The sequence below is a fragment of the Nocardiopsis akebiae genome (assembly GCF_018316795.1).
In the GTDB taxonomy this organism is placed as follows: domain Bacteria; phylum Actinomycetota; class Actinomycetes; order Streptosporangiales; family Streptosporangiaceae; genus Nocardiopsis; species Nocardiopsis dassonvillei.
This window is the reverse complement of the sequence record NZ_CP074132.1, coordinates 6,028,605-6,143,188: the sequence shown is the minus strand read 5'-3', so window position 1 is coordinate 6,143,188 and position 114,584 is coordinate 6,028,605. Positions and strand designations below refer to the sequence as shown.

At 71.3% G+C, this 114,584-nt stretch carries 108 protein-coding genes, 3 tRNA genes and 1 pseudogene (2 of these 112 cut by a window edge); 81 read left to right on the top strand and 31 right to left on the bottom strand.

The features are described from left to right. The 9 genes from KGD83_RS26255 to KGD83_RS26215 form a co-directional block, all read left to right on the top strand. Positions 1 to 1,427, top strand: the 3' end of a protein-coding gene (locus tag KGD83_RS26255; protein WP_212641609.1) for a TIGR02680 family protein. The gene continues 3,322 nt to the left of window position 1, outside the view; 1,427 of the gene's 4,749 nt are visible here — the last part of the coding sequence; its start codon lies beyond the left edge, outside the window; the stop codon is at positions 1,425 to 1,427. 127 nt (positions 1,428 to 1,554) lie between these two features. Further along, complete coding sequence (locus KGD83_RS26250; RefSeq protein ID WP_212641608.1) at positions 1,555 to 3,585, top strand: AAA family ATPase; 2,031 nt, start codon at positions 1,555 to 1,557, stop codon at positions 3,583 to 3,585. 162 nt (positions 3,586 to 3,747) lie between these two features. Beyond that, a tRNA-Thr gene (locus KGD83_RS26245) sits at positions 3,748 to 3,823 on the top strand. Positions 3,824 to 3,925: 102 nt separating this feature from the next. After that, positions 3,926 to 4,001, top strand: a tRNA-Met gene (locus KGD83_RS26240). A 79-nt stretch (positions 4,002 to 4,080) separates the two neighbouring features. After that, on the top strand, positions 4,081 to 4,245 hold the full coding sequence (gene rpmG / locus KGD83_RS26235) for a 50S ribosomal protein L33 (protein ID WP_013156089.1): 165 nt from the start codon (positions 4,081 to 4,083) through the stop codon (positions 4,243 to 4,245). Positions 4,246 to 4,385: 140 nt separating this feature from the next. Next, a complete protein-coding gene (locus KGD83_RS26230) occupies positions 4,386 to 4,835 on the top strand; it encodes a MaoC family dehydratase N-terminal domain-containing protein (protein WP_212641607.1) in 450 nt (149 codons plus the stop codon). Next, positions 4,832 to 5,260, top strand: coding sequence for a MaoC family dehydratase (locus KGD83_RS26225; RefSeq protein WP_212641606.1), 429 nt, complete (start codon positions 4,832 to 4,834; stop codon positions 5,258 to 5,260). Before KGD83_RS26230 ends, KGD83_RS26225 begins: the two co-directional genes overlap by 4 nt. Positions 5,261 to 5,262: 2 nt before the next feature. Beyond that, positions 5,263 to 6,327 carry a UDP-N-acetylmuramate dehydrogenase gene (locus KGD83_RS26220; RefSeq protein WP_212641605.1) on the top strand — a complete coding sequence of 355 codons (1,065 nt, stop codon included), beginning with the start codon at positions 5,263 to 5,265 and terminating at the stop codon, positions 6,325 to 6,327. Between the two features lie 327 nt (positions 6,328 to 6,654). Beyond that, on the top strand, positions 6,655 to 7,248 hold the full coding sequence (locus KGD83_RS26215; protein ID WP_212641604.1) for a TMEM165/GDT1 family protein: 594 nt from the start codon (positions 6,655 to 6,657) through the stop codon (positions 7,246 to 7,248). Between the two features lie 138 nt (positions 7,249 to 7,386). Here KGD83_RS26215 and KGD83_RS26210 read toward each other — a convergent pair whose 3' ends face one another. Continuing rightward, positions 7,387 to 8,436, bottom strand: a complete 1,050-nt coding sequence (locus KGD83_RS26210; RefSeq protein ID WP_212641603.1) for an adenosine deaminase — start codon at positions 8,434 to 8,436, stop codon at positions 7,387 to 7,389. Positions 8,437 to 8,751: 315 nt separating this feature from the next. Next, complete coding sequence (locus KGD83_RS26205; protein ID WP_212641602.1) at positions 8,752 to 9,960, bottom strand: pyridoxal phosphate-dependent aminotransferase; 1,209 nt, start codon at positions 9,958 to 9,960, stop codon at positions 8,752 to 8,754. A 222-nt stretch (positions 9,961 to 10,182) separates the two neighbouring features. On the opposite strand from KGD83_RS26205, the gene KGD83_RS26200 reads away from it, so the two are divergent. From KGD83_RS26200 to rplA, 5 genes are all read left to right on the top strand, one after another. Beyond that, positions 10,183 to 10,255: transfer RNA gene (locus tag KGD83_RS26200), tRNA-Trp, on the top strand. Positions 10,256 to 10,354: 99 nt separating this feature from the next. Next, complete coding sequence (secE, locus tag KGD83_RS26195) at positions 10,355 to 10,609, top strand: preprotein translocase subunit SecE (RefSeq protein ID WP_013156096.1); 255 nt, start codon at positions 10,355 to 10,357, stop codon at positions 10,607 to 10,609. Between the two features lie 171 nt (positions 10,610 to 10,780). Beyond that, a complete protein-coding gene (gene nusG, locus KGD83_RS26190) occupies positions 10,781 to 11,626 on the top strand; it encodes a transcription termination/antitermination protein NusG (protein WP_212641601.1) in 846 nt (281 codons plus the stop codon). A gap of 295 nt (positions 11,627 to 11,921) precedes the next feature. After that, on the top strand, positions 11,922 to 12,350 hold the full coding sequence (gene rplK, locus KGD83_RS26185; RefSeq protein ID WP_013156098.1) for a 50S ribosomal protein L11: 429 nt from the start codon (positions 11,922 to 11,924) through the stop codon (positions 12,348 to 12,350). Positions 12,351 to 12,471: 121 nt separating this feature from the next. Next, on the top strand, positions 12,472 to 13,149 hold the full coding sequence (gene rplA, locus KGD83_RS26180) for a 50S ribosomal protein L1 (RefSeq protein WP_013156099.1): 678 nt from the start codon (positions 12,472 to 12,474) through the stop codon (positions 13,147 to 13,149). 137 nt (positions 13,150 to 13,286) lie between these two features. Here the strand turns inward: rplA and KGD83_RS26175 are convergent, their stop codons facing one another. Continuing rightward, positions 13,287 to 14,141 (bottom strand): LppX_LprAFG lipoprotein, encoded by an 855-nt coding sequence (locus KGD83_RS26175; RefSeq protein WP_249352029.1) that lies wholly within the window; start codon positions 14,139 to 14,141, stop codon positions 13,287 to 13,289. A gap of 465 nt (positions 14,142 to 14,606) precedes the next feature. On the opposite strand from KGD83_RS26175, the gene rplJ reads away from it, so the two are divergent. The 41 genes from rplJ (at position 14,607) to truA (ending at position 49,720) form a co-directional block, all read left to right on the top strand. Beyond that, positions 14,607 to 15,134 (top strand): 50S ribosomal protein L10, encoded by a 528-nt coding sequence (gene rplJ, locus KGD83_RS26170; RefSeq protein ID WP_013156102.1) that lies wholly within the window; start codon positions 14,607 to 14,609, stop codon positions 15,132 to 15,134. Positions 15,135 to 15,230: 96 nt separating this feature from the next. Next, entirely contained in the window at positions 15,231 to 15,620 is a 390-nt protein-coding gene (gene rplL, locus KGD83_RS26165) for a 50S ribosomal protein L7/L12 (protein ID WP_013156103.1), read from the top strand. An 829-nt stretch (positions 15,621 to 16,449) separates the two neighbouring features. After that, entirely contained in the window at positions 16,450 to 19,917 is a 3,468-nt protein-coding gene (gene rpoB, locus KGD83_RS26160; RefSeq protein ID WP_212641600.1) for a DNA-directed RNA polymerase subunit beta, read from the top strand. A gap of 34 nt (positions 19,918 to 19,951) precedes the next feature. Beyond that, the gene (locus KGD83_RS26155) at positions 19,952 to 23,830 is read left to right on the top strand and encodes a DNA-directed RNA polymerase subunit beta' (protein ID WP_212641599.1); all 3,879 of its coding nucleotides are present in this window, start codon (positions 19,952 to 19,954) and stop codon (positions 23,828 to 23,830) included. 129 nt (positions 23,831 to 23,959) lie between these two features. Further along, positions 23,960 to 26,845, top strand: a complete 2,886-nt coding sequence (locus KGD83_RS26150; RefSeq protein WP_212641598.1) for a hypothetical protein — start codon at positions 23,960 to 23,962, stop codon at positions 26,843 to 26,845. A gap of 458 nt (positions 26,846 to 27,303) precedes the next feature. After that, positions 27,304 to 27,675 carry a 30S ribosomal protein S12 gene (gene rpsL / locus KGD83_RS26145; RefSeq protein WP_013156106.1) on the top strand — a complete coding sequence of 124 codons (372 nt, stop codon included), beginning with the start codon at positions 27,304 to 27,306 and terminating at the stop codon, positions 27,673 to 27,675. 2 nt (positions 27,676 to 27,677) lie between these two features. Beyond that, entirely contained in the window at positions 27,678 to 28,148 is a 471-nt protein-coding gene (gene rpsG / locus KGD83_RS26140; protein WP_013156107.1) for a 30S ribosomal protein S7, read from the top strand. A 40-nt stretch (positions 28,149 to 28,188) separates the two neighbouring features. After that, positions 28,189 to 30,303 carry an elongation factor G gene (gene fusA, locus KGD83_RS26135; RefSeq protein WP_212641597.1) on the top strand — a complete coding sequence of 705 codons (2,115 nt, stop codon included), beginning with the start codon at positions 28,189 to 28,191 and terminating at the stop codon, positions 30,301 to 30,303. Positions 30,304 to 30,383: 80 nt separating this feature from the next. After that, entirely contained in the window at positions 30,384 to 31,577 is a 1,194-nt protein-coding gene (tuf, locus tag KGD83_RS26130) for an elongation factor Tu (RefSeq protein WP_212641596.1), read from the top strand. 252 nt (positions 31,578 to 31,829) lie between these two features. After that, a complete protein-coding gene (rpsJ, locus tag KGD83_RS26125; RefSeq protein WP_013156110.1) occupies positions 31,830 to 32,138 on the top strand; it encodes a 30S ribosomal protein S10 in 309 nt (102 codons plus the stop codon). A gap of 12 nt (positions 32,139 to 32,150) precedes the next feature. Then, complete coding sequence (gene rplC, locus KGD83_RS26120; protein ID WP_019610094.1) at positions 32,151 to 32,801, top strand: 50S ribosomal protein L3; 651 nt, start codon at positions 32,151 to 32,153, stop codon at positions 32,799 to 32,801. A gap of 3 nt (positions 32,802 to 32,804) precedes the next feature. Then, on the top strand, positions 32,805 to 33,476 hold the full coding sequence (rplD, locus tag KGD83_RS26115) for a 50S ribosomal protein L4 (RefSeq protein WP_212641595.1): 672 nt from the start codon (positions 32,805 to 32,807) through the stop codon (positions 33,474 to 33,476). Beyond that, on the top strand, positions 33,473 to 33,763 hold the full coding sequence (rplW, locus tag KGD83_RS26110; RefSeq protein ID WP_013156113.1) for a 50S ribosomal protein L23: 291 nt from the start codon (positions 33,473 to 33,475) through the stop codon (positions 33,761 to 33,763). Before rplD ends, rplW begins: the two co-directional genes overlap by 4 nt. Before the next feature lie 58 nt (positions 33,764 to 33,821). After that, positions 33,822 to 34,661, top strand: coding sequence for a 50S ribosomal protein L2 (gene rplB, locus KGD83_RS26105; RefSeq protein ID WP_013156114.1), 840 nt, complete (start codon positions 33,822 to 33,824; stop codon positions 34,659 to 34,661). A 12-nt stretch (positions 34,662 to 34,673) separates the two neighbouring features. Continuing rightward, entirely contained in the window at positions 34,674 to 34,952 is a 279-nt protein-coding gene (gene rpsS / locus KGD83_RS26100) for a 30S ribosomal protein S19 (protein WP_013156115.1), read from the top strand. 72 nt (positions 34,953 to 35,024) lie between these two features. Continuing rightward, complete coding sequence (gene rplV / locus KGD83_RS26095) at positions 35,025 to 35,393, top strand: 50S ribosomal protein L22 (RefSeq protein ID WP_017567302.1); 369 nt, start codon at positions 35,025 to 35,027, stop codon at positions 35,391 to 35,393. Next, positions 35,393 to 36,196: a 30S ribosomal protein S3 gene (gene rpsC / locus KGD83_RS26090; RefSeq protein WP_047869961.1), complete on the top strand. Its 804-nt coding sequence runs from the start codon at positions 35,393 to 35,395 to the stop codon at positions 36,194 to 36,196. Before rplV ends, rpsC begins: the two co-directional genes overlap by 1 nt. Positions 36,197 to 36,199: 3 nt before the next feature. Beyond that, a complete protein-coding gene (gene rplP / locus KGD83_RS26085; RefSeq protein WP_013156118.1) occupies positions 36,200 to 36,613 on the top strand; it encodes a 50S ribosomal protein L16 in 414 nt (137 codons plus the stop codon). Further along, positions 36,613 to 36,864 carry a 50S ribosomal protein L29 gene (rpmC, locus tag KGD83_RS26080; RefSeq protein ID WP_013156119.1) on the top strand — a complete coding sequence of 84 codons (252 nt, stop codon included), beginning with the start codon at positions 36,613 to 36,615 and terminating at the stop codon, positions 36,862 to 36,864. The genes rplP and rpmC overlap by 1 nt, the downstream gene beginning before the upstream one ends. Beyond that, on the top strand, positions 36,861 to 37,133 hold the full coding sequence (gene rpsQ, locus KGD83_RS26075; RefSeq protein ID WP_013156120.1) for a 30S ribosomal protein S17: 273 nt from the start codon (positions 36,861 to 36,863) through the stop codon (positions 37,131 to 37,133). The genes rpmC and rpsQ overlap by 4 nt, the downstream gene beginning before the upstream one ends. A gap of 103 nt (positions 37,134 to 37,236) precedes the next feature. Further along, positions 37,237 to 37,605: a 50S ribosomal protein L14 gene (rplN, locus tag KGD83_RS26070; protein ID WP_013156121.1), complete on the top strand. Its 369-nt coding sequence runs from the start codon at positions 37,237 to 37,239 to the stop codon at positions 37,603 to 37,605. A 3-nt stretch (positions 37,606 to 37,608) separates the two neighbouring features. Beyond that, a complete protein-coding gene (gene rplX / locus KGD83_RS26065; protein WP_212641594.1) occupies positions 37,609 to 37,914 on the top strand; it encodes a 50S ribosomal protein L24 in 306 nt (101 codons plus the stop codon). Then, complete coding sequence (rplE, locus tag KGD83_RS26060) at positions 37,914 to 38,489, top strand: 50S ribosomal protein L5 (RefSeq protein WP_047869962.1); 576 nt, start codon at positions 37,914 to 37,916, stop codon at positions 38,487 to 38,489. Before rplX ends, rplE begins: the two co-directional genes overlap by 1 nt. A gap of 13 nt (positions 38,490 to 38,502) precedes the next feature. Further along, positions 38,503 to 38,688, top strand: coding sequence for a type Z 30S ribosomal protein S14 (locus tag KGD83_RS26055; protein ID WP_013156124.1), 186 nt, complete (start codon positions 38,503 to 38,505; stop codon positions 38,686 to 38,688). A gap of 270 nt (positions 38,689 to 38,958) precedes the next feature. After that, positions 38,959 to 39,357 (top strand): 30S ribosomal protein S8, encoded by a 399-nt coding sequence (gene rpsH, locus KGD83_RS26050; protein ID WP_013156125.1) that lies wholly within the window; start codon positions 38,959 to 38,961, stop codon positions 39,355 to 39,357. Between the two features lie 17 nt (positions 39,358 to 39,374). Further along, positions 39,375 to 39,911, top strand: a complete 537-nt coding sequence (gene rplF, locus KGD83_RS26045; RefSeq protein ID WP_212641593.1) for a 50S ribosomal protein L6 — start codon at positions 39,375 to 39,377, stop codon at positions 39,909 to 39,911. Positions 39,912 to 39,913: 2 nt separating this feature from the next. Then, positions 39,914 to 40,294, top strand: a complete 381-nt coding sequence (gene rplR, locus KGD83_RS26040) for a 50S ribosomal protein L18 (protein WP_150249562.1) — start codon at positions 39,914 to 39,916, stop codon at positions 40,292 to 40,294. A 49-nt stretch (positions 40,295 to 40,343) separates the two neighbouring features. Next, positions 40,344 to 40,946 carry a 30S ribosomal protein S5 gene (rpsE, locus tag KGD83_RS26035; protein ID WP_013156128.1) on the top strand — a complete coding sequence of 201 codons (603 nt, stop codon included), beginning with the start codon at positions 40,344 to 40,346 and terminating at the stop codon, positions 40,944 to 40,946. A 2-nt stretch (positions 40,947 to 40,948) separates the two neighbouring features. Further along, entirely contained in the window at positions 40,949 to 41,134 is a 186-nt protein-coding gene (gene rpmD / locus KGD83_RS26030; protein ID WP_013156129.1) for a 50S ribosomal protein L30, read from the top strand. Further along, positions 41,131 to 41,595, top strand: a complete 465-nt coding sequence (rplO, locus tag KGD83_RS26025) for a 50S ribosomal protein L15 (protein WP_212641592.1) — start codon at positions 41,131 to 41,133, stop codon at positions 41,593 to 41,595. Before rpmD ends, rplO begins: the two co-directional genes overlap by 4 nt. A gap of 279 nt (positions 41,596 to 41,874) precedes the next feature. Beyond that, the gene (secY, locus tag KGD83_RS26020; protein ID WP_013156131.1) at positions 41,875 to 43,188 is read left to right on the top strand and encodes a preprotein translocase subunit SecY; all 1,314 of its coding nucleotides are present in this window, start codon (positions 41,875 to 41,877) and stop codon (positions 43,186 to 43,188) included. Continuing rightward, complete coding sequence (locus KGD83_RS26015; RefSeq protein ID WP_212641591.1) at positions 43,189 to 43,848, top strand: adenylate kinase; 660 nt, start codon at positions 43,189 to 43,191, stop codon at positions 43,846 to 43,848. It abuts the gene before it with no gap. Then, complete coding sequence (gene map, locus KGD83_RS26010; protein WP_212641590.1) at positions 43,848 to 44,672, top strand: type I methionyl aminopeptidase; 825 nt, start codon at positions 43,848 to 43,850, stop codon at positions 44,670 to 44,672. The genes KGD83_RS26015 and map overlap by 1 nt, the downstream gene beginning before the upstream one ends. Before the next feature lie 60 nt (positions 44,673 to 44,732). Next, positions 44,733 to 45,197 carry a DUF1707 SHOCT-like domain-containing protein gene (locus KGD83_RS26005; protein ID WP_212641589.1) on the top strand — a complete coding sequence of 155 codons (465 nt, stop codon included), beginning with the start codon at positions 44,733 to 44,735 and terminating at the stop codon, positions 45,195 to 45,197. Between the two features lie 300 nt (positions 45,198 to 45,497). Continuing rightward, positions 45,498 to 45,719, top strand: coding sequence for a translation initiation factor IF-1 (infA, locus tag KGD83_RS26000; protein ID WP_013156135.1), 222 nt, complete (start codon positions 45,498 to 45,500; stop codon positions 45,717 to 45,719). 47 nt (positions 45,720 to 45,766) lie between these two features. Beyond that, on the top strand, positions 45,767 to 45,880 hold the full coding sequence (gene rpmJ, locus KGD83_RS25995; protein WP_013156136.1) for a 50S ribosomal protein L36: 114 nt from the start codon (positions 45,767 to 45,769) through the stop codon (positions 45,878 to 45,880). Positions 45,881 to 46,100: 220 nt separating this feature from the next. Continuing rightward, a complete protein-coding gene (rpsM, locus tag KGD83_RS25990; RefSeq protein ID WP_047869971.1) occupies positions 46,101 to 46,481 on the top strand; it encodes a 30S ribosomal protein S13 in 381 nt (126 codons plus the stop codon). A gap of 71 nt (positions 46,482 to 46,552) precedes the next feature. Further along, positions 46,553 to 46,957 carry a 30S ribosomal protein S11 gene (rpsK, locus tag KGD83_RS25985; protein WP_013156138.1) on the top strand — a complete coding sequence of 135 codons (405 nt, stop codon included), beginning with the start codon at positions 46,553 to 46,555 and terminating at the stop codon, positions 46,955 to 46,957. A 173-nt stretch (positions 46,958 to 47,130) separates the two neighbouring features. After that, on the top strand, positions 47,131 to 48,153 hold the full coding sequence (locus KGD83_RS25980; protein WP_013156139.1) for a DNA-directed RNA polymerase subunit alpha: 1,023 nt from the start codon (positions 47,131 to 47,133) through the stop codon (positions 48,151 to 48,153). A 70-nt stretch (positions 48,154 to 48,223) separates the two neighbouring features. Beyond that, entirely contained in the window at positions 48,224 to 48,766 is a 543-nt protein-coding gene (rplQ, locus tag KGD83_RS25975; protein WP_212641588.1) for a 50S ribosomal protein L17, read from the top strand. Positions 48,767 to 48,880: 114 nt separating this feature from the next. After that, complete coding sequence (truA, locus tag KGD83_RS25970) at positions 48,881 to 49,720, top strand: tRNA pseudouridine(38-40) synthase TruA (RefSeq protein WP_212641587.1); 840 nt, start codon at positions 48,881 to 48,883, stop codon at positions 49,718 to 49,720. A 190-nt stretch (positions 49,721 to 49,910) separates the two neighbouring features. Here the strand turns inward: truA and KGD83_RS25965 are convergent, their stop codons facing one another. After that, positions 49,911 to 50,609 (bottom strand): NUDIX hydrolase N-terminal domain-containing protein, encoded by a 699-nt coding sequence (locus tag KGD83_RS25965; RefSeq protein WP_212644614.1) that lies wholly within the window; start codon positions 50,607 to 50,609, stop codon positions 49,911 to 49,913. Between the two features lie 135 nt (positions 50,610 to 50,744). Further along, positions 50,745 to 51,689: a hypothetical protein gene (locus tag KGD83_RS25960; protein ID WP_212641586.1), complete on the bottom strand. Its 945-nt coding sequence runs from the start codon at positions 51,687 to 51,689 to the stop codon at positions 50,745 to 50,747. A gap of 336 nt (positions 51,690 to 52,025) precedes the next feature. Here KGD83_RS25960 and KGD83_RS25955 point away from each other — a divergent pair, with 336 nt between their 5' ends. The 5 genes from KGD83_RS25955 to KGD83_RS25935 all read left to right on the top strand — a co-directional run bounded on the left by KGD83_RS25955 (position 52,026) and on the right by KGD83_RS25935 (position 56,883). After that, on the top strand, positions 52,026 to 52,472 hold the full coding sequence (locus KGD83_RS25955; protein WP_212641585.1) for a hypothetical protein: 447 nt from the start codon (positions 52,026 to 52,028) through the stop codon (positions 52,470 to 52,472). Between the two features lie 636 nt (positions 52,473 to 53,108). Beyond that, positions 53,109 to 53,558: a 50S ribosomal protein L13 gene (gene rplM, locus KGD83_RS25950; protein ID WP_019610106.1), complete on the top strand. Its 450-nt coding sequence runs from the start codon at positions 53,109 to 53,111 to the stop codon at positions 53,556 to 53,558. Between the two features lie 37 nt (positions 53,559 to 53,595). Next, positions 53,596 to 54,105, top strand: coding sequence for a 30S ribosomal protein S9 (gene rpsI / locus KGD83_RS25945; protein WP_017567323.1), 510 nt, complete (start codon positions 53,596 to 53,598; stop codon positions 54,103 to 54,105). Between the two features lie 164 nt (positions 54,106 to 54,269). After that, on the top strand, positions 54,270 to 55,607 hold the full coding sequence (gene glmM / locus KGD83_RS25940) for a phosphoglucosamine mutase (protein WP_212641584.1): 1,338 nt from the start codon (positions 54,270 to 54,272) through the stop codon (positions 55,605 to 55,607). A gap of 247 nt (positions 55,608 to 55,854) precedes the next feature. Then, positions 55,855 to 56,883 carry an ROK family glucokinase gene (locus KGD83_RS25935; RefSeq protein ID WP_212641583.1) on the top strand — a complete coding sequence of 343 codons (1,029 nt, stop codon included), beginning with the start codon at positions 55,855 to 55,857 and terminating at the stop codon, positions 56,881 to 56,883. Between the two features lie 76 nt (positions 56,884 to 56,959). On the opposite strand, the pseudogene KGD83_RS25930 reads toward KGD83_RS25935, so the two are convergent. After that, positions 56,960 to 57,543, bottom strand: a pseudogene (locus KGD83_RS25930) (Uma2 family endonuclease); the annotation flags it as partial. Between the two features lie 202 nt (positions 57,544 to 57,745). Between KGD83_RS25930 and KGD83_RS25925 the strand changes: the two are divergent. Further along, on the top strand, positions 57,746 to 58,519 hold the full coding sequence (locus KGD83_RS25925) for an SDR family NAD(P)-dependent oxidoreductase (protein ID WP_212641582.1): 774 nt from the start codon (positions 57,746 to 57,748) through the stop codon (positions 58,517 to 58,519). Between the two features lie 10 nt (positions 58,520 to 58,529). Further along, entirely contained in the window at positions 58,530 to 59,294 is a 765-nt protein-coding gene (locus KGD83_RS25920; protein WP_212641581.1) for a crotonase/enoyl-CoA hydratase family protein, read from the top strand. 154 nt (positions 59,295 to 59,448) lie between these two features. On the opposite strand, the gene KGD83_RS25915 is transcribed toward KGD83_RS25920, so the two are convergent. Further along, complete coding sequence (locus KGD83_RS25915) at positions 59,449 to 60,918, bottom strand: polysaccharide pyruvyl transferase family protein (protein ID WP_212641580.1); 1,470 nt, start codon at positions 60,916 to 60,918, stop codon at positions 59,449 to 59,451. Between the two features lie 500 nt (positions 60,919 to 61,418). On the opposite strand from KGD83_RS25915, the gene KGD83_RS25910 reads away from it, so the two are divergent. From KGD83_RS25910 to KGD83_RS25900, 3 genes are all read left to right on the top strand, one after another. Further along, on the top strand, positions 61,419 to 64,913 hold the full coding sequence (locus tag KGD83_RS25910) for a bifunctional glycosyltransferase/CDP-glycerol:glycerophosphate glycerophosphotransferase (RefSeq protein WP_212641579.1): 3,495 nt from the start codon (positions 61,419 to 61,421) through the stop codon (positions 64,911 to 64,913). Between the two features lie 74 nt (positions 64,914 to 64,987). Then, a complete protein-coding gene (galE, locus tag KGD83_RS25905) occupies positions 64,988 to 65,998 on the top strand; it encodes a UDP-glucose 4-epimerase GalE (RefSeq protein ID WP_212641578.1) in 1,011 nt (336 codons plus the stop codon). Between the two features lie 127 nt (positions 65,999 to 66,125). After that, positions 66,126 to 66,263, top strand: a complete 138-nt coding sequence (locus KGD83_RS25900) for a hypothetical protein (RefSeq protein ID WP_200904164.1) — start codon at positions 66,126 to 66,128, stop codon at positions 66,261 to 66,263. Positions 66,264 to 66,291: 28 nt separating this feature from the next. Here KGD83_RS25900 and KGD83_RS25895 read toward each other — a convergent pair whose 3' ends face one another. From KGD83_RS25895 to KGD83_RS25875, 5 genes are all read right to left on the bottom strand, one after another. Beyond that, positions 66,292 to 67,866: an NCS1 family nucleobase:cation symporter-1 gene (locus KGD83_RS25895; protein WP_212641577.1), complete on the bottom strand. Its 1,575-nt coding sequence runs from the start codon at positions 67,864 to 67,866 to the stop codon at positions 66,292 to 66,294. A gap of 371 nt (positions 67,867 to 68,237) precedes the next feature. Continuing rightward, positions 68,238 to 69,248, bottom strand: a complete 1,011-nt coding sequence (locus KGD83_RS25890) for a TIGR03842 family LLM class F420-dependent oxidoreductase (protein WP_212641576.1) — start codon at positions 69,246 to 69,248, stop codon at positions 68,238 to 68,240. Between the two features lie 15 nt (positions 69,249 to 69,263). After that, on the bottom strand, positions 69,264 to 70,673 hold the full coding sequence (hydA, locus tag KGD83_RS25885) for a dihydropyrimidinase (protein WP_212641575.1): 1,410 nt from the start codon (positions 70,671 to 70,673) through the stop codon (positions 69,264 to 69,266). 11 nt (positions 70,674 to 70,684) lie between these two features. Then, positions 70,685 to 71,527 (bottom strand): nitrilase-related carbon-nitrogen hydrolase, encoded by an 843-nt coding sequence (locus KGD83_RS25880; RefSeq protein WP_212641574.1) that lies wholly within the window; start codon positions 71,525 to 71,527, stop codon positions 70,685 to 70,687. A 316-nt stretch (positions 71,528 to 71,843) separates the two neighbouring features. Next, positions 71,844 to 72,197, bottom strand: coding sequence for a hypothetical protein (locus KGD83_RS25875; protein ID WP_249352028.1), 354 nt, complete (start codon positions 72,195 to 72,197; stop codon positions 71,844 to 71,846). A gap of 101 nt (positions 72,198 to 72,298) precedes the next feature. On the opposite strand from KGD83_RS25875, the gene KGD83_RS25870 reads away from it, so the two are divergent. Beyond that, complete coding sequence (locus KGD83_RS25870; RefSeq protein ID WP_212641573.1) at positions 72,299 to 72,757, top strand: flavodoxin family protein; 459 nt, start codon at positions 72,299 to 72,301, stop codon at positions 72,755 to 72,757. 428 nt (positions 72,758 to 73,185) lie between these two features. Here KGD83_RS25870 and KGD83_RS25865 read toward each other — a convergent pair whose 3' ends face one another. The 8 genes from KGD83_RS25865 to KGD83_RS25830 all read right to left on the bottom strand — a co-directional run bounded on the left by KGD83_RS25865 (position 73,186) and on the right by KGD83_RS25830 (position 78,927). Next, on the bottom strand, positions 73,186 to 74,751 hold the full coding sequence (locus KGD83_RS25865; RefSeq protein WP_212641572.1) for a polyamine aminopropyltransferase: 1,566 nt from the start codon (positions 74,749 to 74,751) through the stop codon (positions 73,186 to 73,188). Positions 74,752 to 74,821: 70 nt separating this feature from the next. After that, positions 74,822 to 75,250: a DUF350 domain-containing protein gene (locus KGD83_RS25860; RefSeq protein WP_212641571.1), complete on the bottom strand. Its 429-nt coding sequence runs from the start codon at positions 75,248 to 75,250 to the stop codon at positions 74,822 to 74,824. A 59-nt stretch (positions 75,251 to 75,309) separates the two neighbouring features. Next, positions 75,310 to 75,699, bottom strand: coding sequence for a hypothetical protein (locus KGD83_RS25855; protein WP_212641570.1), 390 nt, complete (start codon positions 75,697 to 75,699; stop codon positions 75,310 to 75,312). After that, entirely contained in the window at positions 75,696 to 76,241 is a 546-nt protein-coding gene (locus KGD83_RS25850) for a DUF2617 family protein (RefSeq protein WP_212641569.1), read from the bottom strand. Before KGD83_RS25850 ends, KGD83_RS25855 begins: the two co-directional genes overlap by 4 nt. Before the next feature lie 7 nt (positions 76,242 to 76,248). Further along, positions 76,249 to 76,854: a DUF4178 domain-containing protein gene (locus KGD83_RS25845; RefSeq protein ID WP_212641568.1), complete on the bottom strand. Its 606-nt coding sequence runs from the start codon at positions 76,852 to 76,854 to the stop codon at positions 76,249 to 76,251. A 302-nt stretch (positions 76,855 to 77,156) separates the two neighbouring features. Further along, positions 77,157 to 78,008, bottom strand: coding sequence for a sulfurtransferase (locus KGD83_RS25840; protein ID WP_212641567.1), 852 nt, complete (start codon positions 78,006 to 78,008; stop codon positions 77,157 to 77,159). A gap of 123 nt (positions 78,009 to 78,131) precedes the next feature. Then, entirely contained in the window at positions 78,132 to 78,572 is a 441-nt protein-coding gene (locus tag KGD83_RS25835; RefSeq protein ID WP_212641566.1) for a hypothetical protein, read from the bottom strand. Further along, positions 78,565 to 78,927, bottom strand: a complete 363-nt coding sequence (locus KGD83_RS25830; RefSeq protein ID WP_174546564.1) for a cyclin family protein — start codon at positions 78,925 to 78,927, stop codon at positions 78,565 to 78,567. The genes KGD83_RS25835 and KGD83_RS25830 overlap by 8 nt, the downstream gene beginning before the upstream one ends. A 280-nt stretch (positions 78,928 to 79,207) precedes the next feature. Here KGD83_RS25830 and KGD83_RS25825 point away from each other — a divergent pair, with 280 nt between their 5' ends. Continuing rightward, positions 79,208 to 80,008, top strand: coding sequence for a DUF4352 domain-containing protein (locus KGD83_RS25825; protein WP_212641565.1), 801 nt, complete (start codon positions 79,208 to 79,210; stop codon positions 80,006 to 80,008). Between the two features lie 333 nt (positions 80,009 to 80,341). Next, positions 80,342 to 80,794: an excalibur calcium-binding domain-containing protein gene (locus KGD83_RS25820; protein WP_212641564.1), complete on the top strand. Its 453-nt coding sequence runs from the start codon at positions 80,342 to 80,344 to the stop codon at positions 80,792 to 80,794. A 78-nt stretch (positions 80,795 to 80,872) separates the two neighbouring features. Here KGD83_RS25820 and KGD83_RS25815 read toward each other — a convergent pair whose 3' ends face one another. Beyond that, positions 80,873 to 82,816, bottom strand: a complete 1,944-nt coding sequence (locus tag KGD83_RS25815) for an N-acetylmuramoyl-L-alanine amidase (RefSeq protein WP_212641563.1) — start codon at positions 82,814 to 82,816, stop codon at positions 80,873 to 80,875. Between the two features lie 155 nt (positions 82,817 to 82,971). On the opposite strand from KGD83_RS25815, the gene KGD83_RS25810 reads away from it, so the two are divergent. Beyond that, on the top strand, positions 82,972 to 84,465 hold the full coding sequence (locus KGD83_RS25810; RefSeq protein WP_212641562.1) for an NAD(P)H-hydrate dehydratase: 1,494 nt from the start codon (positions 82,972 to 82,974) through the stop codon (positions 84,463 to 84,465). Positions 84,466 to 84,719: 254 nt separating this feature from the next. Next, a complete protein-coding gene (locus tag KGD83_RS25805; RefSeq protein WP_212641561.1) occupies positions 84,720 to 85,583 on the top strand; it encodes a hypothetical protein in 864 nt (287 codons plus the stop codon). Between the two features lie 110 nt (positions 85,584 to 85,693). Here the strand turns inward: KGD83_RS25805 and KGD83_RS25800 are convergent, their stop codons facing one another. Next, the gene (locus tag KGD83_RS25800; protein WP_212641560.1) at positions 85,694 to 86,209 is read right to left on the bottom strand and encodes an NUDIX hydrolase; all 516 of its coding nucleotides are present in this window, start codon (positions 86,207 to 86,209) and stop codon (positions 85,694 to 85,696) included. Continuing rightward, positions 86,206 to 86,868, bottom strand: a complete 663-nt coding sequence (locus tag KGD83_RS25795; RefSeq protein WP_212641559.1) for a TetR/AcrR family transcriptional regulator — start codon at positions 86,866 to 86,868, stop codon at positions 86,206 to 86,208. Before KGD83_RS25795 ends, KGD83_RS25800 begins: the two co-directional genes overlap by 4 nt. A gap of 91 nt (positions 86,869 to 86,959) precedes the next feature. Here KGD83_RS25795 and KGD83_RS25790 point away from each other — a divergent pair, with 91 nt between their 5' ends. Both KGD83_RS25790 and KGD83_RS25785 read left to right on the top strand, forming a co-directional pair. Further along, a complete protein-coding gene (locus tag KGD83_RS25790; protein ID WP_212641558.1) occupies positions 86,960 to 87,907 on the top strand; it encodes a hypothetical protein in 948 nt (315 codons plus the stop codon). After that, positions 87,904 to 89,217: a methyltransferase gene (locus KGD83_RS25785; RefSeq protein WP_212641557.1), complete on the top strand. Its 1,314-nt coding sequence runs from the start codon at positions 87,904 to 87,906 to the stop codon at positions 89,215 to 89,217. Before KGD83_RS25790 ends, KGD83_RS25785 begins: the two co-directional genes overlap by 4 nt. Positions 89,218 to 89,374: 157 nt before the next feature. On the opposite strand, the gene KGD83_RS25780 is transcribed toward KGD83_RS25785, so the two are convergent. Both KGD83_RS25780 and KGD83_RS25775 read right to left on the bottom strand, forming a co-directional pair. After that, the gene (locus KGD83_RS25780; RefSeq protein ID WP_249352027.1) at positions 89,375 to 89,620 is read right to left on the bottom strand and encodes a transcriptional regulator; all 246 of its coding nucleotides are present in this window, start codon (positions 89,618 to 89,620) and stop codon (positions 89,375 to 89,377) included. Positions 89,621 to 89,723: 103 nt separating this feature from the next. Next, on the bottom strand, positions 89,724 to 90,185 hold the full coding sequence (locus KGD83_RS25775; RefSeq protein WP_212641556.1) for a hypothetical protein: 462 nt from the start codon (positions 90,183 to 90,185) through the stop codon (positions 89,724 to 89,726). Positions 90,186 to 90,529: 344 nt separating this feature from the next. On the opposite strand from KGD83_RS25775, the gene KGD83_RS25770 reads away from it, so the two are divergent. Beyond that, on the top strand, positions 90,530 to 92,710 hold the full coding sequence (locus KGD83_RS25770) for a PrsW family intramembrane metalloprotease (protein ID WP_212641555.1): 2,181 nt from the start codon (positions 90,530 to 90,532) through the stop codon (positions 92,708 to 92,710). Between the two features lie 115 nt (positions 92,711 to 92,825). On the opposite strand, the gene KGD83_RS25765 is transcribed toward KGD83_RS25770, so the two are convergent. Then, positions 92,826 to 95,165: a molybdopterin-dependent oxidoreductase gene (locus tag KGD83_RS25765; protein ID WP_212641554.1), complete on the bottom strand. Its 2,340-nt coding sequence runs from the start codon at positions 95,163 to 95,165 to the stop codon at positions 92,826 to 92,828. 206 nt (positions 95,166 to 95,371) lie between these two features. Between KGD83_RS25765 and KGD83_RS25760 the strand changes: the two genes are divergently transcribed. The 3 genes from KGD83_RS25760 to KGD83_RS25750 all read left to right on the top strand — a co-directional run bounded on the left by KGD83_RS25760 (position 95,372) and on the right by KGD83_RS25750 (position 98,838). Then, positions 95,372 to 96,319 carry an HpcH/HpaI aldolase/citrate lyase family protein gene (locus KGD83_RS25760; protein WP_212641553.1) on the top strand — a complete coding sequence of 316 codons (948 nt, stop codon included), beginning with the start codon at positions 95,372 to 95,374 and terminating at the stop codon, positions 96,317 to 96,319. A 129-nt stretch (positions 96,320 to 96,448) separates the two neighbouring features. Beyond that, entirely contained in the window at positions 96,449 to 97,147 is a 699-nt protein-coding gene (locus tag KGD83_RS25755; protein WP_212641552.1) for a response regulator transcription factor, read from the top strand. 212 nt (positions 97,148 to 97,359) lie between these two features. Beyond that, on the top strand, positions 97,360 to 98,838 hold the full coding sequence (locus KGD83_RS25750; RefSeq protein WP_212641551.1) for a sensor histidine kinase: 1,479 nt from the start codon (positions 97,360 to 97,362) through the stop codon (positions 98,836 to 98,838). Here the strand turns inward: KGD83_RS25750 and KGD83_RS25745 are convergent. Both KGD83_RS25745 and KGD83_RS25740 read right to left on the bottom strand, forming a co-directional pair. Beyond that, entirely contained in the window at positions 98,798 to 100,105 is a 1,308-nt protein-coding gene (locus KGD83_RS25745; protein ID WP_212641550.1) for a glycosyltransferase, read from the bottom strand. The genes KGD83_RS25750 and KGD83_RS25745 overlap by 41 nt on opposite strands. A gap of 300 nt (positions 100,106 to 100,405) precedes the next feature. Continuing rightward, a complete protein-coding gene (locus KGD83_RS25740; protein WP_212641549.1) occupies positions 100,406 to 102,349 on the bottom strand; it encodes a trypsin-like peptidase domain-containing protein in 1,944 nt (647 codons plus the stop codon). A 325-nt stretch (positions 102,350 to 102,674) separates the two neighbouring features. On the opposite strand from KGD83_RS25740, the gene KGD83_RS25735 reads away from it, so the two are divergent. Continuing rightward, positions 102,675 to 103,280: a response regulator transcription factor gene (locus KGD83_RS25735; protein WP_047869745.1), complete on the top strand. Its 606-nt coding sequence runs from the start codon at positions 102,675 to 102,677 to the stop codon at positions 103,278 to 103,280. Positions 103,281 to 103,408: 128 nt separating this feature from the next. On the opposite strand, the gene KGD83_RS25730 is transcribed toward KGD83_RS25735, so the two are convergent. Next, positions 103,409 to 105,595 carry a SpoIIE family protein phosphatase gene (locus tag KGD83_RS25730; protein ID WP_212641548.1) on the bottom strand — a complete coding sequence of 729 codons (2,187 nt, stop codon included), beginning with the start codon at positions 105,593 to 105,595 and terminating at the stop codon, positions 103,409 to 103,411. Between the two features lie 468 nt (positions 105,596 to 106,063). On the opposite strand from KGD83_RS25730, the gene KGD83_RS25725 reads away from it, so the two are divergent. Further along, positions 106,064 to 110,497 carry a HAMP domain-containing protein gene (locus KGD83_RS25725; protein ID WP_212641547.1) on the top strand — a complete coding sequence of 1,478 codons (4,434 nt, stop codon included), beginning with the start codon at positions 106,064 to 106,066 and terminating at the stop codon, positions 110,495 to 110,497. A gap of 6 nt (positions 110,498 to 110,503) precedes the next feature. Then, positions 110,504 to 111,142: a response regulator gene (locus KGD83_RS25720; protein ID WP_212641546.1), complete on the top strand. Its 639-nt coding sequence runs from the start codon at positions 110,504 to 110,506 to the stop codon at positions 111,140 to 111,142. A gap of 170 nt (positions 111,143 to 111,312) precedes the next feature. Here KGD83_RS25720 and KGD83_RS25715 read toward each other — a convergent pair whose 3' ends face one another. Beyond that, positions 111,313 to 112,482, bottom strand: coding sequence for a GAF domain-containing protein (locus KGD83_RS25715; RefSeq protein WP_212641545.1), 1,170 nt, complete (start codon positions 112,480 to 112,482; stop codon positions 111,313 to 111,315). Between the two features lie 112 nt (positions 112,483 to 112,594). On the opposite strand from KGD83_RS25715, the gene KGD83_RS25710 reads away from it, so the two are divergent. After that, entirely contained in the window at positions 112,595 to 113,356 is a 762-nt protein-coding gene (locus KGD83_RS25710) for a GAF and ANTAR domain-containing protein (protein WP_013156192.1), read from the top strand. 96 nt (positions 113,357 to 113,452) lie between these two features. Next, complete coding sequence (locus tag KGD83_RS25705) at positions 113,453 to 113,800, top strand: STAS domain-containing protein (RefSeq protein ID WP_212641544.1); 348 nt, start codon at positions 113,453 to 113,455, stop codon at positions 113,798 to 113,800. Here the strand turns inward: KGD83_RS25705 and KGD83_RS25700 are convergent. Continuing rightward, positions 113,790 to 114,584: the 3' portion of an anti-sigma factor RsbA family regulatory protein gene (locus KGD83_RS25700; protein WP_212641543.1), read on the bottom strand. The gene runs 177 nt beyond the window's last position; 795 of the gene's 972 nt are visible here — the last part of the coding sequence; its start codon lies off the right edge, out of view; its stop codon occupies positions 113,790 to 113,792. The two genes, KGD83_RS25705 and KGD83_RS25700, sit on opposite strands and share 11 nt — an antisense overlap.

Here is a 114,584-nt window from a genome sequence, read left to right as displayed (position 1 = left end):
TCGAACTCGGCGACCGGGCGCGTGGCGCGGCCGACGAACAGCTCGACGCCGCACGCGAGCAGGTCGGGGCCAGAGCCGAGGAGGCCGCCCAGCGGCTGCCCGAACTCGAACGCGACGCCCAGCGCGCCCGGGACGAACGGGTCAGCGCCGAGGCGCGCCTGGCCGCGGCCACGCGTGAGCGCGCCGAGCAGGTGAGCCGCGCGCTCGCGGCCGGGGACGGCCTGGTCGCCTCGGTCACCGGGACCGACGCGTCGGGGACCGAGGCCCCCGACGCCGTGCTGCTGCGCGCCGCGGGCCTGGGCGCGTGCGCCGAGGAGGACGCGCCCCTGGCCGCCTACCTGGCCGCCCGCGCCGAGACCGCGCCCCCCGGGCCCGACTCCCGCCTCGCCCTGCTGGAGGCCTTCGTCATCGCGATGGAGGAGGGCCTGGCCCCCCCGGAGGGCGACGAGGCGGCGGACGCGCCCCGGGTCGACGACAGCACGGTCCTGGCCAGCCGCGAGGACCTGGACCGGGTGCTCGCCTCGGCTGGCTGGACGCAGGTCCGCACCGAGATGAGCGAACCCCGGGGCGTCAAGCGCCTCACCGTCCACGACGAGGACGGCGCGCACGACGTCACCGCCTACGCCGAACGGATCGCCGCCGCGGTCGCCGGGGCCGAGGAGAGCGTCGCGATCGCGGAGGAGGAGGCCTTCGAACGGCACCTGCTCGGGGAGCTGGCCGGCCACCTGGCACGCCAGGTCGAGGAGGCCAGGGCCCTCATCGCCACCATGAACGACGTCCTCAAGGACGTCACCACCTCTGCCGGCCTGGGCGTGCGCCTGGACTGGCGGCTGGCCCCCGACGCCGGCGCGGACATCGAGGCGGTCGTGCCGCTCCTGGCCACCCCGGCCCGGGAGCGGACCCGCGTGCAGACGACCCGGCTGCGCGACGCGCTCCGGCGCTGCATCGAGGCCATCCGCCGCCTGGACCCCACCGCCACGGGGGGCGCGCAGCTGCGCGCGGCCCTGGACTACCGGTCCTGGTTCACCTTCACCGTGTACGTGACCGACGGCGCGGGCGACGAGCGGCGCCTGGGGCACCGCACGGCGCTCAGCCAGGGCGAGCAGCGCGTGGTGGCCTACCTGGTGCTGTTCGCGGCCGCCGCCGCGCACTTCGACGCCCTGGCGGCCCGGGCTCCGTGGGCGCCGAGGCTGATCCTGCTCGACGACGCCTTCGCCAAGGTCGACGAGCCCACGCACGGGCGCCTGCTGGGCCTGCTGGTCGAACTGGACCTGGACTTCGTCCTGACCTCGGAACGGGTGTGGGGCTGCTTCGCCAGCGTCCCCAGCCTCAACATCTACGAGTGCCTGCGGGACCCGAACGTGCCCGGGATCGCCACCCTGCACTTCACATGGGACGGGAGCAGGAGGCGCCTGGTGGGGGTGTAGGGGAGACCGCGGCGGGGGAGGAGGCCAGTCGGCCCCTTCCGCGACGGAGACCGGCGTTCGGCGAGTGCTTCCTCCCGTCCTGTCCTAGTCTGCTTGTGCGGAGACGACACGTGAACGGGGTGACGAAGTGACTCGGGTACCCGAGACGTTCGAGGGTGGGACGGCGCTCCTGGACGCTCTGGCGCGCTCCGGGCTGCCCCGGGAGGTCAGCTCCTGGGTAGGCGCCGCCCTGTGGGGCGAGGACGCCCTGGAGGCCCGCCTGAGGGGTGAGCGCGTCCCCGAGCCGGAACCCGTCGCCGAGCCGCCCGCGGGCAGGGTCCGGCGGACCTACCTCACCGGGATCAGGGTCCAGGGCTTCCGGGGCATCGGCCGCCCCGCCGAACTCGCCTTCGACGCAGGTCCCGGACTGACCGTGATCGTCGGGCGCAACGGTTCGGGCAAGTCCAGCTTCGCCGAGGCCGCCGAGGCCGCCCTCACCGGCCGCAACCCCCGGTGGGACGCCATGCCCACGGGCTGGCGCGACGGCTGGCGCAACCTCCACTACGACGAGCGCACCGAGGCGACCGTGGACGTGCGCGTCGCCGGGGACGAGGGCTCCACCCGTATCAGCCGCAGGTGGACGGGCGAGAGCGTCCGCTCCGCGCGCGGCGAGGTCGTCCGCCCCGACGGCGAGGTCTCCCCCCTCCGGACCATGGACTGGGGCGACAACCTCGTGCGTTACCGCCCCTTCCTGTCCTACGACGAACTCGGCCGCACGGTCACCGGGCGCTCGGCCGAGCTGTACGACACGCTCACCGGCCTGCTCGGGCTCAGCGGCCTGACGGAGGCCGAGCGCCGCCTCGCCAAGGTGTGCGACGGGCTCGCCAAGCGCCGCGACCGCCCCTCGCGGGAGCTGCGGTTCCTGCTCGACGCGCTCCGGGCCTCCGACGACCCCAGGGCCGCCCAGGCCGTCCAGCTCCTCACCGCCTCCTACTTCGACATGGACGCCCTGCGCAGGCTCGCCTCCGACACCTCGCCCAGCGACCCCGAGCTGCACACGGTCCTGCGCCGCCTGCGGCGGCTGGCCGTGCCCGAGCGGGCGCTGATGTCCGACGTGGTCAACGAGCTGCGGGGCGCGTCCATGGAGCTGGCCATGGCCGCGGGCAGCAAGGGCGACCGCGCGCACGGGGTGGTCAGGCTCCTGGAACAGGCGCTCGAACACCACCAGCGCCACCCCTCCGAGACCGAGTGCCCCACGTGCTCCTCGCCGCTGGGCGCCGACTGGACGCGCCGGGCCAACGCCCAGCTGCGCGCCCTCAAGCCGCAGGCGGCCGTGGTCTCGGCCGCCTACGAGCGAGCCGACGCGGCCAGGGACCAGGCCCGCTTCCTGATGTCCCCGGCGCCGGGCTGGCTGCCGCCGGAGAGCGAGCTGGGCCAGGTGTGGTCGCTGTGGGAGTCCGGCGCGGACATCGAGGACCTGGCAGAGCTGGCCGAGCACGTCGAAACGGTCGGCCGCAGGCTGCGGGCGGCCGCGGTGAGCGCCCGCCGGGACGCGAGCGAGCGGCTGGAGGACCCGACCGGCGGCTGGTCGGAGCTGGCCGAGCAGCTCTCGGGGTGGCTGGACGACGCCCAGGACGCCCTCACCGCGCGCGAGGTCCTCAACGGGGCCGAGGCGGGGCTGAACTGGCTGTCGGAGCAGGCGAGGATCCTGCGCGAGGAGCGGCTGGGGCCGGTCGCCGCGCAGGCCGAGCAGGTCTGGTACCGGCTGCGCCAGGAACGGCACATCGACCTCCAGGGCATGCGGCTGATCGGCCGGGGCGCCCGGCGCCGGGTCGAGGTGGACGTGTCGGTCGACGGAGTCGGGGACCAGACCAGCGCGCCCGGGCTCCTGAGCCAGGGCGAGTTCCAGGCGCTGGCGCTGTCCATCTGCCTGCCGCGCACCCTGGTGGAGGGCAACCCCTTCGGCTTCCTGGTCCTGGACGACCCGGTCCAGGCGATGGACACCGAGACCGTGGAGGGCCTGTCCGCGGTGCTGGCGGAGGTGGGCAGGCACCGGCAGCTGATCGTGTTCACCCACGACACCCGCCTGTCCGACGCCCTGCGCAGGCTGGGCCTGCCCGCCGACATCCGCAGGATCAACCGGGACGCGATGTCCAACGTGTGGGTCGAGGCGGTCTGAGTCACAGTCGGGGCGCCGGACCAGCTGTGAGCAGGGGTTTCGGCGCCCGGGTGCGGGCCGGGGGCGTTCGATTTGGCAGACCACCCCCGAATCCCTGTATAGTCATGACCAGCGCAAGGGGGCAACGCCCCCGGGGCGGACGAGAGAAAGCCCCACCAGCGCGCCCCTTTAGCTCAGTCGGCAGAGCGTCTCCATGGTAAGGAGAAGGTCTACGGTTCGATTCCGTAAAGGGGCTCCACCACTTGACGGGGTACGGTCCACTCAGGTGGGTGGCCGGAGGGAGCATCCGCCGGCCTGCACCGGGTCACAGCCCTGGTAGGGTTGTGGTCCCGTTGATCGGGGCGGGGTAGCTCAGTCGGTAGAGCAAGCGGCTCATAATCGCTGTGTCGTCGGTTCAAGTCCGGCCCCCGCTACCAACCCGCTGACCCCTGAGCCCACATCTCAGGGGTCGTCGCGGGCGCTTACTACTGTTTCCAGCGAGAAAGGCACTCCGAAGTGGCTGCCACCGACGTGAGGCCGAAGATCACCCTGGCCTGCCAGGAGTGCAATCACCGGAACTACATCACCCGCAAGAACCGTCGGAACACCCCCGACCGTCTCGCGATCAAGAAGTTCTGCCCGAACTGCCGCAAGCACAACGAGCACCGCGAGACCCGTTAAGTCCCGCGCGAGCGCCCCTGTCGAGCGCGATCGTCTCCGCCGCGACGTCGCAGAGGCAGTTCTCGAAGGCTTCCAGCCCGGTGAGCGATCCGCTCACCGGGCTGTTCGCGTGTCCGGGCCCCTTCACGACAGGAGAGAGCGTGGCGATCAACCCTGACTACCTCGGCCGGGAGTACCCCGCGCCGGAGGCCTACGAGGTCACCCGGGGCAAGATCCGTGAGTTCGCCGAGGCGGTCAACGACCCCAACCCGGTCTACACCGACCAGGACTCGGCCCGGGCGGCCGGACACCCCGACGTGGTCGCCCCGCCCACATTCCCGGTCATCCTGGGGATGGCGGGCTCGGCACAGGCCATCGCCGACCCCGACCTCGGCCTGGACTTCTCCAGGGTCGTGCACGGCGACCAGAGCTTCCGCTACAGCCGTCCGCTGTACGCCGGGGACGTCCTGAGCAGCGTCACCCGCATCACGGCCATCCGGGCCCTGGGCGGCAACGAGCTGATCACCCTGGAGACCGCGGCACACGACGCCGACGGCGAGCACGTGGTCACCGCCACGATGATGCTGGTCGCGCGAGGAGGAGAGGCATGAGCAGGCTGCGCCACGCCGACGTCGAGGTCGGCACCGAGCTCCCCGAGCGCACCTTCCCGGTCCGCCGCCTGGACCTGGTCCGCTACGCGGGCGCCTCGGGCGACTTCAACCCGATCCACTGGAACGAGCGCTTCGCCAAGTCGGTGGGACTGCCCGACGTCATCGCGCACGGCATGTTCACCATGGCCGAGGCCGCGCGGGTGCTCACCGACTGGTCGGGCGACCCAGGCTGCGTCGTCGACTACTCGGTGCGCTTCTCCGCGCCCGTGGTGGTCCCCGACGACGACGAGGGCGCCGAGATCACCGTCGGCGGCAAGGTCAAGACCAAGAACGACGACGGCACCGTCACGGTGCTGCTGACCGCGCGGTCGGGCGGCGCCAAGGTCCTGGTGCAGTCCAAGGCCACCGTGCGCCTGGCGAGGTAGACGTGACCGCACTCTCCGAGTACACCACCCTGCGCCTGGGCGGCCCGGCGCGGACCTTCCTGGTCGCGGGCACCACCGACGAGCTGGTCTCCGCCGTGACCCGCGCCGACGCCGCCGGCGAGCCCGTCCTCGTCCTGGGCGGGGGCAGCAACCTCGTGGTCTCCGACGACGGCTTCCCCGGGACCGTGGTCCTCGTGGACTCCGGGGGAGTCTCCTTCGAGGAGGCGGGCACCGACGAGGAGGGCGAACCTGTCGTGCTGCTGCGCGCCGAAGCGGGCGTGGAGTGGGACCCGCTGGTGGAGCGCGTCGTGGCCGAGGGCCTCAGCGGGCTGGAGTTCCTGTCGGGCATCCCCGGCCGGGTCGGCTCCACGCCCATCCAGAACGTGGGCGCCTACGGCCAGGACGTCAGCCAGACCATCCGAGAGGTGCTCGTCCACGACCGGCGCACCGGTGAACGGCGCCGGATGACCAACGCCGAGTGCGGCTTCAGCTACCGCGACAGCGTCTTCAAGGGCGACGACCGCCACGTGGTGTGCGAGGTGGTCTTCGCGCTGCGCCGCTCCAAGCTCAGCCGTCCGATCGCCTACGCCGAGGTGGCCCGCGCCCTGGGGACCGAGGCGGGCGCCCGGGTGCCGCTGGAGCGGGCGCGTGAGACCGTCCTCGGGCTGCGCAGGGGCAAGGGCATGGTCCTCGACCCCGCCGACCCCGACACCCGCAGCGCCGGGTCGTTCTTCACCAACCCGGTGGTCACCGCCGAGGAGTTCGCGGCCGTGCGCGAACGGGCGGCCGCCCGTCTGGGCGCCGACGCGCAGGTGCCCGGACACCCCGACGCGAGGGGGGACGTCAAGCTCTCCGCGGCCTGGCTGATCGACCGCGCCGGGTTCACCAAGGGGTACGGCGACGGTCCCGCGCGCATCTCCGGCAAGCACAGCCTCGCCCTGACCAACCCCGGCGGCGCCACCACGAAGGACCTGCTGGAGCTGGCCCGCGAGGTGCGGGCGGGCGTGGAGGAGGCCTTCGGGGTCCGCCTGGTCAATGAGCCGGTGATGGTCGGCGTCTCCCTCTGAGCCGGCGCCCCGCGACCGGGTCCCAGCCGCGCCCGATTTCGGAGTTGGGCGCGGCCAACTTGTTTTTCAGGGCGGACTGATAAAACAATTCAGTAAAGCCATGAATTGCATTCCCCTTCTGTTCTGTCATAAAGTCGGAGCCGTCGAAGGGGAGTAGTCCCCAATGCGTGCGATCGACACACTGGCCGCCCCGCGGCCCGGTCGTACGAGCCCGGCCAGGCCAGAAGCGCCGAGCCAGGAGCGGACGAGACCTTTGACCCGGAAAAGACCGGGTTGAAGTGGTGTCCGCCTCCTTCTGCCCAGACAACGTCGGACGGAAGGGGAAACATGACGGGGTTCGCCGCCGGACTGGCATTCAGCGCCTTCGCCATCTTCATCGCCGAAATGGGCGACAAGACCCAACTCGTGGCCATGTCGCTGGCCACCCGCTACCGGGCCCTCACGGTCATCCTCGGCATCACCGCGGCCACCGCGGTCGTGCACGCGGGCAGCGTCCTGCTGGCCGAGGTCCTGGGCGCGACGCTGCCCACCGACTGGCTCACCCTCGCCGCCGGTGTCGCGTTCCTGTTCTTCGGCGCGTGGACCCTGCGCGGCGACGAGATGAGCGACAAGGACGAGGCCCGCGCCGCCTCCCGGCGCATCCGCTCCGCGTTCGCGACCGTCTTCGTCGTCTTCCTCGTCGCCGAACTCGGCGACAAGACCATGCTCGCCACGATCACCGTCGGCACCCAGCACCACTGGCTGCCCGTGTGGATCGGCTCCACCGTGGGCATGGTCGCGGCCGACGCCATCGCCATCGCGCTGGGCGCCGTGCTCGGCAAGAAGCTGCCCGAGCGCGCCATCCAGATCGGCGCGGCCACCCTGTTCTTCGTCGCGGGCGCCGCCATGCTGGGCCAGGGCGCCTGGATGCTCCTCGCCTGAGCCCTGAGCCCTGAGCCCTGAGCCCTGAGCCCTGAGCCCTGAGCCCTGAGCCCCGAGCCCTGAGCCCTGAGCCCCGAGCCCTGAGCCCTGAGCCCTGAGCCCCGAGCCCTGAGCCCTGAGCCCCGAGCCGGTGGCGGCTCAGTCCCCGGTCGGCTCCGGGTCGGCGGCCAGCCACGCGTCCACCCCGGCCAGCAGCTCCTTGCGCAGCGACTCCGGCGCGCCCGAGCCGCGGACCGACATCCGCGCCAGCTCGGCCAGCTCCGGGTCGGAGAACCCGAGCACCTCGCGGGCGATCCGGTACTGCTCCACCAGGCGCGGCCCGAACAGCAGCGGGTCGTCGGTGCCCAGCGCGACCGGAACCCCGGCGTCGAAGAGCGTGCGCAGCGGCAGCTGCCCCAGGTCGTCGTACACCCCCAGGCCCACGTTGGAGGTCGGGCAGACCTCCAGCGTCACCCCGCGTTCGGCGATCCGCTCCACCAGCCGCGGGTCCTCCACGGCCCGCACGCCGTGCCCGATCCGGTCGGCGTCGAGCACGTCCAGGCACTCGCGCACGCTGCGGGGCCCCTGGAGCTCGCCGCCGTGCGGAGCGGAGAGCAGCCCGGCCCGCCGCGCGATCCTGAACGCCCCCTCGAACTCCAGGGCGCGGCCGCGCCGCTCGTCGTTGTTCAGGCCGAACGACACCACGCCCCCGCCCGCGTACTGGCGGGCCAGGCGGGCCAGCACCTTGGCGTCCAGCGGGTGCCTGGTGCGGTTGGCCGCCACCATCAGGCCGACGTGCACGCCGGTCTCGCGCTCGGCGGCGCGGGCCGCGTCCAGGAACAGCTCCAGGGTGGCGGTGAGCCCGTCGAAGAGCGAGGCGTAACCGCTCGGGTCCACCTGGATCTCCAGCCAGCCGGACCCGGCCGCGCGCTCGTCCTCGGCCGCCTCGCGCAGCAGCCGGTACACGTCCTCGGGTCTGCGCAGCACCGACCGGGCGATGTCGTACAGGCGCTGGAAGCGGAACCAGCCGCGCTCGTCCGTGGCGCGGAGCCTGGGCGGCCACTCCTCGACCAGGGCCTGGGGGAGGTGGATGCCGTGCTCGGCGGCCAGCTCCACCAGGGTGGGATGGCGCATCGATCCGGTGAAGTGCAGGTGCAGGTGTGCTTTGGGCAGCCGGTCCAACCGGCGGGCGCTGGTCGGTGTCTCCATGACGTAAGCCTGCCGTATACGGGGCGCCCCCGGGGCCAGGACGCCCCACTCGGCCGCGCGGGGACCGGCCCCGTACACGCCGACGCGCCCCGGGGAACCGGTCCCCGGGGCGCGTGAACGGAGTCGGTGACCGGGTGCCCGGCCCCAGGGGGGGTCTGTCCGGGCGCCCGCGGGGTTCTGGAGGTGGCGGAGGCGGGTTCGCGAGGAACGAGCGAACCCGCCGGAGGCACCACTGTGCCTGCTTCAACCCGATTCCCGCTCTTTGGGCGCCCGGACACGGGGCGAGGTGCAGGGCGGAGCCCCGGAGAAGCGCCGCTACTTGGCCTCTGCCAGCAGCTTCTGGACGCGGCTCACGCCCTCGGCGAGGTCCTCGTCGCTGAGCGCGTAGGACAGGCGCAGGTAGCCGGGGGTACCGAAGGCCTCACCGGGCACCACGGCGACCTCGGCCTGCTCCAGGATGAGCTCGGCCAGCTCGGTGGAGGTCCGCGGCGTCCGGCCGCGGATCTCCTTGCCCAGCACGCCCTTGACCGAGGGGTAGGCGTAGAACGCGCCCTGCGGCTCGGGGCAGACCACGCCGTCGATCTCGTTGAGCATGCGCACGATCGTCTTGCGGCGGCGGTCGAAGGCCTCGCGCATCGTCGCCACGGCTTCCAGGTCGCCGGAGACCGCGGCCAGGGCGGCGGCCTGCGAGACGTTGGCGACGTTGGAGGTGGCGTGCGACTGGAGGTTGCCAGCGGCCTTGACCACGTCCTTGGGGCCGATGATCCACCCCACGCGCCAGCCGGTCATGGCGTAGGTCTTGGCCACGCCGTTGACGATGACGGTGCGGTCGGCGATCTCGGGCACCTCGACGGGCAGCGAGGAGAACTCGGCGTCCCCGTAGACCAGGTGCTCGTAGATCTCGTCGGACAGCACCCACAGGCCGTGCTCGTTCGCCCAGCGGCCGATCTCGCGGACCTGCTCGCGCGGGTACACGGCGCCGGTCGGGTTGGACGGGGAGACGAACACCAGGACCTTGGTTCGCTCGCTGCGCGCCGCCTCCAGCTGCTCCACGTCGGCCAGGTAGCCGGTGCTCTCGTCGGTGACGACGAAGACCGGGACGCCGCCCGCGAGCTTGATCGACTCGGGGTAGGTGGTCCAGTACGGGGCGATGACGATGACCTCGTCGCCCGGGTCCAGCATGGCGGCGAAGGCCTCGTAGATGGCCTGCTTGCCGCCGTTGGTCACCAGGACCTGGGCGGGGTCGACCTCGTAGCCGGAGTCGCGCAGGGTCTTCTCGGCGATGGCCTTCTTGAGCTCGGGCAGGCCGCCGGCGGGCGTGTAGCGGTGGAACCGGGGCTCACGGGCGGCCTCGACGGCGGCCTCGACGATGTAGTCGGGGGTCGGGAAGTCGGGCTCTCCCGCGCCGAAGCCGATGACGGCACGGCCCTCCGCCTTCATGGCCTTGGCCTTGGCGTCCACGGCCAGGGTGGCGGACTCGGAGATCGCGCTGATACGTGCAGAGAGACGGGGTCGATCAGTCATGCGTCCCATGTTGTCATGCGCCCCTGGTCCGGGCGCGGGCGGGAAGGAGGGCGCAACCGGACGAAGGGGCCGTTCACGCCCCTCGGCGGGACGAACGGTTTGGTCGCGGGGCCCCGAGCGCATACACTCTTTCGGGTCGGCCGTTCGTGGCCCAGGTGTTACCTGGCGCACGGTGTGCGTAGCGCACCGGAACCGGCTATGGTGGGATCGCAGTTTCCGCTAAGGGCAGTGGCTCAATTGGCAGAGCACCGGTCTCCAAAACCGGCGGTTGGGGGTTCGAGTCCCTCCTGCCCTGCACCTTCGCGCGTGCGGTGTGGCGTCCCTGCGGGCGCCGCACCGCACGGGCACCGAAACTACGGGGACAAGTAGCAGCCCGCGACCCTAAGGACCCCAGGTGACTCAGACTGACGCCGACGCCAAGCCCGACAAGGAGCCCAAGCGTCGTACCGGTCCGGTGACGTTCACCAAGCAGGTCGCCGGAGAGCTGCGCAAGGTCCGCTGGCCCACGCGCCGCGAACTGGTCACCTACACCATCGTGGTCCTCGTCTTCGTGCTGGTCGTCCTGGGATACGTCTCCCTCGTGGACTGGGGCTTCGGCGAGGCGGTCACCTGGCTGTACGGCACGTTCGGCACGCCGCAGGGCGTCTGACCACCCCTTCCGCGCCGCGTCCTCCGGCAGCAGCCGGGACGCGGCCTCCTCGTCCGCGCGTTGGTCCCGGTCCGCCCGGAGAGACCGTAAGCTGGCAGAACCGGGTTCGATGCACAGCGCTGCCTCGTGTGCGTCGCCCCGAGAGCGAATCCGACGAGAGAAAGAGCAGCCGTGTCCGAGTCCCCACTGACCTCTGACGACTTCCCCGAAGAGGAGCCGGTTCAGTCGTCGGCGGAAGAGACCGGCCTGGCGGGCGAGCTGCCGGAGGACGCGACCGACGCGGTCGACACCGACAGCCCGGAGCTGACCGGTGACGCCGACGAGTCCGAGGCCGCCGACGACCACGAGGGCGTCGTGGAGGAGGACGGGGAGCAGGACGAGGCCGCCGAGGAGGAGGCCCCCCGCCTGGACCCCGTCGAGGAGTTCAAGAACGAGCTCGTCCTGCTGCCCGGCGACTGGTACGTCGTGCACACCTACGCCGGTTACGAGAAGCGGGTCAAGGCCAACGTCGAGAGCCGCACCCAGTCGCTCAACATGGAGGAGTACATCTTCCAGGTCGAGGTGCCCGAGCACGAGGTCACCGAGGTCAAGAGCGGCAAGCGCCAGCAGGTCACCGAGAAGGTCCTGCCCGGCTACGTGCTCGTCCGCATGGACCTGACCGACGAGTCCTGGTCGGCCATCCGCAACACCCCGGGCGTCACCGGCTTCGTGGGCCTGTCCAACAAGCCCGCGCCGCTGAGCCTGACCGAGGTGGCCAAGCTCCTCGCCCCCGAACCGGAGGTGGAGCCGGAGCAGGCGCAGCAGGCCCGGACCGCGGGCGGCGGTGTCGGAGAGGCCCGCATGGACGTGGCCTACGAGGTCGGCGAGTCCGTCACCGTCATGGAGGGCCCGTTCGCGACCCTGCCCGCGACGGTCAGCGAGATCAACCCCGACACCCAGAAGCTCAAGGTGCTGGTGTCGATCTTCGGCCGCGAGACCCCCGTCGAGCTGTCGTTCAACCAGGTCGCCAAGATCTAGCCCGTCCGCTCCCGCCGCCCTTGCCGGGGCCCTTGGGCCGCGAAGCGCCTGTCAGGGCACTCGCAAGAGCGGCATAGACTTGGTGGGTCCGCCCCGTGGCGGACCCACTCGCGTGTTCCGCCCCGGCGGGACCCGCGCCCGGTCCGCCCGGTCCCGGCGGACCGGCGCCCCGCGCCCGTCGAGCGCGGGGTCCCCCGCCTCCTTCGGCAGCGGTTCCCCGGCCCCCGAGGCCGCGCGGCGCCGTCAGGGAGGCAACGGGACCAGAACACAACGCAGATCAGGCAAAGGACCCGATATGCCTCCGAAGAAGAAACTGGCCGCACTCGTCAAGGTGCAGCTCCCCGCCGGTCAGGCCACCCCGGCGCCGCCCGTCGGTACCGCGCTCGGTCCGCACGGCGTCAATATCATGGACTTCTGCAAGCAGTACAACGCTGCCACGGAGTCCCAGCGCGGCAACGTCATCCCCGTCGAGATCTCCATCTACGAGGACCGTTCCTTCAGCTTCGTCACCAAGACGCCTCCGGCGCCGAAGCTGATCCTGAAGGCCGCCGGCCTGGACAAGGCCGCCACCGACCCGGGTCGCAGCACCGCCGGTTCCATCACCGCCGAGCAGGTCCGCGAGATCGCGCAGACCAAGCTGCCCGACCTCAACACCGAGGACATCGAGGCCGCCGCCAAGATCGTCGCCGGCACCGCCCGCTCGATGGGCATCGAGGTCAAGTAGTCCCCCGCACGGTGGCGCCGGTCCGCGGAGACCGGAGCGACCGGGGACGCTCGACGTTCAAGAACCACCGTGGCAGGGCCAGGCGCTGGCCCGGTGACCACACGTTCCACAGGAGAACAGAGTGAAGCGCAGCAAGAACCACCGCAAAGCCAGCCAGCAGGTGGACCGTGACAAGCTCTACGGCCCCGCCGAGGCCGTGAAGCTCGCCAAGGAGACCTCCACCGTCAAGTTCGACGCGACCGTCGAGGTCGCCCTGCGCCTGGGCGTCGACCCGCGCAAGGCCGACCAGATGGTCCGCGGCACCGTGAACCTGCCGAACGGCACCGGCAAGACCGCTCGGGTCCTGGTCTTCGCGACCGGTGAGCGTGCCGAGCAGGCTCTCGCGGCTGGCGCCGACATCATCGGCGACGACGAGATGATCGAGAAGGTCTCGAAGGGCTTCACCGACTTCGACGCCGTCGTTGCCACCCCGGACCTCATGGGCAAGGTCGGCCGCCTCGGCCGCGTGCTCGGTCCGCGCGGCCTGATGCCGAACCCGAAGACCGGCACCGTCACACCCGACGTCGCCAAGGCCGTCACCGACATCAAGGGCGGCAAGATCGAGTTCCGCGTGGACCGCCACGGGAACCTGCACTTCATCATCGGCAAGGCCTCCTTCGACGACCAGAAGCTCCTGGAGAACTACCAGGCCGCGATCGACGAGGTGAACCGCCTCAAGCCGTCCGCCGCCAAGGGCCGCTACATCAAGAAGGCCGTGGTCTCCACGTCCATGGGCCCGAGCATCCCGCTCGAGGTCTAGCCTTCGCGGCTGCCCAGCGCAGACGAGAGCGGCCCCCGCAGTCCGAGAGGACGGCGGGGGCCGCTCCGCTTCCGCCGGGGCCTGTGCGGCCGCCGCGCGGCGGCCGCACAGGCCCCGGAGAGCCGTGACACGCGGACCTACATGGTGCCGATCTCGTCCTCGGCGGGGATCTCGACGTTGGTCTCGTTGAGGGCGGAGAACTCCATGGACACGTCGGACACCTCGTCCGCGAACTCCATGCGCAGCGGGAAGCCGGTGTCGTCGATCCAGACACCGATGTCGAGGGTGCCGCTGAAGTCGGAGCCGAGCACCTGGAGGAGCGCGGCCGACTGCTCCTCGGACAGGGCCTCGTACTCCTCGCTGGTCATCGTGCCCTCGATGACCGTTGTCTCCACGCCGTTGATCTCCTCGGTACCCGCCTCGGAGACGTTCTCCAGGGAGGCGATGGCGCTGGCGACCTGGGGCAGGGCCTCCACGTCGAAGACGTCCGCGGAAACGTCCCCGAGCCCCTCACCGCCGGCAGTCACCCAGGGAGTGTCCCCGTACTGTCCCAGGCTGTTGGAGATCAGGGGGTCCTGGCCCTCCGGGTAGAGCATGACGCTGGTGCCGGCCTCCTCGGCAGTGAGGCCGCTCACGTCCGCGCCGGTCATCTCCATCAGGGCCAGCGTGCTCTCGCCGAGGAACGGCATGACCGCGGTGACCTGGAGGGCCGAGGGGTCGTCGCTCACCTCGTAGACGATGGACATCTCGACCTCCCCCTCGCCCAGCGGCGACTCGGTGGTGAGGATGTCCATCGTGAGGGTGTAGTTGTCGACGCTCTGGGTGCTCTCGCCGAGACCGGCGACCAGGTCCAGGACGCTGCCGCCACCGCCCTCCTCGGGCGACTCGGCCGCCGCCTCGACGGGCTCCTCCTCCGCGGCGCCTCCGCCGCAGGCGGTGAGGGACAGAGCGAGGGTGCCGGCGGAGATCAGCACCGGCATACGGGTCTTCACGGGGTGTTCGCCTTCTTCTTTTGTGCGGGGGACACGGGCACGACTGGGAGCGGGGGTGCCCGGTAGCGTCATGCTGCCACGTCGGAGGGACGTTCCGGTCCCCGCCGGTTCCTCCGCGCGGCCACTGAACCGGCGTCGGCCGTGTCCAGGCGGTTCCGTGCCCGCTGGGGAGTGAGCGCGATCACGGTTTCGGCCCCCCGGTGCGGAGCGGGGGCTCCCGCGCGTGCGGTACGATGGGTTCTTGCCGAAGACCGCTGGTCGTCACCCGAACGGGTGACCTAAGGGCCCATCCGCGATGGGCGCCCGCGCAGGTGTCACAAGAGCTTCCCGTTCCACGCCGTGCTCCGCGCGGTGGCCGGAACGCGGTCATGCCCCGTGCGCCTCGCGCCCGGGGCTTTTTCTCGTGCTGACGCCGATCGCCCGGGCCCTTGGAGTCAACCAGCGTTCAATGTTGGAAGGAGTCCCATGGCGAGGCCGGACAAGGCAGCCGCGGTCGCCGAACTCACGGGCGAGTTCCGTGAGTCGAACGGCGCCGTGCTGACCGAATACCGGGGGCTCACTGTCGCGCAGATCACTGAACTGCGTCGCAGCCTCGGCCAGAGCGCGCGTTTTCGCATCGTCAAGAACACGCTGACCAAGATCGCGGTCACGGAGGCCGGTGTCGACGAGCAGGTCAAGGACCTGCTCGAGGGCCCGTCCGCCATCGCCTTCGTCCACGGTGACGTGGTCGAGGCCGCCAAGGGTCTGCGTGACTTCGCGAAGGCGAACTCGCCCCTGGTGATCAAGGGCGGTGTCATCGACGGCAAGTCGATGAGCGCCGACGACATCACCAAGCTGGCCGATCTGGAGTCCCGCGAGGTCATCCTCGCGAAGCTGGCGGGTGCGCTCAAGGCCAAGCAGGGCCAGGCCGCCGCCGTCTTCCAGGCGCTGCCCTCCAAGACTGTGCGTCTCGCGCAGGCCCTGGCGGACAAGCGCTCCCAGGAAGCCGCCTGACCTTTTGAACCCCGCCGGGCGCCGAGGGCGCTCGGACACTGACTCGCACGCGGGCCCGACAGGACCGCGTGTCCGCAGAGAAAGAGAGATCGCACCATGGCGAAGCTCAGCAACGAGGACCTGCTTGCCGCGTTCGAGGAGATGACCCTTCTCGAGCTGGCCGACTTCGTGAAGCTCTTCGAGGACAAGTTCGACGTCACCGCCGCCGCTCCGGCCGCCGTGGCCGTCGCCGCTCCCGGCCAGGGTGGCGGCGCCGCCGCCGAGGCCGAGGAGAAGGACGAGTTCGACGTCATCCTCGAGGGCGCTGGCGACAAGAAGATCCAGGTCATCAAGGAGGTCCGCGGCCTCACGAGCCTGGGCCTCAAGGAGGCCAAGGACCTGGTCGACAACGCTCCCAAGCCGCTGCTGGAGGGCGTCAACAAGGAGACGGCCGAGAAGGCCAAGGCCGCTCTCGAGGGCGCTGGCGCCTCCGTCACCCTCAAGTAGTCCCACGCGGGCCGCTGAGCGCCCGCTGGCCTGCTTCCGGCGGCCGTCCCTCCTTCCGGGGAGGGGCGGCCGCCTTCGTGCGTCCTGGAACCCCTCACCGCCTCCGGGCTGGCCCCTCCCGCCATCCGGCCCGCGCTCCTCGGCGCTCCGGCCCGCGACCGCCGCGCCCCCGACCCGCGCTCCTCCCGTCTTCCGGACCGTCGCCCGCCGAGCCCTCCGCCCCCGCGCCGACCTGCGGCGGACCCGGAGTCCTTTGCCCGCGCCCCGCCGTGTCCGCCACCGCTCCTCCCGTCCCCTGTGCGAAGCTGAGGGGGATCCGGCAGGTTCCGGAACCGGGGGTGCGTGTGCGAACTGTCCCCCGGACGCGCTAATCTCCCGTCCCGGGAAACCCGCCGAGGCCCGGAGGACGTGTTTACCCGCCTGAGGCGGGGGAATCCTTCGGATGTCGTTGGCTCCCGACCCCCGGGCCAGGGCAGGCGCACCAGTCCACCGACGAGGTCGTCGGACCGTTCCGGGCAGCCGGAATCCGGGTCCCTCCAGCGGGAGCGGGCTTGACGGATCGCCCTCCAGGGGTGATCCTGCCGGTGTCGTGAGTGGCGCTGTGGACCGTGAGTGGACAGCGGTGTGGTGTTCGGCTACACTGCTCTTTTGCGCTGCCCTTTGGTGATCCCTGTGCCGGTGAAGGCTGCCGCCACTCCATTTTTCCGGACATTCCGGTGGCCCGCTCCCGCTCGATGTGACCGTCTCAACCGCGTTGCGGCGGTCCTTCTCGTGACGGATCGTCTGGCGTGCGCGCTTCAACCGCCACAAGCCTTCGGAAGGACCCCTGTTGGCAGCCTCGCGCAACGCCTCCGCTAACGCCCTTGGTCCGCACCGCGTTTCCTTCGCCCGTATCCAGGAACCACTGGAGGTCCCGAACCTCCTCGCCCTTCAGACCGAGTCGTTCGACTGGCTGCTGGGCAACGACAGGTGGAAGACCCGGGTTGAGACGGCCCGAAACGCTGGCCGCAAGGACGTTCCGGAGCAGTCCGGTCTCGAAGAGATCTTCGAGGAGATCAGCCCGATCGAGGACTTCTCGGGCACGATGTCCCTGTCGTTCCGCGACCACCGGTTCGAGCCGCCCAAGTACTCAGAGGATGAGTGCAAGGACAGGGACATGACCTACTCCGCCCCGATGTTCGTCACGGCGGAGTTCATCAACAACGACACCGGTGAGATCAAGAGCCAGACGGTGTTCATGGGCGACTTCCCGCTCATGACCGAGACCGGCACCTTCATCATCAACGGCACCGAGCGCGTCGTCGTGTCCCAGCTGGTGCGCTCCCCGGGCGTGTACTTCGACAAGTCCGTCGACAAGACCTCGGACAAGGACCTCTACGGCTGCAAGGTCATCCCGTCCCGCGGCGCCTGGCTGGAGTTCGAGGTCGACAAGCGCGACTTCGTCGGCGTCCGCATCGACCGCAAGCGCAAGCAGGGCGTCACCGTCCTGCTCAAGGCGCTGGGCTGGACCACCGACCAGATCCTGGAGCGCTTCGGCCAGTACGAGTCCATCCGCAACACGCTGGAGAAGGACCCCACCGCGGGTACCGACGACGCGCTGCTGGACATCTACCGCAAGCTGCGCCCCGGCGAGCCGCCCACGAAGGAGTCGGCCCAGGCGCTGCTGGAGAACCTGTACTTCAACCCCAAGCGCTACGACCTGGCCAAGGTCGGCCGTTACAAGATCAACAAGAAGCTCGGTCTGGACACCGACTACCGGCAGGGCACCCTCACCGAAGAGGACATCGTCGCCACGATCGACTACCTCGTCCGCCTGCACGCGGGTGAGGTCGAGAAGGAGACCGTCAACGGTCCCCGCCCGATCGAGACCGACGACATCGACCACTTCGGCAACCGCCGCCTGCGCACCGTCGGCGAGCTCATCCAGAACCAGGTCCGCCTGGGCCTGGCCCGCATGGAGCGCGTCGTCCGCGAGCGGATGACCACGCAGGACGTCGAGGCGATCACGCCGCAGACCCTGATCAACATCCGCCCGGTCGTGGCCTCCATCAAGGAGTTCTTCGGCACCTCGCAGCTGTCGCAGTTCATGGGCCAGACCAACCCGCTGGAGGGCCTGACGCACAAGCGCCGCCTCTCCGCGCTGGGCCCGGGCGGCCTCTCCCGCGAGCGCGCGGGCTTCGAGGTCCGCGACGTGCACCCCTCGCACTACGGCCGCATGTGCCCGATCGAGACGCCCGAGGGACCGAACATCGGTCTGATCGGCTCGCTGGCCGCCTACGGCCGGGTCAACTCCTTCGGCTTCGTGGAGACCCCGTACCGCCGCATCATCGACGGCAAGGTCTCCGACCAGGTCGACTACCTGACCGCGGACGAGGAGGACCTCCACGTCATCGCGCAGGCCAACACGCCGATGAACCCCGACGGCTCCTTCGCCGAGGCCGGTGTGCTCGTGCGCCGCAAGGGCGGTGAGTTCGAGCAGGTCAGCACGGACGAGGTCGACTACATGGACGTGTCGCCGCGCCAGATGGTGTCGGTCGCCACCGCCATGATCCCCTTCCTGGAGCACGACGACGCCAACCGCGCCCTCATGGGCTCCAACATGCAGCGCCAGGCCGTGCCGCTGCTGATGGCCGAGTCGCCGTTCGTCGGCACCGGCATGGAGTACCGCGCCGCCACCGACGCCGGCGAGGTCGTCCTGGCGCAGAAGGCCGGTGTCGTCGAGGACGTCACCGCCGACTACGTCACCGTCATGGCCGACGACGGCACGCGCAAGACGTACCGCATGGGCAAGTTCCAGCGCTCCAACCAGGGCACCTGCTTCAACCAGCGGCCGATCGTGGCCGAGGGCCAGCGGGTCGAGGAGCGCCAGGTCCTCGCGGACGGCCCCTCCACCGACCAGGGTGAGATGTCGCTGGGCAAGAACCTGCTCGTGGCGTACATGTCCTGGGAGGGCCACAACTACGAGGACGCGATCATCCTCTCCCAGCGCCTGGTGCAGGACGACGTCCTCTCCTCGATCCACATCGAGGAGCACGAGGTCGACGCCCGCGACACCAAGCTGGGCCCGGAGGAGATCACCCGCGAGATCCCCAACGTCAGCGAGGAGGTCCTGGCCGACCTCGACGACCGGGGCATCATCCGCATCGGCGCCGAGGTCGTGGACGGCGACATCCTCGTCGGCAAGGTCACGCCCAAGGGCGAGACCGAGCTGACCCCGGAGGAGCGCCTGCTGCGCGCGATCTTCGGCGAGAAGGCGCGCGAGGTCCGCGACACCTCGCTCAAGGTGCCGCACGGCGAGACCGGCAAGGTCATCGGCGTCCGCGTGTTCAGCCGCGAGGAAGGCGACGAGCTCGCCCCCGGCGTCAACGAGATGGTCCGCGTCTACGTGGCCCAGAAGCGCAAGATCACCGACGGTGACAAGCTCGCGGGCCGCCACGGCAACAAGGGCGTCATCTCCAAGATCCTGCCCCAGGAGGACATGCCCTTCCTGGAGGACGGGACGCCGGTCGACATCATCCTCAACCCGCTGGGCGTGCCCGGCCGCATGAACGTCGGCCAGGTCCTGGAGGTCCACCTGGGCTGGCTGGCCAAGAACGGCTGGCTGGTCGAGGGGGTCGAGGAGGAGTGGCAGAAGTCGCTGGAGGCCATCGGCGCCACCGACGTGCCGCCGGACTCCCGCGTGGCCACGCCGGTCTTCGACGGCCTGCACGGCGACGAGCTCAGCGGCCTGATCAAGTCGGTGCGCCCCAACGCGGACGGCAACCGCCTGATCAACGAGGACGGCAAGGCGCGTCTGTTCGACGGCCGCACCGGCGAGCCCTTCGCCGAGCCGATCTCCGTCGGCTACAAGTACATCCTCAAGCTCCACCACCTCGTGGACGACAAGATCCACGCGCGCTCCACCGGCCCGTACTCCATGATCACCCAGCAGCCGCTGGGCGGTAAGGCGCAGTTCGGCGGCCAGCGCTTCGGTGAGATGGAGGTGTGGGCGCTGGAGGCCTACGGCGCCGCCTACGCCCTCCAGGAGCTGCTCACCATCAAGTCCGACGACGTGGTGGGCCGGGTCAAGGTCTACGAGGCCATCGTCAAGGGCGAGAACATCCCCGAGCCGGGCATCCCTGAGTCCTTCAAGGTGCTCATCAAGGAGATGCAGTCGCTCTGTCTGAACGTGGAGGTGCTGTCCAGTGACGGTATGTCCATCGAGATGCGGGACAGCGACGAGGACGTCTTCCGCGCGGCGGAAGAACTGGGAATCGACCTGGGTCGGCGGGAGCCGAGCAGTGTCGAAGAGGTCTAACTTCCGCATTCTTCGAGAGCAGGGGACGAATTAAGTGCTCGACGTCAACTTCTTCGACGAGCTGCGCATCGGCCTGGCCACGGCCGACGACATCCGCCAGTGGTCGCACGGCGAGGTCAAGAAGCCCGAGACCATCAACTACCGCACCCTCAAGCCCGAGAAGGACGGACTCTTCTGCGAGAAGATCTTCGGTCCGACCCGCGACTGGGAGTGCTACTGCGGCAAGTACAAGCGCGTCCGCTTCAAGGGCATCATCTGTGAGCGCTGCGGCGTCGAGGTGACCCGCGCCAAGGTGCGCCGTGAGCGGATGGGCCACATCGAGCTGGCCGCTCCCGTCACGCACATCTGGTACTTCAAGGGCGTGCCCTCCCGCCTGGGCTACCTGCTGGACCTGGCGCCGAAGGATCTCGAGAAGATCATCTACTTCGCCGCCTACATGGTCACGTGGGTGGACACCGAGGCCCGTGAGCGCGACCTCCAGTCCCTGGAGGCGCGGATCTCGGTCGAGAAGCAGCACCTGGAGCAGCGCCGCGACTCCACCGTCGAGGACCGCCACCGCAAGCTGGAGGCCGACCTCGCCGAGCTGGAGGAGCAGGGGGCCAAGGGCGACGCCCGCCGCAAGGTGCGCGAGGGCGCCGAGCGCGAGATGCGCCAGCTGCGCGACCGCGCCCAGCGCGAGATCGACCGCCTCGACGAGGTCTGGAACCGGTTCAAGAACCTCAAGGTCCAGGACCTCGAGGGCGACGAGATGCTCTACCGCGAGATGCGGGACCGCTTCGGCAAGTACTTCCGCGGCGGCATGGGCGCCCAGGCCATCCAGGACCGGCTGGCCAACTTCGAGCTGGACGTGGAGGCCGAGAGGCTCCGGGAGATCATCCGCACCGGCAAGGGCCAGAAGAAGGCCCGCGCCCTGAAGCGGCTCAAGGTCGTCTCGGCGTTCCTCAACACCACCAACAGCCCCATGGGCATGGTGCTGGACTGCATCCCGGTCATCCCGCCGGACCTGCGTCCGATGGTGCAGCTGGACGGTGGCCGCTTCGCGACCTCCGACCTCAACGACCTGTACCGCCGTGTCATCAACCGCAACAACCGCCTCAAGCGGCTGCTCGACCTCGGCGCGCCCGAGATCATCGTCAACAACGAGAAGCGGATGCTCCAGGAGGCCGTCGACGCGCTGTTCGACAACGGCCGCCGGGGCCGCCCGGTCACCGGGCCGGGCAACCGTCCGCTCAAGTCGCTGTCCGACATGCTCAAGGGCAAGCAGGGCCGCTTCCGCCAGAACCTGCTGGGCAAGCGAGTCGACTACTCGGGCCGTTCGGTCATCGTCGTCGGCCCGCAGCTCAAGCTGCACCAGTGCGGCCTGCCCAAGCAGATGGCGCTGGAGCTGTTCAAGCCCTTCGTGATGAAGCGCCTGGTGGACCTTAACCACGCGCAGAACATCAAGAGCGCCAAGCGCATGGTCGAGCGGTCCCGCCCGGTCGTGTGGGACGTCCTCGAAGAGGTCATCACCGAGCACCCGGTTCTGCTCAACCGCGCCCCGACGCTGCACCGCCTGGGCATCCAGGCCTTCGAGCCGCAGCTGGTCGAGGGCAAGGCCATCCAGATCCACCCGCTCGTGTGCACGGCGTTCAACGCCGACTTCGACGGCGACCAGATGGCCGTGCACCTTCCGCTGTCCGCCGAGGCCCAGGCCGAGGCGCGGCTGCTGATGCTGGCCACCAACAACATCCTCAAGCCGTCCGACGGCAAGCCCGTGACCATGCCCACCCAGGACATGATCATCGGCCTGTTCTACCTCACGACGGAGAAGGCCGGAGCCAAGGGCGAGGGACGCTCGTTCCTCTCCCCGGCCGAGGGCATCATGGCCTACGACCTGGGGGACCTCGACCTCCAGGCCAGGATCAAGCTCCGGATCGCCGACGGCGCCCCCGGTCCCAAGGACTGGACGCCGCCGGAGGGCTGGACTCCGGGGGAGCCGTACACCCTGGAGACGACCCTGGGGCGGTACCTGTTCAACGAGACCACCCCGGTCGACTACCCGTACGTCAACTTCCAGGTGGGCAAGAAGCAGGTCTCGACGCTGGTCAACGACCTCGCCGAGAACTACCCCAAGGTCCAGGTCGCCACGACGCTGGACGCCCTCAAGGACGCCGGTTACCACTGGGCCACCCGGTCCGGTCTGACCATCGGCATCGAGGACGTCGTCGCGCCGCCGCGCAAGACCGAGATCCTGGAGGGGTACGAGCGCAAGGCGGACAAGATCCAGCGCGAGTACGACCGCGGTCTCATCACCGACGACGAGCGCCGTCAGGAGCTCACCGAGGTGTGGACGCAGGCCACCACCGAGGTCGCCCAGGACATGGAGAACAACTTCCCCGCCGACAACCCGGTGTGGATGATGGTCCAGTCCGGCGCCCGAGGCAACCCGATGCAGGTGCGCCAGATCGCGGGTATCCGCGGCCTGGTCTCCAACACCAAGGGTGAGACGATCCCGCGTCCGATCAAGTCCTCCTACCGCGAGGGCCTGTCCGTGCTGGAGTACTTCATCTCCACGCACGGCCAGCGCAAGGGTCTGGCCGACACCGCCCTGCGCACCGCCGACTCGGGTTACCTGACCCGTCGTCTGGTGGACGTCGCGCAGGACGTCATCGTCCGCGAGATCGACTGCGGCACGGAGCGTTCGCTCTGGCACGAGATCGGCGAGAAGAACGCCGCCGGCGTCGTCGTGCGCAAGCACAACGTCGAGAACACCGGTTTCGGCCGGACCATCGCCGAGGACGCGGTGGACGCGGAGGGCAACGTCGTCCTCCCCGCCCTGAGCGACACCTCCGAGCAGAACATCGACAAGCTCATCGAGGCCGGGATCACCCGCGTCCGCGTGCGCTCGTCGCTGGTCTGCGAGGCCAAGATCGGCGTCTGCACCACCTGCTACGGCCGCTCCATGGCGACCGGCAAGCCGGTGGACGTCGGTGAGGCGATCGGCATCATCGCGGCCCAGTCCATCGGTGAGCCCGGCACCCAGCTGACCATGCGTACCTTCCACATGGGCGGTTCGGCCGGTCAGGACATCACCCACGGTCTGCCCCGTGTCCAGGAGCTCTTCGAGGCCCGCATCCCCAAGGGTGTGGCCCCGATCTCCGAGATGGAGGGCCGGATCCGGATCGACGACACCGAGAAGAGCCGCAAGATCGTCGTCATCCCCGACGACGGCACGGACGAGATCGCCTACCCGGTCCCGATGCGCGCCCAGCTGCTCGTCACCGACGGCGACCACGTCAAGGTCGGCCAGCAGCTGATCCAGGGTGCGATCAACCCGCACGAGGTCCTGCGCATCCAGGGCCCGCGCGCGGTGCAGCAGCACCTGGTGTCCGAGGTCCAGGAGGTGTACAAGTCGCAGGGTGTGTCCATCCACGACAAGCACATCGAGATCATCGTCCGCCAGATGCTCAAGCGGGTGAACATCCTGGAGTCGGGCGACACCGAGCTGCTGCCCGGTGAGATGGTCGAGCGGCCGAAGTTCGAGCGGATCAACCGCCGCGTCGTGTCCGAGGGCGGCCAGCCCGCGGCCGGGCGCCCGGTGCTGCTGGGTATCACCAAGGCCTCGCTGGCCACGGAGTCCTGGCTGTCCGCGGCCTCCTTCCAGGAGACCACCCGGGTGCTCACCGAGAACGCGATCCACGGCAAGAGCGACCCGCTCCTCGGCCTCAAGGAGAACGTCATCATCGGTAAGCTCATCCCGGCCGGTACCGGCATTCCGCAGTACCGCAACATCCGGGTGGAGCCGACCGAGGAGGCCAAGGCCTCGATGTACTCGGTCTCCGGGTACGAGGAGCCGAGCGAGTACACCTTCGGACAGGGTTCGGGCGAGGCCGTTCCGCTGGAGGAGTACGACTTCGGACCGTACAACCGGTAGAAGCGGTTTGCTTGACTGACGGCGGCGGTATGCCACCCCTCGCGGGGGGTGGTACCGCCGCCGTTCCGCGCACAGGGTCCGCTGACGCGGACGGAAGACGGCGCTACTGCGCTGGCGGGAGAGGCACAGGTGACTGACAACGGGGGCGAACGGCGGGACTCCGACGCGGAGGACTCGTGGTTCAAGCCGAGCGAGAACCGCTATCGCACACAGTCGGACTACCAGGACCCGCTCGAATCGGAGGGGACCGCTGACACGGTCTTCCCGGACAGCGGGGGGTACGCGGGGCTGAGCTCGTCCCGCCCGGCCATGGTGGAGCCCTACCCGGAGGCGCTGGGCGGACCGCCGCCCCCCGTCTCCCACGGCATCTCCTACCCGGGCGCCGGGTCCGCGGCCTACCAGCCGCTGACCAGGATTCCGGGAGATAACGAGGAGCCCTCCCTGCCGAGCGTCGCGGCCAGCGCCCAGGTGCCGCTCCCGTCGGAGCGGGACACCGACCGGTCCGAGGCGTGGTCCGCCGGTCCCCGGACCCAGGAGTTCCCCGCGCTGGACGACCGGGACGCCCCGGAAACCGGGCAGCCCCGGGACGAGCCCTCCTCCGCACCCGGATCCGCCGCCGAACAGCCGTGGGCTTCCGGCGGACCGGTGGACGAGGACCGGGGCGCGCCCTCCTGGGACACCCCGCCCCCCGGCGCGTCCGGCCAGCCGTGGGAGGACGCTCCCTCCTCCGGTGTGTCCGGTGGTCAGCCGTGGGAGGACGCTCCGGTCGCCGACCGGCGCGATCCGCTCGACGACGGCCTCGGCGCGGCCCCGTGGGACGCCCCGGCACGCGCCGCCCGGCCGTGGGAGGACGACACGCGCTCTCCCTCCACCTGGGACGTCGACGCCCCCGCCCGCGGGGACGACCGCGGTGCGTCGGCCCCGTGGTCGGACTCCCCCGGAACCGGTGGTTCCGCGGAGGGCGGTCCGGCCGACGGGTCCCGGCCCTGGGACACCCCGTCCTCGTCCGCCCCCGGCCAGCCGTGGGACGACGCCCCGGACCGCGGCCGTGACAGCGCAGACCACGGCCTGGGCCCCGCGTCGTGGGAGACTCCCTCCTCGTCCGCCCCCGGTCAGCCGTGGGAGGACGCTCCCTCCTCCGGTGTGTCCGGTGGTCAGCCGTGGGAGGACGCTCCGGTCGCCGACCGGCGCGATCCGCTCGACGACGGCCTCGGCGCGGCCCCGTGGGACGCCCCGGCACGCGCCGCCCGGCCGTGGGAGGACGACACGCGCTCTCCCTCCACCCGGGACGCCGACGCCCCCGGCGGCGATCGGGACCCGGCTACCTGGCCGGAGGCCTCCGGCAGTGGCGGCCCGGCGGAGGGCACGCTGACCTGGGACACCGGCTCCGCTGGCGACCGCGGTGCCTGGAACGCCGACCGGGGCGCCCAGCCCTGGGACGACGCCCCCGCGGGCGGTACGCGCGATCCGCTCGACGACGGCCTGGGCCCCGCCTCCTGGGAATCCCCGGCTTCCGGCGCGTCCGGCCAGCCGTGGGACGACAACGCTCCGGACCGCGGCCGGGACAGCGCAGACGACGGCCTGGGCCCCGCGTCGTGGGAGACGCGGCCCTCCTCCGCCACCGACCAGCCCTGGGGCCCCGACCCCGTGGGCGACCGCGGTCCGTGGACCGCTGACCGGGGCGGCCAGTCCTGGGAGGACGACACCCGCGCCTCCTCCGGTCGGGACGACGACGCTCCCGACCGCGAGCGCGGCCCGGCCTCCTGGACCGACGTGCCCGGTCCCGACGGCGGTTCCTGGGACGACGCCGCTCCGGCGGACCGGCCCCGGGACGACCTCGCCCGCCGGCACGGGACCGGCGAGCGCGCCGCTGACGCCTGGGACGACCGCCCCTACGGCGACGACCCCCTCGGGGGAGACCGCGCACGGGGCCGCTCCTGGGACGACGACGAACTCGGCGGCGACTTCCGGGGCGCCGACGCCCCGGAAGCCCCGGAGGCCTGGGCGCCCTCCGGCCGCACCGACGACCGGCCCGGCGCGGGCTCCGGCGGCTCGTGGGGCGACGGGTACGGCGACGAGCTCTCGCCCTCCGGCCTGGGCGGCGGCAGCGGCAACACCTGGGCGTTCGACCGCAACGACCCCCGGCTGCCGGACGTGGTCCGCGAGGCGGAGCAGCGCCGCAGGGAGTCCTCCTCCGGACGGGCCGAGACCGTCGACTGGGGAGGCCCCGACACCGGTGAGCTCTCCGCGGCGGTCCCCGGCGCGGACGACCCCCTGGGCGCGATCGCCGACATGCAGTCGCGCGCCCGCTCCAGGGACCAGGACCCGCTGGAGGACCCCGGCGGTGCCACCCAGATGTTCGACGCCCGCGCCCTGGCCGAAGAGGGGGGCTGGGCGGACGACGACGATTACCGGCGCGACGACCGCCCCGGGGACGACGGGGCGGACTACGACCGCTACGACGACGACCCCGACGGGTCGGAGTACGGCCAGGACGGGCCGGAGTACGGCCGCGACGGGGAGGCGGACCGGCCGGAGCCGGAGTACGACTACGAGGACGACCCCGAGCCCCGCGGTGACGAGCCCCGCGACCGCGACGACTCCGAGTACGAGGACGGGTTCACCCCGGCCGACTACGGAATGCCCGCCGCTCCGGCGGGACGCAGCAGGCGCCGCAAGGACCCGATCGCCGAAGAGTTCCCCGGCTTCGGCGACCGCCCCCTGGGCGGCGAGGCCGGTGACGCCTACCCCGGCTACGACAGCATCGACTTCCTCGCCGACACCGAGCGGGGGGCGATGCTCACCCTGTGGCTGGGCGTGGCCTCGCTGCTGCCCGGCGTGGGACTGGTCACGGCCGTCCTGGCCCTGCTGGTCACCGGGCCCAAGGCCAAGAGGGCGATCCGCGAGTCCCGCGGGCAGCTCGACGGCCTCGGCCTGATCACGACCGGAACGGTCTTCGCCGTCGTGGGCATCCTGGTGACGGTGATCTCCGTCGCCCTCTGGCTGGTCCTGTAGCGCCACGGCCGCCTCTCGGGGACAATCGTCCCGGGGAGGCGGCCGTCAGCCTTCGGCCGCGCTCTCGCAGAAGCGGGGCCGAGCAGCCGCGGGACCGCGTAGAATGGTGGCGACCCACGGCTGAGCGAGGATCCGTCCCGACGGTTCCCGTCATGTCGCACACCGTTTTGACCGTCCTGACGGCAAGCGGTAGCCTGTGTGATTGTGCCCGTGAGTCGACGGGTCGCACATGCGAGTGCGGCGCCCGGTTCCGCAGACGAGGACCTACGGTGCGCGGCGCATGTGAACCCCCTCCCATGATTCGGCCTCCCGGCCGGGTGTGACCTCGTTTTCGCCATGCGCGGGAACGAACGCGACACGCCCGACATCGGGGGTCGGGGAGGTTCGGGAAATCCAGCAGGTCAATAGCGATATCGGCTACGAGAACCGGCGTAGGTCACGAGGAAGACGGAGACGCGGTGCCCACCATCCAGCAGCTGGTCCGCAAGGGCCGACAGGACAAGGTCGCAAAGAACAAGACCCCGGCGCTGAAGGGGAGTCCGCAGCGTCGTGGTGTGTGCACTCGTGTCTACACCACCACGCCCAAGAAGCCGAACTCCGCTCTGCGCAAGGTCGCCCGAGTCAAGCTGAGCAGCCAGATCGAGGTCACGGCCTACATCCCCGGCATCGGCCACAACCTCCAGGAGCACAGCATCGTGCTCGTGCGCGGTGGCCGTGTGAAGGACCTGCCGGGTGTCCGTTACCGCATCGTGCGCGGCTCGCTCGACACGCAGGGTGTCCGTAACCGCAAGCAGGCGCGTAGCCGTTACGGCGCCAAGAAGGAGAAGTAAGCATGCCGCGCAAGGGCCCGGCGCCGAAGCGCCAGCTCATCACCGACCCGGTCTACGGCTCGCCGCTCGTCACCGCACTGATCAACAAGGTGCTGCTCGACGGCAAGCGCTCCATCGCCCAGAGCGTCGTCTACGACGCCCTGGAGGGCGCTCGCGAGAAGACCGGCCAGGACCCGCTCGTCGTCCTGAAGCGGGGACTGGACAACGTCAAGCCCGCGCTCGAGGTCCGCAGCCGCCGCGTCGGCGGCGCGACCTACCAGGTGCCGGTCGAGGTTCGCGCCTCCCGGTCCACCACGCTGGCCCTGCGCTGGCTGGTCTCCTACGCGCGCCAGCGCCGTGAGAAGACCATGACCGAGCGTCTGATGAACGAGCTGGTCGACGCCAGCAACGGTCTCGGCGCGGCCGTCAAGAAGCGTGAGGACACGCACAAGATGGCCGAGTCGAACAAGGCCTTCGCGCACTACCGCTGGTAATTCCGGCGGGTTCGAAACAGACCGAGGGACGACGAGCCTCATGGCTGCCAAAACTGTTCTTGACCTGGCCAAGGTCCGCAACATCGGGATCATGGCTCACATCGACGCTGGTAAGACCACGACGACTGAGCGGATCCTCTACTACACCGGTGTGACCCACAAGGTGGGCGAGGTCCACGATGGCGCTGCCACGATGGACTGGATGAAGGAGGAGCAGGAGCGGGGTATCACCATTACCTCGGCTGCTACCACCACCCACTGGGACGACCACACCATCAACATCATCGACACGCCCGGCCACGTCGACTTCACGGTCGAGGTCGAGCGGTCGCTGCGTGTGCTCGACGGTGCCGTCGCGGTCTTCGACGCCAAGGAGGGCGTCGAGCCCCAGTCGGAGCAGGTCTGGCGCCAGGCGGACCGCTACGGCGTCCCGCGTATCTGCTTCGTCAACAAGATGGACAAGATCGGCGCCGAGTTCCAGCGCTGTGTCGACATGTTCCGTGAGCGCCTCGGCGCCAACGCCATGCCGATCCAGCTCAACATCGGTGCCGAGAGCGACTTCAAGGGCGTCATCGACCTCGTCCGGATGAAGGCCTACGTCTGGAACGAGGAGGCCGCGCTCGGCGAGATGTACGACACCGTCGACATCCCCGAGAGCCACGCCGACGCCGCCCGCGAGGCCCGCGACCAGTTCATCGAGACGCTGGCCGAGGCCGACGACGAGATCATGGAGATGTACCTGGAGGGCCAGGAGCCCACCGTGGAGCAGCTCGTCCCCGCGATCCGCCGCGCGACCATCGCCGGTACGGCCGTCCCGGTCGTGTGCGGCACCGCGTTCAAGAACAAGGGCGTGCAGCCCCTGCTCGACGCGGTCACCGCCTACCTCCCCTCGCCGCTGGACGTCGAGGGCGTCGAGGGCCACGACCCCAAGGACGAGACCGAGGAGACCAAGCTCGTCCGCAAGCCGAGCAACGACGAGCCGCTGTCGGCTCTGGTCTTCAAGATCATGAGCGACCCGCACCTGGGCAAGCTGACCTACGTGCGCGTCTACTCCGGCGTTCTCCAGGCGGGCACCCAGGTGCTCAACAGCCTCAAGGGCCGCAAGGAGCGCATCGGCAAGATCTACCGCATGCACTCCAACAAGCGCGAGGAGATCTCCGAGGTCGGCGCCGGCGACATCGTCGCCGTCATGGGCCTCAAGGACACCACGACCGGTGAGACCCTGTGCGACCAGGCGAACCCGATCGTCCTGGAGTCCATGACCTTCCCGGCTCCGGTCATCGAGGTGGCCATCGAGCCCAAGACCAAGAGCGACCAGGAGAAGCTGGGCATCGCGATCCAGCGCCTCGCGGACGAGGACCCCTCGTTCCAGGTCGCCACGGACGACCAGACCGGTCAGACCGTGATCTCGGGCATGGGCGAGCTGCACCTCGAGGTGCTCGTCAACCGCATGCGCGACGAGTTCAAGGTCGAGGCGAACATCGGCAAGCCGCAGGTGGCCTACCGCGAGACCATTCGCAAGAAGGTCGAGGGGCACACCTACACCCACAAGAAGCAGACCGGTGGGTCGGGCCAGTTCGCCAAGGTCAAGATCGACGTCGAGCCCCTGGAGACCGAGAGCGGCGACGCCTCGGGCTACGAGTTCGTCAACGCCGTCACCGGTGGCCGCATCCCGAGGGAGTACATCCCCTCCGTCGACGCCGGCTGCCAGGAGGCCGCCGAGCTGGGCGTGCTCGCGCACTACCCGCTCGTCGGCGTCAAGGTGACGCTCCAGGACGGCCAGTACCACGAGGTCGACTCCTCCGAGATGGCCTTCAAGACCGCCGGTTCGATCGCCTTCAAGGAGGCGGTCAAGCTGGCCAAGCCGACTCTCCTGGAGCCGGTCATGGCTGTCGAGGTCACCACCCCCGAGGAGTACATGGGTGACGTGATCGGAGACCTGAACTCCCGCCGTGGACAGATCCAGTCCATGGACGAGCGTTCCGGCGTCCGCATCGTCAAGGCCCAGGTGCCCCTCTCCGAAATGTTCGGCTACGTGGGTGACCTGCGCAGCCGCACGCAGGGTCGAGCCAACTACTCGATGGTGTTCGACTCCTACGCGGAGGTTCCGTCCGCTGTCGCCCAAGAAATTGTGGCGAAGGTCCGCGGCGAATAGTCGCGAACACGTAACCAGCCCGCTCCCCGTCCACGCGGGGAGCGAGCACCAGACAGCTCTGTACGTCTAGGAGACATCCAGTGGCGAAAGCAAAGTTCGAGCGGACTAAGCCGCACGTCAACATCGGCACCATCGGTCACATCGACCACGGCAAGACCACGCTGACCGCGGCCATCACCAAGGTGCTGCACGACGCGTACCCGGAGCTGAACCCGTTCACTCCGTTCGAGGACATCGACAACGCTCCTGAGGAGCGCGAGCGCGGTATCACCATCTCCGTCGCCCACGTCGAGTACCAGACCGAGGCGCGTCACTACGCCCACGTCGACTGCCCCGGTCACGCGGACTACGTGAAGAACATGATCACCGGTGCGGCGCAGATGGACGGCGCCATCCTGGTCGTGGCCGCCACCGACGGCCCGATGCCGCAGACCAAGGAGCACGTGCTCCTGGCCCGCCAGGTCGGCGTGCCCTACATCGTGGTGGCCCTGAACAAGGCCGACATGGTGGACGACGAGGAGATCTTCGAGCTCGTCGAGCTCGAGGTCCGCGAGCTCCTCAGCGAGTACGAGTTCCCCGGCGACGACGTCCCCGTCACCAAGGTCTCCGCGCTCAAGGCGCTGGAGGGCGACGAGGAGTGGGGCAAGTCCGTCCTGGAGCTCATGGGCACCGTGGACCAGTTCATCCCCGAGCCCGAGCGTGACACCGACAAGCCCTTCCTCATGCCGATCGAGGACGTCTTCTCGATCACCGGTCGCGGCACCGTCGTCACCGGCCGCATCGAGCGCGGCATCGTCAACGTCAACGAGACCGTCGACATCGTCGGTATCAAGGACGAGAAGCAGACCACCACGGTCACCGGTGTCGAGATGTTCCGCAAGCTGCTCGACCAGGGCCAGGCCGGCGACAACGTCGGTCTGCTCCTGCGCGGCATCAAGCGCGAGGACGTCGAGCGCGGCCAGGTCGTCATCAAGCCCGGCACGACCACCCCGCACACCGAGTTCGAGGCCCAGGTCGTCATCCTGTCCAAGGACGAGGGTGGCCGCCACACGCCGTTCTTCAACAACTACCGCCCGCAGTTCTACTTCCGCACCACGGACGTCACCGGCGTCGTGACGCTGCCGGAGGGCACCGAGATGGTCATGCCCGGTGACAACACCGAGATGACCGTCCAGCTCATCCAGCCCGTCGCGATGGAGGACGGCCTGAAGTTCGCCATCCGCGAGGGTGGCCGGACCGTGGGCGCGGGTCGCGTCACGAAGATCCTCAAGTAGTACCCGCGCGGGGGCGGCCCCTTCGGAGCCGTCCCCGCCGTGGTGGGCGGGCCGTGGGTCCACGGCCCGCCCACCAGCACACAAGACGTCATCGGGCTCTGTGACGGTGACGCACCGCAGGGGCAAGCCCTGTTGCGGTTTCTCAAGGGAATAGGGGCTCACGGCTACAACGGCGGATCCGCCGGGCCTGGGCGTCTGTGACCGGGAACAGCTCACCGTTACGGACACTGAAGCGAAGGACGAACAGGCCACATGGCGGGACAGAAGATCCGCATTCGGCTAAAGGCCTATGACCACGAGGTCATCGACAGCTCGGCTCGCAAGATCGTCGAGACTGTGACGCGAACTGGCGCACAGGTCGCGGGCCCGGTGCCGCTGCCGACGGAGAAGAACGTTTACTGCGTCATCCGATCGCCGCACAAGTACAAGGACTCGCGCGAGCACTTCGAGATGCGCACGCACAAGCGGCTGATCGACATCATCGACCCCACGCCGAAGACGGTCGACTCGCTCATGCGACTCGACCTCCCGGCGGGCGTTGACATCGAGATCAAGCTTTAAGGACGCACAGACATGGCCACCAAGCAGATCAAGGGAGTTCTGGGCGAAAAGCTCGGCATGACCCAGGTCTTCGACGACGCGGGCAAGATGGTGCCCGTGACGGTTCTGAAGGCCGGTCCGTGCGTCGTGAGCCGCATCCGGACTCCGGACACCGATGGCTACTCCGCCATCCAGCTCGGCTACGGGCAGATCAACCCGCGCAAGGTCAACAAGCCGCTCGGCGACTACCTGCGCAGCCACGACCTGACCCCGCGCCGCCACTACGTCGAGGTCCGCACGACCGACGCCACCGAGTACACGCTCGGCCAGGAGGTCACCGCGGACAGCTTCGAGACCGGCCAGAAGGTCGACGTCACGGGCAAGAGCAAGGGCAAGGGCTTCGCGGGTGTGATGAAGCGCCACGGTTTCCGCGGCCTCTCCGCCTCGCACGGTACCCAGCGCAAGCACCGCTCGCCCGGCTCCATCGGCGGCTGCGCCACGCCCGGCCGCGTGTTCAAGGGCATGCGGATGGCCGGTCGCATGGGCAACGTGCGCAAGACCGTCCAGAACCTGACCGTTCACTCCGTCGACGCGGAGAAGGGGCTCATCCTGGTCAAGGGTGCCGTCCCCGGTCCCAACGGCGGTCTGGTGCTCGTCCGCACCGCTGTGAAGGGGGACAAGTAAGCCATGGCCCAGATCGAGGTCAAGAACCTTGAGGGCGGCGCCAAGGGCAGCGTCGAGCTGCCGGACAGCGTCTTCGCCCAGCAGGTCAGCATCCCGCTGATCCACCAGGTCGTGAACGCCCAGCTCGCCGCTGGCCGTCAGGGCACGCACGCCACCAAGACCCGCGGCGACGTCCGCGGCGGTGGCAAGAAGCCCTACCGCCAGAAGGGCACGGGCCGGGCCCGCCAGGGTTCCATCCGCGCCCCGCAGTACACCGGCGGCGGCACGGTCCACGGACCCCAGCCGCGCGACTACAGCCAGCGCACCCCCAAGAAGATGAAGGCCGCCGCCCTGCGCGGAGCCCTCTCGGACCGGGCGCGCCACGGCCGCATCCACGTCGTCAGCCAGTTCGTGGCCGAGGACGTGGAGAGCAAGTTCACCAAGACCGCTCTGAAGGCGCTGCGCCAGGTCACCGAGTCCGACAAGGTCCTGGTGGTGCTGGCCCGCGACGACGAGCACAACCGGCGCGCCCTGCGCAACGTCGAAGAGGTGCACATCCTCGACGCGGACCAGGTGAACACCTACGACGTCCTCTACTCGGACGACGTGGTCTTCACCGAGGCGGGCTACGCCGAGTTCCTGGCCCACGCGGCCGGTGCCTCCAAGGCCGCGCAGTCCGAGGAGGACGACCAGTGAGGATCGCCGACCACCGGGACATCATCGTCGAGCCGGTGATCTCCGAGAAGAGCTACGGGCTCATGGACGAGAACAAGTACACGTTCATCGTCCGCCCGGACGCCAACAAGACCCAGATCAAGATCGCGATCGAGAAGATCTTCGAGGTGAAGGTCACGAGCGTGAACACGATCAACCGCAAGGGCAAGCGCAAGCGCACCCGCTTCGGTTACGGGAAGCGTCCCGACACCAAGCGCGCGATCGTCAGTGTCGCCGAGGGCGACCGGATCGACATCTTCGGTGTCTGACCTCTCCCGGGTCTGACCGCTACACACCAAGCAACACGTAAAGGAATGCGCGAAGAAGATGGGCATTCGTAAGTACAAGCCGACGACACCGGGTCGTCGCGGCTCCAGCGTGAGCGACTTCGTCGAGATCACGCGCTCGGAGCCCGAGAAGTCCCTGGTGCGTCCGCTCCACTCCAAGGGCGGTCGCAACGGCCACGGCCGCATCACCGCCCGCCACCAGGGCGGTGGCCACAAGCGCGCCTACCGCGTGATCGACTTCCGTCGTCACGACAAGGACGGCGTGCCGGCCAAGGTCGCCCACATCGAGTACGACCCGAACCGCACCGCGCGCATCGCGCTGCTCCACTACGTGGACGGCGAGAAGCGCTACATCCTGGCTCCGGCCGGCCTCAAGCAGGGCGACCGGGTCGAGAACGGTCCGCAGTCCGACATCAAGCCCGGCAACTGCCTCCCGCTGCGCAACATCCCCACGGGTACGTTCGTGCACGCGGTCGAGCTGAAGCCGGGCGGCGGCGCCAAGCTGGGCCGCTCCGCGGGCTCGCAGATCCAGCTCCTGGCCAAGGAGGGCAAGTACGCCACGCTGCGTATGCCCTCCGGTGAGATGCGCATGGTGGAGATCACCTGCCGCGCCACCGTCGGCCAGGTGGGCAACGCCGAGCAGTCCAACATCAACTGGGGCAAGGCCGGCCGCTCCCGCTGGAAGGGCAAGCGCCCGACCGTCCGCGGTGTCGTGATGAACCCGGTCGACCACCCCCACGGTGGTGGTGAGGGCAAGACCTCCGGTGGCCGCCACCCGGTCAGCCCCTGGGGTAAGAAGGAAGGCCGGACCCGGGCCAAGAACAAGGCCAGCGACAAGCTCATCGTGCGGCGTCGGCGTAGCGGTAAGAAGAAGCGGTAAGGAGCACGTCTGATGCCACGTAGCCTTAAGAAGGGTCCCTTCGTCGACGACCACCTCATCAAGAAGGTGGAGTCGCAGAACGAGAAGGGGACCAAGAACGTCATCAAGACGTGGTCCCGGCGGTCCATGATCGTTCCGGAGATGATCGGTCACACGATCGCCGTCCACGACGGCCGCAAGCACGTCCCCGTGTTCGTGTCCGAGTCGATGGTCGGCCACAAGCTCGGTGAGTTCGCTCCCACGCGTACTTTCCGCAGCCACGTCAAGGAAGACCGCCGTAGCCGCCGTTAGCGGTTGCAGCAGCAGAAAGAACCATTTCTCCACGGTGAGTGGAGATGAATTTCCGTGAGCGAGGGAAAAGCGATGGGAACGAGGGCACAGGCACGGTTCGTCCGTGTTACGCCCCGAAAGGCCCGCCGGGTGGTGGACCTTATTCGCGGGTTGCCCGCTGACGAGGCACAGGCGGTGCTCCGGTTCGCGCCCCAGTCGGCGAGCGAGCCCGTTGGCAAGGTGCTGGCTAGCGCCATCGCCAACGCCGAGCACAACGACAAGCTGGACCGCGGGACGCTGGTGGTCGAAGGCGCGTGGGTGGACGAGGGTCCGACCCTGAAGCGCATTCGTCCGCGAGGCTTCGGCCGCGCCTTCCGGGTGACCAAGCGCACGAGCCACATCACCGTGGTCGTCGCTGAGCGCTCGGGCGCCTCGTCCAAGACGAAGGAAAGGACCCGATAGTGGGGCAGAAGGTAAACCCGCACGGGTTCCGCCTCGGAGTCACCACCGACTTCAAGAGCCGTTGGTACGCCGACAAGTCCTACAAGGACTACGTCAAGGAAGACGTCGCGATCCGTCGGATGCTGACCCGCGGCATGGAGCGCGCGGGCATCTCCAAGGTGGAGATCGAGCGCACCCGTGACCGCGTCCGCGTCGACGTCTACACCGCCCGGCCGGGCATCGTCATCGGCCGCCGCGGCGTCGAGGCCGACCGCATCCGGACCGACCTGGAGAAGCTGACCGGCAAGCAGGTCCAGCTGAACGTCTTCGAGGTCAAGAACCCCGAGATCGACGCGCAGCTCGTCGCCCAGGGCGTCGCCGAGCAGCTGAGCAGCCGCGTGGCCTTCCGCCGCGCGATGCGCAAGGCCATGCAGACCGCGATGAAGAGCGGTGCCAAGGGCATCCGCATCCAGTGCGGTGGCCGTCTGGGCGGGGCCGAGATGTCGCGCTCGGAGTTCTACCGCGAGGGCCGTGTGCCCCTGCACACCCTGCGCGCCGACATCGACTACGGCTTCTTCGAGGCCCGTACGACCTTCGGCCGCATCGGCGTGAAGGTCTGGATCTACAAGGGTGACGCGCCCGCCACCCGCGCCGAGCGCGAGGCGGCCCAGGCCGCGCAGCGCTCCGCCGGCGGCGGTGGCGGTGGCGGCGGTCAGCGCCGCGAGCGCCCCCAGCGTCGTCGTCGCGGCGGTGCCGGTGGCGGCCAGCCGCAGAACGCCGAGGCCAAGGCCCCGGCCGAGTCCGCGAAGTCCGAGGGGAGCTGACCAGTGCTTATTCCTCGTAAGGTCAAGTACCGCAAGCAGCACCACCCTGATCTGCGCGGCAAGGCCAAGGGCGGCACGACGGTCACTTTCGGTGAGTTCGGCATCCAGGCCCTGGAGTCGGCCTACGTGACGAACCGTCAGATCGAGTCCGCTCGTATCGCCATGACGCGTCACATCAAGCGTGGCGGCAAGGTGTGGATCAACATCTTCCCGGACCGCCCGCTGACCAAGAAGCCCGCCGAGGTCCGCATGGGTTCCGGTAAGGGTTCCCCGGAGTGGTGGGTCGCGCCGGTCAAGCCCGGTCGCGTGATGTTCGAGCTGTCGGGCGTGCCCGAGGCCATCGCCAAGGAGGCGATGCGCCGTGCGATGCACAAGCTCCCGATGAAGTGCAAGTTCGTTACGCGGGAGGGGGAGTGATGGCCAAGTCCGTGACTGCCCATGAGCTCCGTGACCAGTCCGTCGAGGACCTGGTCGCCAAGCTCAAGGAAGCCAAGGAAGAGCTGTTCAACCTCCGCTTCCAGGCCGCCACCGGCCAGCTCGACAACCACAGCCGACTGCGTACCGTCAAGCGCGAGATCGCCCGGATCTACACGATCCTGCGTGAGCACGAGCTGGGTATCGCCCCGCTGTCTGGTGAGTCGGCGCAGGAGAAGGAAGCAGCCGAATGAGTGAGAACCAGACCGCGACCCGCAACTACCGCAAGGTGCGCGAGGGCTACGTCGTCAGCGACAAGATGGACAAGACCGTCGTCGTCGAGGTCGAGGACCGCATCACGCACGCCAGGTACGGCAAGGTCATCCGTCGCACGTCCAAGTACAAGGCGCACGACGAGGCGAACTCCTGTGGCGTGGGCGACCTGGTCCGACTGATGGAGACCAGGCCGCTCTCCGCGACCAAGCGCTGGCGCGTCGTGGAGATCCTGGAGAAGGCTAAGTAACCCCAGCCTGTCGGCGGCCGGCACCCGTGCCGGCCGCCGATCCCGGGGGTGAGACCACCTAGCCGTGCGGCAGTGGACCGCACGCATCACATCAGGAGCAGACGTGATTCAGCAGGAGTCGCGACTCAAGGTCGCCGACAACACGGGTGCCAAGGAGATCCTTACCATCCGTGTTCTCGGTGGCTCGGGTCGGCGCTACGCCGGGATCGGCGACACCATCGTCGCCACGGTGAAGGACGCCCTGCCTGGCGCTGGAGTCAAGAAGGGCGACGTCGTCAAGGCCGTTGTCGTGCGCACCGTCAAGGAGCGCCGCCGGCCCGACGGCTCCTACATCCGCTTCGATGAGAACGCTGCCGTGCTCATCAAGGACGGTGGGGACCCGCGAGGCACCCGCATCTTCGGCCCGGTCGGCCGCGAGCTGCGTGACAAGAAGTACATGCGCATCATTTCGCTGGCGCCGGAGGTGCTCTAAGCGATGAAGATCAAATCTGGCGACGAGGTCGTCGTTCTCGCCGGCAAGAACCGGGGTGCCACCGGCAAGGTCGTCAAGGCCCTGCCGAAGGAAGACCGTGTCGTTGTCGAGGGCGTCAACCTGGTCAAGAAGCACAGGAAGGCCAACCCGGCGGGCGGCCAGCAGGGCGAGGTCGTCACCAAGGAGGCCCCGATCCACGTGAGCAACGTCGCGCTCGTGGAGGACGGCAAGGCCACCCGGGTCGGCTACCGCTTCGAGGAAGACGGAACCAAGGTTCGCGTCTCCCGCCGCACCGGTAAGGACATCTGATGACGGTTACCAACGACATCACCGCCCCTCCGATGCCGCGGCTCAAGGAGAAGTACCGCAACGAGATCGTTGCCGCCCTCAAGGAGGAGCACGGCATCGGCAACATCATGCAGGTCCCCGGTCTGACGAAGATCGTGGTCAACATGGGTGTTGGCGAGGCGGCTCGTGACGCGAAGCTGATCCAGGGCGCGGTCGCCGACCTGTCGGCGATCACCGGCCAGAAGCCGCGGATCAACCGGGCCAAGAACTCCATCGCGCAGTTCAAGCTGCGCGAGGGTCAGCCGATCGGCGCCAGCGTCACGCTGCGCGGCGACCGGATGTGGGAGTTCCTCGACCGGCTGCTCTCCCTGGCCCTGCCCCGTATCCGGGACTTCCGTGGCCTGTCCCCGAAGCAGTTCGACGGGAACGGCAACTACACCTTCGGGCTGACCGAGCAGGTCATGTTCCACGAGGTGGACCCGGACAAGGTCGACCGGCAGCGTGGGATGGACATCACGGTCGTCACCACCGCCACGACCGACGAACAGGGCCGCAGCCTGCTCAAGCGGCTCGGTTTCCCGTTCAAGGAAGCCTGAGGGGTAAGCACACATGGCCAAGAAGTCCCTGATCGCGAAGTCGCAGCGGAAGCCGAAGTTCGGCGTTCGCGCGTATACTCGATGCTCGCGGTGCGGCCGCCCGCGCGCCGTCTTCCGGAAGTTCGGCCTGTGCCGTATCTGCTTCCGTGAGATGGCCCACCGAGGCGAGCTGCCCGGTATCACCAAGTCGAGCTGGTAGTTTCCGGCGGGGCCGACCGTTCGCCCACCCCTGGGCGCACGGAGTCGGCCCCCCGAAGCGCCACCCTCGGCGCGAACAGCGTCCGTGACCGCACGATGCGGCACGGTCCGGCAACATCCAACCACCAGGGCACGGCAGTCCCGAAGGGGACCGCGGTGCCCACGACCACGCCGTAGGTCCGTTTGTGCACCTTCGCGGGAGTACCCGCGCAAGGGCAGGCTCTGGGAAAGCCCGCACTCGGAAACCGCGGTGAGGAAGGGCCAGTCGGCCATGACGATGACCGACCCGATCGCAGACATGCTCACGCGTCTGCGCAACGCGAATTCGGCTTACCACGACACCGTGGCGATGCCGTATTCCAAGATCAAGGCGCACATCGCCGAGATCCTCCAGCAGGAGGGCTTCATTCAGGGCTGGCGGACCGAGGAGGCCCCCGTGGGCCAGAACCTCGTCCTGGACCTGAAGTACGGCCCCACCCGGGAGCGTTCCATCGCGGGCATCCGCCGGGTCTCCAAGCCCGGTCTGCGGGTGTACGCCAAGAAGGAGAACCTGCCGCGGGTGCTGGGTGGCCTCGGCGTGGCGATCATTTCGACGTCCGGCGGCCTGATGACCGAAAAGCAGGCCAAGAAGCGTGGCGTGGGCGGCGAAGTCCTCGCCTACGTCTGGTAACAGGGAGAGATTGAAGCATGTCGCGAATCGGTCGACTGCCGCTCTCGGTCCCCAAGGGCGTCGAAGTCACGATTAACGGGCAGGACGTCACCGTCAAGGGTCCGAAGGGCGAGCTGAAGCACACCGTCGCCGAGCCGATCACCGTGTCCCTGGAGGACGGGGTCGTCACGGTGGCGCGTCCGGACGACAAGCCGGAGAACCGCTCGCTGCACGGTCTGACCCGTGCGCTCATCGCCAACCTCGTCGAGGGCGTGGCCAAGGGCTACACCAAGACGCTGGAGATCCACGGCGTGGGTTACCGCGTCCAGGCCCGCGGCTCCAACCTGGAGTTCTCGCTGGGCTACAGCCACCCCGTCGTGGTCGAGCCCCCCGCGGGCATCAGCTTCCGCGTGGAGAAGCCGACCATCCTCCACGTCGAGGGCATCGACAAGCAGCTGGTGGGCCAGGTCGCCGCGAACATCCGCGGTCTGCGCAAGCCTGACCCGTACAAGGCCAAGGGCGTGCGGTACCAGGGTGAGCACATCCGCCGCAAGGCCGGAAAGGCTGGTAAGTAGGCATGGGTAGCACCGTGAGCCGCAAGCGGACCACCAAGCGCGCCACCTCCCGTGCGCGCCGCCAGTTCCGCGTCCGCAAGAAGGTCGTGGGTACCGCCGAGCGTCCGCGCCTGGCCGTGTTCCGCTCCTCCAAGCACATCGTCGCGCAGGTCATCGACGACACCAGGGGCCACACCCTGGCCGCCGCCTCCAGCGTCGAGGCCGACCTGCGCGCCGACGAGGGCACCAAGTCCGACAAGTCCGTCAAGGTCGGTCAGCTCATCGCCGAGCGCGCCAAGGCCGCCGGTGTCTCCTCGGTCGTCTTCGACCGCGGCGGCAACCAGTACGCCGGTCGTATCGCCAAGCTCGCCGACGCGGCGCGCGAGGGCGGGCTGGAGTTCTAGCGATGACCTCTGCAACGGCCAAGATCAACCACGAGAAGAGGAACCACTGATGGCTGCAGCACCGCGGCGCGGCGCCGGTGGCGAGCGGCGTGATCGCCGTGACGATCGCCGCGGCGGCGCCGCAGACAAGGGTGTCTCCTACATCGAGAAGGTCGTGACCATCAACAGGGTCGCGAAGGTCGTCAAGGGCGGCCGTCGCTTCTCCTTCACCGCCCTGGTCGTCGTCGGCGACGGCAACGGCATGGTCGGTGTCGGTTACGGCAAGGCCAAGGAGGTCCCGGCCGCGATCGCCAAGGGTGTCGAGGAGGCGAAGAAGAACTTCTTCCGCGTCCCCCGCATCCAGGGCACGATCGTGCACCGGGTCCAGGGCGAGGACGCGGCCGGCGTCGTCCTGCTCCGTCCGGCCGCCCCGGGTACCGGCGTCATCGCCGGTGGTCCCGTGCGCGCCGTGCTGGAGTGCGCCGGCATCCACGACGTGCTGAGCAAGTCGCTCGGCTCGTCCAACCCGCTCAACATCGTGCACGCCACCGTGGCGGCTCTGAAGGGCATCAACCAGCCCGAGGAGATCGCCGCCCGCCGTGGCCTGCCGATCGAGGACGTCGCCCCGGCTGCCATGCTGCGTGCTCGCGCTGAGGCGAAGGCAGGAGCCTGACCATGGCCAAGCTCAAGATCACGCAGACCCGCTCCAAGATCGGCGGCAAGGTGAAGCAGCACGCTGCTCTCCAGTCGCTGGGTCTGGGCCGGATCGGCAAGTCCACCGTCCGTGAGGACCGCCCTGAGGTTCGCGGGCAGATCACGATCGTCGCGCACCTCGTCTCTGTCGAGGAGGTTGCCGAATGAGCGACTACAACCCCGACGAGCTGCTCAAGCTGCACCACCTGCGTCCCGCCCCGGGCTCCAACAAGGCCAAGATCCGCAAGGGTCGCGGCGAGGCGTCCAAGGGCAAGACCGCCGGTCGCGGCACCAAGGGCACGAAGGCTCGTAACACCGTCCGTCCCGGCTTCGAGGGCGGGCAGATGCCCCTCATCCGCCGGGTGCCCAAGCTCAAGGGCTTCAGCAACGCCCGGTTCAAGAGGACCTACCAGGTCGTCAACCTGGACCGGCTGAGCGAGCTCTACCCCGAGGGTGGCGAGGTCACCGTCGAGAGCCTGGTCGCCAAGGGCGCGGTTCGCAAGAACCAGCCCGTCAAGGTGCTGGGCACGGGTGAGATCTCCGTCGCCGTGCAGGTGAGCGCGCACGCGTTCTCCTCCTCGGCGAAGGAGAAGATCTCCGCCGCCGGTGGCTCCACCACCGAGGTGTAGGGGTCTTCCCCGCGATGAAGCGTCTGGGGGCGTCCGCCCGGCAGGTCTAGGACCGGCTGGCGGACGCCCCCGCGCGTTGTGAGCGGTGATCGTTATGACTCACGAACTCAACTGCGGAGTGATCACTGTTACAGTGCCATCTGTTTGAGTTCACCGCTTGACGTACTGTGAATACTTCCGAGCAACGGGCGACCGCCCGGAGCTGACGTTCTACGACGATTCAGGATCGGCCGCGATGTCTGGAACCCGTTCCGCCGCCGAAGCTGCGCAGGAGGAGACGTGCTAGGTGCGTTCGTTCGTGCATTCCGCACGCCCGACCTGCGCAACAAGCTGCTGTTCACACTGTTCATCCTGACGATCTTCCGTCTGGGCTCGGTGATCCCGGCGCCGGGTATCAACTCCGCGGCGATCAGGGACCAGATGGAGGCGATCACCTCCTCGGACCAGTCCGGTGTGTACGCGCTCGTCAACCTGTTCAGCGGCGGTGCCCTGCTGCAACTGGCGGTGTTCGCGCTCGGGGTCATGCCGTACATCACCGCGAGCATCATCATCAACCTGCTCACGGTGGTGATCCCCCGTCTGGAGGCCCTCAAGAAGGAGGGCCAGTCCGGGCAGAGCAAGATCACCCAGTACACCCGCTACCTGACGCTCATGCTCGGTGTCCTCCAGGCCACCAGCATCGTCGCCATGGCCCGGACGGGCGCCCTGTTCCAGGGAGCCATCCCGGTCAGCTCCTACATGCCCAACCAGGACATCCTGACCCTGGTGACCATCGTGTTCACGATGACCGCCGGTACCGCCATCATCATGTGGTTCGGCGAGCTCATCACCGAGCGCGGCGTGGGCAACGGCATGTCGCTGCTGATCTTCACCCAGGTCATCGCGATGTTCCCCTCCTCCATGGTCGCCCTGTTCCAGGAGCGCTCGATCTGGGTCTTCTCCCTCATCTGCATCGCCGGCCTGGTGCTCATCACCGCGGTGGTCTTCATGGAGCAGGCCCAGCGCCGCATCCCGGTGCAGTACGCCAAGCGCATGGTCGGCCGCCGCATGTACGGCGGCAGCTCGACCTACATCCCGCTCAAGGTGAACCAGGCGGGCATCATCCCCGTGATCTTCGCCTCCTCCCTGCTGTACCTGCCGCAGCTGCTCGTCGGCCTCATGGGACAGGACTCCACGCATCCCGTGGTGACCTTCGTGCAGGACTACTTCCTCACCGGCACCCACCCCGTGTACATGGCGACGTTCTTCGTCATGATCATCGGCTTCGCGTTCTTCTACGTGGCGATTACCTTCAACCCCGCTGAGGTCGCCGACAACATGAAGAAGTACGGTGGGTTCATCCCGGGTATCCGACCGGGGCGTCCGACCGCCGAGTACCTCGACTACGTGCTGACGAGGCTGACGACCCCCGGATCCCTGTACCTGGGTGTGATCGCTCTCCTGCCGATGGTCGCCCTCGGCGCCACCGGCGCCAGCGCGAACTTCCCCTTCGGAGGGACGAGCATCCTGATCATGGTCGGCGTCGGGCTGGACACGGTGAAGCAGATCGAGAGTCACCTCCAGCAGAGGAACTACGAAGGTTTTCTGCGATAAATGCGAGCAGTATTGGTGGGGCCGCCTGGGGCCGGCAAGGGCACCCAGGCCCAGATCCTCGCGTCCGAGCTGTCGATCCCCAAGGTGTCCACGGGTGACATCTTCCGGGCCAACGTCAGCGGTAAGACGGACCTCGGCAACAAGGCCAAGGAGTACATGGACCGCGGTGACCTCGTCCCCGACGAGGTCACGAACGCCATGGTCAAGGACCGGCTGGCGCAGGAGGACGCCGCCGAGGGTTTCCTGCTCGACGGCTTCCCGCGCAACGTCCCGCAGGCCGAGACGCTCAAGGGCATCCTCGCCGACCTCCACACCACCCTGGACGTCGTCCTGGAGCTGAGGGTCGACGAGGAGGAGGTCGTCAAACGCCTCTCGGGCCGCCGCTCGTGCCCCGAGTGCGGCCAGGTGTACCACGTGGAGTACGACGCCCCGAAGATCGCGGGCAGGTGCGACAACGAGGGCGCCGAGCTGTACCAGCGCGAGGACGACCGCGAGGAGACCATCCGGCACCGCCTGGAGGTCTACCGCGAGCAGACCGCTCCGCTGGTGCAGTTCTACGAGGCCGAGGGCCTGCTGGCCACCATCGCGGCCACGGGGACCGTGGAGGAGGTGACGGCCCGCGCCAAGGCCGCCATCGACAAGGTCGGGGCCGGCTCCTGATGTTCCGCAAGGCCGATCCGGACGTGCAGATCAAGACTCCGGAGCAGATCGCCATGATGAGGGCGGCGGGCCAGGTCGTGGCCCGCGCCCTGGACACGCTCCGGGCCGCGGTGCGGCCCGGAGCGTCGACCCTGGAGCTGGACTCCCTCGCGGAGAAGGTCATCCGCGACGCGGGCGCCGTCCCCTCCTTCAAGGGCTACCACGGCTTCCCCGGCTCCATCTGCGCCTCTGTGAACGAGGAGGTCGTCCACGGCATCCCCAGCGCGCAGCGGGTGCTGGCCGAGGGCGACATCATCTCCATCGACTGCGGGGCCGTCCTGGAGGGCTGGCACGGCGACTCGGCGATCACCGTCGCGGTCGGCGAGGGCCGCCCCGAGGACCTGCGCATGATGGAGGTCTGCGAGGAGTCCATGTGGCAGGGGATCGCCGAACTGCGTCCGGGCAGGCGCCTGGGTGACATCGGTTACGCCATCGGCGGCCACATCTCCCGCAACGGCGGCTACGGCAACGTCCGCGAGTACGGCGGCCACGGCATCGGCACCGAGATGCACATGGACCCGCACGTGCTCAACTACGGCAAGCGCGGCAAGGGCATGAGGCTGGTCGAGGGCATGTGCCTGGCGATCGAGCCGATGACCACCCTGGGCCGCCACGACGTGGTGCAGCTCGACGACGGCTGGACCGTGGTGACCCGTGACGGCGGTCGCGCCGCGCACTTCGAGCACACGGTCGCGGTGACCTCGGACGGGCCCGTGGTGCTGACCGCGCGCGAGTCCGATCGGGATAAAATCGCCGACATGGGGTTCGTCCAGCCGACCTGGTAGGGGTCTCCTCCCGTGCGGAGCGCGGGGGCCGCTTCCGGGTGAAGATGCGAGGTGCGCGCAGTGTCCGACCCGGTGCCGTCGATACGAACGTCCGACGCGGAACGCGACCGCGTGGCCCAGCTCCTCCAGGAGCACTTCGCCCAGGGGCGGCTGGACCACGAGGAGTTCACCGACCGCCTCGGCCGCGTCTACAAGGCCAGGACCACCGGTGAGCTGGCCACGGTCACCAACGACCTCCCCGAGCGCGACCTCGCCGACATCCGCGGGGCCGCCTCCCGGGACGAGGAGTTCGCGGTGGCCCCTGCGATCAGCATGCGCGACCCTGTGCTGATGGTGCCGTGGGCCCTCTACGCGGGGGTCAACGTCCTCTGCTTCGTCATCTGGCTGATCCTGTTCCTCACCACCGACTACGACTACCCGTGGTTCCTGTGGGTCATGGGGCCGTGGGGCATCGTGATGGGCGTGGTGACCGTGGGGGTCCTGGCCGGGCAGAAGTACCACTCCGATGGCGACGGGGCGCCCTAGGGCGAAGGTCCGCGCCCGCCCGTGTTCCGGTGCGGTAGGGTGCTCCGTTCGGCGGTTAGGAGCACTTGCCGGAAGGGGATAGACTGTCCATGCCCATACGCGGGCTGTTGGGTCAGTCTGCCTTCTTCGCGCCACGTCCTCCAACCGACGTTCGCCTTTTGCAGTTGGCCTGAACTTCCAGTGTCCCTCGGCGTCGGTGACGGCCATCCGCCGTTGCCGGGGCCGTAGCGTCATGCGGGGCCACTGGGGTCGCGTCGGGTTGTCCTGATCAACCAAACGATGAGCGAGGCGTGGAAGGACATGGCCAAGAAAGACGGCGCCATCGAGATCGAGGGTTCCGTTGTCGAGTCCCTACCCAACGCTATGTTCAAGGTAGAGCTCGACAACGGGCACCAGGTCCTTGCCCACATCAGCGGCAAGATGCGGATGAACTACATCCGTATTCTCCCCGACGACCGCGTCGTCGTGGAGCTGAGCCCGTACGACCTCACGCGCGGGCGCATCGTTTACCGCTACAAGTAGCCCCTCACGGGCCTCGCGGCCCGGGAGAGTATGAGTTCGGAGTCACCATGAAGGTCAAGCCGAGCGTGAAGAAGATCTGCGCGAAGTGCCGCGTGATCCGCCGTAACGGCCGGATCATGGTCATTTGCTCGGACCCGCGGCACAAGCAGCGCCAGGGTTAGTCACCCCCGCTCCGCTCGCCGCGGCTTCACACACCGCGATCGGCCCGGCCGGTGCGCCAGCACCGCACCGGGCGCACGACACAACGAAAACCTGTTCCGACTCCCGCAGCCAGTGCGGCGCGGGAGCCACCCCCGGTCGGAGGCCGGGGCCTCGTCGATTGGGCGACGAGAGGGTGGAACGGGCCAGACCTCCGCATAGGGCATTAGGAGTCTCGCCCACATGGCACGTATCGAAGGCGTTGACCTTCCCCGCGACAAGCGGGTGGAGATCGCTCTCACGTACATCTTCGGGATCGGGCGCACCCGCGCCCTGGAGACCCTGAAGAGCACCGGCGTCGACGGCAACACGCGCGTCTACGAGCTGTCCGAGGAAGACCTCGTCAAGCTGCGCGAGTGGATCGGCTCCAACTACCAGGTCGAGGGTGACCTGCGCCGTGAGGTGCAGGGCGACATCCGCCGCAAGATGGAGATCGGTAGCTACCAGGGCATCCGCCACCGCCGTGGGCTCCCGGTCCGCGGTCAGCGCACGCAGACCAACGCGCGCACCCGCAAGGGCAAGAAGAAGACCGTGGCCGGTAAGAAGAAGGCCGGTAAGAAGTAGTCCGCTCGGACTGGACTGTAAACACGCGTCCGGGAACGACAACGGACCGATGATCTCTGGGAGTTTCGCTCATGCCGCCTAAGGGCCGTCAGGGTGCCGCGCGCAAGGTGCGCCGCAAGGAAAAGAAGAACATTGTCCACGGGCACGCTCACATCAAGAGCACGTTCAACAACACGATCGTGAGCATCACCGACCCGACCGGTGCCGTGATCTCGTGGGCCAGCTCCGGCCAGGTGGGCTTCAAGGGTTCGCGCAAGTCGACCCCCTACGCCGCGCAGATGGCCGCCGAGGCCGCTGCCCGCCGCGCCCAGGAGCACGGCGTCCGCAAGGTGGACGTCTTCGTGAAGGGCCCGGGCTCGGGCCGGGAGACCGCCATCCGCTCGCTCCAGGCGACCGGGCTGGAGGTCGGCTCCATCCAGGACGTGACGCCGGTTCCGCACAACGGCTGCCGTCCGCCCAAGCGCCGCCGGGTCTGATCCCGCACCGGCGCCCGCGCACCTACCCGCGCGGGCGCCGCGCCTGGTTCCGCGGGCTCCCCTGCGAGGGGACCGCGCGGACGGGGTAGGAATCCGAGTAGCGGACACCGATGTGGTGTCCGCCGGGTGGCCGTCAAATAGCGGGCGGCCATGTGGAAGGGAAGACACGGACCATGTTGATCGCACAGCGTCCCACGCTCACCGAGGAAGCCTCCTCGGACCTGCGCTCGAAGTTCGTCATCGAGCCGCTGGAGCCGGGCTTCGGCTACACCATCGGCAACTCGCTTCGGCGCACCCTGCTGTCCTCCATCCCCGGCGCGGCTGTCACGAGCATCCGCATCGAGGGCGTCGAGCACGAGTTCACCACCGTGCCCGGTGTCAAGGAGGACGTCACCGAGATGATCCTCAACCTCAAGGGCCTGGTCGTCAGCTCCGAGCACGACGAGCCGGTGCTGATGTACCTGCGCAAGCAGGGCCCCGGTGTGGTGACCGCCGCGGACATCGCTCCGCCGGCCGGTGTCGAGGTGCACAACCCCGACCTGCACATCGCCACGCTCAACGGCAAGGGCAAGCTGGAGATGGAGCTGACGGTCGAGCGCGGCCGCGGTTACGTCTCGGCGACGCAGAACAAGCAGGCGGGACAGGAGATCGGCCGCATCCCGATCGACTCCATCTACTCCCCGGTCCTGCGTGTGACCTACAAGGTCGAGGCCACCCGTGTCGAGCAGCGCACCGACTTCGACCGCCTGATCGTCGACATCGAGACCAAGCCGGCCATCCGTCCCCGTGACGCGGTCGCCAGCGCGGGCAAGACCCTGGTCGAGCTGTTCGGTCTGGCGCGTGAGCTCAACGTCGACGCCGAGGGCATCGACATGGGCCCGTCGCCCACGGACGCCGCCCTGGCGGCGGACCTGGCGCTGCCGATCGAGGACCTCAACCTCACGGTCCGGTCCTACAACTGCCTCAAGCGTGAGGGCATCCACAGCGTCGGTGAGCTGGTTGCCCGCTCCGAGCAGGACCTGTTGGACATCCGCAACTTCGGTGCCAAGTCCATCGACGAGGTCAAGCAGAAGCTCGTCGACATGGGCCTGTCGCTGAAGGACTCCCCGCCCGGATTCGACCCCAGCTCGGCGGCCGACTCCTACAGCTCCGAGGACGACGAGGGCGAGTCCTTCGTCGAGACGGAGCAGTACTAACCGACCTTCGTCGCCCACATGGTCCCCGGCCGAGTGCGGCCGCGGACCGCATCACTAGGAGAACGACACCATGCCCACGCCTACCAAGGGCGCCCGTCTGGGTTCCGGGCCCGCTCACGAGCGGCACATCCTGGCGAACCTCGCCACCTCGCTGTTCCAGCACGGCCGCATCCGCACCACCGAGGCCAAGGCCAAGCGCCTGCGCCCGTACGCGGAGAAGCTGATCACCCTCGGCAAGCGCGGTGACCTGCACGCCCGCCGCCAGGTCCTGACCAAGATCACGGACAAGGCCGTCGTGCACGAGCTCTTCACCGAGATCGGCCCGCGCTACGAGAACCGTCCCGGTGGCTACACCCGGATCACCAAGATCGGTCCGCGCAAGGGCGACAACGCCCCGATGGCCGTGATCGAGCTGGTCGAGGCCCTGAGCGCCCAGACCGCCGCCCCGGCCGCCCAGCCCGCCGCGCAGGAGCCCGAGGCCGAGGAGCCCAAGGCCGACGCGACCGCCGTGGCGGACGAGGCCGGTGACCAGCCGGCGGAGGACACCACCTCCGACCAGACCGCCAAGGCCGACGAGACGGCCCAGGCGGAGGGCCCGGCTGACGACAAGTAGCGTGCGGGGCGCGGGGGCGCCGACGCGCCCCGCGCACGCACCGCTCGGCGAGTGCCCGATCCCCGCGGGGGTCGGGCACTCGTCTTTTTCGTGGACGCGGAGGAGTGGCGGGTAATGGACGAGACGACGGTCCGGGTGCGGCTGGACGTGGCCTACGACGGCACGGACTTCTCCGGGTGGGCCGCGCAGCCGGGCCGGCGCACGGTTCAGGGCGAGCTGGAGGCGTCGCTGGCGCGGGTGCTGCGCCTGCCGGAGGTGTCGCTGACGTGCGCGGGGCGCACGGACGCCGGTGTGCACGCGCGGGGGCAGGTGGCGCAGGCCGACATCCCCGCGCGGACGTGGGAGAGCGAGGGTGAGCGCGTGCTCCGGCGCCTGGCCGGGGTGCTGCCCAAGGACGTGCGGGTGCGCGCGGCGCGGTTGGCGCCGCCCGGGTTCGACGCCCGGTTCTCGCCGCTGTTCCGGCGGTACCTGTACCGGGTGAGCGACGCGCCCTACGGGGTGGACCCGCTGCTGCGGCGGGACGTGCTGTGGCACCGCGGCCCGCTGGACGTGGACCGGATGAACGCGGCGGCGGAGCGCCTGGTGGGCGAGCACGACTTCGCGGCGTTCTGCAAGAAGCGCGAGGGCGCGACGACGATCCGGGAGCTGCTGCGCCTGGAGTGGGCCCGGGTGGACGAGCACCTGCTGCACGGGACGATCCAGGCGGACGCGTTCTGCCACAACATGGTGCGCGCGCTCGTGGGCGCGCTCCTGGCGGTGGGCGACGGGCGCAGGGACGTGGACTGGCCGGGGAAGGTGCTCGGCGCCGGTACGCGGGACTCGTCGGTGCACGTGGTGGGGCCGCAGGGGCTCAGTTTGGAGGAGGTGCGCTACCCGGCCGACGAGGAGCTGGCCGTGCGCGCCTCGGCGACCCGCCGCGTGCGGGAGCTGCCGTGCCGGGGCCACTCGGCCTGAGGAGGCCGTGGTCCCGGGGCCGCGGGAGCTCCGAGGGCGCGGGCAGCACGAGGCGGCGGGGGTGGGAAACCCCCCTTTACCAGGTTAGAGCCGCCCCGGGCTCCGCGGAGGCGCGGAATCCGGCCTGTGGACGAACGGAGGGGCGCCGGCCGCCGGAAGCCTCCCGCGCCCTTCGGTCCCCCCGCACCCTTCAGTCCACGTGTGCCGGTCCCGGGTCGGCCCAGTGCCGGTGCAGCAGTGCGATCTGCTCGGGCAGCACCCGCGACACCGACAGCTCGGGGAGGTCGTCCACGTCGAACCATGCTCTGGCGCTGGTCTCGGTGCTGCTGAAGGCGCGGTCGCTGGTCCCGTCGCTGCCGAAGGCGGGGCTGCCCGTCTCGGTACCGCCGGAGGCGGGGTCGCGGTCGGCCAGCGGCGCGCACACGAACAGGAGCTTGTAGATGTGGCGGTCGTAGACCGGCACGTGGGGCCACAGGTGGCGGTCGAGGACCCCGGCGAGGTGGACCGCCCGCACGGCCAGCCCCGCCTCCTCGCGGACCTCGCGTTCGATCGCCTGCCTGGGGCTCTCCAGGACGTCGCACCACCCTCCGGGCAGGGTCCAGCGGTGGCCGTCCGAGATCTCGCGGACGAGGAGGACCCGGCCGGAGGGGTCGAAGACGCCGCCGCGCACGTCGAGCTTGGGGGTGGTGTAACCGGCGGCCGAGGCCACTTCGCGCTCGTACCCGGGGAGCTCTCCGGCCGCCACCGTCTGCATCAGGTCGCGGGCCAGGGCGCCGACGCGGTGGAACCGCCCGATGTCGAACTCGTTGGTGCTGTACGCCAGCCCCGACTCCGACTGCGCCGTCAGCTCCATCGCGATGCGCCGGATCCGTTCGGCGGGTTCCGTCATCGTCACACCCTCCTCCGGGGCTCGCGGACCGGCCCGCCGGGACTCCTGCCCGCCGCGGACGCCGACGGAACCCGTCCGCGTACACGAAGAGGGGGCACCCGGTCGCCGGGTGCCCCCACTGGTGCTGTCTACCGCTCAGCCGCGGTTCTCGCTGAGGCCGGTGTGGGCCTCCTGGAGGAAGCCCTCGCTGATGGCGCGCAGCTCGGTGGCGGACTCGCTCTCGCCGCCCTCGTCGGTGCCGTCGCTGTTGGCCGCCAGGGAGAAGAGCAGGTAACGGCCCCACTGGCCGCTGCTGCCGTGGCCGCCGGAGTGGCCCAGGCGCTCGGCGGGGCTGCCCTCCTCGCCGGGCAGACCGGCGAACCACTGCGCGGCCACCAGGTCCTGGGCCTCCAACGCGGTGGTCGCCTCCTCGCCGGTGGGCATGGCGGCCACGCCCACGGTCACCGCGTGGCCCTCGTCCTCGCTGAGGTAGGAGGCGCGCACCATCTGGCGGCACTCGTTGTCGGCGAGCACCTGGCCGTAGTCGCCGTGGGCTCCGGCGGCGCAGTCCTCGGTGTCCTCGACGGCCACGCGGGTGAACGTGCCCTGGCCCTCGACCTCCAAGCTCCCGGGGAAGAGGGCCTCCGCGTCGAGCGCGCCCGGGTCGTCGGCCTCGTCGGCGACGGTCGCGGCGCTCGCGCCCCCCGAGCCCATGCTGGTGGCGAGGAAGAACGTTCCGCCGCCCGCGAGGACGAGCAGCGCGGCGAAACCGGCGATCATCATGATCCGGCGCTTGCGGGCGCGCGCGTCCGCGCCGCCGTCACCGTACCGGTCGTCGTCGTAGCCGTCGTAGTCGTCGTAGTCGTCGATCCCCTGTGCGTCGAACTGCGCGGTGTCCACACCGGCGTCGTCGGGGACCTCGTCCCGGAACAGGGGACGGCCGCCGGGCGAGGCGGGGACGGGGCTGATGTGCTGCGTGGCGCCCATGGCGTCCGGGGGGAACACGGGCTCCTCCCGGCCGGGCGCCGGGAGCGCGGCGGGGGGCTGCGGCGGGCCCTGGAAGGCCTGCTGGGCGGTCGGGGGCGCCGAACCGGGAGGCATGCCAGGGGGAGGGCCGACGGGCGCTCCGGGGTGGCCGGGAGCGCCGGGACGGCCCTGTGGCACGCCCTGCGCGCCGGGAGGGAACCCCGGGACGGGGCCCTGGGGCCCGGGACGCTGGCCGGGGGCGTGCGGCGGCACGGGGGCGCCGGGCGGGAGGGCTCCGGGCGGGATGGGTTGAGCGGGCTGGCCGGGCCGACCCGGGGCGGTGCTCGGTCCGGGGGGCGCGTGCGGGCCCGGGTGCTGGCCCATGTTCGGGTGGCCGCCGGTGGGGGCCTGGTGCGAGGGGTGTCCGCCGGTGGGCGCCTGCATCGGCGCCTGGCCGCCGGTGGGGGCCCCGTGCGGCGGGAACTGGCCGCCGGTGCCCTGGGGCGGCTGTCCGGGGTGCACGGGCGCCTGCTGGCCGCCGGTGCCCTGCCGGGGCTGCTCCGGGCGCTGAGGGGCCTGTCCGCCGGTGGGCGTGCCCGCCTGGCCGCCGGGGTAGCCGGGCACGCCCTGGGGGAGTCCGCCCTGGCCGTACTGCGGGTTCTGGGGACCCTGCGGGCCGATCGGGGGCTGGGGCGGGGCCTGCGGGCCGCTCGGGCCGCCGTGGAGGTCCTGACGGGCGCCGCCGGGGTAGCCGTGCTGCTGGCCGCCCTGTCCGTACGGCGGGATCTGGGGGCCACTCTGCTGTGTGGGGGAGTGGTGGTGCTGCTGGTACGGGGGATGCTGGTCGGGCGGGGGCGCGCCATGTGTCTGCTGTGGCCCCGATGTGGGATGCTGGCCCTCGGCGTGGGAGGGCGCTGACCCGAGCAGGTCCTGGCCGTCACCGGCCTCCGGTCCGACGGGTCTGCCGTCGGGACCGTACTGTGGCTGGTTCGGATGGGTACTGATGGGAGTCTCCGAGGGCTCTGGGGGTGGGACTGGGCCGCGGTCCACCGGCACGTGGCCTGGGCCGCGCGGTGCCGTCCGTTCCGGGTTCCCGTGGTTTCGGCGACCGTGACGGGCGTCTCCAAGGCCGTGTCGGTGCCCGTCATCACGGGAGCAGACCGGCCTTTCGGTGCAAGCGTAGCCAACGCGGGGGCGGGAACAGGACGAAGCACTCCCGGCAACGGGCATAATAAAAGACGGAGAGGTCACGGATGTGACCCCGTGCCGGTGTTTTCCCCGCCGAGCGCGGTCCGGCCGGTCCGCCCCGCCGCTGGCTTTGACCTGCGCGGCGGTGGCCAGGTAGGATATTCCGTCGTTGTGCGTTGAGTTGCCGTGGGCCCCGATCGCCGGGCGCCGATCCACGCACCATCGTCTGCGCACTCACCATTCGGAGAGTCCTGTGACATGGCACGGGATATCCGGCCAGACGCCCCCGCAACCGCGGGTGTGTATACGAGTCCCCCATCCCCGCACGGGATGGGGCAGCCGACTGAAGAGCGAAGGCAAACGATCGTGCGCACATACAGCCCCAAACCAAACGATGTCCAGCGTCAGTGGCACGTTGTCGACGCTACCGATCTCGTGCTCGGGCGTATGGCGAGCCAGGTTGCCACGCTGCTTCGGGGCAAGCACAAGCCGTACTACGCGCCCCACATCGACACCGGCGACTTCGTGATCGTCGTGAACGCCGACAAGGTCGCCCTGACCGGCAAGAAGCTGGAGCAGAAGCGCGCCTACCGCCACTCCGGCTACCCGGGCGGCCTGCGCTCCGTCTCCTACGCCGACCTGCTGGAGAAGAACCCCGAGCGGGCCATCGAGAAGGCCGTCAAGGGCATGCTCCCCAAGGGCTCCCTGGGCCGCCAGATGGCCAAGAAGCTCAAGGTGTACGCCGGTCCGGAGCACCCGCACCAGGCCCAGCAGCCGGTTGCGTTCGAAATCACCAAGATCGAGCAGCCCGCCTAGGCGTTCGCAGACTTTTACAGAGAGCACGAGGAGAACCGTGGTCGAGCCCACCGGCATCGAAGACGTCGAGCAGGAGTACGTGGAGAACCCGGAGGAGTTCCCCTCCGAGTACACCAGCGAGTCCGACGAGAACGCCGCCGCCTACGTCCCCACCGCGTCCGGCCCCAGCGCCGGCACCGGTCGACGCAAGCAGGCCGTCGCCCGTGTCCGCATCGCCCCCGGCGCGGGCGAGTGGAAGGTCAACGGCAAGTCGCTTGAGGCGTACTTCCCGGACAAGGTCCACCAGCAGACCATCAAGGAGCCGTTCGTCTCCCTCGGGTTCGACGGCGCCTACGACGTCTTCGCCCGTCTCGACGGCGGCGGCACCAGCGGCCAGGCCGGCGCCCTGCGCCACGGCATCGCCCGTGCGCTGGCGTCCCTGGACCCGGAGAACAACCGCCCGACCCTCAAGAAGGCCGGTTTCCTGACCCGCGACGCCCGCGAGGTGGAGCGCAAGAAGGCCGGTCTCAAGAAGGCGCGCAAGGCTCCCCAGTTCTCCAAGCGCTAGTGCTCATGCGCCGGCACCCGCTCGGCTGAGCTCCGGCCCGTACGCCGTTCCCTCCACCGGGACGGCGTACGGGCCTTCGGTTTTTCCGGTGGCTTGTCTGGGCCACCCTCGCTACTCCACCGGCGCCGCGACCCGGCGCCGTCTTCGAAAGGGGCTGTCCGCCTGTGGCTCGGCTGTTCGGAACAGATGGTGTACGCGGTGTCGCCGGTCGGGACCTGACCGCCGCCCTCGCGCTGGAGCTGTCCGTCGCGGCGGCGCGGGTGCTGACCCGCGGCGGCGACGGGGCGCGGCCCAAGGCCGTGGTGGGCCGCGACCCGCGCGCCTCCGGCGAGTTCCTCGAGGCCGCCGTCGTCGCGGGCCTGGCCAGCACCGGCGTGGACGTGGTGCGCGTGGGTGTGCTGCCCACCCCCGCCGTCGCCTACCTGACCGGCGCGCTCGGCGCCGACTTCGGCGTGATGCTCTCCGCCAGCCACAACCCGGCCCCCGACAACGGCATCAAGTTCTTCGCGCGGGGCGGCCAGAAGCTGGAGGACGCCCTGGAGGAGGAGATCGAGGGCATGCTCGGCGTGCCCTCCACCCCCGCCGTGGGCGACCTCGTCGGCCGGGTCACCGACGCCGGCGACGGCGCCGAGCGCTACGTCGAGCACGTACTGGCCTCGGTGCCCCACAGCCTCAAGGGCCTCAAGGTCGTGGTGGACTGCGCCAACGGCGCCTCCGCCCTGGTCGCGCCCGAGGCCCTGCGCCGCGCGGGCGCGGAGGTCGTGGCGATCGGTGACCGGCCGGACGGCCACAACATCAACGACGGGTGCGGCTCCACCCACCTGGAGGTGCTCCAGGAGGCGGTCCGCCTGCACGGCGCGGACGCCGGTATCGCCAACGACGGCGACGCCGACCGCTGCCTGGCCGTGGACGCCGAGGGCCGAGTGGTGGACGGCGACCAGATCCTGGCGATCCTGGCCACCGAGGCCAAGGAGGAGGGCAGGCTCGCCCAGGACACGCTCGTGGTCACGGTCATGTCCAACCTGGGCCTGAAGCTGGCGATGGAGCGCGAGGGCATCACCGTGGTGGAGACCGCGGTGGGCGACCGCTACGTGCTGGAGGAGATGAAGCGCGGCGGGTTCGGACTGGGCGGCGAGCAGTCCGGGCACGTGATCCTGCTGGAGCACGCCACCACGGGCGACGGTGTCCTGACCGGCCTGCACCTGCTGGCCGCGATGGCCCACCGCGAGCAGGGCCTGGCGGAGCTGGCCAAGGTGATGACCCGCCTGCCGCAGGTGCTCGTCAACGTGCCCGACGTGGACAAGGCCCGCGCGAAGGACTCCGCGGAGCTCGCGGCGGCCGTGCGCGAGGCCGAGGAGGAGCTGGGCGAGACCGGCCGGGTGCTGATCCGGCCCAGCGGGACCGAGCCCAAGGTCAGGGTCATGGTCGAGGCGCCCGAGCAGGAGCAGGCCACCGCGGTGGCCGAGCGGTTGGCCGCCGTGGTGCGCTCCGCGCTCGGCTGAGGACGGGGTTCCTTCGGGCCTCCGCCCCGTGTCCGGGTGTCCCGGAGGCGGGTGCCGGGGGGAGGCGGGCACGGTGGCGTCCCGCGTGCGACGGCTCGCTCCTCGCGACCGCGCGTCCGACGCCTCCGGGACCCCGTCGGCAACCGAACCCCTTTTGCGCGCACCCGGGCACGCGGACGGCCGGGTGCGCGTTCTCATGTGTGGCTGACCCGCGGAGCGCGGGTCCGAGGCGGTGGAGTTGGTCACGGTGGCGGACACGCGGTACGGGCACGCCCTGACGATCGGGGTGGACATCGGAGGGACGAAGGTGGCCGCCGGTGTGGTGACGCCCGGCGGGCGCATCCTGGCCCGGCTGCGCACGGAGACCCCCGAGCGCAGCAAGAGCCCCGCGGTCGTGGAGGACACGATCGTCTCGGTGGTGCGTGAGCTGCGCCGGGAGTTCCGGGTGCGCGCCGTGGGAGTGGGCGCCGCCGGTTTCGTCGACGAGCGGCGGGCCAACGTGCTGTTCGCCCCGCACCTGTCCTGGCGCCGGGAGCCGCTGCGCGAGGCCCTGGCCCTGCGGCTGGGGCTGCCAGTGGTGGTGGAGAACGACGCGAACGCCTCCGCCTGGGCCGAGGTGCGCGCCGGGGCGGGCCGGGGCGTGGACGACGTCGTGGTGGTGAACCTGGGCACGGGCATCGGCGGCGCGGTCGTGCTCGACGGGAACCTGCACCGGGGCCGGTACGGACTGGCCGGGGAGTTCGGGCACATGACCGTGGTGCCGGGCGGACACCGCTGCGAGTGCGGGAACCGGGGCTGCTGGGAGCAGTACGCCAGCGGCAACGCGCTGACGCGGGAGGCGCGGGAGCTGGTGGCCTCGCAGTCGCCGGTGGCGGACGCCCTGCACCAGGCGGTGGGCGGCGACGCCGCCCAGATCACCGGGCCGCTGGTCAGCGAGCTGGCACGCAAGGGCGACCGCGCGTGCGTGGAGCTGATGCGCGAGGCCGGGCAGTGGCTGGGCTCGGGCCTGGCCAACCTGGCCGCGGCGTTCGACCCGGAGCTGTTCATCGTGGGCGGTGGTGTGTCCGAAGCGGGGGAGCTGCTGCTGGACCCCGCGAGGGAGGCGTTCGGCCGCAACCTCACCGGGCGCGGCTACCGTCCCGAAGCCCGGGTGGCGGCGGCCGAGCTGGGCAACGAGGCGGGCCTCATCGGCGCCGCGGACCTGGCCCGGGAGGCGCTGCCCCGGTGGCACCAGCGGCGCCGACAGCGCCGCCTGGGGCGTTTCGGCAGGAGTTAGGGCCGGTCGGTCCCGTCGGGAGCGCAGGCGCGCGGCCGGAGCGTGCCGCGCGCCGCGTTGCGCGGGACCTAGCGGGAAGCGCCCTCACGTCGATGCCGATCGGGAACGGCAGGTCCAGCTTGAGGCGTTCTCGAGCGACGGTGACAGGGATGTGGCGGGGTTCCTTCGTGCCGTCCAACTCGTAGACGTAGACAGCGGGCCCGTTCTCCTCGTGCTCTATCCGCCAGAAATGCGGGATACCCGCCTGCGCGTACTCGAGCGGTTTGGTGGAGCGATCCCGGTCCTGGGACTCCTCGGACACGATCTCCACCGTGAGGAGTGCATCTTCGGGAGGGACGTGGGTGGCCTGGTACCAGTCGAGGCGCTCCTCGGCTCCCTCCGCGAACTCGTAGACGACGAGATCGGGCTCCGGGCGTTGGCGCTTGCCGAGCTTCATGGTCATTTCCGAGAGGACGTCGACGTTGGGAGGCGCCGCTTCCTCCAGACGGGCCGCGAGGCGGATCACGACCTTGGCGTGGAATCGGGTCTGGGGGAAAGCAAGACAAGGGCTCCGTCGATGAGTTCCATCCGGGGCTCTCCCGGGGGAAGATTGTCCATGTCGTCGGCGGTCCAGCCGCCGGGCGTGGGCATGAACCAGTCGGGGAGCGGCTCAGCGGTCATCGAAACCTCCCGGGTCGATTCCTGAGCCCATGCTAATGCGGTCGTCATCGCCATGACGGGACGGTAGCGCTCCGTGACGACGGTTCACCGGAGTTCCGTGAAGGACTCCGGATTCCGGGCGAAAGGCCTGCTCAGAGGGGCTACCCGCAATTAACCGAACTTGGTTCTAGTGCGGAGGTCGCATCCTCTGTAGAGTGCCGCCATGGATCTCAACGCAATCTCCGCCCTCGTCTCGGGCGGCGCGAGTGGCCTGGGTGAGGCCACCGCCAGGGAGCTCGCCTCCGCGGGCGCGACCGTCGTCGTCGCCGACCTCAACGCCGAGCGCGGTGAGGCGGTCGCCAAGGAGATCGGCGGTGTCTTCGTGCGCACCGACGTCTCCCAGGAGGACCAGGTCAAGGCCGCGGTCCGGGCCGCCGTCGACACCGGCAAACCCTTCCGGGCGGCCGTGTCCTGCGCGGGCATCGGCTGGGCCACCCGCACCGTCGACCGCAGTGGAAACCCCCACGACCTGGACAGCTACCAGAAGGTCATCCAGGTCAACCTCATCGGCACCTTCAACGTGCTGCGCCTGTCCGCGGCCGAGATCGCCAGAACGGAGCCGGTCAACGAGGACGGCGAGCGCGGCTCCATCGTCAACACCGCCTCCCTCGCGGGCATCGAGGGGCAGATCGGCCAGATCGCCTACTCCTCCTCCAAGGGCGGCGTCATCGGCATGACCCTCCCGGCCGCCCGCGACCTCGCGGCCGTCGGCATCACGGTCAACACCATCGCCCCCGGCATCCTGGAGACGCCCATCTACGGCGAGGGCGAGGCCGCCGAGGAGTTCAAGCAGCGCCTGGCCGCGCCGGTGCCCTTCCCCAAGCGCCTGGGCACCGCTGAGGAGTTCGGCCGCCTCGCCCGGGCACTGCTGGAGATCAGCTACGTCAACGGCGAGGTCGTCCGCATCGACGGCGCGCTGCGCATGCCGCCGAAGTAGGGAGGGCACCGTGTCCGACGAGGTTCTCTACACCGCCGAGGACGGCGTCGCCGTCATCACCATCAACCGGCCCCAGGCCAGGAACGCGGTCAACGCCGCGGTCGCCGCACGCGTCGCCGAGGCGCTCGACGACCTCGACGCGCGCAAGGACCTGACCGTCGGCGTCATCACCGGCGCGGGCGGCACCTTCTGCGCCGGGATGGACCTCAAGGCCTTCATGCGGGGCGAGGTCCCGCTGGTGGAGGGCCGCGGGTTCGGCGGCTTCGCCGAGCGCCCGCCGCGCAAGCCGCTGATCGCCGCCGTGGAGGGGTACGCCCTCGCGGGCGGGTTCGAGGCCGTGCTCGCCTGCGACCTGGTCGTGGCCGCCGAGGACGCCAGGTTCGGCATCCCCGAGGTCAAGCGCGGCCTGGTCGCCGGTGCGGGCGGCCTGCTGCGCCTCCAGCACCGCATTCCGCGCAACATCGCGATGGAGTTCGCCCTGACCGGCGACTTCGTCGAGGCCCCGCGCCTGGCCGAGCTCGGGCTGGTCAACCGGGTCACCGCCAGTGGTGGGGCCCTGGAGGGCGCACGCGAGCTCGCGGCCCGCATCACGGCCAACGGCCCGCTGGCGGTGCGGGTGTCCAAGGAGGTCATCACCTCCTCCGATGACTGGTCCACCGAGCGGATGTGGGAGAAGCAGAACGAGCTGACGGGCCCCGTGTTCGTCAGCCACGACGCCATGGAGGGCGCGGCGGCCTTCGCCGAGAAGCGCGCCCCCGTGTGGAGGGGCGAGTAGGCCCCGGACGCCGCGCGGCCTCTGCGGGGTGTCGTGACCGGAACAGGTACCGACGTGTCTCGATCCAGGCCGATACTGTGCTCGCAACCACATCGGTGTGATGGGGCCGAGACCAGCCGACGGTGTTAAGCGACTCCGGAGGCGAAGGCCGACCTCAGGACGGGTTGCGTAGACCGACGCGGCGTAGAGTGCGCCCTCCGGCCCTGCGCACGCGCCGGTAGAGCGTCATCTTGGCCTCCTTCTCCACCGCGCTCAGGCGTTTGTTCAGCCGTGTGACCTGCTTCTCCAGGGCGGCCTGTCGTTTCTCGAGGGAGGCCTGCTGCTTGTTCAGCCGTGTGACCTGCTTCTCCAGGGCGGCCTGCTGCTTCTGGGATTTCTGCTGCTCGTGGCTGAGGCTGCGCACGCTCTCCCGGAGCCACCCCATCCGGTAGCCGAGTCCGCCGTCCTCGTCGGACCAGGCCTCGATCGCCGGAGTGAACTCGATACTGTTGATGCGCTGCTCGAACGCTGCTCCCCCGTCCTGGTCGGACTGGAAGATGTGGGGTAGCCCGTGCTTTTCGACGTATCCCATCATCCGCTCGAAGCGTTCATCGTGTCCTTTGACGAGCGCTGTGTAGTCAGCCTGCTCGTACAGTTTCGCGGCGTCGAACTCTTCGGGAGGCTCGGTCATCCTGCGGTGTGGAATCTCGAAATACCGGCTGAGTTCCAGGGTGCGCGAATCGTGACACATCACTACGGCGGGTGTTCCGGCCAAAAGCGAGACGACGTTCCCGTGGATGCGGGTGCCGAACACGAAGTCGTAGCCTCCCAGTTCCCTGATCCAGGTGATCGGGTCCAGGTGGAGGCGGACACGGTTCTCCTCGAAGAGCGGGTGGCTGCGCAGCACGGGCATCTGCCTGTGCTGACCAGCCGCTCGCGAGGTGTCGCCCCAGTACAGCGTCTCCAGTTCGGGGATGTCCTGCGCGATGTACCTCAGGTTCGGGTAGCGCCGGTAGTTGTCCATGACGACCTGCCCCAGGTCACCCATGGTCCCGGCGGTCGTGGACATCCCGATCCTGGCGTCGGTGCCGAGCACTGAGTCCGTCTTCTCCACGGAAAGGGACCGGCCGTAGCGGAACATCGACGGACAGCCGATGACCTCGACGTCCTTGAAGCCGAGGTGGTTGAGGTAGCGCTGGGTGAACTCGCCCCGGACGCCGAGGGAGGGAGCGCGGTCCAGGACCGCTGAGGCGAAGCGCCTGACCGTTGCGTCCAACGGGCTCATACGTTCGAGGTCGTAGTCCAGTGAGGACTGTGCTCCCACGCTGAGGACCATGACAGGGATGGTCAGCTTCTCGATGAGGTCGGTCCAGAGATCGAGTTCCCTGCGGAAGGCCGGCCGGAAGGCGTTGGCGAAGGGGAGGACGAGGTAGTCGTACTCCTCGTTCACCTGCTCGGGGACGGGCATCGGAGTTCCGAAGCCGGTCGTGGTGATCTCGGTACCCGGGACATCGAGCATCTTGTAGGCCGAGTCGCTGAAAACCAGGTTGCCGAGGTTCTGGCCGCCGATCTTCCGCTGGAGGGTTTCCTCGGCGGACGCCGCTTCGAGAGGGGACTTGCTCGAACGCAGGAGGATTCGTGTCATGGGAAGCCGATCAATCAAGAGGGGGATGTGGCTGGCAAGATTTCGGTTCAGCCTTGAAGCAGTGAATTGGTCCGATCATAGTCGTGCTTCTCTTGCCGCTGTGACAGTTGCGCAAGGTGATCGGGGGATCACGCTTTACTCTTATTCCCGTGTGTCCAGTGAAGACGGGCTGTGAAGTGCGGGTGAATTGCGGTGAATCGGAGGGGGTGACCTGGGTCATGATCAAATTGGAAAGGGAGGGTGAACCTGTGGTGCTCCTTGTGCGTCGTTCCAGCGGGTGAGGGTTGGTTCACACGGTTACGGGTGTCTTGGCGTCATGCGTTAACCTGGGATCTACTTTGCCCACCTTGTCCTGTCCTGTCGGTCGTTCCGTCTCTGCGGGCCGACAGGAGCGGGAGCCTGATCCACCCTCCCCCCACACCCGGTAGACCGGGCGCGCGCTGGCGCGACCTCCGCTGTGCGACGGGTGTGTCCGGATCCGCGGAGCCTTGGAGTCATTTGTGGTCGCACTCAGTGTCGTCGTCCCCATCTACAACGTCGAGAGGTATCTCGACGAGTGCCTGCGCTCCCTTCAGGTGCAGACATGGGACGATCTCGAGGTCGTGATGGTGGACGACGGGTCCCCGGACGGCAGCGCGGCCATCGCGGCCCGGTACGCCGAGCAGGACCCCCGCTTCCGGCTGATCCAGCAGGAGAACGGCGGCCTGGGCGCCGCCCGCAACACCGGCATCGAGCACGCGCGCGGCGACTTCATCACCTTCGTGGACAGCGACGACGTGATCCCGTCCTACGCGTTCGGCTACCACCTGGAGAGCCTGCGCAGGAGCGGCTCGGACTTCTCCAGCGGCAACGTCCACCGCCTCAACGAGCTGGGCACGCGCCAGTCGCCCATGCACCGCAGGATCTTCCGCACCGCGAAGACCGGCACGCACATCACGCGCGAGGACACGCTCCTGGTCGACCGGCTGGCCACCAACAAGGTCTGGCGCCGCTCCTTCTGGGACAAGCACGGGATGACCTTCCCCGTCGGCGTCCTGCACGAGGACATCCCCGTGGCCATTCCCCTGCACTTCCTCGCCGAGTCGGTGGACGTGCTCTCCGCGCCCGTCTACCTCTGGCGCGAGCGCCCCAGCGACGACAAGTCCATCACCCAGGACCGGCTGCGCCCCCAGGCACTGGAGGACCGCGTCAGCGCGGTCACCAAGGTCAGCGACTTCCTCAGGGAGAACCAGCCGCCCCTCCAGAAGCGCCGGTGGGACGCGGTCGCGCTCGGCAGCGACCTGCGCCTCTTCCTCCAGGTGCTCGACCGGGCCGACGCGGACTTCACGCGGAGGCTCGTCGAGCTCGGCAACGCCTACCTGGACCAGGTCGACGACAAGGTGCTGCGCGACCTCCCCGCCATCGAGCGCCTCAAGTGGCACCTCATCCGGCAGCGCAAGGTCGAGCAGCTGCGCGAGGTCATCGTCTTCAACAAGAGCGCCGAGCACAAGAAGGCCAAGATCGTCCGGCACGGGATCCGCTACTACGCGGACTACCCGTTCAAGGACGACCCCGCCCAGGGCGTGCCGCGCTCGGTCTACCGCGTGCGCTCGGAGCTCAAGCTCCGTCAGAAGGCCGAGGAACTCGCCTGGGTCGACGGCAAGCTGGTGGTCGGGGGCCGGGTCTGCCTGAAGTACCTGCGGCCCAACAAGCGCCTCCAGCAGCAGGTCCGCGCCTGGGCGGTCAACGCCGAGGACGGCAGGCGCGTGCGGCTGAACACGACCACGCACCAGGCCAACGAGTTCCGGCTCGCCCCGACGGTGGCCACCTCCCGCAAGGACTGGGGCGGCTACCGGATCGTCATCGACCCCGCCGAGCTGGGGGACGAGGGCGACTGGTACGTGGAGCTGGGCGTGGTCAACCGCGGCTTCCGCCGTGTGGACCGCCTCAAGAAGCCCGCCGCGGCCGACGTCCGGATGCTCGGCCCCGAGCAGGTCCGGCCGGGCGTGTGGGCCCGCCCGCACTGGGTGGACGACTTCGAGCTGCGCCTGACCGTCGAGCGCCCGGCCGTCGTCCTCGACGGCTCCGCCCTCGAGGGCTCCTCCCTGGTCCTGAGCGGACGGGCGGCGGGAACCCCGACCGAGGGCCTGAGCGCCTACGTCCAGCGCTTCCCCGGCGACGTCGAGGTCCCCGCGAAGGTGGAGACCGACGGCGAGTCCGTGCGCGTGCTCGCCGACCTTGCCGCCCTCACCGACGGCTACCAGGACCGGGACGCGATCGCGGGCAGCGACCCCTACGAGGACTGGTCGGTCCACCTCCGGGACGGCTCCGGCCGCTCCCGGTGGATCCCCTTCGCCGAGGACGGCTCCGAGGGCCGCTACGCGCACTCCGGCCTGAGCGTGCGGGTGCTCCCCGACTTCGCCGGGCGGACCAGGGTCCGTGTGGAGCGGCCCCAGCCCCTGCTCACCGCCGTCTCCTGGGACGACGACGTCCTCGACCTGCGGGGCGACTTCCCCGAGACCTCCACGGGAGAGCTCTCCCTGGTGGTCAAGGCCGTCGGCCGGATGGAGGAGCACCTGTTCCCGGTGGAGGCCGCGGACGGCCGGTTCTCGGCCTCCGTCCCGCCCACCGCGATCCCCAACTTCGGCACGAAGGTGCCCCTCACGCCCGGCAACTACCGCTTCCTGCTGCGCACCGCCACCGGCGACAACCAGTGGGACGACCGCCGGGTCGGCTTCTCCCAGGAGCTGCGCACCGCCAAGTTCCCCGCCCCCGAGAAGGAGGGCGGCTTCGACCTGGAGCTCAAGCCGGACGGCCGCGGATGGCCCGTGCTGCGCCTGGGCTCGGTGCTGCGTCCGGAGGAGCAGGGGTCCTACGCGCAGCAGGTCCTGCGCGAGGAGGTCTACCCCAAGCTGCGCCGCAAGCCGGTGCAGCCGGGCATCGTCTTCGACAGCTACACCGGCAAGCAGTTCTCCGACAGCCCGCGGGACATGTACGAGGAGCTGCGGCGGCGCGGTGTGGAGACGCCGATGTCGTGGATGGTGCGCAACCGCCAGATCACGCTGCCCCCGGGGCTGACCGAGGTCCGGCACACGAGCCGCGAGTACTTCGAGGCGCTGGCGCGCTCGGAGTTCATCGTCTCCAACGCCCACCTGCCCATGTGGTTCGAGAAGCAGCCCGGGCAGAAGATCGTGCAGACCTGGCACGGGTCGATGCTCAAGCGCATCGGCTTCGACATCGAGCACGTCCAGTTCGCGGGCCGCAACTACCACGACCGGCTCCGGCACGAGACCAACCAGTGGGACTACCTGGTCTCCCCGAGCCCCTGGGCGACGCCGATCCTGCGCCGCGCCTTCGGCTTCGAGAACGAGATCCTGGAGACCGGCTACCCGCGCAACGACATCTTCCACCGCCCCGAGCGCGAGGCGGTGACGGAGGCGGTCCGCGAGCGCCTGGGTCTGCCGGAGGGCAAGAAGGTCATCCTGTACGCCCCCACCTGGCGCGACGACAAGTTCTACTCCGTCGGCAAGTACAAGCTGGACCTGCACCTGGACCTGCGGCGGCTGTACGACGCCCTCGGCGACGACCACGTGCTGCTGTTCCGCAGGCACCCGAACATCGTCGACCGGGTGCCGAACGTGGGCAAGGACTTCGTCTTCGACGTCTCGGCCTACCCCGAGATCCAGGAGCTGTTCCTGGTCACGGACATCCTCATCACCGACTACTCGTCGCTGATGTTCGACTTCGCCAACACCGGCCGACCGATGCTGTTCTTCACCTACGACCTGGAGGAGTACCGCGACAGCCTGCGCGGGTTCTACTTCGACTTCGCCGAGACCGCCCCGGGCCCGCTGCTGCGCACCTCCGACGAGGTCATCGACTCGATCCGCGACATCGACGGGGTCCAGGAGGCCCACAGGGAGCGGTACGAGGCCTTCGTGAACCAGTTCTGCCCCCTGGACGACGGCAAGGCCGCGGCCCGGGTGGTCGAGCAGGTCTTCGGCGAGCTCCTCTGAACCGGACGGGTTCGGGGGAAGGCAGGGGCCGTGCCGTCCGGCGCGGCCCCGCGACAGGGAGGGTGAAGAGGGCCTTGAGGATTCTGCTCACCGGAGGAGCCGGGTACATCGGCTCCCACACGGCGGTCGAGCTGGTCGCGCGCGGGCACCAGGTGGTCGTCCTGGACAACCTGGTCAACAGCAGCGAGGAGGCGGTGCGCCGGGTCGAGAGGATCACCGGCGCGCGGATCCCGTTCGTGCGCGGCGACTGCACCGAGCACGGCGTCGTCGAGCGCGCCCTGGTGGAGCACGGCATCGAGGCCGTGGTGCACTTCGCCGGGCTCAAGGCGGTGGGGGAGTCCGTCAGCCAGCCGCTGCGGTACTACCGCAACAACCTGGACGCCCTGTTCACGCTCGCCGAGGCGATGGACCGCGTCGGGGTGCGCGACCTGGTGTTCAGCTCCTCGGCCACCGTCTACGGCGACCCCGAAACGGTGCCGATCACCGAGGGCAGCGCGCTGCGGGTGACCAACCCCTACGGTGCGACCAAGCTGTTCGGCGAGAGGATCCTGGAGGACCTCGCGGTGAGCGCGCCCGACTGGCGGATCACCGTGCTGAGGTACTTCAACCCGGTCGGCGCCCACCCCAGCGGCCTCATCGGGGAGGACCCCAACGACATCCCCAACAACCTCTTCCCCTACATCTCCAAGGTCGCCGCGGGCAGGCTGCCCGAGCTGACCGTCTTCGGCGACGACTACGACACAGAGGACGGCACGGGGGTCCGGGACTACCTGCACGTGGTGGACCTGGCCCGGGGGCACGTCGCGGCGCTCGACCACCTGGCCTCGCAGAAGGGGCTCAGGGCCTTCAACCTGGGTACGGGGACGGGCACCTCCGTCATGGAGGCGATCCGCGCCTTCGAGTCGGCCTGCGGCCGCACCATCCCCTTCCGGGTGGGGCCGCGCCGCGACGGCGACATCGCCACCTGCTTCGCGGACCCGGGGCTGGCCAACCGCGAACTGGGCTGGAAGGCCGAGCACACGGTGGCCGAGGCCTGCGCCGACGCCTGGCGCTGGCAGTCGGCCAACCCCGACGGCTACAGGTGACGCCGCGGAGCGCGGAGTGAGGCCGTCCTCCGCGCTCCCCGGCCTCCGGTGCGCCCCGCCGTCGGGACGACCTTCTCCGAGCGCCGAGCGTCGACGAGACGATGCCGAAGGAAGGGCGGAGCCGGGCATGGAACACGACTGGGACGAAGAGCTCGAAGAGTACGAGGAAGGCGAAGAGCACTTCTACGACGACGAGGGCGCCTTCGGCGTCGGGCTCCCGCCGAGGGCCGGGTCCGCCCACGAGGAGCGGACCCGGCGGGACTGACCCCGAAGGGCCCGACGCGAGGCCCCGGTCAGCCGGCGGAGGCCTCCTGCGCCCTCCTCGCGGCCCGCTCCCCGGCGTCGCGGTGGGGCAGGAGCACGCCCAGACCCCAGTGCAGCAGCAGGCCGCTGGCCAGCCCCACGAGCCATCCGTAGTCCGCCAGCGGGGCCAGGAACGGGATCAGGCCCTCGGCCGGGAAGGGGCCCGAGCCCTCGGGGGAGTGCGAACCGCCCACGGCCAGCACCGAGCCGACGCCGAAGGCCACCAGGGCGCGCCAGTTCCACCCGTGCCGGTACCAGTACTCCGAGCCGCGTTCGTACAGCGCGGGCAGGTTCATCCGCGTGCGGCGCAGCAGCCAGTAGTCGGCGAGCAGGATGCCCGCCACGGTGCCCAGGAGGCCGCCCACCGTGCCCAGCCAGGTGAAGATGTAGACGCTCTCGTTCTCCAGCAGCCGCCACGGCATGATCAGCACGCTGAGCACGCAGGTGGTGATCGCCCCGGCGCGGAAGCTGATCAACTGCGGTCTGAGGTTGGACAGGTCGTAGGCCGGACCGACCAGGTTGGCCGCGATGTTGGTGGAGACCGTGGCCAGCAGCACGACGAAGACCGCGAAGAGCAGGCCGATCCCGCTGTCCATCCGCGCCACGACGTCGATCGGGTTCCACAGGGGTTCGCCGTAGACGGCCGCGGTGCCCGCCGTGACCATGACGGCCAGCAGCGAGAACAGCGTCATCGTGGTGGGCAGCCCCAGCGACTGGCCCACCACCTGGGCGCGCTGGGAGGACGAGAAGCGCGTGAAGTCGCTGATGTTGAGTGTCAGGGTCGCCCAGTAGCCGATCACGCCCATCAGCGACGGGAAGAACAGCGCCCAGAAGGAGGGCCCCCAGTCCAGGGGCTCGCCCGAGTCCAGGGACAGCATCGGGCCCAGGCCCCCGGCCTCCACGGCCATCCAGGCCAGCAGCGCGACGCCGCCGAGGATCATCAGCGGCGCGGCCCACACCTGGGTCCGGCGCACGCCCTCCATGCCCCACAGGATGATCGCGAGCTGGGCGACCCAGAACAGGCCGAAGGACAGCCACAGCGTCCACGGCTGGCCGCCCAGCGCCGCCGCCCCCGTCCACCCGTCGCCGAGCAGCCGCCCGAGCAGGACGTAGACCCCCTGGCCGCCGACCCAGGTCTGGATGCCGTACCAGCCGCAGGCGACCGCGCCGCGCAGCAGCGCGGGCAGGTTGGCGCCGCGCAGGCCGAAGGAGGCGCGCGCGAACACGGGGAACGGGACGCCGTACCTGGCGCCCGCGTGGCCGGTCAGCACCATGGGCAGCAGGACGACGAGATTGCCCAGGACCACGGCGAGCATGGCCTGGCGCCAGTCCATGCCCGCCGCGATCAGGCCGCTGGCCAGGGTCCAGGCCGGGATGCTGACCGACATGCTCACCCACAGGGCGCCGAAGCTGCCGGTGCCCCAGGTGCGCCGGGACATCGGGACGGGCTGGAGGTCGGCGTTGACGTAGGGCCCCTCGGGCAGGGCGGTCCCCTCGGCGAGGGACACCCGGCCGTCGGGGTGGGTGACGGCGGCGGGTACCGGCGGGGTCGGGCTGTGGGTCACGGGTCACCTGGTCTCGGTGGGCGGACGGGGAGGGCGGGGGATGCGAAGCGCTGCCGGGCCCACCGGGGGAACCCCTGGAAGCGCGGCGAAAAGTCCGGATTCGTTCCGGGCCGCCGAATATCCTCGCACGTCACAAGGCGCACAGGTGTCGCGGGCGGGTCGGGAGGGTTACCACCGGACCGTCCGCCCCGAAGGGACGCCCCCGTGCGGCCGGGGACCGGGCCCGGACGCCGTCCCTTACGGGCCGTCCCCGACCGGTGCGCCGGTCCCGGGCCGCGGCCTTCCGGCTCCCGGCCCCCTCCCGCTCCCCGCCACGAGGGCGGTGCCGCCACGGCGCGGTCGCCCGCGCCCCGGCGGCCCCGCGGCGCGGGTCAGGACACGGCCGGGACGACGTGGCGCCCGTAGGCGTCGATGACACCGTCCACGTCGTCGTGCATCGCGTACACCGCGAACTGGTCCACGCCCGCCTCGCGGAGCCGCTCCAGCTTCCGCACGTGCTCCTCCACCGGACCGACCAGGCAGAACCGGTCGACGATGGCGTCCGGGACGAACGCGGTGTCGGGGTTGTCCGCCCGGCCGTGGTGGCTGTAGTCGTAGCCCCGCCGGGCCCTGACGTAGTCGGTCAGCTCCCGCGGGACCGCGTTTGAGGAGTCGCCGTAGCGGGCGACCAGGTCGGCCGCGTGGTTGCCCACCATCCCGCCGAACCAGCGGCACTGCTCCCGAGCGTGGGCCAGCCCCCGCTCGGAGCCGTCGGTGACGTATGCGGGCGCCGCCGCGCACACCGTCACCGCGTCGGGGTCGCGCCCGGCGTCGGCCGCGGCCGTGCGCACCGCCCTGACCATCCACTCGGTCAGGTAGGGGTCGGCCAGTTGGAGGATGAAACCGTCCGCCTGGCGGCCCGCCAGCTCCAGGGCCCGGGGCCCGTAGGCGCCCATCCACACGGGCAGGGCGCCGTCGCGCACCCACGGCAGGCGCAGGGCCGCGCCGTCCACGTCGGCCTCCCGGCCCTCGGCCAGGTCCTTGATCGCGCGCATCGCCCGGGACAGGCGTTCCAGGGTGGCGGGACGGCGGCCCGCCACCCGCACGGCCGAGTCGCCCCGGCCGATCCCGCACACCGTGCGGTTGCCGAACATGTCGTTCAGGGTGGCGAACAGCGAGGCGGTCACCTCCCAGGCGCGCGTGCCCGGGTTGGTCACCATGGGCCCCACGACCAGGCCGCTGGTGTGCTCCAGGATCCGGCTGTAGACGACGAAGGGCTCCTGCCAGAGCACGACCGAGTCGAAGGTCCACCCGTGGGTGAAGCCGTACCCCTCCGCGCGGACCATCCGCTCGACCAGCAGGTCGGCGGGCGGGTCGGTCTGGAGGACGAGTCCGATGTCCATGTGCTGCCCTCTCGTTCAGACCAGGTACTGGCAGGTGGACCGCGGCACGTACCGGCCGTGCCCGGCCTCGCCCAGGTAGACGCCGCGGTCCACCACGACCCGGCCGCGCGAGAGCACGGTGCGGGCCCGGCCGGTGACCCGTCTGCCCTCGTAGGCCGAGTAGTCCACGTTCATGTGGTGCGTCTCGGCCGAAAGGACGTGCTCGGCACCGGGGTCGTAGACCACGATGTCGGCGTCCGAGCCCGGGCAGATCGTGCCCTTGGCCGGGTACAGGCCGAACATGCGTGCCGGGGTGGCGCAGGCGATCTCGATCCACCGGCGCCTGCCGATGCGGCCCTCCACCACTGCCTGGTGCAGCAGGTCCATGCGGTGCTCGACCCCGGGCATGCCGTTGGGGATCCTGGAGAAGTCGCCCCGGCCCAGGTCCTTCTGTCCGGTGAAGCAGAACGGGCAGTGGTCGGTGGAGACCACGGACAGGTCGTTGGTGCGCAGAGCCCGCCACAGGTGCTCCTGGTGCTCCCGGGGCCGCAGAGGTGTGGAGCACACGTACTTGGCGCCCTCGAAACCGGGCTCGGCGAGGTTGTCGGCGGACAGGAACAGGTACTGGGGGCAGGTCTCGCCGAACACGTTGAGCCCCATCCCGCGCGCCCGGGCCAGCTCCTCCACCGCCTCCCGGGCCGAGACGTGCACCACGTACAGCGGCGCGCCCGCCACCCGGGCGAGCTGGACGGCGCGGTGGGTGGCCTCCGACTCCAGCAGGGCCCTGCGCACCTCGCCGTGGTACCTCGGGTCGGTCCTGCCCTCGGCCAGGGCCTGCTCGACCAGCACGTCGATGGCGATGCCGTTCTCGGCGTGCACCATGGTCAGCGCGCCGTTGGCGGCGCCGCGCTGCATGGCCCGCAGGATCTGGCCGTCGTCGCTGTAGAACACGCCCGGGTAGGCCATGAACAGCTTGAACGAGGTCACGCCCTCGTCGACGAGGGCGTCCATCTCCCCGAGCGAGGACGCGTCGACGTCGGAGAGGATGGCGTGGAAGGCGTAGTCCACCGCGCAGTCGCCCTCGGCCTTGGCCATCCACGCGTCCACGCCCGCGCGCACCGACTCCCCGGGCCGCTGGATGGCGAAGTCGACGATCGTGGTGGTGCCGCCCCAGGCGGCGGCCCGGGTGCCCGTCTCGAAGGTGTCGGAGGAGGAGGTGCCGCCGAAGGGCATCTCCATGTGGGTGTGGCCGTCCACCCCTCCGGGGACGACGTAGTGCCCGGCGGCGTCGATGACCTCGGCGCCGCCGTCGGCCCAGGACCGGGCGGCGTCGCTGCCGCGCAGCGCGAGCGCGGCCACCCTCTCGTCCTCCACGAGGACGTCGGCCTCGGTCTCCTCGGACGCGGTGACGACCAGGCCGCCGCGGATGACGGTGCGTCGTGCCATGGCGCGCCTCCTCAGCCCTGGACCAGCGGGCCGTAGGCGTCGGGCCTGCGGTCGCGGTAGAAGGCCCACTGCCGGCGGACCTCGTCGACCATGTCCAGGTCCAGGTCGCGCACGACCAGTTCGGAGGAGGTGTCGGAGGCGACGTCGCCGACGAACTGCCCGCGCGGGTCGGCGAAGTAGCTGGTGCCGTAGAAGTCGTTGTCGCCGTACTCCTCCACGCCCACGCGGTTGATCGCGGCGACGAAGTAGGCGTTGGCCACGGCCGCCGCGGTCTGCTCCAGCTTCCACAGGTGGGCGGACAGGCCGCGGCTGGTCGCGGACGGGTTGTACACGAGTTGGGCTCCGGCCAGCCCCAGGGCCCGCCAGCCCTCGGGGAAGTGGCGGTCGTAGCAGATGTAGACGCCGATGCGTCCGGCGGCGGTGTCGAAGACCGGCCAGCCGAGGTTGCCGGGGCGGAAGTAGTACTTCTCCCAGAAGCCGTGGACCTGCGGGATGTGGTGCTTGCGGTACTTGCCCAGGTAGCCGCCGTCGGCGTCGACGACCGCGGCGGTGTTGTAGTAGAAGCCGGGGGACTCCACCTCGAAGACCGGCAGGACCATGACGATGCCCAGCTCCCGGGCCAGCGCCCTGAACCGGGTGACGGTGGGGCCGTCGGGGACCGCCTCGGCCCAGCGGTGGTGCTCGGGGTCCTGCACCTGGCAGAAGTAGGGGGCGTTGAACACCTCCTGGAAACCGATCACCCGCGCGCCCCGTGCGGCGGCGTCGCGCGCGTGCTTCTCGTGGACGGCGAGCATGGATTCGGTGTCGCCCGTCCATTCGGTCTGGACGAGTGCGGCACGGACGTTGTGCGGCATGTGCTCCTCGTTCCTGCGTGTGCGCCGCCGGGGCGGGCGAGAACGGTTGTTACGTCCGCGTATGTCCTGCTGGCACGGTGGTGCGAGCGGGTGGTGCGCGTGCCGTCGCACCTTAGGTAACGTCGAATGGCCGGTCAATGTCCGACATCCGCGTTCTCCGCGCGCGACCTGGTGAAGGAATTGCGCGATCGTGCCCTTACGGGGTGCGATGTCCCTTCTGCGGCAAGTGTAATTTCAGAGGAAAGGACATGTTTTCCGGCTTTTCCCCGCCGAATTTCGGATGAGGACACACACACTCCTCCCGGCCGCCGCGCGGTCAGGCGGCGGTGCGGTCCCCGGTGGCGGACGCGCTGCCGTGACCGAGAGACCCGAGCGCGCCCTCGCTCCGCTCCGCGCGGTCGTCGAAGACGAAGACGATGAGCAGGACCAGGCCGATCCCGATGAGGAACAGGGCGCCGCAGCCCAGGCTCATGAACAGCCAGGGGGAGTGCTCCTCGGCGCCTCCGGGCTTCCCCGGGACGGGAGGGCCCGGACGGGCGGAGCCGGGCGCGGGCGGCGGGCCCGGGGGCGGCTGCCAGCCGGTGGGCGGCATGCCCCCGGGAGGCGGGCCCGTGGGCGGCTGGTCGCGGTCCGCGGATCCGTCACCGGGACCGTGCGGGGGCTGGCTCATGGCGGGGCCTGGCTTTCTGCTGCGGGCGTCGGCTGCGCGCCGGTGCCGGGTGGCGCCGTGCGGGAGGCGGCGGCGCGCCGCCGCCTTCTAGTGTGGGGGACATGGCACGACTGCTCATCGTTCACCACACGGTCTCGCCCGCGACCCGGCAGCTGCTGGAGGCGGTCCTGGAGGGCGCCCGCGACGACGGCATCGAGGGGGTCGAGGTGCGTGCGGAGGCGGCGCTGTCGGCCACGGCCAGCGACCTGCTCGGCGCCGACGCGGTCGTCCTGGGGACCCCGGCCAACATCGGGTACATGTCGGGCGCCCTCAAGGTCTTCTTCGACACGGTCTTCTACCCCGCCCAGGGGGCGACGGAGGGGCTGCCCTACGCGCTGTACGTGCACGGGGACGACGACGCCTCCGGCGCGGTCCGGGCGGTCGAGTCGATCGCCAAGGGCATGGGGTGGCGGCGGCACCGCCCGCCGGTCACCGTGACGGGCCGCCCGGAGGCACGGGACCGCGAGGCCTGCTGGGAGCTGGGCGCCGTCACCGCCCTCGCCGCCCTGGAGCGCGCCTGAGCGGGCCCGCCACGGGAACCGTGCCGCGGGCCGCGGGCCAAGGGCTCCGTCGCGCGCGGCACACGGCTCGCGGGCCGCTCCGGCGAACCCGCCGCCACGGCGGCGGGCGGGAAGCCGGAAAAGGGCGGGAAAGTCTGGGTAAGGGGTTGGCTGGTCCGGTGTCGGGTGCGGCGTGGCGGTTTCGCCGAGTTCGACCAGCGGGACAGGATGGGCCCAGGCCGTCGGGGAACACGGGTAGGTGCACACCCCCGTCCAGTCCGGCGCCGCAGACCTTCCGTCCGCCTCCCCGCCCGCGACCGCCGTCCCCCGGAACGCGGCCGGGTCCCCGACCAGCCCCTCCCCAGACACACCGCGTGGCCGCCCACTGGCCCAAGTCCTCAGGCCGCGCGGTGTTTGCCTCAGAGGCGGCGCCGGTCCGCGGACCGGCGTCAGTAGCCCCGCCAGGCCCCCTGGTGGTAGCCGATGACCCTCGGATGCATCAGGGTCGACTCCTCCACGTCCTCCTCGCGGCGGTCCTTGGGGAAGACCTGCGCGGCCTCCAGCAGGGCCGGGTCGAGGAAGCTCAGCGGCGGCGCGTCCTCGGGGACGCGCAGCCCGGGCGCGGACCCGGGTGAGGTGAGGTAGAAGCCCCAGTTGCCGAAGCTCGGCACGTCCACGTTGTAGGGCGTGACCGCCAGGTCCGCCGCCTCCAGGGAGTCGCCCACGCCCCAGTAGGCCTCCGGAGCGAAGAAGGGCGAACCCGCCTGCACGACCATGCGGCCCTCCTCGGACAGGGCGTGGCGCAGGAGGGCGTAGAACTCCACCGAGTAGAGCTTGGCGGTGCCCACGGAGTCCCCGTCCGGGAGGTCGGCGATGATGACGTCGAACTCCTCGCGGTTCTCGCGCAGCCACTGGAAGGCGTCCGCGTTGACCACGTCCACGCGCGGGTCCTCGAAGGAGTCCCCGTTGAGGCCGCTGATCACCGGGTCGGTCGAGGCCAGCTCGATCACGGCCGGGTCCAGGTCCACCAGGGTGGCCGAGGCCACGTCGTCGTAGGCCAGGATCTCGCGCAGGGCCAGGCCGTCGCCGCCGCCCAGCACCAGCACGTCCCCGTGCGGTCCCGCCATCGCCGGGTGCACCAGCGACTCGTGGTAGCGGTACTCGTCCAGGCTGGAGAACTGGAGGCTCCCGTTGAGGAACAGGCGCACGTCCTGGCCGTCCAGGGACCGGGTGAGCACGATCTCCTGGTACTCGGAGCGCTCGGCGTGCACGATCGGGTCGCGGTACAGCGCCTGGCGCGCGTCCACCTCGAACTGGTCGGCGTAGGCGTAGGCCAGGCCGAGCACGGCGATGATGAGCGCCAGGCCCACGCTCAGGCCCGCGTAGGCGCGCCGGGTCAGCTCCGCGCGGAACAGCCACAGCACCACCGCCACGCCGACGACGGCGTTGAGCGCGCCCACCATCAGCGCGCCCTTGGGCAGGCCCAGCAGCGGAAGCAGCAGGAAGGGGAAGGCCAAGCCGCCGATCAGGCCGCCGACGTAGTCGGCGGCGAACAGGTCGGCGACAGCGTCGGAGGCGTCCTGCCTGCGGATGCGCTGGATCAGCGTCATCAGCAGCGGGATCTCCATGCCGATGAGTAGGCCGATGGCGAACGACAGCACCACCAGGGCGGGCTGGTAGGCGGAGAACCAGGCGAACGCCCCGTACAGCAGCAGCACGGACAGCCCGCCGACCAGCGAGAGCAGGCCCTCGATCACCGCGAAGGCCGCGGCGGGGTGCGCCTGGAAGCGCTTGGACAACAGGGAGCCCACGCCCATCGCGAACACCATCACCGACAGGACCACGGAGGCCTGGGTGATGCTGTCGCCCAGCAGGTAGCTGCCGATGGCTACCAGCGCGAGCTCGTACACCAGACCGCAGGCGGCGCAGACGAACACCGCCAGCAACACGAGGAACCGGGCCGCCCTGGCGGGTACCGGCAGTCGGGGCCGTGTGCGGACGGTGGTCTCAGTCAACGGAACTGCCTTCGTGTGGTGGTGCGGTGGTGCGGTTGCCCGGGGCAGGGGGCCGGTGGGGGAAGGGGCGTCAGGTCAGGGCCGCGGCGATGACGACCGCGATCGCCACGTGCGCGGAGGCGCTCACCCAGGTGGCCGGGTGCGGCTCGTCGCTGCTGATCATCTGGGCGATCTTGGCGGGGACGAGGAGGTCGATCAGCACGAACGACAGCGCCATCACGCCCAGGCCGATCAGGCCGTAGACGGCGGTCGAGAGCAGGCCCGCGCCCAGTCCGATCTCGGACTCGCTGGAGAGGATCGCCGAGGTGACGACGATGGCCGACCCCAGCGTGTTCGCGGACACGAGCAGGACCGCGTTGCGGTTGCGGTTCTCCCAGATCAGCACGTGCAGCTTGCCGGGGGTGAGGAGGTCGGTGAGGAGGTAGCCCAGCACGAGGATGACGATGCCCACTCCGCCGTAGGCGAGGGCTCCGAGCGCGTTGAGGAGGATCTCGTTCATGGTCCTGTTCGCAGGTAGGGGATTTCGGTTGACGTGTTCGGGACGTGTGGGGAAGGAGACTACTTGCCGAAGCCGCTGCCGCCGCCGCGGTAGTTGCTGCCGCTGCCGTTGCTGCTGCTGCCGCCGCTGTAGCTGCTGCCGCCGCCGCTGTAGCTGCCGCTGTTGTTGTCCCTGTAGCTGCTGCCGCCGCCGGTGCCCCCGCCGAAGAAGAAGAATCCTCCGCCGCCGGAGGACCCCGATGACCCGTCGCAGTCGTCGTCGTCATAGCCCTCGATCTGGACCACGTCGTCGTCGGGGCAGTAGTTGTTGCTGCTGCTGCTGTTGTTGTTGCTGCTGCTGGCGCAGGCGCTGAGCAGGATCAGGATCAGCAGGATGACGCCGATCACGACGAACACCGTGATGATGACGTTCCTGTTGCCGTTGTTCGCGGGCTCCTCGTATGCCTTCATGGTGCGGTTCTCCCGGAAGTGGGGGGAAGGGTCACGGTCGAGGTGGTCGTCACCAGCTCGCCGCTCTGGGGGTAGGCGTGCCAGGTGCGCCAGCCGAGCGGTCCGCCGGGGACCAGGTGCAGCGCGGTGACCGCCAGCGGATCGCCGGGGAAGGCGACGAGCAGGCCGCCGGGGGAGTCCTCCACCTCCCGGTGGATCCCCTCCACCCGGCGGGCCAGCTCGGTGCGGGACACGGATTCCACGCGCGAGCCGAAACGGTAGCCGCCCAGGTCGGGTCGGTCGGCGCTGCCGGGCAGACCGCCGGGGAGGCCGGGCAGGCAGGCCACCGTCTCCACCAGCGGCTCCCCGCCCACCGGGGCCCCGGTCGACGGCTCCGGCGTGACGACCACCTGGTGGGAGGCGCCGAGCACCCGCAGCTCGACCCTGGCCCCCGGCACCCGGACGGTGCGGGCGGCCAGGGGGTCGATCAGCGGGTGGCGCAGGGCCCAGACCAGGTCGTCGGCGCTGGTGTCGACGAAGGGGGCGCTGATGCTCGCGCGCACGTTCCGGTCAGCTCCCCGGGTAGATGGTGAAGGTGCCCGGGGCGACCTTGTTCCCCGTGCTGGCCTCCCAGCGCCCGTGGTCGAAGCGCTCGAAGGACAGCAGGCGTCCGTCGTCGGACTCGTAGTCGGCGTAGTCCAGGCCCCCGGAGGCCTTGAGCCCGGTGGTGCCCTCGGAGCGGTAGGAGCCGGTGCCCTTCTCCTGGAGCCGGTAGACGGTGCCCTCCAGCTCGATGCTCTTGCCCTGGGGGATGATGTCCAGGTCGGGGCGGCCGGTCCACAGGGCCAGCTCCACGTCGGGGTCCTCCTCCACCGAGAGCCAGCGCTTGCCGCCCTCGACCTCCAGGAAGTGCTCCGACCAGGTGAAGCCGCCCTCGGACAGGCGCAGGGTGCCGCGGATCCAGGTCCGCTCGGCGCCCCAGTCGATCATGTCGCCCGCCTTGATGGCGCGCGGGTCGCCCGCGGTGCTGTCCCCCGTGTCGGCGAAGGGGTCCCGCGGCGGGGCGGGGGGTTCGGGGGCGGTCTTCGGTTTCTTCGCGCGCTGTGCGTAGACCAGGACGCCGATCACGACGGCGACGCCGACCAGGATGAGCAGCAGCAGGAGTTCGATGGCCAATGTTCCTCGTTTCGCGGTGGGGCATGGGGGAGCGAGGCCGTGTACGTCCCCTGCCTGCGTGTTCCCCGGGGCCGGGCAATCCTACTGACGCTCTGACGCCGTGGGCGAGGGGTCGGTTCCACATGTGACCAGATCAGGACACGAAAGACGCCCCGCTCGGGAACCTCTCACGGACGGTGATCGTTGATAACGGCCCCGTGTCAGGAGGCGCGCCGGAACGTACTCCCAAACCCCCCACGGGACGCCGACGCCCCGCGCCCGGCGGCTCGGGCCGACGCGTCCGCGTCCCGGTGCGCAGGGTTTCAGCCCCGGGGGTCGCCGGTCTCCACCGGGAGGGTGTCGTCGCCTCCCCAGCGGCTCCACGACCCCGGGTACAGGCGGGCGCCGGAGTACCCGGCGTGCTCCAGAGCGAGCAGGTCGTGGCAGGCGGTGACCCCCGACCCGCAGTAGGCGGTGACGGTGTCGGCGGAGTCGGCGCCGAGGGCGGCGAAGCGGTCACGCAGGATTTCCGGGGCGGCCAGGAGACCGTCATCGCCCAGGTTCCCCGTCCACTCGGCGCTGCGGGCGCCCGGCACGTGCCCCGGCCGGGCGTCGACGGGTGCGGGCCGCTCACCGGTGTAGCGCTCGCGGGCGCGGGCGTCCACCAGCAGGTGCGCCGGATCGCCCGCCTCGGCGCGGACGGTGTCGGTGTGCACGATCCGGTCCGCGGGCCAGGGCAGCGGGGTTCGGTGCGTCGGCCGGGGGGTGACGTCGCCCTCCTCCAGTTCGCCGGTCCACGCCTGGATGCCCCCGTCGAGGAAGGCCGCCGGGGTGCCCAGCACGCGCAGCATCCACACCAGGCGGGCGGCCACGGAACCGCCCGCGTCGTCGTAGACCACCACGGAGGAGTCGTCGCCGATGCCGAGGCGGCCGAGGGCGTCGGCGAAGTCGGCAGCGGAGGGCAGCGGGTGGCGTCCGCCCTCGGGACCGGCCGGGGCGGCCAGGTCGGTGTCCAGGTCGGTGAAGACGGCGCCGGGCAGGTGTCCGGCGCGGTGGGCGTCGCGGCCGGAGCGCCCGTCGAGGTACCACCGGGAGTCGACGAGGACCACCCGGTCGCGGTGTTCGCGGAGCCAGTCGGCCGACACGGCCACCGGCAGGGTCAGGAGTTCGGACATGGGCACCACACTAGGCGTTCCGTCCCGGCAGGTGGGGAGGGGTGTGCCCGGTGTCCGCCGCCGTACCGGCCGGCGGGAGGACTGCCCGGACGCGGAACGGCGAGCGGGCCCGGGAGACGCCGTTCAGGCGCCGCGGCCCCCTCCGTCCCGGACCAAGCGGTGGACGCGCAGGATCCACCACAGCCCCAGCACCGGCAGCACCAGCGGGATGAAAAGGTACCCGGCGCCGAAGTTCGACCACACCGTGTCGTCGGGGAAGACCCCCGGCAGGAGCAGGCTGACCGCCCCCACCGCCAGCACCCCGACCAGTTCGACACTGCACGAGACCAGCGCGACCCCGCGCGAGGTCCGCCCGGCCCGGGCCAGGCCCACCGCCGCCACCAGGTAGATCACCCCGGCGAGCAGCGAGAGGCCGTAGGCCAGCGGCGCCTCGTCGAACCTCGTGGCCAACTGGTAGCCCCCGCGCGCGGTCGCGGCGAGCGCGAACACCCCGTACACGGCGACGAGCAGCCGCCCGGGGCCGGTGCGCAGGGTTCTGTCCCGGGTCGCGGCTGACTCAGACAACGGGGCTCCAGAGCTGTTCGAGGCGGACGAACAGGACGGGCAGGATCAGGCACGCGAAGGCGATCACCGCCGGGCCCCACCTGCTCCGCTCCATGAAGCCCCACACGGCGCACGCGGGCGGCAGCAGCGCGACCGTGGCCAGGTAGGACACGAACATGGCCGTCTCGGCGGGCCGCTCGCCGCCGACCATGGTGACCACGGTGGCGGCCACCTGTCCGAGCACGAGCAGCCACAGGACCGCCATGCCGACCAGGTGCGGGACCACCATGGGCTGGTCGCGGAAGGTCGAGACGAGGCACCACCCGGCCAGCGCCAGTGACACCATCTGAATCGTCATGGTCAGCCAGTCGACCACGCCGCCTCCGCTCGTCGTCCTCACGCCATGCCAGCGGGCTTCTACGACACAGCGTAGTACGTCAGGGCCACCGGATCGCACCGTCCCCCGACGGCTGCCCCGCCCGCGCGCGCCAGCCAGCGCAAACACCTCATTCCGGACAGTGCAGACACTGGGTTGGCTAGGCGGCGGCAGGCCCGCGTCGGATATGGTCCTCGAAGCCGCATGTGTTCCAGCCGCTACACGGCTCAGGCCCGCGGCGCATTCCCTCAGGCATCGTGTACGAGACCGGAGCACCCCGTTGTCCTATCCCCAGTACCCTTCCGGCCCCCAGCAGCCTCCCCACGGTGACGGCACCGGCGGCTACCAGCCCTACGGCGGCCAGCCCGGCTACGGCCCTCCCGGCGCAGGGCAGCCCGGCTACGGAGACCCGTCCGGCGGCCAGCCGCCCTACGGGGGCCCGGGCGGACCGCCTCCCGGCCAGCCCCCCTACGGCGGCATGCCCCCGGGGGGTCCCGGAGACCCCTACGGCCCGCCGCCCGGCGGCCAGCCCCCGAAGAAGGGCATGTCCACCGGCGCCAAGGTCGGCCTCGGCATCGGCGGCGGCTGCCTCGGCCTGGTGGTCATCGTGGTCATCGTCATCGTGATCATCGCCTCGATGGCGGGCGGCGGCGACAGCGCCTCGACATCCACGCCCTCGGCGCCCACCCAGCAGGAGGGCACGCAGGAGTCCGAGGGCGGCGCGGCCGAGGAGCCCGCCAACGAGCAGGGCGTCACCCTGAGCGCCACCGCCGCGGGCACGGCCGGTGACACCATCGACGACACCGTCTACACGGTGCTCGACGTCGAGCTCACCAACAACGGCGACGAGCCGCTCGACATCAACCCGCTCTACTTCACGACGGTGCTCTCCGACGGGACCGAACGCACCGACTGGGCCGACGCGATCTTCGCCGACATCCAGCACGTCGAGGTCGGCACCCTCGCGCCCGGCTCCTCGGTCTCGGGGCAGATCGCCGTGGTCGGCGAGGTCGTGGTGACCGAGGTCCGCTACGACCCCAGTTTCGGCATGGAGGACCCGATCGTCACGACGGTCCAGTAGTCCGCGCACGCACCGCGAAGCCCCGGCCGCGCGCCCCGCGGCCGGGGCTCCGCGCTGTGTTCCCGGCGGGGCTCGCCGGTACCCGGTCGGGTCTCCCGAGGCGTCCGTCCGGGCGTGCGGCGGTCTCCGGCGGGGCGTCGGAGCGCGGCAACGGAGCGTCCGGGTACGGCGGCAGAACGGCCGGGTGTCGCGAAAGCCGCTTTCTGTTGTGAAAGGGACCTTTTTCGGGGCTGGCTCGTATATCGTCGGCGCACGCGCGCGTCCCCGCCCGCACGCGCCCGTCCAGCGCGGTACCCGCTCCACCGCTCCCTGCGCGTCCCCCGGAGCCTCGCCATGTCCCTGCCCCCGCGTTCCCCCGCCACCGTGTCCACCGGCGGCAAGATCGGCCTCGGGTGCCTGGGGTGCTTCGGCGCCCTGGTCCTGACCGCCGTGATCGGCTCCTGCGCCAGCGCGCTGGCCGGAGGGGGCTCCGACCGGGCGGCTCCGCCGCCCCCGGCCGCCACGGTGACCGCGACCGTGTCCGAGACCGTGGAGCCGACCGCCACCGCGACCGAGGAGGTCGAGGTGGAGGTGACGGTCACCGCCACGGAGACGGTGACCGAACGCCCGGACGACGGCGGCAGCGGCAGCGGCGGGGGTGGCGGAGGCGACACCGGCGGCGGAGCCCCGGCCTACTACGAGAACTGCGACGCGGCGCGCGCCGCGGGCGCGGCGCCCGTACGCCGCGGCGACCCGGGCTACGGCTCCCACCTGGACCGCGACGGCGACGGCGTCGCCTGCGAATGACGGGGGTTCGGCCCGGGACCGGTTCCGGGGGCGTCGGAGCGGGTCGGAGCGCGTAGCGCCCCGTCCCGTCGGTGCCCCCTACGCCGGGGACGCCTCCTCCGCGGGGGCCTCCGCCTTCGCGGCGCTCCCCGCCAGCGCGCGCTTGATGACGGCGGCCTCCACCTGGTCGACGGCGTGGGCGGTCATCTTGTCGCCGTATCCGGGCAGGGCGCGGCTGCCGACGTACTCGCGGGTCAGTCGCACGGCCTCGGCGGTGGCCTCCCCGTAGTCGCCGTCGACCCCGCCCGAGCCCAGGGCGTCGCCGAAGCCCGCCCGGGTGACCTTGAGCTGGAGGAGCTTGACCGCGTCCCCCGTACTGCCGATCGAGAGTCCGAGCATGTCGTTTACCTCCGTGATCTCCCCGGGGGGCTTTTCGAACGTGCCGTCGCGGACGAGGGCGTAGGCCTTGTCGCCCGGGCATGAGGTGGAGATGAAGTCGCGGTGTCCGAGCACCGTTCCGGCGATGGACGTGTCCGGTTCCATCAGCCACCGGCGGAGCGCGCGCACGGCGTTGATCTGTTCCGGGGTGATGGCGTCCGTGGGACCGGTGGCCAGGGTCACCGAGTAGTGGGAGGTGTTGCCCCCCGGTTGCGCGGCCTGGGTCTTGTACAGCCCCCGACCCTCGATGACGTAGCCGTGCGCACAGCACATGAACGAGTTGCCGGTGAAGTACACCGTGCCCTCGCGCCTAGCCAGCCACGTGGAGTTGGGTGTGCGCACGCACCAGATCCGCCCCTCGTGGGGCTCACGCGTGATGGTGAACTTCGCCTGCCTGGCCGCTGCTGTCCGGGGAGAGACGTAGGTCTTGCGGCGCAGTTCCACCTTCCACATGGGATAGGGAGTTGAGGAGGTGGGAGGCCGACGGCGCAGGGAGGTCGCGTATCCGGCCAGGATCGCGGCGAACTGGAACGCCTCGGCGGCCGCCCGGTTCTTTTGGCTCAGGGACTGGGAGTTGTTCGTGCGGTTGCCGTGGCCGTCCCCCGACAGCGACGCCTCGATGAACAGGGCGAGTTGCTCCCTGGTCAGCGAGCGCAGGAACGCGTGTGTGGGCACCCGCCCGGGAGCGTGTTCGAGCAGCGCACCTCCGGCGTCGGAGGACAGGTGGAACTCGGACAACTGTCGGTTGCGGGCCTCGCGCCAGCGGGGGACGCCGTCCGTGCTTCTTCCTGTGCGGGGGAAGCGTTCGCAGGAGGGCCCGAAGACGCCGTGCAGCGCGTCGCGGATCCTGGCCACACGGTCGGGGTCCCTCATCGCTGACTGGTAGATGACCACACTCGTGCCGGGCGCACGGTCCCTGCCCTGCCGTTTGATGTGGCCCTCGGTCCAGAACCAGGCCACCAGTTCCACGATGTGGTCGGACCACTTGGGCTCCGCGGGCAGGTGCGCGCACGGAGCGGTCAGGGGGATGCGGTCCCAGTAGGTGAGCGTGTCCGTGGTGGCCCACAGGCGTTCGCGGCCGCTGACGCCGCGCGCGGAGCGCCCGGTCCGCGCCCAGGTGCCACCGGCGTTCTTCCCGCGCTCGGTACCCGTGCGCCGGTAGTAGCGCTCCACGGGCCAGCGGTGGCCGGGCGTGGTCAGCGACGAGTGTTCTCGTCCCTCCATCCGGACGAGTTCACGTCGCATGGCAGGGAAGACGAGGACGTCCTGGAGGGGTTGCCACTCCGACATCCCCGTGGCGTGGTTGAGGGTGAGGACGACGTCTCCGGGGGAGACCTGTCGGACGGTGCGCCAACCGTTCTCGGTGAGGATCTCCGTGGCTTCGTCCACGCAGTATCCGATGTCGGCCCAGCCGCGGGAGGGGCCGGTGTGGAAGGAGCGGGTGTCGCGCCAGTACTTGAGGCAGGCCGAGTGGTCCTTCGCGGCCAGCCCCTGGTCGGTGCTGTCGTAGTGGATGACCAGTCCGGATCGGGGATTGGCCCGGGTCGCGGGCGAGGAACCCCATCCCAGATCGGACCGAGAGACGTATTTGCTCGGTCGAGGCATACCCACCATTATGTCAAGTCGGCACTCCGAAGGGTAGGGGGTTGGTCACTTTGCGTAGAAATTTCCTTGTTGTCGGTAACCCGGTGTGGCGGAGTCCCCGTACCCGGAGTCCTCTGCGGCACGATGGTGGCCGACCCGAACCTGGGAGGTAACCCGTGCGCTCCGCACACACCGCCGACACTGTCCGCGATGCCGAGCGCGCGCTCATGGCGCGCCTCCCCGAAGGGGTCCTCATGCGCAGGGCGGCCACCGGGCTCGCCGCCGAGTGCGCGCGACTGCTGCCCCGCGTGTACGGGGCGCGGGTCGTCCTCATGGTCGGCGGCGGCGACAACGGGGGCGACGCGCTGTACGCGGGCGCCGCGCTGGCCGCCCGGGGCGCGGCCGTGCGCGCCCTGATCGCCGGCCGGCGCGTCCACGAGGGCGGGATCGCCGCCCTGAGGGCGGCGGGCGGGCGGGTCCGCTGGTTCACCGACGCCCTCGCCGACGAGAGCGACCTGTTCGACGCCGACCTCGTCGTGGACGGGCTCGTGGGCATCGGCGGCAGCGGCGGCCTGCGCAGGCCGCACTCCACCCTGGCCCTGCTCGCCGCGAACGCGCCCGCCCCCGTTGTCGCCGTGGACCTGCCCAGCGGGGTGGACGCCGACACCGGCGAGGTGGCCGGGCACGCCGTCCGCGCCGACGTCACGGTCACCTTCGGCACCCACAAGCCCGGCCTGTTCGTCGATCCGGGCGCCGAACGCGCGGGCCGGGTCCGTCTCGTGGACATCGGGCTGACCCCGGAGCTGCCCGGACCCGACCTGGTCAGTCCGCGGGCTGTGGACATCGCCTCGCTCCTGCCGGTCGCCGGGGCGGAGTCGGACAAGTACCGGCGGGGCGTCCTCGCCGTCCGCGCGGGCTCCGACCGCTACCGGGGCGCCGCGGTCCTGTGCGTGGGCGGAGCGCTGCGCACCGGGGTCGGCATGGTGCGCTACGGGGGCGGTCCGGCCGTGGTCGACCAGGTGCTCGCCCACTGGCCGGAGACCGTCGCCAGCCTCCTCGATCCGCAGAACAGCACCGACCTGTCTCCCGGTCGGGTGTCCGCCGTCGTCGTCGGCTCCGGCCGGGGCACGCACCCGGCCAACGCCGACGAACTCCGCGCGGTCCTGGACAGCGACGTTCCGGTGCTGGTGGACGCGGACGGGCTCACCCTGCTCACCGGGGACTGGGGCGGACCGCTGTGCGAGCTGCTGCGGGAGAGGCGGGCGCACACGCTGCTGACGCCGCACGCCGGGGAGCTGGCCCGGATGCTGGGCGCGGACCGGGGGGACGTCGAGGCGCGCCGTCTGGAGCACGCGGCCCGCGCCCGCGACCGTTTCGGGTGCACCGTCCTGCTCAAGGGGTCGACCACGGTGATCGCGCACCCGGGGGCCCCGGTGGTGGTCAACCCGACCGGAACGCCGCTGCTGGCCACCGCCGGGACCGGAGACGTGCTGTCGGGGGTGGTCGGCGCGCTCCTGGCCGCCGGGCTGCCCGCGAGGGAGGCGGCGATGTGCGGCGCCTATCTGCACGGACGCGCCGCCTCGCTGGCCCGGGACGGTGCCCCGATCAGCGCGTCCGACCTGTTGGAGGCGCTGCCGCTCGCGGTGGCCGAGGTCCGCCGGGCGGCCTGAGGCGGAACCGGGTCGCCCGCCCGGCCGAGGGGACGCCGTCCCGGAACGCGCACAGCCGAGCCCCCATGGGTTCGCTCCGGTGCGGTCCGCGCGCGGGGCGGGACCGAAGGGTGCCGGCTCAAGCCCTGTCTGTCCGCCGTTCGCGTGCGGGGCCGGGGGAGGGGTGTCGGCCGTCGTGGGACGATGGGGTCCCTCCTCCGGACACGACGGGCGTCCCCCATGTTCCCCGCCTCCGCACCCCCGGCCGGTGCCGTGTGATCACCGCAGCGGTCCTCATCCCGCTGTTCCTCGTCGGAACCCTGGTCGCGCTGTACGCGGAGACGCGTCGCATCGCCGTCCACCGCCGTGGCGAAGCTACGAGCGGTCGTGCGGTGCCGTGGCGCGATGCGTTGCGGGCCGCACGGCTTCCCCGTTCGTGCGCGCGGATCTGGTGGGGGTTCTTCACCGTGGCCTGCGTCTTCTGGACCGGGCGTGAGGGCGCGCCCCTCTTCGGAGCGGCGGGGTTCGTCTTCTGGGGCGTGACCGGTCTTCCTGGAAGCCCGTCCCACGACCTCCTGCTCCGGCTCCGGGCCGGGCGGGAGGCTGAAGACCGGTCCGACCCTTCGGCCGCGCGGCCGGTCACCCTGTACCGCAGCCGGTTCCGTGTCCTGGGTGTCGCCGCGGTGCTGGTGATGGCGTCGCTCTCGGCGGTGCTCGTGTCCGGCGCGGGGGAGGGCGACTGGTACGCGCTGGTGGCGGCCCCGCTCCTGCCGGTCCTCGGGCTGGTGGTCTGGCAGCGGACCGTCTATCCGGAGGTCCGCATGTCCGGGACGCGCCTGCTCCTGAAGCGGTACGCCGTGTGGGTCTCGATTCCCGTGGAGTGGGTCGCGCGGGTCGACGCCGGGAACGGTGTCGCCGTCCACTTCCTCGACGGAAGGGCGTTCTGTTCGAGGGCCTGGGGGAGCACCCCGGCCCGGGACGAGGAGGCCGCCCAACGGATCACCCGGTTCGTCCGAGAGGCACGGGAGGGGATGCCTCCGTCCGCCGACCGGCCCCTGGGGTGGGGCCGGGACCTAGTGGCGGGCCCGTTCGCCGTGTGGCTCGGGCTCGTGCTCGCCTGGATGCCCACCGACATCTGATCCGCCCCGGTGCCGGAGCGCGCCCGGCGGTGGTGGGTCCCGGGGGGAGCCTGGGGCGCGGGCGCGCTGTGGCTGGCCCTCGCCCTCCACGTCACCGAGGCCCTGACGCGCTAGCCCTGATCCCGCGACGCCCGAGTGCTCAGCGCGCGGGCGGCGTCGATGCCCCGCTGCACGATGTCGGTGATGAAGTAGTCGCCCGGGTCGCGGTCGTCGCGCAGCCGGTGCACCAGGGAGTCGTCCACCCACAGGAACTCGGTGTGCTTGCCCGGCTCCAGGCGGGGCGCGTCCAGGTCGCCCTCCACCCGAACCAGGTAGTCCACCTCGTGCCGGGTCAGGCCGTCCCCGGGGTCCCAGTCCAGCCGGAACAGCTCCGCCAGCACACTGGTCAGCCGCCAGCCGGTCTCCTCCGCGACCTCGCGCGCCAGCCCCTCCAGCATGGTCTCGCCCTGCTCGACGTGTCCGCCCACGATGTCCCAGCAGTGCGGGAACACCTTGCGCGTGGGGGACCGGCGCTGGGCGAAGACCCTTCCCCGGTCGTCGGCGATCACCGCGGCCGCCACGTGGGTCCGGCCGTCGGCGGTGTCGGGGAACCCGATCCCGGGGGCCACCGTGATGCCCGTGCTCATGCGTCCTCCTCGTCCGCGGGCGAGCCTACCCCCCGGTCGCGGCGGGGCAGGCGCAGCGTCAGGAGCCTGGCCCGGGGGGCCAGCCCGCGGGCCAGGTCGAACACCGCCTCGGTGCGCGAGTGGTCCTCGTCGAGCACCGAGAACAGGTTCACCCCCAGGTAGAACGTGATCGCCCCGTAGGCCACCTCGCGGGCGGGCAGCAGCTTCCCGAGGGCGGATCCGCCCAGGACCCGGTTCCACTCCTGCTCGATGAAGGCGATCCACGGCTCCGAGCGGTCCCTGATCCGCGTGCGCAGCTCCGGTTTGGTGACGGCGGCGGCCACCAGTTCGGAGAACTCGGTGATGTAACCGCGCTCCAGGTCGGTCCGGTAGATGAGCATCGCCGCCTCCACCAGCTCCTCCAGGGTGTCCGCCCGCGCCGCGATCTCCCGGTACATGGCCATGCGCTCGGCGCTGGAGCGGTCCAGCGCCGCCAGCAGAAGCTGGTCGACCCCGCCGAAGTGGTAGAAGACCAGCGCCGAGTTGGCCTCCGCGCGCGCGGCGATGGCGCGCGCCGACGCCCCGGCGTAGCCCTCCTCGCGCAGGACCTCGCTGGCGGCCGCCAGGAGCCGCTCCCTGGTCTCCTCGCTCGCGCGCCGTCCTCCGCCGCCCTTGGCCATGGCCCTCCTTGCTCTCGGGGAGGTTTTCAGCATACGGTTTAATCGAGTGATTAAACCAAGCGATTTAATCGCATGCTGAAGGAGTTCCCCCGTGCCCCGAAGCGACTCCCCCGCGCCCTCCAGGGCTCGCCTGCTGCTCGCGGCCCTGGTCCTGGCCGCCTTCGCCGCCCTGCTGGCGCTCCGGATCCACCACTGGGGCGGCCTGGACCAGACCGCGCTGTTCTACGTCGGCCTGCCCGCGACCATCGCCCTGCTCGTGGTTTTCACCGTGCGGGCCCGCAGCGCCATGGGCGTCACCATGGCCGTCACCACCCTCTGCCTGGCCCTGGCCGGACCCCTGCTCGGTGAGGGCATGGTCTGCCTGCTCATCGCCGCGCCGCTGATCTACGGGGTCGTCGCCGTGGTCACCTGGACGGCCGGGGCGCTCGTCGCCTGGCGGGACCGCTCCCGGCACGCCCTGTTCGCGGCTCCGCTGCTGTTCGTGCTCGCCCTGGAGGGCGTCGCCGGAACCTCCCTGCTGCCCCGGGAGGACCGCGGCGAGGGCCACGTCCTGGTCCCCGCCGCCCCGCACGAGGTCGCCGCCGCCCTGGCCGCCCCACCCGCCTACGCCGCCCCCGACGCGCTCTTCCTGCGGGCCGTGCCCTTCCCCGAGCCCGTCTCGGCCTCCGGCGGGGGCCTGGATGTCGGCGACACCCGGCACGTCCGCTTCACCCCGCGCCGCACGCTGGAGCCGGGCGCCGAGCCCACACCGCGCCACATGGAGCTCCGCGTCACCGCGAGCGAGGTCCGCGGGGACGGCGGGCGCGTGGTGTTCGAGGTGGCGGAGGACACCGCCTTCGCGAACTGGATGGACATGCGCGGCGCCGAGGCCGTGTGGCGCGCCGAGGGCGACGGGACCCGCCTGGCCTGGTCCATCGACTACGAGCGCACCTACGAGCCCTCCTGGTACTTCGGGCCGATCCAGTCCTACGCGACCGACCTGGCCGCCGAGTACCTCGCCGCCACCTTCGGCGCCGCCGCCCCGGAGGGTTCCCGATGATCCCGGAACTGCCCGCGGCGCTGGTCCGCGGCGTCGGCCTGTTCGCCCCGCTGTTCCTGCTGGCCGGACTGTGCCTGTGGCGCGCGCCCCGTCCGCGCGAGGTCGCGGCGATGCTGGTGGCCGGGGCGTGGGCCCTGCTCACGCTGGTTCCGCTCAACCTGTACGCGCTGCGCGCCGGCTGGTGGTCCTTCCACGCCGAGGGCGCGGTGTGGCTCGGCGTGCCCGTGGACCTGCTGCTGGCCTGGGCGGTGCTGTGGGGCGCGCTGCCCGCGCTGCTGCTGCGCCTGCTGCCGGTGCCGCTGCTCAGCGGCCTGCTCGTGTGGGTGGACGTCATCGTCATGCCGCTCGCCGAACCCGTCGTGGTGCTGGGCCCGCTCTGGCTGCTCGGCGAGTTCGCCGGCTCCGCGCTGTGCCTGATCCCCGCGCTGATGCTGGCCTACTGGACGCGCACCGGCCAGCTGGTGCACGCCCGGACGTGGGCGCAGGCGCTCCTGGCGTTCGGGGCCATGGTGGTCCTGCCGCTGGCCGCGCTGGACGCCCTGCCCGGTCCGGGCACGGCCTTCGTGGCCGCCCAGGTCCTGGTCCCGGTGTGCCTGCCGGGGCTGGCGGCGGCCCGCGAGTTCGCGCGGGTGGGCGGCGGCACCCCGCTGCCCTTCGACCCGCCGTCGCGCCTGGTCACCAGCGGCCCCTACGCCTACCTGCGCAACCCGATGCAGACCACCATGGCCGGGGTGTACCTGGTCCTGGCCCCGGTGGCCGGCGACCCGCGGCTGCTGCTCGGCGCGCTCGCGGCCTTCGTCTACGGCGCGGGGTTCGCCGCCTGGCACGAGGGCGGCCAGCTGCGGGCGGCGTTCGGAGGGGACTGGGAGGCCTACCGGGCGGGCGTGCGCGCCTGGCTGCCCCGGTGGCGGCCGTGGCCCGGCCGCGCGCCGGGCACGCTGTACGTGGCCGCGGACTGCGCCATGTGCCGGGGCCTGGGCGGCTGGCTGGCCGCCCGAACGCCGGTGGCGCTGGAGCCGCGGCCGGCGGCGGAGCACCCCGATGTGCTGTACCGCCTCACCTACGAGAACCCCGAGGGTCAGCGCTGGAGCGGGGTGTCGGCGCTGGCCCGGGCGCTGGAGCACCTGCACCTGGGCTGGGCGCTCGCGGGCTGGGCGCTCGACCTGCCGGGGGTGCGGCACTTCGCGCAACTGTGCGCGGACGCCTTCGGTGCCGGACCGCGGCCCTCGCGCGAACCCCTCGAAGGAGGAGGGGAGGAGCCGGGCGCTCCCCGCGGCGGCGGGGCGCCTGTGCCCGGCGCGCGGGTGTGAGTCGGAGCCGACCCGTTCGCGGCCGACACGGAAGGCGCCGCCCGCGTCGAGCGCGGGCGGCACACGGTGTTCCTCGTGGCCGGGGAGCCCTCCTCCCCGGCGTCGTAGCCGGAGCGGGCCGCCGCGGTTCCGGCCGGTCCGGACTCCCCGCCCCGGTTCAGGTGTCGGGCTCGGGCTCGACCGCTGATCCCAGGCCGGTCAGCCAGGCCAGGTGGCTCTGCAGGGCCGTTCGTCCGACCGGTGTCAGGCGGAACCAGGTTTTCGGCCGGCGCCCGACCGCTCCCTTGCGGACTTCGAGCAGTCCGGCGTCCTCCAGGGTGCGGCTGTGCTTGGAGACCATCGGATCGCTGACGCCGAGCAGGTCGCGCACGGTGGCGAAGTCGACCCAGTTCGCGCTCTGCAACAGCGCGCACATCGCCAGGCGCGGGCCGGTCTCCAGGATCGGTTGGCGTGCGGCGGCGGCGCCGCCGGGGAGGCGCCGCCGCCGGGGCTGTGCAGCGCGGTCACTACTGGACCCTGCCGTTCTCGATGCTGCGGCGCATGGCCGAGCGGACCATCATCTGTCCGGCGAGCACGAGGGCGGCCACGGGCGCCAGCGCGGCGAGCGCGAAGCCGATCATGCCCTGGTCGACCAGGAGGTTGATGCCGATGTAGCCCACGCCCGTGATGGCCAGGGCGGCGATCCACATCAGGCGGGCGCCGGGGTAGGAGAAGACGTAGCGCGGCATGTACACGCCGCTGCGTCGGCGCTGGATGACCGAGTAGGCGGTGGCGATGACGACCACGCCGAGGATGGCCCACTGGAAGTAGGGGCCGCCGCCGGGCAGGAGGGCCGACCAGATCGGCAGGCCGGCGATGAGGACGCTCGCGGCGGCGAGGAAGACCCAGTAGGCGGCGGGCGGGTCGGTGTGGCCGGCGAGCCTGCGGCGGGCGTCGGCGACCTGGTCGAGCTCGGGGTTGCTGTTCATGTCGTCTCCTCTTTCGTATCTACTTTCTATATGGAAAGTAGATACCAAGGATCGGGTCCTGTCAAACACACCGGGGCCCGAAAGAAGGCAGCCGATACACAACCACCGCGTCGACCAGCGACGACGCGAGGAACCCGAATGACCGGCACGCCCCGCGGTCGGCGGGGCCGCCGCCGACCGCGGGGCGGCGGAGGGGTCCACTGCACCCTCCCCCGGCCGGGCGGCCCACCGTTATGCTCGGTCGGGCCGATCCGTCCGGAAGGCGGCGGAAACGGGCCCGCGCTCCCCGCCCCCGAACGAGCACCCGTCCGCCCCCGAGTGAGCCCCCAGGCACGAGGTGACCCATGGAAGAACAGGCCATGCTCGCGCGTGACCTCGTGCTGCGCGTCTGCGCCGGAGCGACCGAGTTCGACCCCCACTGGATCCGGGCCGACGGCAAGGTCACCACCCCCTTCCTGGTCCCCCGCGACCGCAACCTCATCCGCGCGGTCGTCGCCGCTGGCCGCGCCATGGGCGTGGAGCGGCTCCTGGTGTGCCGGACCAGGCCCGAGTTCTCCTACGACCCCGTCACCGAGGTCCCCCTCGACACCGACACCCTCATCGACCTCATCCGCGGCTGGGGGCCCGCGCCCACCGACTTCCTTGTCTGCGTCGAGGACTTCTCCGCCGCCGTCCTGGTCACCGCGGACGAGCTCACCGTCGCGGCCGGTCCCGCCGACTTCGTCCGCGAACTCGTCGGCGCCGACATCCCCCAGGCCCGCAGCCACTTCGCCTCGCGCGCCCGACGGGAGGGCGGCCCGGTCCTCACCCGCGCCGCCCAGCTCTACCACTGCGCCGAGACCGGCGCGCGCCACGCCCGCGGCCCGCGCGGACCCGGCCCCGACCCGGCCGAACTCCTGGCCCGCAGCGCCGAACGCGCGCGGCGGCGCTCACCGCGCGCGGTCCGCTCCCTGCGGGCCCTGCGCGGGGCCTGGGGGTGGCTCATGGTGGCCGCGCTGCTCGTGGCGCCCCTGGCCGTCCCCGGTCTGGGCGCCGCGTTCCCGGCGCTGGCCGCCTCCTTCGTCCTGCTGTTCCAGCTGGCCCTGCTGGCCCGCTCGCGCACGGTCTCCTTCGCCTCGCTGCTGCGGGTGGCCGCGTTCGGCGCGCTGCTGCTGTGGCCGCTGGCGCTGGCCGAGTCCGCCGTCACCGGACTGCTGGGCGGCGACCCCTACGGCGTCCTCGGCTACACCTACGTCGCCGTGACCGTGGAGGAGGTCGGCAAGCTCCTCCCGCTGCTGCTCCTGGCCCTGGCGGCCCGCCGAAGGCTGCGCCGCCTGGCCGCGGTGGACTTCCTGCTGCTGGCCGCGGCCTCCGGCGCCGGGTTCCAGCTGGCCGAGCGCCTGCTCACGGAGGTGGCCCTCGGAGGGGCGGGCATGCCCGCCGGGACCGGCCTGTTCCTGCCCGGCGGCAGTACCGTCACCGACCCCGCGGGCACCGTGCTCGCGGTCTTCTCCGGTCACGCCGTCACCACCGGCCTGGTCGGCGCCGCGCTCGGCCTGGCGGTCGTCGGCCGCCGCTACGGGGCCTGGCTGTGGCTCCTGCCGCCGGTCGCGCTGACCCTGGCGTTCCTGGAGCACCTGAACCTGAACGCGCGGCTGGCCAACGCCCAGCTGCACCCGGCCTCCGACCTCGTGCACGGCCTCCTCGGCGGCGGGGTGCTCACCCCGTGGCTGCTGGTGCTGCTGTTGCTGTGCGCGGTGGCCATGGACTACCGGCTGATCGCGACCGCGGCCGAGTCCACGCCGCCGCTGCCCGGGCAGCCGCCGCTGGCCCGCCTGCGCCGCCGGGCGCGGGGGCGTTCGGTGGCCATGCGGGTCCGCGTGCCCGCCGACATCGCGCCGCTGTTCCGCCGGACGGCGCTGTCCTGGGTGGACCTGCCGATCACCCTGGCCACCACGGTGTCCACGATCGCCCACGAATCGGCCGTCGCGGCCATCGCGGCGCGGCGCGGCCCCTCGGTGCTCTGCGACACCTGGCGGTTCCTGCGCTGGCGGCGGGCGAACGCCATGGGCGAGGCCCGGTCGGCGGGGCGGCCCTGGCGCCACTACCCCTCACAGGAGGAACTGACCCGGCAGGCGCGCGAACTGGCGATGCGGCTGGGGCTGGCGGCCACCGGAGGGGTCACCGGGGCGATGGCGGCGATGGGCGCGGCGGCGATGGTGTTCGCCGCCGCGCCCGCCCCGGACGCCACCGGTGCGCCCGCCTACGCGTTCGTGGCCCTCGACCGGATCCGGGGCTGGCTGGGCGACCTGGTCGGCGTCGACGCGGTCTGGGCGGCCGTGGTGCTGGTCGCGGTGCTCACGCTGCTGCTGTCCGGGAACGGGGTCCCCCACGCGCACCCGAGGATGCGCGAGTTCCTGCGCGCGCCGACCGCGAACACCGGGGCGATCCTCGGCATGCTCGCGCCCGGCCAGGTGGGATACGCGCTCCTGGGCTGGGCGGGGCTGCTGCTGCCCAGGCGCGTGAACCGTCTCCTCGTGCGGTGACGGGCCCGGCCCCGGGACGCCGCGCCCGCCCCGGGGCCGTTCCGCCGACCCCGCCCGTTCATCCGGAGCGGGAGGCTCCGGTGGGGACGGCGCTCGGGGGAGGTCCCCGCCGCGCTCAGACCGCGGTGACGCCCCTCGGCGGCTCGAAGGCGCGCACGGGCGGTACCTGCCCGGTGAACGGTTCGACGCGCACGCGCACCAGCTGACCCGTGCACCCCTGGCTCAGCGAGGACGTCCCCACGTCCTCCGTCAGCGCGTTCGGGTTCCCGTGCGCGCACGTCACGTCCTCCGACGAGGGGTCGTACCAGGCCCCCGTGGACAGCTGCACGACACCCGGCCGCAGCGCTTGGCTCACCACCACGCCCGCCAGGCACGAGCCCGTGGCGCTGGACACCCGCACCACGTCCCCGTCAGCCACACCGCACGCCCGCGCCTCCTCCGGACGCATCCGCAACGGCGCCCTACCGCGCACCTTCTGCGACATGCTGTGCGCGCCCATGTCCTGCTGGCTGTGCAGCCTGCCGCTCGGCTGGTTCGCGATCAGCACCAGGGGGAACCCCCCGGTCCGACCACCGGAGCCGTCCACCACCGGCCCCGCCAGCCACACCGGGTGCCCCGGGCAGTCCCCGTACCCGAACGACGCGATCGTCTCCGAGAACAGCTCGATCCGCCCGCTCGGCGTACGCAGGGCGTGGCCCTCCGGATCGGCGCGGAACTCGCCCAGCAGCGCCTCGTCCTCCACCCGGCCGGGCATCTCCACCCGCCCGCGCTCCCAGAACTCCTCGAACTCCGGCACCTCCAGGCCCCGCCGCGCCACCAGCGACCGCCAGCGCCCGTACACCACGCGCATCCACCCGCCGCTCGTGCGCCCCTCGGTGAACTCCTCGCGCGCTCCCAGCCTCTCGGCCAGGTCGGCGTAGGTGTCGTACTCGTCGCGCGCCTGCCCGTGCGGCGCCACCGCGCGCGGCATCGCCCGCACGCTCAGGTCGCCCTGGCTCGCGGCCATGTCGTCGCGCTCCAGCACCGTCGTGGCCGGGAGCACGATGTCGGCGTGCCGCGCCGTCGCGGTCCAGTGCGTCTCGTTCACCACCACCGTCTCCGGCCGCCCGAACGCCTCGGTCAACCGCCTCAGGTCCTGGTGGTGGTGGAAGGGGTTGCCCCCGGCCCAGTACACCAGCCGGATGTCCGGGTACCGCCGTTCCTCGCCGTCGTGGTCGTAGCGCCCGCCCGGCTCCAGCAGCATGTCGGCCACCCGCGCCACCGGGATGAACGAGTCCACCGCGTTGTTGCCCTGCGGCATCCTCGGCAGCCCCAGCGGCGTCGCGCCGCCCCCGTAGTTGCCCATGGACCCGTAGCCGGACGCGAAGCCGCCGCCAGGCAGCCCCACCTGACCCAGGCAGCACGCCAGCGCCAGCCCGGCCCACAACGGCTGCTCGCCGTACCGCGCCCGCTGTACCGACCACCCCACGTTGACCAGCGTGCGCCGCGCCGCCATCCGCCGCGCCAGCGACCGCAGTTCGTCGGCGGGGACCCCGCTGATCCGCTCGGCCCACTCCGGCGTCCGCGCGGTCCCGTCCGGGCCGCCCCGCTCGTCGCGCTCGCCCAGCACGTACGCGCGCAGCACGTCCGCGCCCACGGTGTAGCGGTCCAGGAAGGCGGTGTCGGCCAGGCCCTCCGTGAACAGCACGTGCATCAGCGCCAGCATCACCGCCGTGTCGGTCCCCGGGTTGAGGGAGACCCACTCGGCCTTGACGTCCTCGGGGGTGTCGTCCAGCAGCGGCGACACCGACACGAACTCCACTCCGGCCCCGGACGCGTCGCGCATCGCCGCACCGGCGGTCTGGGCGGCGCGCCCGCCCGAGGAGGTCCACGTGTTGGACACCCGCAGCCCGCCGAAGCTCACCAGCAGCTCGGTGTGCTCGCGGATCCGGGTCCACGACGGGGCCCGGTGCAGCAGCCGGTTCGCCGCGGGGACGCCGATGATCCGCGGGAAGAGCACCTCCACCGCGCCGTGGCTGTAGGTGGTGCGCGAGCGCGTGTACCCGCCGATCGAGTTGAGGAACCGGTGCAGCTGGCTCTGCGCGTGGTGGATCCGCCCCGCGCTGCCCCAGCCGTACGAACCGCCGTAGATCGCCGCGTTCCCGTACGCGCCGCGCACCCGGTCCAGTTCACCGGCGAGCAGGTCCAGCGCCGTGGACCACTCCACCTCGACGTAGGCGTCGTCGGGGTCCCCCCGGAGCGGGTCCGGGCCGGGGCCGTTCTCCAGCCAGCGCCGACGCACCGCCGGACGCGCCACCCGCGAGGCGTGGTGCTGGGCGGCGGGGGTGTTGGCGATCACCGGGGACGGCGCCGGGTCGTCCGGGTCCGGGAGGGTCCCGACCACCCGGCCGTCCTCCACGACCACCCGGTAACTGCCCCAGTGGGCGCTGGTCGGATAAGACGACGTGCCGGACATGCTCGTTTCCCCCCTGGATTCACCTGGGCCCCACCAGGGACCCGAACTCACTCTATGCACCACACGGTGCGATGATGGGCGGCGCGGTCCCGCCCGGAGGAGGCGGCCGACCCGGTCGGACGGCCGGTGCCGCGACCGCGCTCCCGCGCGGCCGACCGGCGCGGGCCGCGCGCAGGCGGACGAGTGGAGCAGGGGGACGGACGGCGATGGGCGAACTCAGGTCGCGGCGGTCGGTACTCGCGGTGCCGGGGTCCAACCCCCGGTTCGTGGACAAGGCGCGGGGACTGGACGCGGACGCCTTCTTCCTCGACCTGGAGGACGCGGTCGCGCCCCTGGAGAAGGACGCGGCCCGCCACGCCGTCGTCCGGGCCCTCAACGACGGCGGCTGGGACGGCAAGGTGCGGTCCGTCCGCGTCAACGACGTCACCACCGGGTGGGCCTACCGCGACGTCGTCACCGTCGTCGAGGGCGCCGGTGCCGAACTCGACGCCCTGGTCCTGCCCAAGGTCACCTCGGCCCGCGACGTCCAGTGGCTCGACACCCTCCTCACCCAGATCGAACGCGCCGTCGGGCTGGATGTCGGCCGGATCGGCATCGAGGCGCAGATCGAGGACGCCCGCGGCCTGGTCGCCGTGGACGCGATCGCCGCCTCCTCCCCCCGCCTGGAGAGCCTCGTCTACGGGCCCGCCGACTTCATGGCCTCCATCAACATGAAGAGCCTGGTCGTCGGCGAGCAGCCGCCCGGCTACGACACCGGCGACGCCTACCACTACGTGCTCATGCGCATCCTCACCGCCGCCCGCGCCCACGGGCTCCAGGCCATCGACGGCCCCTACCTCCAGGTCCGGGACGTGGACGCGTTCCGCCGCTCCGCCGGGCGCACGGCCGCCCTCGGCTTCGACGGCAAGTGGGTCCTGCACCCGCTCCAGGTGGAGGCCGCCAACGAGGTGTTCGCGCCCTCCCAGGAGGACTACGACCACGCCGAGCTGATCCTGGACGCCTACGCCCACGCCACCACCGTGGACCGGCGCGGCGCCGTCATGCTCGGCGAGGAGATGCTCGACGAGGCCTCCCGCAAGATGGCGCTCGTGGTCGCGGGCAAGGGGCGCGCGGCCGGGATGGGCCGGACCCGCGCGTTCGACCCCGGGGCCTGAACCCGGACCCCGGCGGAGGGCGGGCGGGATCCCGCCCGGGTCCGCCCGGGCTCTGACCGGCGCGGAGTCTGACACGCGCCCCACCCCGCTCTTACCGCGCTCTCACCCTCATGCGGGACCATGGGCGCCATGGAAGCCACCGCCACGGTTCTGGTCGCCGACGACGACCGCGCGATCAGGGACTCACTGGAACGCGCGCTCCAACTGGAGGGCTACAGGGTCAGGACGGTACCGGACGGGGTCCAGGCCCTCGCCGCCGTGCACGCCGACCCCGTCGACCTGCTCGTCCTCGACGTGATGATGCCGGGAGTGGACGGGCTCGGGGTGGCCCGCGTGCTGCGCGCCGAGCGCGACCGCACACCCATCCTCATGCTCACCGCACGCGTGGAGACGCCGCACCGTGTGGCGGGGCTCGACGCGGGGGCCGACGACTACCTCGCCAAGCCCTTCGAACTGGAGGAGCTCCTCGCGCGGCTGCGCGCCCTGCTGCGCCGGGCCGCGCCCTTCCCCGAGGAGGCCGCCGAGCAGGGCCCGCTGCGCGTCGGCGAGCTGTCCCTGGACCCGGCCTCCCGCCGGGTCTGGCGCGGCGACCGCGAGGTCGAGCTGTCCAAGACCGAGTTCGACCTGCTCGAACTCCTGGTGCGCAACGCCGGGATCGTCCTGGACCACTCCACCATCTACGACCGCATCTGGGGCTACGACTTCGGCCCCGAGTCCAAGAACCTCGCCGTCTACATCAGCTACCTGCGCCGCAAGCTGGAGGACGGCGGGCCGCCGCTGATCCAGACCGTGCGCGGGGTCGGCTACACGCTCCGGCCGCAGGGTTGAGTCCCGTGCGACCCGACGACGGCGCCCCGCGGGGGCCCGGACACGGAACCCCGCACGGTCCTGGAACCTCGCCCACCTCCGGTCCCCCGCACGGTTCTGGAAGTCCGTCCGGTTCCGGTGCCCCACCCGGCCCGGGGACGCCGTCCGGCACCGGAGCCTCGGCCCCCTCGGGCCCCCCGCACGGCCCCGGCGCCGCGTCCGGTCTCAGGGCGTTGGCGTCCGCCGCGCGCACCGCCGTCCCGAGGTGGCGCCGGACGCTCCTCCAACCGGGCGACTGGCGGCTGGGCACACGCTTCGCGGTGATCTTCGCGCTGGTCGCCACCGTCGTCATCGCCCTGGTCGGCACCCTCGCCTACACCACCGCCGCCGCGCTCATCCGCTCCGACGCCCGCACCGAGTTCGAGAGCACCGTCACCGCCCTGTCCGACCAGCTCGTCGACTACCACCAGCAGGGGCAGGGAGGCTCCGCCGGTCCCGGTCCGTTCCTGCCCAGCGACAAGTTCCAGCTCCAGCTCCTCGAACCCGACGGCAGCAGGACGGTCAACATCGCCGACCCCTCCGAGATCATCCTGTTCGCACCGTCGCAGCGGGACCTGGAGGTCGCCGAGGAGGCGCGGCCCGGCATCGTCGACATGCGCGAGCAGGCCATCGGCGGCCAGGAGTACCGGCTGGCCACGGTCTCCCTCGGCGACGGCGCCGGGGCCCTCCAGCTCCTCCAGCGCCTGTCCCCGACCGAGCTGATGATCGACCGGCTGGCCACGCAGATCCTGTGGGTGGGCCTGTTCGTCGCCCTGTGCGCGGCCGCCGCGGGCTGGCTGGTGGGCCACCGCACCACCGGACGCCTGGTGCGCCTCACCGAGGCGGCCGAGTACGTCAGCTCCACCGGACGGCTCGACCCCGTGGACCCCGGCCGGAGCGGCGAGAGCCGCGAGGAGGACGTCGGCCGCGACGAGGTCGGCCGCCTCACCAGCGCGTTCAACGCCATGCTCGCCCGGCTGGCCCGTTCCAAGGACGAGCAGCGCCGCCTCGTCCAGGACGCCGCGCACGAACTCCGCACCCCGCTGACCAGCTTGTACACCAACGTGCAGGTGCTGGACAGGGTGGACCGGCTCAGCCCGGAGGCGCGCGCCGGCCTCATCGAGGACCTGCGCGGCGAGACCCGCGAACTCACCGCGCTGGTCAACGAACTGGTCGGCCTGGCCACCGGCGACCACGAGGACGAGCAGATGAGCGCGGTCCCCCTCGCCGGGATCGCCGAGAAGGTCGCCAAGCGCACCCGCCGCCGCACCGGCCGCGACATCGTCGTGGACGCCGACGACAGCGTCGTGTGGGGCCGCCCCGGCTCCCTGGAGCGCGCCGTCTCCAACCCGGTCGAGAACTCCGCCAAGTTCGACCCCGAGGGCACCGCGCCCATCGAGATCCGCGTGCGCGCGGGGGCGGTGGAGGTCCTGGACCGGGGGCCCGGCATCGACCCGGCCGAACTCGACCACGTCTTCGAACGCTTCTACCGGGCCGCCGTCGCCCGCGGCCTGCCCGGTTCGGGACTCGGCCTGTCCATGGTCAGGGAGATCGCGCAGGCGCACGGGGGCGGGGTGTTCGCCCGCAACAGGGAGGGCGGCGGCGCCGTCATCGGCTTCCACCTGCCGCTGTTCACACCGCCGCGGGACGAGGAGCCGAAGGCTCGGAGGTGAACGCCGCACCGGCTCCGGCGCCGACCCCCGCACCGGCGGACGCCTCGCGGTAGATCCGCTCGAACCGCTCCAGCGAGTCTTCCAGCCGGTGCAGCTCGGCCATGCCGCGGCTGCGCGCGCCCATCCCCAGCCGTCGGCCCTCGTCGGCGACCACCGACTGCACCCGGGCGGCCAGCGCCCCTGGACTGCCGGGCGGGTACAGGTACCCGTTGCCGCCCTCCTCCACCAGGTGCGGCAGCGCCATGGCGTCCGCCGCCACCACCGGCAGGCCGCTCGCCATCGCCTCCAGGGTGGCGATGCTCTGGAGTTCCGCGGTCCCGGCGATGGCCCACACGTCCGCGCACCGGTACACGTCGGGCAGGTCGGCGTGCGGCACGAAGCCCAGGAACACCACCCGGTCTGCAGCGCCGACCTCCGCCGCCAGCTCCTCCAGCCGCGCCCGGTGCGCGCCGTACCCGGCCAGCACGAGCTGCACACCGTCGGTCAGGGCCACCGCGCGCACGAGTTCGTCCACGCGCTTCTCCTCGTCCAGCCGCCCCACGAACAGCACCGTCCTGCGGTCCGGTACGCCCAGCCGGGCGCGCAGCCGCCGCCGGGTGGCCGCGCCGCCGTCCAGCGGGCTGAACCGGTCCAGGTCGATCCCGCACGAGACCGGTTCGACCGGCCGGGTGAACCCCTGGTCGACCAGCAGCCGCGCCGCCGCAGGGGTGGGCGTGGTCACGTGCTCGGCCCTGGACAGCACCGCGCCCAGGTCCCACCAGGCCAGCCGGGCCGCGTGCGGGCGCAGCGGTGCGGGCACGCGCACGTAGTCGAAGAGGTTCTCCGGCATGAAGTGGTTGGTGGCCACCACGGGCACGCCGCGGGCGTGCGCGGCGGCGGCCAGCATCCGGCCGACGAGGAAGTGGTTCTGGATGTGGACGGCGTCCGGGCGCAGCCGGTCCAGGAGCCGGTCCAGGTGGCCGCGCACGCCCAGCGGGACCGCGAGCCGCACGCTGTCGTGGACCAGGGAGGACACCGAGCGCAGCCGGTGCTCGACCACCCCGCCGCGTTCCGCCGTGTACGGGGCGCCCTCGGGGGAGGGGCACACCACGTGCACGCGCGCGCCGCGCGCGGCCAGGCCCCGGGCGAGGCGGGCGGTGAAGTAGGCGGCGCCGTTCACGTCGGGGGGATAGGTGTCGGTCCCGATCAGTACCCGGGCGCGGCGCGTCGCGCCGACGGCGGGCCGGGGCGGTGCCGCCACCGCGGAGGAGGCGAAGGACGTGGACATGACCTGATCTCCTTTGTCGGGTCGCCGCGTACGCCCGAGTGTGGGTCACCCGTGTTTACCCCCGCCGACCTCTCGGTGACCGCGGGGCGACCGCTCGGTGGCACGCGGCGCGGGAGAGGGACCCCCGCCCCCTCCGCCTACCCACAAGCCGGGCCGCGCCGACGGGCGGCGGTCCGGGGTCCGCGCTTCCGGGGCCCGCCGTGCCTTCGGGGCATGACCGCGGCTCCCGCCGCACACACGACGGGCGGCCCCGGACCCGAGGGTCCGGGGCCGCCCGTCGTGTGTGCGGGGCCGCTCCCGTCAGTTCCCGCCCTCCTCGTTCTGGGCGGCCTCCACGCTCTGCTCCCCGAGCGTCACCGTGACCTCCTCCTCGGAACCGCTGCCGCCGTCGGGGACGACCCCCAGGGTGACCTCCTCGCCCGGCTGGCGGATCCTGATCTGCGCGATCAGCTCGTCCGGCGTGGACACCTGCTCGCCGTCCACGGACACCACCACGTCACCGGCCTGGAGCCCGGCCTCGGCGGCCGCGCCGCCCTCGGTGACCTCCACGATCTCCGCGCCGCCGACGCGGGAGTTGGTGATGGTCGCCTCGATCGCCGGGTAGCTCGCGCTGCCGTCCTCGACCAGCTGCTCCGCGATGGGGCGGACCTGGTTGATCGGGATGGCGAAGCCCAGCCCCACCGAGCCGCTGTCCTGCGAGACGCCCGCGATCGCGGTGTTGATCCCGATGACCTCGCCGTTCATGTTCACCAGCGGGCCGCCCGAGTTCCCGGGGTTGATCGCCGCGTCCGTCTGGATCGCGTTGATGACCGTGGAGGTCTGCCCGGACTGCCCGGTGTTCACCGGACGGTTCAGCGCGCTGACCACACCCGTGGTCACCGTGCCCGACAGCCCCAGCGGGGAACCGATCGCGACCACCTCGGCGCCCACGCCGACCTGCTCGGAGTCGCCGAGGGTGGCCGGGGTGAGGTCGTTGCGCCCCTCCGCCTGGATCACCGCGATGTCGGAGACCGGGTCCGAGCCCATGACCTCGGCGCGCGCGGAGCTGCCGTCGTTGAACAGCACCTCGATCGGACCGCCCTCGGCGGCGGCCACGACGTGCGCGTTGGTGAGGATCTGGCCGTCGGAGGAGATGACCACACCGCTGCCGCCGCCGTTGGCGGTGCGGATGGACACCACGCTCGGCAGGACCGTGTCGGCGACCTCGCCCACCTCGCCCTCGGTCTGGGTGCTCTCCTGCTCCTGGTTGAGCGAGCTGATCGGCCCGCTCAGGCCGTTGGGGAACAGGTAGGCGGTGCCCAGGGCCGTCATCGGGCCCACGATGAGGCTCGTGACCAGGGCGGTGATCGCGGCGACGGTCACGATCCTGCCGGAGCCGCGCTTCCCGCCCTCCCCCGGCGGGGGTACCGGCCCGGGGAAGGCGCCGCCGAACGGGGGCTGCCCGCCGTGCCCGCCGTGACCGCCGTGGTCCCCGGGACCGCCGGGGCCGCCCGCCCCGAACGCGCCGCCGTCACCGTACGGCGGCTGCCCGTGCCCGATCGGCCCGTGGGGGCCGTTCTGCCCGCCGTGCGGGGGAGCGGGGTGGTGGGCGGAGAACTGCTCGTGCTGGCCGCCGGCGGCGCCGTAGCCGCTTCCGGGCGGCGGGAAGGTGTAGGAGGCGTGCTCCGGGTCGTTGGGCCCGGTGGCCCACCTCGGCGGCTGCCCGGGCGGAGAGAAGGTCGGCCCCGCCCCCGTGGGGCCGTTCTCCGGCCACCCGTGCCGCTCTGCCCCCGGGTGCCCGCCCTGCTGGGACGGAAAGCCCTCACCCGTCTGCCCGGCCGCCGCGTACCCGCCGCTCCGCTCGGCGCCGGGGTACCCGCCGGAGGGCACCCGACCGGGCTGTTCGCCGCTCTGCCAGACGCCGGTGTACCCGCCGGGCTCGTGCGGCGCGGGCCGCTCCACGTGCTCGTCCGTCTCCCCGGCGCCGGGCTCCCCACCGGTCTCCTGCGCCTCGGAGCCCCCGAAGGGCCGCTGGGGCCCGGCGTGCTCGGCTCCGCGGGTCCGGCCGTCCTGTCCGGCGGGGACACCCCCGTGCTCCCCGCCGGACGCGTCACGGACGTCGGTGCCGTCAGCCGGGGAGGAGCCCCCCTCGTGCGGGCCGGAGGGCCCCGCCTGGTCGGCGGGCTCGGCGGGACGGTGCTCGGGAAGCCCGTTCCCGGCCGTCGCACCGGGCTCGGTACCTGCACTCGGTTCGTTGGGGTTCAACTCATCCTCCGGCTGAAGGGACGATGTTCAGTGACGTGTTCCATCATGCGACGCATGGGTTAGAACAGGGTGAGAGCGCGATATGCCGGGGTTTCGAGTCCTTCCGCCCCCGCCCGGTCCGCGTCGGCGGCCCCGTGGTCCAGCACCGTCGGGCCGGGCCGCCCGTGACTGGCCCCGACGTCCGTGAGAGCATCCCAACCCCCGACGCCGCGACCCGACACGTCGCCCGTTACCCGGGCGCGCTCCCCGTAGGCGTCGTATGCACCACAATGCCCGAAACGATATCGTGCCGAAGCCAAAGCGAGACACCGGAGAAGAGCCGACCTTGATCAAGATCGTGCTGGCCGATGACGAACACCTCGTGCGGGGGGCCATCGCCGCCCTCCTCGGCCTGGAGGACGACCTGGAGGTCGTCGCCGAGGTCGGCCGGGGCGACGAGGTGGTCGACGCCGTCCTGCGGCACGGCGCCGCGATCGCCGTCCTGGACATCGAGATGCCCGGCGCCACCGGGCTGGAGGTGGCCGCGCGGCTGCGGACGGACGCCCCCGACTGCGGCGTCGTCATCCTCACCAGTTTCGGCCGCCCCGGCTACCTGCGCCGCGCCCTGTCCTCCGGCGCGCGCGGCTTCCTCGCCAAGGACGCCCCCGTCGACCAGCTCGCGGGCGCCATCCGCCGCGTGCACGGGGGCGGGCGCTACATCGACACCGACCTGGCCGCCGCCGCGATGGTCGGCGGCGAGAGCCCGCTCACCGACCGCGAGACCGAGGTGCTGCGCGCCGCATCCGACGGCGCCACCGTCGCCAGGATCGCCGCCTCCCTCCACCTGACCGAGGGCACCGTGCGCAACTACCTCTCCAACGCCATCGGCAAGACCGGCGCCGACAACCGCATGTCCGCCATCCGCACCGCCCAGGACATGGGCTGGCTGTAGGCGCCACCGTGCCTGCGGCAACCCCGTTCCCGTGCTCCGGGCGCCCGACCGCAGGAAGGGCTGCGCGCAGCTTCCGTTGAGGGTGGCGGCGGGCGGGACGAAGCGGAGCGGAGGTCCGAAGACACTCCCTAGAGGAAGCGCAGCACCAGCATCGCGGTGTCGTCGCTGCGCCCGCCCGGGGCGTACTCCTCCAGCTCCCGGTCGATGCGGCTGATCACCGCCTGGGCGGTCAGCCCCGCGCAGCCGGAGAAGATCTCCATCAGCCCCTCGTCGCCGAGCATGTCCGTGTTGCTGCGCCGCTCGGTCACGCCGTCGGTCACGGCCAGCACCACCTCGCCGGGGCGGATGTCCACGTTCTCGGTCGTGAACCCCACGTCCTCGAACGCGCCCAGCAGCGGCTGCGAGGCCCCGAACGGCAGCACCTCGCCCTTCTGGTTCAGCCGCAGCGGCAGCGGGTGCCCGGCCGAGACCATCCGCAGCCGCATCCCGCCCCCGCCGTCCGTGGCCGGGGTCATCTCCCCGTACAGCATCGTCAGGAACCGGGTCGAGGTGTTCTCGTCCAGGATCGCCATGTTCAGCCGCTGCATGATGTGCGAGGGCGTGAACCCCTCCTTGGCCAGCGCCCGCAGCGTGTGCCGCGCCAGGCCGGTCACGGCCGCCGCCTCCGGGCCAGTGCCGCACACGTCGCCGATGGCGAAGCACCACCGGCCGCTCGCCGCGAACACGTCGTAGAAGTCCCCGCCCACCACGTTGCGCTCGTCGGCCGGACGGTAGAAAACCGCGTGGTCCACGTTCGGGATCACCGGCTCCTTCTCCTTGGCCGGCAGCAGGCTGCGCTGGAGGGCGTCGCTCATCGCGGCCTGCTTCTCGTGCAGCCGCGCGTTCTCCATCGCCGACGCCACCCGGCTGCTCAGGTCGTCGGCGACGTCCACCTCCTCGCGGGTGAAGTCGTCGGACTCGTTCTTGCCGATCGTCATCCGCCCCAGCGCGCGCCCGTGCGCCACCAGCGGGACGCAGATCGCCGGACCGCTCGCCAGCTCCCGGACGAGCTGCTCGTCCAGGCCCTCCTTGGCCAGCTCGGCCGGGGACCACAGCGGCTGCGGCTCCCTCTGCTCGTGCGGCGGCAGCCCCGTCAGCAGCGCGCGCAGGATGTCGTTGTAGTTCTCGTCGCTGTGCACCACGTGCGTCAGCTGCGAGACGCCCATCTCGTTGATCGTCTCGATGGCGCACCACCGGCCCAGCCGCGAGGTGATCAGCTGCGCCGCCAGCGCGCCCGTCATCCGCTCGTCCAGCGTGCCCGCGAGCAGGTCGCTGGCCTCGGCCAGGAAGCTCAGCGAGGCCCGCCTGCTCAGCTCCACCTCGGCCAGCCTGGCCCGCTCCACCGGCAGCGCGATCAGGTTCGCGCCCTCCTGGAGCCGCTTGGCCGCCGACGCCCCGAAGTGCCGGGTCCGCCGGGAGGCCGCACCCAGCAGGCCGACCACCCGCCCGTCCACGATGAGCGGCGCCGTGACCAGCGAACGCATCCCCGCGCGCGACAGGCGCCCCCGGCTGGCGCGGGCGATCATCAGGTCGTCGTTGATCACCGCGCCCGGCTCCGGCGCCGACGACGGGAAGATCTCCTCCGTGCGCACGCGCAGCGGCCGCCACGGGGCGCCGCCCGAGGTCAGCCCGACCGCGGCGCGCACCTCCCACATGGTCTCGTCGGACGTGGCCAGGGTGATGTAGGCCGCGTCCGCGCCCAGCGCCGTGGCCGAGTGCTCGACGGTGCGCTCCAGCAGCTGCGGCAGGGACAGCCGCGAGCCCAGGGCGGAGTCCAGCGCCGACCACGGGGCGGGGCGCCCGGGACGGGAGGGGCTCTTGCGCACCGGCGGGGACTCCAGGGAGGCGCGCTCCCCTGACTCGTCCTCGATCCGGAACCACACGGCCTTGTCGTTGCGTCCGTAGCTCACGCCCCAGCTCGACGCGATCGCCGAGGCCAGGGCCAGCCCCAGACCGCCGGTGCGCCCGTTCTCCCGGGACGGGGAGGTGTCCACGGACAGGGGCCCGGCCTGCGGGACGGCGCGTTCGGGTACGGAGTCGGTGACCATCACCTCGGTCGCGCCCTCCGACCGGCGCACGGTCACGTCCAGGGGCGAGCGCGCGTGGATGACGGCGTTGGTGACCAGCTCGCTCACCAGCAGGATCACGTCGTCGGAGGGGTCGGTCACACCCCAGGACAGGAGGGTGTCGTGAACGAACTCGCGGGCCGCCGCCGCGGTCTCCGGGGCGGGCGGGAACTCTCGTCGAGCGACCTTCGACGCGTCGTGTGCTGGCAAGCCGTCGGTGTCCTTCGTCACTGGGTGCGTGCGCGGGGGGTGGTGGTCACTGCCACGATACGCGTGCCCGGGTGACCGGTGCCGCGCGAACCGTCACTTCCGCCCGCCGGGCCGCCCGCCCGGGTCAGCCCGCCGGGCGGTACGTCCGGCGCCCGCCCGCCGATCCGCCCGTCCGGGGCCGAGCCGGACCGGCCCGCCTCCGGACGCGTCGGCCGGGGGGGGCAACATCACCAAGCCTCCTGTGCGGGGCGCCCCGGCCGGTTAGTGTAAGTCGACACATGCGCTTCTTTCGGGTGGTACCTCTCGCCGGTAGCGTGACGGGGTGTCACTAGGGGGCCGACGCGGCGGAAACCGCGTGGCCCCCCCGTCCCGTGCGCGCTCCGCGGACCGAGTCCGCCCGCGGGCGCCCGGCCCAAGGGGTCCGGGACGGGAGGCCGAGGTGGCGGAGCAGGCTGAGGAGGGGGTTCGATGCCCGAGGCGGTCAAGGAACTGGTGGCCGACGACCAGCTCGACGAGATTCTGCGTGCCCTGTACCGCATGCGCGACGGCGACTTCAGCGTCCGTCTGCGCAAGCGCGGCGGCGGCACCATGCGGGAGATCGCGTCCGTCTTCAACGAGGTGGTCGACCACAGCGAACAGCTCAGCGACGAACTCAAGCGCGTCGGCGACGTCGTGCGCAACGAGGGCAGGCTCAACGAGCGCGTCAACGTCAACCCCGCCCGGGGCGCCTGGGGCGAGAGCGCCTTGGCGCTCAACGTCCTGCTCGACGAGGTCGCCGAACCCGTGACCGACGTCGCCGGGGTCCTGGACTCGGTCGCGGAGGGCCAGCTCAGCCGCCGAGCCTCCACCGAGGGCCGCCGCGGCGAGCTCAAGGGAGACCTGCTGCGCCTGGCCACCACGGTCAACCGCATGGCCGACCAGATGAGCGGCTTCGCCGGGGAGGTCACCCGGGTGGCCCGCGAGGTGGGCACCGAGGGCAAGCTCGGCGGCGCCGCGCAGGTCGAGGGGGTCTCCGGGGCCTGGCGCGAGGTGACCGAGTCGGTCAACCAGATGTCCTCGCGCCTGACCGACCAGATGCGCGACATCTCCGAGGTGACCACCGCCGTCGCCCGCGGCGACCTCAGCCGCAAGATCACGGTGGACGTACAGGGCGAGATGCTCGACCTCAAGGACACCGTCAACACGATGGTGGACCAGCTGTCCACCTTCGCCGACGAGGTGACCCGGGTGGCCCGTGAGGTGGGCACCGAGGGCAAGCTCGGCGGACGCGCCAACGTGCGCGGCGTGCGGGGCATCTGGAAGGACCTCACCGAGAACGTCAACTCGATGGCGGACAACCTCACCAACCAGGTGCGCGACATCTCCCAGGTGACGACCTCCGTGGCCCGGGGCGACCTCACCCAGAAGGTCCAGGTCGACGTGCAGGGCGAGATGCTCGCCCTGAAGAACACCGTGAACACCATGGTCGACCAGCTCGACTCCTTCGCCGACGAGGTCACGCGCGTGGCGCGCGAGGTCGGCACGGAGGGCAAGCTGGGCGGGCGGGCCAACGTCAAGGGCGTGTCGGGCATCTGGAAGGACCTGACCGACAACGTCAACTCCATGGCCAACAGCCTCACCTACCAGGTCCGCAACATCTCCCAGGTGACGACGGCGGTCGCCACCGGTGACCTCACCAAGAAGATCACCGTGGACGCCCAGGGGGAGATGCTCGACCTCAAGGACACCATCAACAAGATGGTCGACCAGCTGGACTCCTTCGCCGGGGAGGTGACCAGGGTCGCCCGCGAGGTGGGCACCGAGGGCAAGCTGGCCGGGCAGGCCCACGTCCGCGACGTGTCCGGGGTCTGGAAGGACCTGACCGACAACGTCAACTCCATGGCCAACAACCTGACCTACCAGGTGCGCCAGATCTCCATGGTCACGCGCGCGGTGGCCGCGGGCGACCTGACCAAGAAGGTCACGGTCAACGCCAAGGGCGAGATCCTGGAGCTGAAGGACACCATCAACGTCATGGTGGACCAGCTCTCCGCGTTCGCCGACGAGGTCACGCGCGTGGCGCGCGAGGTCGGCACGGAGGGCAAGCTGGGCGGCCGCGCCGACGTCAAGGGCGTCTCCGGCATCTGGAACGACCTCACCGAGAACGTCAACTCGATGTCGCACAACCTCACCACGCAGGTGCGCAACATCTCCGAGGTGACCACGGCCGTCGCCGCGGGCGACCTCACCAAGAAGATCGACGTCAACGCCCAGGGGGAGATCCTTGAGGTCAAGACGACGGTCAACACCATGGTCGACCAGCTGTCGGCGTTCGCCACCGAGGTCACCCGAGTGGCCCACGAGGTGGGCAGCCAGGGCCAGCTGGGCGGTCAGGCCAAGGTCGAGGGCGTGACCGGCACCTGGAAGCAGCTCACCGACAGCGTGAACGGCCTGGCGGGCAACCTGACCACGCAGGTGCGGGCGATCGCCGAGGTCGCCAACGCCGTCGCCAAGGGCGACCTGACCCGCAACATCCAGGTCGACGCCCGCGGTGAGATGGAGCAGCTCAAGCACAACATCAACCTGATGGTGTCCAACCTGCGCGAGACCACCGCCACCCAGCGCGACGCCGACTGGCTCAAGTCCAACGTGGCCCGCATCTCCGGCCACATCCAGGGCCACCGCGACCTCAAGGAGCTGGCCCGCCTCATCATGACCGAGGTGACGCCGCTCATCGGCGCCCAGCACGGCGCCTGCTACCTGCCCGAGGACCAGGACGACCAGGAGAACTTCCTGTTCTACGCGGGCTTCGGCTTCGACCCCGACGAGGACCGGCGCCGCGTCCGCGCGGGCATCGGCCTGGTGGGCGAGGCCCTCGCCCAGCAGGTGGAGCAGCAGGTCGGCAACATCCCGCCGGGCTACGTCAAGGTCGAGTCGGGGCTGGGGGAGGCCTCCCCGCGCAACCTGTACATCCTGCCGATCGTCTCAGAGGGGCGCTCGCTGGGCGCCATCGAGTTCGCCTCCTACGACGACTTCCGCGAGAGCCACAAGAACTTCCTGCGCCAGCTGGTGAGCCTGCTCGGCACCACCATCAACACCATCCTGGCCAACAACCGCACCGAGGACCTGCTCGAACAGTCCCAGCAGCTCACCAGCCAGCTCAGGGAGCGCTCCAACGAGCTCCAGCGCCAGCAGGAGGAGCTGCGCGGCAAGAACGCCGAGCTCCGCCAGAAGGCCACCCAGCTCGCCAACCAGAACCGGGCGATCGAGCTCCAGAACCAGCAGATCCAGCGCTCCCGCAACGCCCTGGAGGAGCGCGCCCACCAGCTCCAGGTCTCCTCCAAGTACAAGTCCGAGTTCCTGGCGAACATGTCGCACGAGCTGCGCACGCCGCTCAACAGCCTGCTCATCCTGGCCCGCCTGCTGGCCGACAACGCCGAGCAGAACCTGTCCGCCAAGCAGGTCGAGTTCGCCCAGACCATCCACAAGGCGGGCAGCGACCTGCTGCTGCTCATCGACGAGATCCTCGACCTGTCCAAGGTGGAGGCCGGGCGCGCCGAGGTGCAGCCCAGCGAGGTCTCCATCGCCCAGCTGGTCGACTACGTCGAGGCCACCTTCCGCCCGGTCACCGGGGACCAGGGGCTCGCCTTCGCGGTGGACGTGTCGCCGGACATCCCCGGCACGCTGTGGACCGACGAGCAGCGGCTCCAGCAGATACTGCGCAACCTGCTCTCCAACGCCGTCAAGTTCACCCCGCAGGGGGAGGTGCGGCTGCTCATCGAGCCCGCGTGGGCGCTGGAGGACGCCGACCTGGAGATGTTCGTCGAGAACGAGGAGGTCATCGCGTTCACCGTCGCCGACACCGGCATCGGGATCGCCGAGGACAAGCTCCAGGTCATCTTCGAGGCCTTCCACCAGGGCGACGGCGGCACCTCGCGGCGCTTCGGCGGGACCGGCCTCGGCCTGTCCATCAGCCGCAACTTCGCCCGGCTGCTGGGCGGCGAGATCCGCGTGCAGAGCGTCCCCAACCAGGGCTCCACCTTCACGCTGCTGCTCCCGGTGCGCCTGCCCGACGACGCGGGGGAGCGGGCGGAGGAGGCCGGGGCCCCGGGCCGCGGCCTGAGCGGCATGGACTCGGCGCCGATGCTCGACTCGGGCCGGGGCGCGGACACCGGCGGCTTCGAATCCTCCCCGCTGGACGACGGCTTCTCCATGCCGGACGAGGACTTCGACGCGGCCCTGGCCGCCCTCACCGACATCAGCGACGAGCCGCTGCCCACGGTCCCGGTGCTCAAGGCGCCCGAGACCCAGGCGGCGGCCGAGGGCGAGGCGCCCGAGCAGCCGACCGAGTCCGAGCCTCGCACCGACCCCGAGCGGCGGGCCGTCCTGAACGGCCAGCGGGTCCTCATCGTCGACGACGACGTCCGCAACGTCTTCGCGCTCACCAGCGCTCTGGAGGCGCAGGGCCTGGAGGTCCTCTACGCTGACAACGGGCACGCCGGAATCGCCAGGCTGGAGGCCAACGAGGACATCGCGCTCGTCCTGATGGACGTGATGATGCCCGAGCTGGACGGCAACCAGACCACCCAGCGGATCCGGGAGATGCCGCAGTTCGCCGGTCTGCCGATCATCTCGCTCACCGCCAAGGCGATGCAGGGCGACCGCGAGCGCAGCCTCGCGGCGGGCGCCACGGACTACGTGACCAAGCCGGTCGACCTGGACCACCTGCTGGACGTCATGCGGCGCTGGCTCACCGCGGGGCGTGAGGAGACCATCGCCGGAGCGGCGGCCGACGGCGGGGGCGGCGCTGCCTCGGACGGGCACAGCCGCGCGACGTCCGGGCCGGAGGAGGCCGGTGCCGGGCATGACAACGATCCGAACGGGGAGACTGGCACCAGCACCCCGAGCGAAGACCTGGAGTAACCCGACGTGACCCAGAAGGCCAACATCCTTCTCGTCGACGACCGCGACGAGAACCTGATCGCGCTGGAGGCCGCACTCACCTCACTCGACCAGAACCTGGTCAGGGCCAACTCCGGTGAGGAGGCGCTCAAGCACCTTCTGGGCACCGACTTCGCGGTCATCCTGCTCGACGTGGTCATGCCGGGGATGGACGGCTTCGAGACCGCCGCGCACATCAAGCAGCGCGAGAAGACCAAGGACGTGCCGATCATCTTCCTGACCGCCCAGGAGGTCGACCGGCACCAGGTCTTCCGCGGCTACGCCTCGCGTGCGGTGGACTTCCTGCTCAAGCCGTTCGACCCCTGGGTGCTGCGCTCCAAGGTCGAGGTGTTCGTGGAGCTGCACCAGCTCAAGGCGCAGATGCGCGAACAGGCCCGCGCCCTCCAGCGCGACCTGGGCCAGGAGACGGGCGAGCCCGGCAAGGTCCTGGCCGAGCAGCTTGCGCAGCGCTCCCGCCAGGTCCAGGCCGACCTCGCCCAGTTGCGCGAGCACATCGTGACCAACTACCAGGACGTGGACCAGAGCCTCGTGGAGGGCGTGCGCCGGGTGGACAGCGCTGTCTCGCGCCTGTCCACCCTCGTGGACACCCTCCACGGCCCCGCATGACAAGGGCCCCCATCCTGGGGGGATCCCCCTGTGGGGGTCGGTTCGGGCGCCCGTGGGGTCCTGGAGGTGGCGGAGGCGGGTTTCCGCGGGAGGGCCGCGCGTAGCGTCCGTTGAGGGCGGTCGCGGGCGACGGGTGGGAGAAGCGGAGCGGAGCCCCGGAGAAACACGGCTCAGGCGGAGGGCCGGGGCGGCAGCGCCAGGCCGATGTGCTCTCCGATCTCCTCGATCAGGCCCAGGTCGGCCAGGCGGAAGCTGCCCCGGTTGCTGCGGCGGATCAGGGTGAGCGCGCCGCGCACGCCCCGGCTGCCGCGCAGGGGGACCGACAGCAGCGAGCCCGCGCCCAGCATCGACAGCAGCGGCGCCCCGGACGGGGCGTGGCCAAGCACGGCCTCGTCCTCGATCAGCGGGAACAGCAGGGACTGGCCCCGCTCCAGCACCTCGCCCGGGATGTCGGAGCCGCCGGGCGCCGCCGAGGCCACCGCCTCCCTCTGCGCGGGGAGCGCGTCGGCCGGACCCGCGACCACGGCTCGGCGGGGCGCCACGGAGGAGGTCGGCAGGTCGCACACGTCCACGACCACCCAGTCGGCGTAGGAGTCGGCCAGCAGGTCGGCGGCGTCCGCGAGCGCGAGCGGTTTCCCCGCGCCCCCCGGCCCGGCCGAGCGCAACAGCAGCCTCGTCATCCGGGTCAGCACGTCCAGCCTGCGCGCGGCCAGCACCACCACCTGGTCCTCCACCTCCGTCTCCAGCGGGGCGGGGCCCTCCTCCTCGGCGCCGCTCATCGGCGGCGACATCGCCACCAGCACCAGCGGGTTGGGTTCGGTGTGCAGCTCCAGCCGCGTCAGGGTCAGGTGCACGTCCTCGGCCCAGCCGCGCTGGGCCAGCCGGGACTCCAGCGCGGCGTGGCCGTCGCCTCGCAGCACCGCGGCCAGCCAGGACTGCATGGCCGCGCGCTTGCGCAGGTCGACGAAGTGGGCGAAGGGCTTGCCGGTGAGGTAGCCCGGCGCGCTGCCCAGCCGCGAGGCACCGGAGTTGTTGATGCGCCGGATGTAGCCCTCGTGGTCCAGCAGCACCGTGGGGACGCTCAGCTCCTGGAACATCGCGCGCAGCAGCGCCCGGTCGCCGTCGTCGCCCTGGCGGCGCGGCTCGGGCTGGGCGTGGGCCCGGGCCAGTTCGGCCCCCGCGTCGCCCAGCAGGCGTTCGGCGTACTCCAGTTCGGCCAGGGCCGCCTCGGCGGTGCCCTGGGCGTCGTCGGGATACATGGTGTGCGTGTTGCGCAGGGCCGCGATGCGTTCACCCAGTGCGGTGATCTCACGCTGCAACCCGGCGAGGTTCTCCGACACGCTCAGGTCTCCCGTCGTGGATGGCGTCTTCCCGAAGAGGGCGGATGTCCGCTCCCGCGGTCTTCCAAGGTTACGGTTAGTCCGAGCCCGGAAACGGCAAGGAGGCCCGACTGTGTGGATCGAACGCCTGGCCCGGGACATCGGCGCGCTGGGACAGGCGGACGGCACGACCCTGGAACGGGCCCTGGACCAGATGAGCAGGGCCGCGGCCCTGGGCGTCCCCGGCTGCTCGGCCGCCCTCGTCGTGGTCTGGCGCGAGGTCGAGGGGGCCGACGGCTCCGTGCGGCACGTCGTCACCGACTACGGAGCCTCCCACGCGGACCTGTCCGCGGCCTTCGAGCACCAGTACACCACCGACCAGGGGCCCACCGTCGAGGCCGTCCGCGAGATGGGGCGGGTGCGGGTGGGCGACATCCTGCGCGAACCCCACCGCTGGCCCCGCTACACCAGCATGGCGGTCCAGTGCGGGGACCGCTCCTCCATCACCCTGCCCAGCCTGCTGCCCGGCGAGGGCGACGACCGGGTGATCACCTTCGGCGTCCACTCCGGCCGGGCCGACGCCTTCGACGAGGAGGTCGTCGCCCCGCTGACCGCCCTGCTCGCCGAGCACGCCGCCGTGTCGCTGTACAGCGCCGGACGCCAGGCCGACGTGGCCAGGGAGACCGCCCACATGCGCCGGGCCATGTCCGCGCGTACGGTGATCGACCAGGCCAAGGGCATCATCATGCACGCCCGCGGCTGCGACGCCGACACCGCCTTCGCCGCGCTGCGCGAGGTCGCCCAGCGCAACCGCAAACGGGTGGTGGACGTGGCCCGCGACCTCGTGGCCGAGAACACCGGCCCCCAGCCCCGGATGCGTCCCGACCGAAGGTGAACGGGCGGGCAACACCGGGCGATGAGTCCCGAGCGTGATCGAAAAGCGCCATGATGAGGGCTCGGGGCCGTCCCGGAACAAGAAGGAGAAGTGACCGTGACGTCAGACATCTCGATCCGTCGCGAGGATGACGTCGTCGTCGTCACCCCCGCGGGGGAGATGGACGCGGTGACCTCTCCCGCGCTGGCCGACGTCCTCGACGGCCTCCTGGCCGCCGAGCCGCCACGGGGGGTGGTGGTCGACCTCGCCAAGGTGTCCTTCTGCGACTCGCGCTGCATCGGCGTGCTCGTCTCCGCCTACCGGCAGGCCCGCGACCTGGGCGTGGGCCTGATGGTCGCCGAGCCCCAGCCGCAGGTCAACCGCCTGTTCGTGATAGCCGGGATCGACCAGGTCATCCCGATCGCGGCCAGCACCGGCGCCGCGGCGGAGTCCCTCAGGGGCTGAGCGGGGCCCGCGTCCCGGACTCCCGGACGGTCCCGGGCTCTCCGACCCCGTCCACGAAGTGCAGCCGTACCAGGGAGCCCTCGCCGCTGCCGCTGATCTCCAGGAAGTCGCAGGTCTGCCGGGTTATCCACAGCCCGTACCCGCGCGGGCGCATGCTGTCGGCCGGGCTGTAGCCGGTGAGCGGGTCGAAGAGCCCGCCGCGCTCGTCGAACACGTCGCACACCCACCGGCCCGGGGCGCGCCAGACCTGCACGGTGCCCTTGCCCGCGCCGTGCTCCAGAACATTGGCGGCCAGCTCGTTGACCGCCACCACCAGGCTGTCGATCCGCTCGGGCGGGAACCCCATGGACTCGCCGAGCGCGGCCAGGTCGGCGCGCAGCCGCGGCAGGGACATCCCGATCTCCAGCCGGTGCACGGGCCCGCTGACCGGCAGCGGCTCCGGGGCGACCGGCCGGGTGCCGAAGGCGGCCGTGCCCAGGTACGCCGGGTTGGGACGGGGACCTTCGGACTCCACCAGCACCGGGTGGGTGGCCACGACCGCGGACCGCGTCCGCGGGGTCAGGTCGCGGTCGTCGTGGACGCACAGCAGGCTCAGCCGCTGCGGGGCAAGCGCCGTGGACAGCACCGACTCCAGCCGGTGCCACTCGCGCAGCTCCATCCCCGAGACCGGCAGCGGCGGCTCGGCCACCACGACCACCGGCACGGGGGCGTGGACCATCGCCAGGCGGTGCAGGGCGGCCAGGGTGCGTCCCGGGGCGTCGTAGAACCGGTTCCGCTCCAGGAC

Coding starts and splice junctions, on each gene's coding strand:
- KGD83_RS25785 (WP_212641557.1), top strand. CDS start 87,904: ATGATCCCGGAACTGCCCGCGGCGCTGGTCCGCGGCGTCGGCCTGTTC.
- KGD83_RS25765 (WP_212641554.1), bottom strand. CDS start 95,165: ATGTCCGGCACGTCGTCTTATCCGACCAGCGCCCACTGGGGCAGTTAC.
- KGD83_RS25925 (WP_212641582.1), top strand. CDS start 57,746: ATGGATCTCAACGCAATCTCCGCCCTCGTCTCGGGCGGCGCGAGTGGC.
- KGD83_RS25855 (WP_212641570.1), bottom strand. CDS start 75,699: ATGAAGGCATACGAGGAGCCCGCGAACAACGGCAACAGGAACGTCATC.
- rpmD (WP_013156129.1), top strand. CDS start 40,949: ATGGCCAAGCTCAAGATCACGCAGACCCGCTCCAAGATCGGCGGCAAG.
- rplD (WP_212641595.1), top strand. CDS start 32,805: ATGGCCCAGATCGAGGTCAAGAACCTTGAGGGCGGCGCCAAGGGCAGC.
- rplC (WP_019610094.1), top strand. CDS start 32,151: ATGGCCACCAAGCAGATCAAGGGAGTTCTGGGCGAAAAGCTCGGCATG.
- KGD83_RS25900 (WP_200904164.1), top strand. CDS start 66,126: ATGGAACACGACTGGGACGAAGAGCTCGAAGAGTACGAGGAAGGCGAA.
- rplK (WP_013156098.1), top strand. CDS start 11,922: ATGCCTCCGAAGAAGAAACTGGCCGCACTCGTCAAGGTGCAGCTCCCC.
- hydA (WP_212641575.1), bottom strand. CDS start 70,673: ATGGCACGACGCACCGTCATCCGCGGCGGCCTGGTCGTCACCGCGTCC.
- KGD83_RS25880 (WP_212641574.1), bottom strand. CDS start 71,527: ATGCCGCACAACGTCCGTGCCGCACTCGTCCAGACCGAATGGACGGGC.
- KGD83_RS25745 (WP_212641550.1), bottom strand. CDS start 100,105: ATGTCCACGTCCTTCGCCTCCTCCGCGGTGGCGGCACCGCCCCGGCCC.
- KGD83_RS25760 (WP_212641553.1), top strand. CDS start 95,372: ATGGGCGAACTCAGGTCGCGGCGGTCGGTACTCGCGGTGCCGGGGTCC.
- KGD83_RS26055 (WP_013156124.1), top strand. CDS start 38,503: ATGGCCAAGAAGTCCCTGATCGCGAAGTCGCAGCGGAAGCCGAAGTTC.
- rplX (WP_212641594.1), top strand. CDS start 37,609: ATGAAGATCAAATCTGGCGACGAGGTCGTCGTTCTCGCCGGCAAGAAC.
- rplE (WP_047869962.1), top strand. CDS start 37,914: ATGACGGTTACCAACGACATCACCGCCCCTCCGATGCCGCGGCTCAAG.
- KGD83_RS26210 (WP_212641603.1), bottom strand. CDS start 8,436: ATGGAGACACCGACCAGCGCCCGCCGGTTGGACCGGCTGCCCAAAGCA.
- rpsS (WP_013156115.1), top strand. CDS start 34,674: ATGCCACGTAGCCTTAAGAAGGGTCCCTTCGTCGACGACCACCTCATC.
- KGD83_RS26015 (WP_212641591.1), top strand. CDS start 43,189: ATGCGAGCAGTATTGGTGGGGCCGCCTGGGGCCGGCAAGGGCACCCAG.
- KGD83_RS25965 (WP_212644614.1), bottom strand. CDS start 50,609: ATGACGGAACCCGCCGAACGGATCCGGCGCATCGCGATGGAGCTGACG.
- rplO (WP_212641592.1), top strand. CDS start 41,131: ATGAGCGACTACAACCCCGACGAGCTGCTCAAGCTGCACCACCTGCGT.
- KGD83_RS25770 (WP_212641555.1), top strand. CDS start 90,530: ATGGAAGAACAGGCCATGCTCGCGCGTGACCTCGTGCTGCGCGTCTGC.
- rpsM (WP_047869971.1), top strand. CDS start 46,101: ATGGCACGTATCGAAGGCGTTGACCTTCCCCGCGACAAGCGGGTGGAG.
- KGD83_RS25860 (WP_212641571.1), bottom strand. CDS start 75,250: ATGAACGAGATCCTCCTCAACGCGCTCGGAGCCCTCGCCTACGGCGGA.
- KGD83_RS25960 (WP_212641586.1), bottom strand. CDS start 51,689: ATGCCTCCCGGTTCGGCGCCCCCGACCGCCCAGCAGGCCTTCCAGGGC.
- KGD83_RS25820 (WP_212641564.1), top strand. CDS start 80,342: ATGTCCCTGCCCCCGCGTTCCCCCGCCACCGTGTCCACCGGCGGCAAG.
- KGD83_RS25980 (WP_013156139.1), top strand. CDS start 47,131: ATGTTGATCGCACAGCGTCCCACGCTCACCGAGGAAGCCTCCTCGGAC.
- KGD83_RS26215 (WP_212641604.1), top strand. CDS start 6,655: ATGACGGGGTTCGCCGCCGGACTGGCATTCAGCGCCTTCGCCATCTTC.
- KGD83_RS25870 (WP_212641573.1), top strand. CDS start 72,299: ATGGCACGACTGCTCATCGTTCACCACACGGTCTCGCCCGCGACCCGG.
- map (WP_212641590.1), top strand. CDS start 43,848: ATGTTCCGCAAGGCCGATCCGGACGTGCAGATCAAGACTCCGGAGCAG.
- KGD83_RS25875 (WP_249352028.1), bottom strand. CDS start 72,197: ATGAGCCAGCCCCCGCACGGTCCCGGTGACGGATCCGCGGACCGCGAC.
- rpsK (WP_013156138.1), top strand. CDS start 46,553: ATGCCGCCTAAGGGCCGTCAGGGTGCCGCGCGCAAGGTGCGCCGCAAG.
- rpsG (WP_013156107.1), top strand. CDS start 27,678: ATGCCGCGCAAGGGCCCGGCGCCGAAGCGCCAGCTCATCACCGACCCG.
- rpmJ (WP_013156136.1), top strand. CDS start 45,767: ATGAAGGTCAAGCCGAGCGTGAAGAAGATCTGCGCGAAGTGCCGCGTG.
- KGD83_RS25755 (WP_212641552.1), top strand. CDS start 96,449: ATGGAAGCCACCGCCACGGTTCTGGTCGCCGACGACGACCGCGCGATC.
- KGD83_RS25725 (WP_212641547.1), top strand. CDS start 106,064: ATGCCCGAGGCGGTCAAGGAACTGGTGGCCGACGACCAGCTCGACGAG.
- rpsH (WP_013156125.1), top strand. CDS start 38,959: ATGACGATGACCGACCCGATCGCAGACATGCTCACGCGTCTGCGCAAC.
- KGD83_RS25800 (WP_212641560.1), bottom strand. CDS start 86,209: ATGAGCACGGGCATCACGGTGGCCCCCGGGATCGGGTTCCCCGACACC.
- rpsE (WP_013156128.1), top strand. CDS start 40,344: ATGGCTGCAGCACCGCGGCGCGGCGCCGGTGGCGAGCGGCGTGATCGC.
- KGD83_RS25775 (WP_212641556.1), bottom strand. CDS start 90,185: ATGAACAGCAACCCCGAGCTCGACCAGGTCGCCGACGCCCGCCGCAGG.
- KGD83_RS26205 (WP_212641602.1), bottom strand. CDS start 9,960: ATGACTGATCGACCCCGTCTCTCTGCACGTATCAGCGCGATCTCCGAG.
- rplF (WP_212641593.1), top strand. CDS start 39,375: ATGTCGCGAATCGGTCGACTGCCGCTCTCGGTCCCCAAGGGCGTCGAA.
- truA (WP_212641587.1), top strand. CDS start 48,881: ATGGACGAGACGACGGTCCGGGTGCGGCTGGACGTGGCCTACGACGGC.
- rplJ (WP_013156102.1), top strand. CDS start 14,607: ATGGCGAGGCCGGACAAGGCAGCCGCGGTCGCCGAACTCACGGGCGAG.
- rpsJ (WP_013156110.1), top strand. CDS start 31,830: ATGGCGGGACAGAAGATCCGCATTCGGCTAAAGGCCTATGACCACGAG.
- rpmC (WP_013156119.1), top strand. CDS start 36,613: ATGGCCAAGTCCGTGACTGCCCATGAGCTCCGTGACCAGTCCGTCGAG.
- rplB (WP_013156114.1), top strand. CDS start 33,822: ATGGGCATTCGTAAGTACAAGCCGACGACACCGGGTCGTCGCGGCTCC.
- KGD83_RS25815 (WP_212641563.1), bottom strand. CDS start 82,816: ATGCCTCGACCGAGCAAATACGTCTCTCGGTCCGATCTGGGATGGGGT.
- rplL (WP_013156103.1), top strand. CDS start 15,231: ATGGCGAAGCTCAGCAACGAGGACCTGCTTGCCGCGTTCGAGGAGATG.
- rplV (WP_017567302.1), top strand. CDS start 35,025: ATGGGAACGAGGGCACAGGCACGGTTCGTCCGTGTTACGCCCCGAAAG.
- fusA (WP_212641597.1), top strand. CDS start 28,189: ATGGCTGCCAAAACTGTTCTTGACCTGGCCAAGGTCCGCAACATCGGG.
- KGD83_RS25890 (WP_212641576.1), bottom strand. CDS start 69,248: ATGGACATCGGACTCGTCCTCCAGACCGACCCGCCCGCCGACCTGCTG.
- KGD83_RS26225 (WP_212641606.1), top strand. CDS start 4,832: ATGAGCAGGCTGCGCCACGCCGACGTCGAGGTCGGCACCGAGCTCCCC.
- rplR (WP_150249562.1), top strand. CDS start 39,914: ATGGGTAGCACCGTGAGCCGCAAGCGGACCACCAAGCGCGCCACCTCC.
- KGD83_RS25795 (WP_212641559.1), bottom strand. CDS start 86,868: ATGGCCAAGGGCGGCGGAGGACGGCGCGCGAGCGAGGAGACCAGGGAG.
- KGD83_RS25915 (WP_212641580.1), bottom strand. CDS start 60,918: ATGACACGAATCCTCCTGCGTTCGAGCAAGTCCCCTCTCGAAGCGGCG.
- rpsQ (WP_013156120.1), top strand. CDS start 36,861: ATGAGTGAGAACCAGACCGCGACCCGCAACTACCGCAAGGTGCGCGAG.
- infA (WP_013156135.1), top strand. CDS start 45,498: ATGGCCAAGAAAGACGGCGCCATCGAGATCGAGGGTTCCGTTGTCGAG.
- KGD83_RS25840 (WP_212641567.1), bottom strand. CDS start 78,008: ATGTCCGAACTCCTGACCCTGCCGGTGGCCGTGTCGGCCGACTGGCTC.
- rplQ (WP_212641588.1), top strand. CDS start 48,224: ATGCCCACGCCTACCAAGGGCGCCCGTCTGGGTTCCGGGCCCGCTCAC.